This window comes from Bifidobacterium sp. N4G05 (assembly GCF_002742445.1).
Taxonomy (GTDB): Bacteria; Actinomycetota; Actinomycetes; order Actinomycetales; family Bifidobacteriaceae; genus Bifidobacterium; species Bifidobacterium hominis.
On sequence record NZ_NJNQ01000003.1, the window covers coordinates 1 to 115343 of the forward strand.

At 55.2% G+C, this 115343-nt stretch carries 88 protein-coding genes, 2 pseudogenes and 3 riboswitches (1 of these 93 running past the window's edge); of the genes and pseudogenes, 29 read left to right on the forward strand and 61 right to left on the reverse strand.

Annotated features, from left to right (window positions below; translation table 11 throughout):
- From CE153_RS03240 to CE153_RS03260, 5 genes are all read right to left on the reverse strand, one after another.
- A partial coding sequence (locus CE153_RS03240) for an ATP-binding cassette domain-containing protein (protein ID WP_442861963.1) occupies positions 1-249 on the reverse strand: 249 nt, incomplete at its 3' end.
- 95 nt (positions 250-344) lie between these two features.
- A complete protein-coding gene (locus CE153_RS03245) occupies positions 345-956 on the reverse strand; it encodes an ECF transporter S component (RefSeq protein WP_099595108.1) in 612 nt (203 codons plus the stop codon).
- Between the two features lie 25 nt (positions 957-981).
- Positions 982-1084: riboswitch (TPP riboswitch) on the reverse strand.
- Positions 1085-1234: 150 nt separating this feature from the next.
- Positions 1235-2356, reverse strand: coding sequence for an Mrp/NBP35 family ATP-binding protein (locus tag CE153_RS03250; RefSeq protein WP_039198599.1), 1122 nt, complete (start codon positions 2354-2356; stop codon positions 1235-1237).
- Between the two features lie 93 nt (positions 2357-2449).
- Positions 2450-5125 carry an NAD-dependent DNA ligase LigA gene (gene ligA, locus CE153_RS03255; protein WP_099595109.1) on the reverse strand — a complete coding sequence of 892 codons (2676 nt, stop codon included), beginning with the start codon at positions 5123-5125 and terminating at the stop codon, positions 2450-2452.
- 129 nt (positions 5126-5254) lie between these two features.
- Entirely contained in the window at positions 5255-8560 is a 3306-nt protein-coding gene (locus tag CE153_RS03260; RefSeq protein WP_236824466.1) for a tetratricopeptide repeat protein, read from the reverse strand.
- A 93-nt stretch (positions 8561-8653) separates the two neighbouring features.
- Between CE153_RS03260 and CE153_RS03265 the strand changes: the two genes are divergently transcribed.
- The 3 genes and pseudogenes from CE153_RS03265 (at position 8654) to CE153_RS03275 (ending at position 12867) form a co-directional block, all read left to right on the forward strand.
- A complete protein-coding gene (locus tag CE153_RS03265) occupies positions 8654-10873 on the forward strand; it encodes a hypothetical protein (RefSeq protein ID WP_236824445.1) in 2220 nt (739 codons plus the stop codon).
- Positions 10874-11032: 159 nt separating this feature from the next.
- Positions 11033-11953 (forward strand): annotated as a pseudogene (locus tag CE153_RS03270) (aryl-sulfate sulfotransferase); the annotation flags it as partial.
- 113 nt (positions 11954-12066) lie between these two features.
- A complete protein-coding gene (locus tag CE153_RS03275; RefSeq protein WP_099595111.1) occupies positions 12067-12867 on the forward strand; it encodes an ATP-binding cassette domain-containing protein in 801 nt (266 codons plus the stop codon).
- 79 nt (positions 12868-12946) lie between these two features.
- Here CE153_RS03275 and CE153_RS03280 read toward each other — a convergent pair whose 3' ends face one another.
- The 3 genes from CE153_RS03280 to CE153_RS03290 all read right to left on the reverse strand — a co-directional run bounded on the left by CE153_RS03280 (position 12947) and on the right by CE153_RS03290 (position 16293).
- The gene (locus CE153_RS03280) at positions 12947-14110 is read right to left on the reverse strand and encodes a pyridoxal phosphate-dependent aminotransferase (RefSeq protein ID WP_099595304.1); all 1164 of its coding nucleotides are present in this window, start codon (positions 14108-14110) and stop codon (positions 12947-12949) included.
- Positions 14111-14268: 158 nt separating this feature from the next.
- Positions 14269-15036, reverse strand: coding sequence for a polyphosphate--glucose phosphotransferase (gene ppgK, locus CE153_RS03285; RefSeq protein WP_003834570.1), 768 nt, complete (start codon positions 15034-15036; stop codon positions 14269-14271).
- A 243-nt stretch (positions 15037-15279) separates the two neighbouring features.
- Positions 15280-16293 carry a glycosyltransferase family 2 protein gene (locus CE153_RS03290; RefSeq protein ID WP_099595112.1) on the reverse strand — a complete coding sequence of 338 codons (1014 nt, stop codon included), beginning with the start codon at positions 16291-16293 and terminating at the stop codon, positions 15280-15282.
- A gap of 116 nt (positions 16294-16409) precedes the next feature.
- Positions 16410-16520, forward strand: a riboswitch (TPP riboswitch).
- Positions 16521-16605: 85 nt separating this feature from the next.
- Between CE153_RS03290 and tenA the strand changes: the two genes are divergently transcribed.
- On the forward strand, positions 16606-17280 hold the full coding sequence (gene tenA, locus CE153_RS03295; RefSeq protein ID WP_236824467.1) for a thiaminase II: 675 nt from the start codon (positions 16606-16608) through the stop codon (positions 17278-17280).
- A gap of 125 nt (positions 17281-17405) precedes the next feature.
- Here tenA and CE153_RS03300 read toward each other — a convergent pair whose 3' ends face one another.
- The 5 genes and pseudogenes from CE153_RS03300 to CE153_RS09085 all read right to left on the reverse strand — a co-directional run.
- Positions 17406-17711, reverse strand: a complete 306-nt coding sequence (locus tag CE153_RS03300) for a YhbY family RNA-binding protein (protein ID WP_022245108.1) — start codon at positions 17709-17711, stop codon at positions 17406-17408.
- A gap of 71 nt (positions 17712-17782) precedes the next feature.
- Positions 17783-20167, reverse strand: a complete 2385-nt coding sequence (locus CE153_RS03305) for an energy-coupling factor transporter ATPase (protein ID WP_099595113.1) — start codon at positions 20165-20167, stop codon at positions 17783-17785.
- Positions 20168-20244: 77 nt separating this feature from the next.
- Positions 20245-20889, reverse strand: coding sequence for an ECF transporter S component (locus CE153_RS03310; RefSeq protein ID WP_154035195.1), 645 nt, complete (start codon positions 20887-20889; stop codon positions 20245-20247).
- A riboswitch (FMN riboswitch) is annotated at positions 20874-21026 on the reverse strand. It overlaps the preceding gene by 16 nt.
- Positions 21027-21116: 90 nt before the next feature.
- Entirely contained in the window at positions 21117-24836 is a 3720-nt protein-coding gene (locus CE153_RS03315) for a DEAD/DEAH box helicase (RefSeq protein ID WP_236824468.1), read from the reverse strand.
- A gap of 252 nt (positions 24837-25088) precedes the next feature.
- Positions 25089-25202, reverse strand: a pseudogene (locus tag CE153_RS09085) (C1 family peptidase); the annotation flags it as partial.
- Between the two features lie 465 nt (positions 25203-25667).
- Here CE153_RS09085 and CE153_RS03325 point away from each other — a divergent pair.
- Complete coding sequence (locus tag CE153_RS03325) at positions 25668-26675, forward strand: GmrSD restriction endonuclease domain-containing protein (RefSeq protein WP_180753404.1); 1008 nt, start codon at positions 25668-25670, stop codon at positions 26673-26675.
- 136 nt (positions 26676-26811) lie between these two features.
- Here CE153_RS03325 and CE153_RS03330 read toward each other — a convergent pair whose 3' ends face one another.
- The 8 genes from CE153_RS03330 to CE153_RS03360 all read right to left on the reverse strand — a co-directional run bounded on the left by CE153_RS03330 (position 26812) and on the right by CE153_RS03360 (position 34095).
- On the reverse strand, positions 26812-27537 hold the full coding sequence (locus CE153_RS03330; RefSeq protein ID WP_099595117.1) for a potassium channel family protein: 726 nt from the start codon (positions 27535-27537) through the stop codon (positions 26812-26814).
- Positions 27538-27592: 55 nt separating this feature from the next.
- Positions 27593-28585, reverse strand: coding sequence for a D-2-hydroxyacid dehydrogenase (locus CE153_RS03335; protein WP_099595118.1), 993 nt, complete (start codon positions 28583-28585; stop codon positions 27593-27595).
- A 53-nt stretch (positions 28586-28638) separates the two neighbouring features.
- Complete coding sequence (dtd, locus tag CE153_RS03340) at positions 28639-29118, reverse strand: D-aminoacyl-tRNA deacylase (RefSeq protein WP_099595119.1); 480 nt, start codon at positions 29116-29118, stop codon at positions 28639-28641.
- Positions 29119-29134: 16 nt separating this feature from the next.
- The gene (locus tag CE153_RS03345) at positions 29135-29794 is read right to left on the reverse strand and encodes a hypothetical protein (RefSeq protein ID WP_180753385.1); all 660 of its coding nucleotides are present in this window, start codon (positions 29792-29794) and stop codon (positions 29135-29137) included.
- A 109-nt stretch (positions 29795-29903) separates the two neighbouring features.
- Positions 29904-30032, reverse strand: a complete 129-nt coding sequence (locus tag CE153_RS09090) for a hypothetical protein (RefSeq protein ID WP_272896705.1) — start codon at positions 30030-30032, stop codon at positions 29904-29906.
- 116 nt (positions 30033-30148) lie between these two features.
- Positions 30149-30376 carry a hypothetical protein gene (locus CE153_RS08975; RefSeq protein WP_236824446.1) on the reverse strand — a complete coding sequence of 76 codons (228 nt, stop codon included), beginning with the start codon at positions 30374-30376 and terminating at the stop codon, positions 30149-30151.
- 102 nt (positions 30377-30478) lie between these two features.
- Positions 30479-32542, reverse strand: coding sequence for a GmrSD restriction endonuclease domain-containing protein (locus CE153_RS03355; protein ID WP_236824447.1), 2064 nt, complete (start codon positions 32540-32542; stop codon positions 30479-30481).
- Positions 32543-32748: 206 nt separating this feature from the next.
- Positions 32749-34095, reverse strand: coding sequence for a hypothetical protein (locus tag CE153_RS03360; protein ID WP_099595121.1), 1347 nt, complete (start codon positions 34093-34095; stop codon positions 32749-32751).
- A 128-nt stretch (positions 34096-34223) separates the two neighbouring features.
- Here CE153_RS03360 and CE153_RS03365 point away from each other — a divergent pair, with 128 nt between their 5' ends.
- From CE153_RS03365 to CE153_RS03385, 5 genes are all read left to right on the forward strand, one after another.
- Positions 34224-37511: a helicase-related protein gene (locus tag CE153_RS03365; RefSeq protein WP_099595122.1), complete on the forward strand. Its 3288-nt coding sequence runs from the start codon at positions 34224-34226 to the stop codon at positions 37509-37511.
- The gene (locus tag CE153_RS03370) at positions 37508-38224 is read left to right on the forward strand and encodes a DUF4391 domain-containing protein (protein ID WP_099595123.1); all 717 of its coding nucleotides are present in this window, start codon (positions 37508-37510) and stop codon (positions 38222-38224) included. The genes CE153_RS03365 and CE153_RS03370 overlap by 4 nt, the downstream gene beginning before the upstream one ends.
- A complete protein-coding gene (locus CE153_RS03375) occupies positions 38221-40302 on the forward strand; it encodes a site-specific DNA-methyltransferase (protein ID WP_201797250.1) in 2082 nt (693 codons plus the stop codon). The genes CE153_RS03370 and CE153_RS03375 overlap by 4 nt, the downstream gene beginning before the upstream one ends.
- A 10-nt stretch (positions 40303-40312) precedes the next feature.
- Positions 40313-43537 (forward strand): restriction endonuclease, encoded by a 3225-nt coding sequence (locus tag CE153_RS03380; protein ID WP_033501005.1) that lies wholly within the window; start codon positions 40313-40315, stop codon positions 43535-43537.
- 167 nt (positions 43538-43704) lie between these two features.
- Positions 43705-44136, forward strand: coding sequence for a hypothetical protein (locus CE153_RS03385; RefSeq protein WP_143247764.1), 432 nt, complete (start codon positions 43705-43707; stop codon positions 44134-44136).
- Between the two features lie 203 nt (positions 44137-44339).
- Here the strand turns inward: CE153_RS03385 and CE153_RS03390 are convergent, their stop codons facing one another.
- The 4 genes from CE153_RS03390 to CE153_RS03410 all read right to left on the reverse strand — a co-directional run bounded on the left by CE153_RS03390 (position 44340) and on the right by CE153_RS03410 (position 47270).
- Positions 44340-45203 carry a hypothetical protein gene (locus CE153_RS03390; protein ID WP_236824448.1) on the reverse strand — a complete coding sequence of 288 codons (864 nt, stop codon included), beginning with the start codon at positions 45201-45203 and terminating at the stop codon, positions 44340-44342.
- 956 nt (positions 45204-46159) lie between these two features.
- Complete coding sequence (locus CE153_RS03400) at positions 46160-46387, reverse strand: hypothetical protein (protein WP_052118770.1); 228 nt, start codon at positions 46385-46387, stop codon at positions 46160-46162.
- Positions 46371-46763, reverse strand: coding sequence for a HepT-like ribonuclease domain-containing protein (locus CE153_RS03405; RefSeq protein WP_081291829.1), 393 nt, complete (start codon positions 46761-46763; stop codon positions 46371-46373). Before CE153_RS03405 ends, CE153_RS03400 begins: the two co-directional genes overlap by 17 nt.
- Positions 46764-46772: 9 nt before the next feature.
- Positions 46773-47270: a nucleotidyltransferase domain-containing protein gene (locus CE153_RS03410; protein WP_099595124.1), complete on the reverse strand. Its 498-nt coding sequence runs from the start codon at positions 47268-47270 to the stop codon at positions 46773-46775.
- Between the two features lie 465 nt (positions 47271-47735).
- Between CE153_RS03410 and CE153_RS03420 the strand changes: the two genes are divergently transcribed.
- Together CE153_RS03420 and CE153_RS03425 are read left to right on the forward strand one after the other, a co-directional pair.
- Positions 47736-48488, forward strand: a complete 753-nt coding sequence (locus CE153_RS03420) for a hypothetical protein (protein WP_143433078.1) — start codon at positions 47736-47738, stop codon at positions 48486-48488.
- Between the two features lie 325 nt (positions 48489-48813).
- Positions 48814-49569: a metallophosphoesterase gene (locus CE153_RS03425; RefSeq protein ID WP_236824449.1), complete on the forward strand. Its 756-nt coding sequence runs from the start codon at positions 48814-48816 to the stop codon at positions 49567-49569.
- Between the two features lie 426 nt (positions 49570-49995).
- On the opposite strand, the gene CE153_RS08980 is transcribed toward CE153_RS03425, so the two are convergent.
- Positions 49996-50244 carry a hypothetical protein gene (locus CE153_RS08980; protein WP_236824469.1) on the reverse strand — a complete coding sequence of 83 codons (249 nt, stop codon included), beginning with the start codon at positions 50242-50244 and terminating at the stop codon, positions 49996-49998.
- Here CE153_RS08980 and CE153_RS08985 point away from each other — a divergent pair.
- Positions 50185-50322: a hypothetical protein gene (locus CE153_RS08985; RefSeq protein WP_231858533.1), complete on the forward strand. Its 138-nt coding sequence runs from the start codon at positions 50185-50187 to the stop codon at positions 50320-50322. The two genes, CE153_RS08980 and CE153_RS08985, sit on opposite strands and share 60 nt — an antisense overlap.
- 643 nt (positions 50323-50965) lie before the next feature.
- Here CE153_RS08985 and CE153_RS03445 read toward each other — a convergent pair.
- Complete coding sequence (locus CE153_RS03445) at positions 50966-51679, reverse strand: GNAT family N-acetyltransferase (protein WP_099595127.1); 714 nt, start codon at positions 51677-51679, stop codon at positions 50966-50968.
- 183 nt (positions 51680-51862) lie between these two features.
- Here CE153_RS03445 and CE153_RS03450 point away from each other — a divergent pair, with 183 nt between their 5' ends.
- Positions 51863-52612 carry an ElyC/SanA/YdcF family protein gene (locus CE153_RS03450; protein WP_099595128.1) on the forward strand — a complete coding sequence of 250 codons (750 nt, stop codon included), beginning with the start codon at positions 51863-51865 and terminating at the stop codon, positions 52610-52612.
- Positions 52613-52754: 142 nt separating this feature from the next.
- Here the strand turns inward: CE153_RS03450 and tig are convergent, their stop codons facing one another.
- The 11 genes from tig to CE153_RS03510 all read right to left on the reverse strand — a co-directional run bounded on the left by tig (position 52755) and on the right by CE153_RS03510 (position 66070).
- On the reverse strand, positions 52755-54116 hold the full coding sequence (tig, locus tag CE153_RS03455) for a trigger factor (protein ID WP_099595129.1): 1362 nt from the start codon (positions 54114-54116) through the stop codon (positions 52755-52757).
- A 52-nt stretch (positions 54117-54168) separates the two neighbouring features.
- Complete coding sequence (locus tag CE153_RS03460; protein ID WP_180753386.1) at positions 54169-55464, reverse strand: HRDC domain-containing protein; 1296 nt, start codon at positions 55462-55464, stop codon at positions 54169-54171.
- Complete coding sequence (locus CE153_RS03465) at positions 55457-56089, reverse strand: DUF3000 family protein (protein ID WP_180753387.1); 633 nt, start codon at positions 56087-56089, stop codon at positions 55457-55459. Before CE153_RS03465 ends, CE153_RS03460 begins: the two co-directional genes overlap by 8 nt.
- Positions 56090-56283: 194 nt before the next feature.
- The gene (gene pflA / locus CE153_RS03475; protein ID WP_099595133.1) at positions 56284-57165 is read right to left on the reverse strand and encodes a pyruvate formate-lyase-activating protein; all 882 of its coding nucleotides are present in this window, start codon (positions 57163-57165) and stop codon (positions 56284-56286) included.
- Positions 57166-57285: 120 nt separating this feature from the next.
- Entirely contained in the window at positions 57286-59661 is a 2376-nt protein-coding gene (gene pflB / locus CE153_RS03480) for a formate C-acetyltransferase (RefSeq protein ID WP_039198654.1), read from the reverse strand.
- Between the two features lie 187 nt (positions 59662-59848).
- Complete coding sequence (locus CE153_RS03485; RefSeq protein ID WP_003834504.1) at positions 59849-60043, reverse strand: hypothetical protein; 195 nt, start codon at positions 60041-60043, stop codon at positions 59849-59851.
- Between the two features lie 46 nt (positions 60044-60089).
- Positions 60090-61787: an NAD+ synthase gene (locus CE153_RS03490; RefSeq protein WP_065439833.1), complete on the reverse strand. Its 1698-nt coding sequence runs from the start codon at positions 61785-61787 to the stop codon at positions 60090-60092.
- A 153-nt stretch (positions 61788-61940) separates the two neighbouring features.
- Positions 61941-63089 (reverse strand): M20 metallopeptidase family protein, encoded by a 1149-nt coding sequence (locus CE153_RS03495; RefSeq protein ID WP_099595134.1) that lies wholly within the window; start codon positions 63087-63089, stop codon positions 61941-61943.
- Positions 63090-63151: 62 nt separating this feature from the next.
- Positions 63152-63844: a methionine ABC transporter permease gene (locus CE153_RS03500; RefSeq protein WP_099595135.1), complete on the reverse strand. Its 693-nt coding sequence runs from the start codon at positions 63842-63844 to the stop codon at positions 63152-63154.
- The gene (locus CE153_RS03505; protein ID WP_055063479.1) at positions 63841-64989 is read right to left on the reverse strand and encodes a methionine ABC transporter ATP-binding protein; all 1149 of its coding nucleotides are present in this window, start codon (positions 64987-64989) and stop codon (positions 63841-63843) included. Before CE153_RS03505 ends, CE153_RS03500 begins: the two co-directional genes overlap by 4 nt.
- 109 nt (positions 64990-65098) lie before the next feature.
- Positions 65099-66070, reverse strand: a complete 972-nt coding sequence (locus tag CE153_RS03510; protein WP_099595312.1) for a MetQ/NlpA family ABC transporter substrate-binding protein — start codon at positions 66068-66070, stop codon at positions 65099-65101.
- Between the two features lie 319 nt (positions 66071-66389).
- On the opposite strand from CE153_RS03510, the gene CE153_RS03515 reads away from it, so the two are divergent.
- Both CE153_RS03515 and CE153_RS03520 read left to right on the forward strand, forming a co-directional pair.
- Entirely contained in the window at positions 66390-67193 is an 804-nt protein-coding gene (locus tag CE153_RS03515) for a Cof-type HAD-IIB family hydrolase (RefSeq protein ID WP_099595136.1), read from the forward strand.
- Positions 67194-67506: 313 nt separating this feature from the next.
- A complete protein-coding gene (locus CE153_RS03520) occupies positions 67507-70185 on the forward strand; it encodes a X2-like carbohydrate binding domain-containing protein (RefSeq protein WP_180753388.1) in 2679 nt (892 codons plus the stop codon).
- Between the two features lie 147 nt (positions 70186-70332).
- On the opposite strand, the gene CE153_RS03525 is transcribed toward CE153_RS03520, so the two are convergent.
- The 3 genes from CE153_RS03525 to CE153_RS03540 form a co-directional block, all read right to left on the reverse strand.
- Positions 70333-71712, reverse strand: coding sequence for an MATE family efflux transporter (locus tag CE153_RS03525; RefSeq protein ID WP_099595314.1), 1380 nt, complete (start codon positions 71710-71712; stop codon positions 70333-70335).
- Positions 71713-72225: 513 nt separating this feature from the next.
- On the reverse strand, positions 72226-72885 hold the full coding sequence (locus CE153_RS03535; protein ID WP_099595138.1) for a response regulator transcription factor: 660 nt from the start codon (positions 72883-72885) through the stop codon (positions 72226-72228).
- Positions 72878-73942 carry a sensor histidine kinase gene (locus tag CE153_RS03540; protein WP_099595139.1) on the reverse strand — a complete coding sequence of 355 codons (1065 nt, stop codon included), beginning with the start codon at positions 73940-73942 and terminating at the stop codon, positions 72878-72880. Before CE153_RS03540 ends, CE153_RS03535 begins: the two co-directional genes overlap by 8 nt.
- Before the next feature lie 459 nt (positions 73943-74401).
- On the opposite strand from CE153_RS03540, the gene CE153_RS03550 reads away from it, so the two are divergent.
- The 4 genes from CE153_RS03550 (at position 74402) to CE153_RS03560 (ending at position 76353) form a co-directional block, all read left to right on the forward strand.
- Complete coding sequence (locus CE153_RS03550; protein WP_099595140.1) at positions 74402-75127, forward strand: DUF2599 domain-containing protein; 726 nt, start codon at positions 74402-74404, stop codon at positions 75125-75127.
- 15 nt (positions 75128-75142) lie between these two features.
- Positions 75143-75496: a hypothetical protein gene (locus CE153_RS03555; protein ID WP_065447231.1), complete on the forward strand. Its 354-nt coding sequence runs from the start codon at positions 75143-75145 to the stop codon at positions 75494-75496.
- A gap of 25 nt (positions 75497-75521) precedes the next feature.
- Positions 75522-75698 carry a hypothetical protein gene (locus CE153_RS08820; protein ID WP_171842430.1) on the forward strand — a complete coding sequence of 59 codons (177 nt, stop codon included), beginning with the start codon at positions 75522-75524 and terminating at the stop codon, positions 75696-75698.
- A gap of 115 nt (positions 75699-75813) precedes the next feature.
- On the forward strand, positions 75814-76353 hold the full coding sequence (locus tag CE153_RS03560; protein ID WP_099571252.1) for a peptidylprolyl isomerase: 540 nt from the start codon (positions 75814-75816) through the stop codon (positions 76351-76353).
- A gap of 119 nt (positions 76354-76472) precedes the next feature.
- On the opposite strand, the gene CE153_RS03565 is transcribed toward CE153_RS03560, so the two are convergent.
- The 3 genes from CE153_RS03565 to CE153_RS03575 form a co-directional block, all read right to left on the reverse strand.
- Positions 76473-78794 (reverse strand): RelA/SpoT family protein, encoded by a 2322-nt coding sequence (locus CE153_RS03565; protein WP_099595141.1) that lies wholly within the window; start codon positions 78792-78794, stop codon positions 76473-76475.
- A 155-nt stretch (positions 78795-78949) separates the two neighbouring features.
- Positions 78950-79426, reverse strand: coding sequence for a dUTP diphosphatase (dut, locus tag CE153_RS03570; RefSeq protein ID WP_065447216.1), 477 nt, complete (start codon positions 79424-79426; stop codon positions 78950-78952).
- Entirely contained in the window at positions 79426-79719 is a 294-nt protein-coding gene (locus tag CE153_RS03575; protein WP_022245122.1) for a DUF4193 domain-containing protein, read from the reverse strand. Before CE153_RS03575 ends, dut begins: the two co-directional genes overlap by 1 nt.
- Positions 79720-79868: 149 nt before the next feature.
- On the opposite strand from CE153_RS03575, the gene sepH reads away from it, so the two are divergent.
- The gene (sepH, locus tag CE153_RS03580) at positions 79869-80906 is read left to right on the forward strand and encodes a septation protein SepH (protein ID WP_099595142.1); all 1038 of its coding nucleotides are present in this window, start codon (positions 79869-79871) and stop codon (positions 80904-80906) included.
- A 15-nt stretch (positions 80907-80921) separates the two neighbouring features.
- Here sepH and CE153_RS03585 read toward each other — a convergent pair whose 3' ends face one another.
- Positions 80922-82148: an alkaline phosphatase family protein gene (locus tag CE153_RS03585; protein WP_180753389.1), complete on the reverse strand. Its 1227-nt coding sequence runs from the start codon at positions 82146-82148 to the stop codon at positions 80922-80924.
- An 85-nt stretch (positions 82149-82233) separates the two neighbouring features.
- Here CE153_RS03585 and CE153_RS03590 point away from each other — a divergent pair, with 85 nt between their 5' ends.
- On the forward strand, positions 82234-84921 hold the full coding sequence (locus tag CE153_RS03590; protein WP_099595144.1) for a DNA gyrase/topoisomerase IV subunit A: 2688 nt from the start codon (positions 82234-82236) through the stop codon (positions 84919-84921).
- Between the two features lie 151 nt (positions 84922-85072).
- Here the strand turns inward: CE153_RS03590 and CE153_RS03595 are convergent, their stop codons facing one another.
- From CE153_RS03595 to CE153_RS03605, 3 genes are read right to left on the reverse strand one after another with little or no spacing between them, the layout of a single operon-like run.
- Positions 85073-89689: a DEAD/DEAH box helicase gene (locus CE153_RS03595; RefSeq protein ID WP_180753390.1), complete on the reverse strand. Its 4617-nt coding sequence runs from the start codon at positions 89687-89689 to the stop codon at positions 85073-85075.
- A gap of 29 nt (positions 89690-89718) precedes the next feature.
- Positions 89719-89934, reverse strand: coding sequence for a helix-turn-helix domain-containing protein (locus tag CE153_RS03600; RefSeq protein WP_099595146.1), 216 nt, complete (start codon positions 89932-89934; stop codon positions 89719-89721).
- 1 nt (position 89935) lies between these two features.
- Positions 89936-90469 (reverse strand): DUF2975 domain-containing protein, encoded by a 534-nt coding sequence (locus tag CE153_RS03605; protein ID WP_099595147.1) that lies wholly within the window; start codon positions 90467-90469, stop codon positions 89936-89938.
- A 154-nt stretch (positions 90470-90623) separates the two neighbouring features.
- Between CE153_RS03605 and CE153_RS03610 the strand changes: the two genes are divergently transcribed.
- Positions 90624-92111: a DUF4153 domain-containing protein gene (locus CE153_RS03610; RefSeq protein ID WP_236824450.1), complete on the forward strand. Its 1488-nt coding sequence runs from the start codon at positions 90624-90626 to the stop codon at positions 92109-92111.
- Here the strand turns inward: CE153_RS03610 and CE153_RS03615 are convergent.
- The 4 genes from CE153_RS03615 to CE153_RS03630 all read right to left on the reverse strand — a co-directional run bounded on the left by CE153_RS03615 (position 92093) and on the right by CE153_RS03630 (position 98176).
- Positions 92093-93301 carry an MFS transporter gene (locus CE153_RS03615; protein ID WP_099595149.1) on the reverse strand — a complete coding sequence of 403 codons (1209 nt, stop codon included), beginning with the start codon at positions 93299-93301 and terminating at the stop codon, positions 92093-92095. The two genes, CE153_RS03610 and CE153_RS03615, sit on opposite strands and share 19 nt — an antisense overlap.
- A 208-nt stretch (positions 93302-93509) precedes the next feature.
- Positions 93510-95861 (reverse strand): DNA gyrase/topoisomerase IV subunit B, encoded by a 2352-nt coding sequence (locus CE153_RS03620; protein ID WP_099595150.1) that lies wholly within the window; start codon positions 95859-95861, stop codon positions 93510-93512.
- A 121-nt stretch (positions 95862-95982) separates the two neighbouring features.
- The gene (locus CE153_RS03625) at positions 95983-97356 is read right to left on the reverse strand and encodes an RNA polymerase sigma factor (protein WP_034248547.1); all 1374 of its coding nucleotides are present in this window, start codon (positions 97354-97356) and stop codon (positions 95983-95985) included.
- Positions 97357-97516: 160 nt separating this feature from the next.
- On the reverse strand, positions 97517-98176 hold the full coding sequence (locus CE153_RS03630) for a DUF4192 domain-containing protein (protein WP_236824451.1): 660 nt from the start codon (positions 98174-98176) through the stop codon (positions 97517-97519).
- Positions 98177-98382: 206 nt separating this feature from the next.
- Between CE153_RS03630 and CE153_RS03635 the strand changes: the two genes are divergently transcribed.
- Together CE153_RS03635 and CE153_RS03640 are read left to right on the forward strand one after the other, a co-directional pair.
- Entirely contained in the window at positions 98383-99471 is a 1089-nt protein-coding gene (locus CE153_RS03635) for a polyprenyl synthetase family protein (protein ID WP_099595151.1), read from the forward strand.
- A gap of 136 nt (positions 99472-99607) precedes the next feature.
- A complete protein-coding gene (locus CE153_RS03640) occupies positions 99608-101812 on the forward strand; it encodes a Stk1 family PASTA domain-containing Ser/Thr kinase (RefSeq protein ID WP_099595152.1) in 2205 nt (734 codons plus the stop codon).
- Between the two features lie 138 nt (positions 101813-101950).
- Here the strand turns inward: CE153_RS03640 and CE153_RS03645 are convergent, their stop codons facing one another.
- Positions 101951-102661, reverse strand: a complete 711-nt coding sequence (locus CE153_RS03645) for a lysophospholipid acyltransferase family protein (protein WP_099595153.1) — start codon at positions 102659-102661, stop codon at positions 101951-101953.
- A gap of 51 nt (positions 102662-102712) precedes the next feature.
- On the opposite strand from CE153_RS03645, the gene CE153_RS03650 reads away from it, so the two are divergent.
- The gene (locus CE153_RS03650) at positions 102713-103288 is read left to right on the forward strand and encodes a hypothetical protein (RefSeq protein WP_099595154.1); all 576 of its coding nucleotides are present in this window, start codon (positions 102713-102715) and stop codon (positions 103286-103288) included.
- A 172-nt stretch (positions 103289-103460) separates the two neighbouring features.
- On the opposite strand, the gene trpD is transcribed toward CE153_RS03650, so the two are convergent.
- Together trpD and CE153_RS03660 are read right to left on the reverse strand one after the other, a co-directional pair.
- Positions 103461-104516: an anthranilate phosphoribosyltransferase gene (gene trpD / locus CE153_RS03655; protein ID WP_099595155.1), complete on the reverse strand. Its 1056-nt coding sequence runs from the start codon at positions 104514-104516 to the stop codon at positions 103461-103463.
- Positions 104517-104667: 151 nt separating this feature from the next.
- Positions 104668-104889, reverse strand: a complete 222-nt coding sequence (locus tag CE153_RS03660; protein WP_080788659.1) for a hypothetical protein — start codon at positions 104887-104889, stop codon at positions 104668-104670.
- A gap of 125 nt (positions 104890-105014) precedes the next feature.
- Between CE153_RS03660 and CE153_RS03665 the strand changes: the two genes are divergently transcribed.
- Together CE153_RS03665 and CE153_RS03670 are read left to right on the forward strand one after the other, a co-directional pair.
- Positions 105015-105377 (forward strand): hypothetical protein, encoded by a 363-nt coding sequence (locus CE153_RS03665; protein WP_099595156.1) that lies wholly within the window; start codon positions 105015-105017, stop codon positions 105375-105377.
- Between the two features lie 112 nt (positions 105378-105489).
- Positions 105490-107973 (forward strand): glycoside hydrolase domain-containing protein, encoded by a 2484-nt coding sequence (locus CE153_RS03670; protein WP_099595157.1) that lies wholly within the window; start codon positions 105490-105492, stop codon positions 107971-107973.
- Between the two features lie 72 nt (positions 107974-108045).
- Here the strand turns inward: CE153_RS03670 and CE153_RS03675 are convergent, their stop codons facing one another.
- The 5 genes from CE153_RS03675 to CE153_RS03695 form a co-directional block, all read right to left on the reverse strand.
- Positions 108046-108597, reverse strand: coding sequence for a hypothetical protein (locus tag CE153_RS03675; RefSeq protein ID WP_080788820.1), 552 nt, complete (start codon positions 108595-108597; stop codon positions 108046-108048).
- Positions 108598-108686: 89 nt separating this feature from the next.
- Positions 108687-109175 (reverse strand): hypothetical protein, encoded by a 489-nt coding sequence (locus tag CE153_RS03680; protein ID WP_236824452.1) that lies wholly within the window; start codon positions 109173-109175, stop codon positions 108687-108689.
- 61 nt (positions 109176-109236) lie between these two features.
- Positions 109237-111075: an AAA family ATPase gene (locus tag CE153_RS03685; RefSeq protein WP_099595158.1), complete on the reverse strand. Its 1839-nt coding sequence runs from the start codon at positions 111073-111075 to the stop codon at positions 109237-109239.
- A gap of 14 nt (positions 111076-111089) precedes the next feature.
- On the reverse strand, positions 111090-111500 hold the full coding sequence (locus CE153_RS03690) for an ABC-three component system middle component 2 (RefSeq protein ID WP_099595159.1): 411 nt from the start codon (positions 111498-111500) through the stop codon (positions 111090-111092).
- Positions 111493-112539: an ABC-three component system protein gene (locus CE153_RS03695; protein WP_085346507.1), complete on the reverse strand. Its 1047-nt coding sequence runs from the start codon at positions 112537-112539 to the stop codon at positions 111493-111495. Before CE153_RS03695 ends, CE153_RS03690 begins: the two co-directional genes overlap by 8 nt.
- A gap of 467 nt (positions 112540-113006) precedes the next feature.
- On the opposite strand from CE153_RS03695, the gene CE153_RS03700 reads away from it, so the two are divergent.
- Complete coding sequence (locus CE153_RS03700) at positions 113007-113597, forward strand: sigma-70 family RNA polymerase sigma factor (RefSeq protein WP_099595160.1); 591 nt, start codon at positions 113007-113009, stop codon at positions 113595-113597.
- 353 nt (positions 113598-113950) lie between these two features.
- Here CE153_RS03700 and secA read toward each other — a convergent pair whose 3' ends face one another.
- Positions 113951-115343, reverse strand: the final stretch of a protein-coding gene (gene secA, locus CE153_RS03705; protein WP_033513099.1) for a preprotein translocase subunit SecA. The gene runs 1484 nt beyond the window's last position; 1393 of the gene's 2877 nt are visible here — the last part of the coding sequence; the start codon falls outside the window, past its right edge; its stop codon occupies positions 113951-113953.

Here is a 115343-nt window from a genome sequence, read left to right on the forward strand (position 1 = left end):
CAGCAGCTCACCCTCGAGTTCACCTTCATCATCACCGCCGAGCACGCCGGCAAGACCGGCCATCAACGTCGATTTTCCGGCACCGGAAGCACCCAACAGCAACACACGCTCCCCCGGCTGTATGGTGAAGTCCACATGCCTTAACGCAAAATCCTTACGTGAGGCATGTCGCCATCCCCAATCGCGTGCGACCACCCCGGCTGCGGAAAACGATTTTTCTGCATCAGTACCCATGAATCGTTCTTTCATTCCTTTTGCATTTGGCGTTCGTAAGGCGAACACGCATCAAAGAAGTCCCGTATCCACCCACCGTGAATGCGATACGGGACTTCACAAACGAATCGTCAGACCAGAGTCTGCGCACGACCGGATTCGAAACGGTCAAGCACGCCTGTTTTGGCGATAGCCTGCTGCAGCAGATACATCAGGACTCCAGCCACCAAAGCGCCGGAAATAACGGAAGTGACGCAGTTGACGGCAATACGCAAGCCTGCCCAGGCGGGGTTTACGGTCCAGTTGTAGAGGAAGCATCCCAAACCGGCGAGGGTGCCGGAAATGGTGGCCGACAGCAAATCCCAACGCTTGTACGCGAAAATCGCAAAGCCGATTTCGGCAGTAAGACCTTGGCAGATGCCAATGATCAGGGAACCGCCGATGCCCCAGGGATTGCCCATGGCGAGTTCTATAGCGGCAGCAAGGGTTTCGGCGAACAGCGCAGCACCAGGCTTTCGCACAATAAGGGCGGCCAGAGGTCCTGCAAATAGCCAGATGCCGTTCAGTAGGCCTTCGAAGCCAGGCGTCACCGCTTCGAACAGCGTGATCGGAGCCGCGCAGATAACATCCCAGCCCCAGAAAATCACACCAGCTGCAACCGCGACGATGGCGGCCACAACGATATCAACGACTCGCCATTTGTTGTTGTGCTTCTTCACCGCGGAAGATTCATTTACGGTCATGAATGTGCCTTTCTTTATGTCAAGGCACGGGAAAAGAGAGACGTCCGTGCGCCGGCATTACCCGGTATACGTTCATACGGTCGAAGCGTTTGCTTCCTCTCAGCCATACGGCCCCCGTGTCTGCGCTTGATACTACACAAGGCACAAGATTTTCACAAGGGCTGTTTCATTTTCGCTTCGTTTCCGGCATAGAGCACGCTCGGATTTTTGCAATGGCCTGTCTTCACGGGTTTCCCTCCCGTACTGAATGCAGCACGGAAACACGGTTCCATAGAGTTTTACAGAGGTCTGCACATCAATGATTCAGCTAGGTTCCTGAATGTCTCGCCAATACCGTCGGCACGTAACGAGCCATCCTCATTCAGCACGGCCGGACGTCCGTCCTCACCAGTCTCCCGCAATTCCGGTTCCAGTGGAAGCTGAGCGAGCAAAGGAACGTCATAGCCGAGGCTTTCGGTCAGCTGTTCCGATACGCGCGTACCACCGCCTTCGCCGAAAATCCGCAGACGTTCACCCTTATGCTCGTAATAGCTCATGTTCTCTACGACGCCGCGCACTTTCATCGGCACCTGCAGCGCCACCAAGCCGGAGCGTACTGCGATGTCGGATGCGGACGGCTGCGGCGTGGTGATCACCACCAGTTCCGCATTTGGCAGGGCCTGGGCCACGGAAATCGCCATATCGCCGGTGCCCGGAGCCAAGTCAAGCAGAAGCACGTCGGGCTCGCCCCACCACACATCCGAAAGGAATTGTTCGAGCGAACGCTGCAGTCTCGGCCCTCTCCAAAGGATCGCACGATCGGCGCCCGCGAACATGCCGATGGAAATCAGTTTCACCCCCCAAGCGGTGACGGGCATGAGCATACCATTCAGATTGGTGGGTTGCGCATGCACGCCGAACAGTCGCGGCAGCGAGAACCCGTAGATGTCGGCGTCAATGGCGGCCGTATCATAACCGAGCGCCGCGAAAGTGGCGGCAAGATTCGCGGTGACGGACGATTTGCCGACACCGCCTTTGCCGGATGCTATGGCGAAAATACGGGTTTTGATGCCCGGCTTATTAAAGGGGTTCTGCTTGCGATCGGCTTTGAGACCTGCAACGAGTTGGGTGAGCTTGTCTTGGCTCATGGATCCGACTTCGATACGCGGCAGCAGCGTCGCATCCGGGTAGGATGCCACCGCTCCGTTGATTTGGTTGGTGATGGTCTGCGATAATGGGCAGCCTTCCACCGTCAGCTCGACTTCCACACGGACTTCGTAAGTGTTCGTTTTGCCTTCCACCGGTATCGCATCGATGGCTGCGATCATGCCCAGATCGGTCACGGACCGCCCCAGCTCGGGATCGATCACTTTGCTGAGTCGCTCATAGATGCGTGCTTCAATGGTACGCTCGTCGGTCATGGTTCCTCCTTTAACCGCGTACCAGACTAGCGTCTTGAGGCGCGGCATGCCAGAGCCTTCTTGCGATTATGTTGCCAGCTTGACGTTCCGACGTCACACCGTTCCGTTTTCCAGCAGTATTTTGAACTGGTCCTCGTTTAACATGGGAACGCCTAATTCCTCTGCCTTGGCGGCCTTGGCGCCGGCGTTTTCGCCAACGACCACCCAATCGGTTTTCTTGCTGACGGATCCTGAGGCTCTTCCACCGCGGGAGATAATCGCTTCTTTGGCGGAGTCACGCGAAAAATCAATCAACGAACCGGTGACGACCACTGTCTTGCCTTCAAGCGTCTGCGGTAGTGTACTGATTTCAGCCTGCTCCACGCCGACTCCAGCAGCCTTCCATGCTTCCAACACCGTGCCACGCCAATCGCCTGGTTCCTTGGCCGATGCGAACCACGTGACCACCGATTCCGCAATCTCCGGACCGATGCCGTCTATCTGAGACAGTTCGTCCACACTGGCGCGTTCGATGGCGTCAAGCGATCCGAACGCATTGGCGATAACACGTGCCGTGGGCGGGCCGAGGCGCCGGATCGACAGGGCTACAAGCACACGCCATAAGTCGGCGTGGCGTGCCTTGTCCATTTCGTCAAGCATTTTCCTTGTGTTTTCCGCAGGACGTATATATACCGGCTGCACGCTGGATGCTCCGGAACGAGATACCTTGGTTTCCTCTCGGACCACCATGGCATCCTCAGGCACGTCATATCCGGGATATTCCGCGGATTCATCGACTTCGTCCTTACGTTTTCTCGCCGATGTCGGAGTTGTCCAAAACGCCGGGACCTGATGCCATAGGCCTGATCCGCCGATACGTTTGCGCATTTTTTTCGGCTTACCGTTCTTGCCGACGGTTTCGTGGATTTCGATGATTGGCGCTTCTCGCCATACGCGAACATCCTGCAGGTCGGAGGCTGTCAGCGAGAACAGGCCGGCCTCACTGGACAACACCGGCGTTTGCCGGGCCGGCAGTTCCAGCCCTTCCACCGGCTCGTACGGTTCGGGCTCCTGCCCCGGTGCCACCACGATTTCGGTGATGTTCGGCGCGTAGGTCGCCACCGAATCGGGGCGATCCTCTTCCGGATTCGTCAACGCGATGGCCGATTGGTCACCCAGATGTTCGATATCGAACGCCTTTCTGGATGCCAGGTTGATGATGCGTTCGGTTAACTGTGCCGGGCAGGATTCCACGTTCGGACAGCGGATATCCTTGTCCCCCTCTTTGGCCGGAGCGAGTTGTGCCCCACAGCTCGGGCAATGCGAAGGCATCACGAAACGGCGCAGCTGGTCTTCGCACCCTTCCCTACGCTCCAACACTGGACCTACAAGTTCGGGAATCACATCGCCTGCCTTGCGCACCACAACGGTGTCGCCGATAAGCACGCCTTTACGTTCCACCTCGAACGGATTATGCAAAGTGGTTCTCGACACCGTTGAACCCGCAACATATACGGGCTTCAGAATGGCCACCGGCGTCACGCGGCCGGTACGCCCCACTTGCACGGTGATGTCGAGCAACTCCGTGTTGACTTCCTCCGGCGGATACTTGTAGGCGATGGCCCAACGTGGCGCACGCGAGGTCGCACCCAGCGACCGCTGCAACCCCAGATCGTCCACTTTCACGACGATGCCGTCGAGCGCATGCTCGATGTCACCGCGATGCTCACCGTAATAGTCGATCATGTCGAGGATTTGGCTGAATGTGGTGACTTCACGATTGTGCGGAGAGACCGGTATACCCCACTTCTTGTATAGCTCGTACGCCTCGGATTGGTTGTTGACGATATCGTGGCCGTCGCCTCGTTTGGCGCCCCATTGGAGCGTGCCGATACCATGCGCGTAGAAACTAAGCCTTCTGGTGGAGGTGATGCGCGGGTCCTTCTGACGCAGGCTTCCTGCGGCCGCGTTGCGCGGATTGGCGAAAGGCGCGCGTCCCGCATCCTCGCTTTCCCTGTTGAGCGTGTTGAAATCATCCCATCGCATGAAAACCTCGCCGCGAATCTCCACGAATTCAGGAATATCCTCCTCTGGCCCGGCAAGATTCTGTGGAATGGTGGAGATGGTGCGCACATTGAGTGTGATATCTTCGCCAGTCACACCGTCGCCTCTGGTCAGGCCCTGTTCAAGCACGCCATTATGGTAGATGAGATTGAGCGCAAGCCCGTCAATCTTCACTTCGCAGGTCATTGGCAGGGGCTTCGTGTCCGGCCAATCAAGACCTCGGATGACACTGTCATACCATTCGCGTAATTCCTCAAGCGAAAAGACATCGTCAAGACTCATCATGCGTGACGGGTGACGCACTGATGCGAAATCGTTGGAGAAGGTGCCCCCAACACGATGCGTCGGCGATTGCGTGGAGTCGAGGGATGGAAACTGCGCTTCCAAAGCCTGTAGGCAGCGCATTCTCGCATCGTAGGCCGCATCAGATGAGACCGGCGCATCATCGATATAGTATGCGATCTGATCGGATTCCACCCATGCTGCCACTCGCGCCCACAATCGTGCCGCGGCCTCGGCGCTCATCGATGAAACGTCGATCCTGTCCAGTCGCATGGCGTCCGCATCTGTCGGCTGCAATGCGGCGATCCACTGTTCGCTTCCCGGCGCATATGAGGCGGCTCCCTCGTCTGCCGACACGGGCGTCGACGTGCCCATGGCGCCGCCATCCGTTTCGGGAGCGTCAAAATCCCATGCGAGCTGTTCGGAATCGTCATGCCTTGTCATTGTCACTACCTTGTCAACATTGTTCGATGTGCTTTCAGTGCTGTCGGTCGGCGACGCTTCGAACAGTATCGCACAAATGTTCGACTAACGTGCCGTCGACGCTGAATTGTTCGCCCCGGATGGTGCCGGTCAGTTGTTCAACGACCTCAGGAACTGCATCTGCACCACATCGGCACCGTCGCGCTCCTCATCATCCATCCTTGAAGCGGCAACCGAAAGCGTACGTGCCGGCACGAACATGCCCTCGTCCACGCAGACTCGCGCGGCCTTGCGTACCAAGGATGCAACCTGTGTGTTGGGCCATACCGGCAGTCCAGCCTGCGTAAGCACATGCATGGCTTCCGACACATTGGTAGGCACCGGAATGCACTGCGACTGCGCACGTCCGATCAATTCCTGAAGCTCACCCTCCAACATGGCGATACGCGCCGGTGCGATCTCCTCGCTCATGATATATGCGGCGGCCGCGATGTCGAAGTGATCGCACATCCATTCCGCGTAGGCAAGCCTATAGTAGGCGAACGATGCGTCCTCACGGTCAAGTGCGACATGCAACGCGTTGAGGCAAGCCGCTCTGGCTGGATCCCAATCCTCGGAGCGTGCCAACTGCACCGCCAGTTTGAGGTGCGAGAGCGGATAGGCCGGCGCGTATCGCACCATCGCGTTGAGATGCGGCAGCGCGGCCTTGACGCCTTTGACCTGTGCGAGCACGTCGGCTAGTTCCATATGCGCATAGAACAGGTTGTCAGGGATAAGCACGGTACGTTCGCCTTCCGTGGCAAACATACGGTTATAGATGACACGTTCCGCATACGAGTTGAAATACCGTGGCACGCCCGGATTCGAAGCGAACAGCTGATCCATTCGTTCCAGCGCTGCTTCGACCAATTCCACGCTCTGATCGACCTGCCCGGAAAACAGCAGGTCCCTCGCCTTGATGCGTTCCGCATCGAGCTCGTCGGCCACGCGGAACGAGAAATCCGGCGTGTCCTTGCCATCAATAAGAGCGCTTGTCACTTGCGGAGCCAAGGCCGTTAACTCAGGGTCGGCGATGGCGTTGATGATGTCCATGGCCTGCTTCGCTTTGGCTACCGACTCCAGAAGGGGATCCTGCGCGATCCTATGGAATTCACCAACCGCGCGCTGCAGCAGGTCCACACGCTGGATGGACAGCCCCGACATGTCGCGGCAGCCGAACAGTTGCGCCGTATCATGGTCGAATGTGACATCGGAAAGCTCGGGCTCCTCTTGGCTTCCCGCCGGAGAGAAACGGCTGTCACGCAGGTTGAGCGCGGCATCCACTGGTTTCAATGCGCCAAGACCATCCACATCCATTTCCGCGTCGAACATGCGGTACGTACCTGTCGGGTCAGACAGTCCGCACTCACCTAACCGTTCCATGAACTCGCCTCTGGTAAAGGTGACCGTCACCAGATTGCGCACGGTCGGATTCTTGCGAAGCTGGCTCAACGGATCGTCGCCATCCCCGTCGAAATCGTTATAGCCAATCAAACCAGCATCAAGACCGTCATGCGTGAAATGCTCGGAATCGCCCTCCTCTCCGGTGGACTCGTTTGCAGCTTCGTCAGGAACCGCAAACGTCATCTCGTCGAAGTCGATATCCTTTATCAAATCCTCGAACTGTCTGTTCAGCGAATCGTCCGCATCATCACCGTCACCGCCATCGACACCCAAGTCAGCGGTTTTCGGCGTCACCGGCCGAGACGGATCCCCATGGAAATCGCCGTCTTTCGGATCGGCTTTGGATCCGGAAACGCCCATATCTCCGGTACGGATTCGTTCGAACGCGGCCAATGCCTCGCTCATCAGCTCGCTGATGGCGGAATCCTGCTCGACCACGGCCTCTTCCAAACCAATCGAATCGATATGCATCGATACGCGCTGGATGCCTGGATCGGCACCGAAACTCAACGCAGCCATCATCAGTCCGACACGCAGATTGTAGTCCGCGCTCATGCGAGCGCGTTCGGCGTCCGTCATATCCACCCATGCATGGCGTGCCGCATCGTATCTGGTGGACGGCATCATGGAAACGCCTGCGGAAGTGAAGCCGATCGCCATATTGCCGTCCTTGAGGCTGCATCGGAAATCCACGTCGAAACGGTACGGAAGGCGCATGCTGCGTAGCAGCCGAGACATTGTCTGGCGGTACACCCATTCCGAACCGCCTTCGCTGCCGAAGGCGACGCTGTCCGTGCCGACCGTCGTGTTTTCGGCAATGGAACGCCTGGTTTCCGAGGCAATGTCCACCAAACGCATGACGGCCTGCACGCCATCATCCTGTTGGGAGTCGAGGATTGCGCCGAATTCGTCATCCGGTTTCAATGCGATCAACGCCGGATTTTCCAGCAGCGCCATGTCGATCTGCGCCGCTTCGGCCCGTGTCACGGTGTCTTCCGTGGGGAGCTTGCCGATACGGGCGTTGCGTTCCAACCATGAGCTGACTGCGGCGAAACGGTTGAGATTGCCTTCGATGTTCAACGCACGCAACGATGCTGAGAACGGCAACGTGGAATCCCATGCGAAGAAGTAGCAGCCGGAATAGCTGGACGTGTACAGGTGCAGCGGTTCCGCGCCATGCACGGCCTCAAGGCCTTGGTCTTTGTCGAGCGCCCCGGCCTCGCGCATGAGGTCGGCGAAATAATCCTCGAGTCCGGAGGCGCGCATGCCGTGCGAGCGGGCACTCATCGTATCTCTGATGGATCGGCGGATCGCGCCCATAGGCGCTTCTCTGTTGAGTCTGCGGAAGATGTTGCCAGTGCCGAATCCTACGAGTAGTCCGTTCATTTGCGGCAGCATGTAGGCCGCGAAGAACGCGATGGTGATGGCGTCACGGTATTCCAGGTCGAATCGCATGGCTTCCGGCAGGTTGGCGCGCATCTGTTCGAGCGTGTAGCGGTTGCCGACTTTGAGCCAGGATGCGAGCCACATCATGCGTCCTCCGGGCATGCGCCCTACGACACCGCCTTGTGATGCGCGTACCATTTTTGGCGTGCCGTTCGCAGCATGCCCGAATCGTGGGCCGTCCGGCAGAGTGAGGGTCTCCTCTTTGACGAAGATGAAGCGTGGATCCAGTTCCTGCACGTCCATTTCGGGATCGGTGCCTGCGAAGACGCGCGCTTTGCTGTCGGCGAGCGCGATTTGTGCGAAGTGGTTGGTGTCGGTGAATAGGCCGATGGAGAAGGCTTTGCCTTGGGTTTGCGGTAGTTGTGCCCAGCCGAGTTGGAGTGTGTTTGGTACGCCTTCGAAGCCTTTGATGATGTGCCGTTTGATGAGTGGGTTGAGTTTGATGGCGTTGCGGGTGAGTTCGGCGACGATGTCGTCTGGCGTGTTGAGGGCTTTGCCGAAGGGGTTGGTGTCGGTGGTGTTGTGGGGGTGTTTGTTGTGGTTGATGAGTTGTCGTACCCCTTGCATGGCGTGGTTGAGCATGGTCCGTCCTTGGTGTGGATGGTGTGCTGATGGCGATGCTGGTGTGAGGTGTGACATGTGGGCTATTCTTTCAATTCAATGCGACATGCAGCCTTTAGAATAATATTTGTGGTTTTTTCGAAACAGCGTTTTCAGGCGCGTCATCGTGTGCGCGCAGCTATTGTAGTCGCTTTTGTTGTGGTGGCGTTGGTTGAGTGCGTGTTGTGTAATGTGCCTTTTTTCCAGTCGTTGGCGGCGTCGGGTGATTCGGCGGCTGCGTATAACACGTTGGGGCCGGGGCTTGAGCGTCGTGATGATGGGTTGTTGGAGGTTACTGATCCGACGCAGGCGTATTTGCAGGTGGCGGCGGATGGTTCGTCGGATTATGTGCGTGTTGTTCCTGTTTCTGATGAGGTGTTGCAGGGGGCTGAGCGGCAGGGTGAGCGCGTGTTGCGTACGGTGCGTGTGCGTCCTGATGCTGATCGTAGGGCGTGTGAGCTTACTTCGGTGTCGTTGGATTCGTCTCGTTCATTGTATGTGAGGGCTGCGGCTGGTCGTACGGTGCGTGTGCAGGTGGTGGAGCCGAAGGGGTCTTTGATTCCGTTTGAGGCGGTGCGTGCGAATGTGCGTGTGCCTTTTTCGGTGAGTCCGCTGCGTGTGGCGTTGTTGGTGTTGGTGATGGTGTTGGTGGCGTTGTGGCGTCCGGGTTCGCGCTTGTGGAAGGTGCCGTTGGATACGTCGAGTGTGCGTCAGCGGGTGGCGTTGGGCGTGTTGCTGACGGTTCCTGGGTTGGTGACTGCTGCGGTGGTGGTGTGGCAGTTGGTGTATGCCGTGCCGTTGAGCTTTCATACGGATGGCATGTATACGTATGATTACGATCAGTATGATCATGTGGCTCGGGCGTTGCTTGATGGTCATGCGTGGCTTGATTTGGATGTGCCCCAGGGGTTGCGTGATGCGGATGATCCGTATGATGTGGCGACCCGGCAGCAGTTGCTTGCCGATGGCGTGAGTCCTGTGTATTGGGATTATGCGTTTTTCAATGGACGTTGGTATTCGTATTTTGGTGTGGTGCCGGCGTTGCTGTTGTTTGTGCCGTATCGTGCAATAACGTCGTTGTGGGTTGATGGTGGTCTGATGATGCCGTCGGGCGCTGCGGTGCCGTTGCTGATGTTTGGTTTTTTGGTGTTCGCGTGCCTGTTGACGATTCGTGTGATCAAGCGTGTGCGTCCGCATGTTTCGGTGGCTGCGGTCAGCATGTTGTGCGTGTTTGTGTTGTTGGCGTCGAATGCTCCGTATTTGTGGTATCGGACGAATTTCTATTCGGTGCCGATCGCGGCGTCTTTGTTGTTGAGCACGTTGGGCTTGTGGCTATGGTTGGGAGCCGAACGTCCATCCACGGCCTACGCTGGCGAGGACGGCGAGGGGAATGCGGTCGGATTGTTATCGCTGCCTCGTTTGGCTGCCGGTTCGGTGTGCATTGCCGCAAATGTGGGTTGTCGTCCGTCGTTTGTGGTGGTGGCGTTCGCCGCGTTTCCTTTGTTCTGGCCGCAGATTCGTGCGATTGCCAAACAGTTGCGTGATGGCGTGTTCGCTTCCGGTAAGCATGGGCGTGCCTGCGCCATGTTGCATGCGTTGCGTGCGCCTTTGGCCGTGCTGGTATCCGCATTGGTTGTGGTGGTGCCGTTGTTCGCCTATAACATGGTGCGTTTCTCCTCGCCATTCGATTTCGGTTCGTCGTATCAGCTGACGGTCACGGATATGACGAGTTACCATCAATCGTGGTCGAATTTCATTTGGACGGTCGCATACTATCTGTTTTTGCCGTTGCGTTGGACGAATATGTTCCCGTTCCTTGCCGTCGAACCCGCCCCGTTGAAGGATTGGGGGTTCACGGAGGCGATGCCTGGAGGCTTGTTCGTCATGGCACCTCTCGCATTGGCTTCGCTGGCATGCCCATTCCTGCGCCGGCATATGCACGCTCGTGACCATGCCGTCATGTGGCGCACGCTGACGACATTCCTGCTGTTGGGTTTGCTGATTGTGGCGCTTGACGCGCGGCTGGGTGGTCTTGGATGGCGTTACATCGCCGATTTCGGTTGGCTGTTCGCCTTGGCTTCGTTGCCTCTGCTGCTCATTGCGCTGGATTGCGATCGTCCGCGGCTGCGCTGGCTGTTGCGCGTACTGGTGCTGGCGCTGCTGCTGTTCATGTTGGCGGTGACAGTGTTGTCGTTGTTCCTATATGGTCGCGACGACGAAATGATACGCAATGATCCCGGTTTGTTCCACGACGTGCAGTCGTGGTTCACCCTGATATGAGGCACGGCGTTTTCAGGGTTATTTCAGGGTTTTGTTACGATCCGTCCAATAAAATCGCCGGTTTGTTCCGAGTTTTGCGGATAACAGTGGTGTCGTAACTGTTCGCTATGAGATGAACCCTTGTTAGAGACATCAGTTATGCAATCGCTTCCACTTCTGTCGAACCATATGGTGGCGATGAACCGTCTCGGCAAGTTGGAGAAGATCTATGATCTTGGATCCGACTATATTCTGCACCACGATTACGCGATGGATTCCAATGGAGACATCGTGCTGTTGGCCACCGAGATAGGCCGCGATGACAATGCCGTGCAAGATCAGGTCATCAAGCTCAGCACCTCCACCGGCAGTGTGACGAGCTTGGTGGATTTCGGTGAACTGTTCGCCGACTATAAGGGCTCCACCACGCATGCGGGAACCGACGAGTCGGATTCGAGCGCCAAGAATCGTTGGGATTGGCTGCATTGCAACACCATCCAACTGTTGGATGATGGTTCCGCGTTGTTCTCCGCACGCGAAACGTCCACCATCATCAAGGTGGATGATATGGAATCGGATCCGACGCTCGACTATATGATCGGCGAGCCGTCCGTGTGGGCAGGCACCGATGAGGTCAGCAGCTTCCTGACGAAAAACGGAGATTTTTCCGATACCGGCGGACAGCATTCCATCACATACGTCGCCGATGATTCGCTGCCTGACGGCCAATATTACCTGTACATGTTCGACAATAATTTCGGCACTTCACTGACGCGTCCTGATTTTGACTGGACGGTGATTGACGGCATCTCGACCGAACTGTCTTCCGACACGGCGGAGTCGCAGTATCGCAAGTATCTGGTCGACGAGAATGCAGACACGTATACGGAAGTGTCATCGTTCGACGTGCCGTATTCACCGTATGTCAGTTCCGCACAGGAATTGGACAACGGCCAGATTCTCATCGATTCGGGCATGAAGGGCCTGTTCGGCCAGTACGACGAGGATGGCGATCTGTTGGCGCAGTTCCATATGACGTTGAACAGCGCATACATCTATCGCGTGTACAAGTACGATTTCTCGGGATTCTATTTCGCCTGACGCGTAGGCATTCGCGAATCTTGACGGGACTGGAATCTGAACTCCTTGTAGGGGTTTGGGTTTCTGTCCCCGTTTCGTATGTGGCGGGTTCGGCACGCCCGTAGAATGGGAGCATGGGTTTTTTCGATTCGTTGTTCTCATCCAAGCGTCCCGAAGTGGCGCATAATGTCACGTTCACGCTCGACCAGGCTGGCCACACGTATGAGGATGGCAATATCGGTTTGAAGCCGACGTCGTTGACGATCACTCCGGAAAGCAAGCGTGTGGCCGTGATTGGGTTGAATGGTTCTGGTAAGACCACGCTATTGCAGTTGTTGGATGGCACGTTGACAGCGACTTCCGGTTCGGTACGCATCGGTGCGAATGGCGTTGTATGCGATCCGTCGGTGAAGCGTGATCTGAAACGTATCGAGTCGATGATCGGTCGTGTTCGCCGCGAGGAGATTCCGAACAGTTATTACAAGGCGGATTCCATTCGTGATGCGATTGATGAGCCGTTGAAGAAGCATAAGGTGCCGGAAAGCGAACGTCAGGCGATTATCGGCAATCTGTTCGCGCATTTTGATTTGGCTGCGGTCGCGCGCGACCCTGCTTCCGCGTTGGATAGCGAGAAGCGCCATCTGCTGGCGATTGCTTCCGCATTGAGCTTCTCTCCCGCGGTGATTGTTGCCGACGAGCCGACTAAGGGTTTGGATGAGGTGGCGTCCGCGCATGTGGCGAAGGCCTTGTTCAGTTACGACAAGCAAGTGGTGTTCGCCACGCATGACACGGAACTGATCACACGTGCGGAATATGCGATCGACCGCACACTGGTGGTCGACGACCATCAGGTGGTGTTCGACGGTGATCCACATGAGGCTGTCGCCTTTTACACAGATCTCATCCGAGCCAAATACGAGGCTTCCAAAGCCTGATTCATATTCCGATCGATCGTATTGTCCGAATGGCGTCGTTGTGCCGCCTTTGGCGTTAATTGCGGAACAGCGGCACGGTTCAAGCGATCATTGTGTTGACGGTGTCAAGCACCACTTGCACATTATGTCGGAATTCGTTGGATTCCGGCAGTAGCGAAATCGCAAGATAGCCGTTCGACGTCATATCGAAGAAGTAGCCGGGTTGGCCTGAAATTCCATGGCGTTCGATCATGGCCAATACCAGCTCGTTCTCGTCAAGTACGCTCGGCACGCGCAACAGCACGTTCCATCCGCCCTCGGCACGCAATACACTGACCATGCCGTTTTCGTCGGCGTCCAGCATGGCATGCAATGCGGTGAGATTGGCTTGCACGCGGTTTTTTATGCGCGTAGTCTGTGCTGGAGCCGCCTGCAGCATGAGGGGAATCTGTTTGGCGATGATTTCGCTCATCGGCAGATAGTCGTCGGCGATCACGTCGAGCCGGCGCTTGGCTTCTTCCACCTCTCCTGCCGGGCCGGACACTTGGATCCAACCGACTTTGGCGTGCGGCGCGGCCAACGTTTTCGAAAACCCGTCCAATGCGAAAGTCAACGCACCCTTCTCTCCCGCAAGACGCGCGTTGCCGTCGAACGGTTCCAGATCGTAATCGTAGAACACTTCGTCGGCGATGATGGCTACCTCATGGTCGTGGCAAAGCCGCACGATGGCTTCACGTTCCGATGGTTTGACATATGAGCCAGTCGGATTATTGGGGTTAATGAGCACCAGTGCGCGGATACGTTCGCCTTCTTCACTTTCGAGTGCTTCGCGAAGCTCGGCCACGTCGATATACCAGGATCCGTCGAATCGCTGCTGGTATTCGATCATGTCGATGCATTCGAGTCGTGCAATCGATTCGATGAGCGGATAGCCGGGTTTCGGCGCGAGCACGGCATCGCCGGCATCGCACAGGAGCTTGATCAGCCACGAGTACGCTTCGGACGTTGAGCTCAGTATGTACAGGTCTTCGACGGCAACATCATTGCCTTGCCCTTGAAGGAATGCGGCCAGCGCTTCGCGCGCATACTGTTGGCCGCGTGGCTCGGCGCCGTATATGTCTGGCAGAAATTCCGGCGCGAGCGCATGCTTGGTTGGATTGGAGTCGTTGAGTTTGCCGAGCGTGATGCCGTTTGTTTTGGCTTCCGCTTCCGCTTTGGCGATGAAATTGGGCTCGCTGATATCGACTCTGGAGGAAAAACGCATGGTCTCCACCATACTCCTTGGGTTGCGCAAGTCGTTGCGTCAAGCAAGATGGTATGCTTTCGCCTCACAATCATTAATGAAATGGCGAGAGCCGCCCGACGATGAAATCGGACGGCTCTCGCTTATATGAAGGTTGGGAACCTTAATGGTTCACGGAATCACTTCTGCTTGGTGCTTGCGTAGTACGCGGCACCGATGATGCCAGCCTCATTGTGCAACTTGGCTGCAACGATCGGGGTCTTGATGTCGATGTACGGCAAGAACTTCTCGGACACGCGGGACACGCCGCCGCCGACGACGAACAGCTGCGGATCCAAGTAGAACTCCATCAGGGAATAGTACTTGGTCAGTCGCTTGGCCCACTTCTTGTAGCCCATATCAAGCTTTTCACGGATGGAGGATGCCGCATACTTTTCGGCGTCGCCCTTGCCCTTGAGCAGTTCCAGATGCCCAAGCTCGGTGTTCGGAATGAGTTCGCCGTTGAAGATCAGCGCAGTGCCGATACCGGTGCCCAGCGTGGTGGCGACAACCAGGCCGTCCTGGCCCTTGGCTGCGCCGAACTGCTGTTCGGCAAGGCCGGCTGCGTCAGCGTCGTTCACCACGGTGACCGGACGGCCGCAAGCTTCGGAGAACACTTCGGTGACATCCACGCCGACCCAGGACTGGTCCAGATTGGCCATGTAGCCGAGCTTCTCACCCACGTGGATCGGAGCCGGGAAGGCGATGCCAACCGGAGCGGATTCGGGAACCTCGAAATGCTCGAGCTGCTGGCGAACGATTTCACCAACGGCCTTCGGGGTGGAAACTTCCGGGGTAAGGATCTTCAGACGCGGTTCGGCAAACTCGCCCTTTTCGAGGTTAACCGGGGCTGCCTTAATGCCAGAGCCACCAATGTCAACGCCAAACGCCTGTGCAGTTTCAATCATCTTCGACCTCTCCTATCAAGGTACATAGTGGGTGTTATCGAACCGGTAAGCGCCATAGTAACTCGCCCCATGCCCCAAAACGCGCCGGAAAAGCACAAATGGTGAATACGATTGCATAATTTTTCGCAATGAAATGATTTATTCTGCAACTTTTTTTCTGCAAACGATTCGCCCCATGTCAATTCAACGCATCGACATGGGGCGAATAGTAAGAAAATGACCGTCTGAAAACGGTGCGACCCATCACTTGAGCGGCGGCATCGGCTTCCAATCCGGATCATGCAGCAGCTTGCGAGAATCCCACCAACCCTTGGCGATCTGCACCAAGCCGGTCTTCACATGCTCTCGGTCCACCATCACCAGACGGATGACTTCCTTGGCGGCGGTCAGCAGCGTACCCAGACCGAACATCAGCGGACGGTAATCGCCGAACGCCATGAAATAGCGCGCCATGTAGCCTCGGTTACGCATGATGTGGTAACGGTTCATGTCGGAGGTGGAGTTGAGCTGGCGTACGCCGGCGATATCCCAATTGCCGATTTCACGAGTGCGGCGCAGAATCACGTCGGGCACCACGATCGGGTTGGTGACTTTGCTGGCGCGATAGCCGTACATCGTGTCGTCCCAGTAGATGAAGAAACGCGGATCCGGCAAGCCGATCTGTTCGACGATGTTGCGGCGGAATAGCCCTCCTTCGAAACATAGGGTATCCATCACGCGGTAGCCGGGGCGTCCGAATGCGGCCGGAGCGATCGGATTGGGGATGCCGAGGGGAATGATGAAATCGTATTGCCAGTAGAACGGACCGCCATCATAGTCGTATCGACTGCCCTGGATCACATCATGACTGCCGGTCCACTTGGCGAGTCGTTCGATGGCTTCAGGCATCACGGCCACATCGTCGTCCATCACCCAGAACCATTCGGCTCCCAGCTCATATGCCTTCTTCACACCCGCGGAGAAGCCGCCTGCGCCGCCGAGGTTGTCGGATTGCGGCGCGTACACCACGCGACTTTCGTTGCCCGACTGGTCGGCGATGGTATTGCCCCACTGCGCGGTGACCGCTTCACGGAAATCGTCGACCATGCCTTGGGTCGTATCGCTGTGCTCGTTGTCCACGACGATGATGCGCCACGGCGCCACAGTGAGTTTTTCGATGGACTCGAACAGGGTGGCGAGCAGCTGCTGACGCTTGTACGTCACCACGACGATAGCCAGCTTTCCGATGGTGTTCTTCGCAACTTGCTTTTCAGTCATGCGTTCCATTCTTGCACTCGCCCTCAACCGAACATCGACGGCGTTCGCATCGTGCGGCACGATTCCATTCTGCGAACAGGTCCTTGCACATTTCGGGCGGCTTTGCCATAATGTACGGCGTAATGCAGGGGAACCCGTGTTTGTCGGGTTGAGATGGGCCAAGTGAGGTCTGAACCCTTTGAACCTGATGGCTAACACCAGCGTAGGGAGGCATGTCTAGTGACTGCTGTGACATCAAAAACCGATTTCGATTATGCGTTCGACGCCACCAAAGGCATCCAACGCAACAATCTTCCGCCGTTCGCGCAGCGCATGCGCAAGGCCGCTGACCTGGTTTGGGAGGAAGGCTACCAGCAGCCGTTCATCCGCGAGCTTGGCGAAGGTACACTGCAACGCGAACGTTTCGCCTTCTATCTGCTGCAGGATTTTCGTTATGTGAACGATTACGCCAGAGTGCACGCTCTGGGATTGGCTAAAACCACCGACCCTGAAATCATGGCGTTCATGCTCAAGGTGCAAAACGGCGCCCTGCAGGTGGAGACCGAAGTGCACCGTTCCTACTTGGCCAGCTATGGCATCACCGAAGAGCAGATGAACAATGTACGTCAGTCGGCCTTCGCGCGCGCCTACACGTCGAATATCCTTTCCATCGCCTACGGCAAGGACATTCTCGACATTCTTGTGGCCGTGCTGCCGTGCGCCTGGGTGTATGCGGATTATGGCTACCGTCTTGCCGCCGAGTTTGCCGACACGCTTGACGACAATCCGTACAAAAGCTGGGTCGACATGTATAAGACCGACGAATTCTGGCAGGATTCCGTATGGCTGCTCGATCATATCGAAAAGCTGGTAGCCGACGCGAGCGAGGAGCGCAAGCGCGAGCTGATTGACATTTTCGTGACCGGCGTGGAGAACGAGTACATGTTCTGGGCCAGCGCGTACGACATGCAGTACACGTGGAAGTCCGAATGGAATCAGGAGCGCTGACACCGCTCCATCGCATGTCTTCTTGACTTCCGATTGTTTATTTTCATTGCAATAGGGCGGATGCCTTCTGATTGGTTTTCAGAAAGCACCCGCCCTGTTATGTTTGGTCGCGTCAGTTTCCCGCTTTATTCGCGTACGAGACGAATATGCTCCACGTCATCGCGGTGGGAGCGGCGATAGAGCACGAAACGGTTGCCGATAACCTGCACGAGTTCCGCGTTCAGTTCTTCAGCCAATCCCTCGCCTGCTTCCTTAGCCGTCAGTCCGGATCCGTCGAGCACAGAGCATTTGATGAGCTCACGCTTTTCGATGGTCTCGTCCGCCTGCTTGATGGCGTTTTCGCTCAAATCGTTCTTGCCGACCTGGATGAGCGGATTGAGCTTGGTGGCCAGGCCGCGCAACTGCTTGACCTGCTTCTTGGTTAATGCCATAACTAATTCCATTCTTATCTGTGATGCTTGCTCAAGAGTAGCGTGAGGACGGTAAAATCCGCCGACTGCCTTCAGTTTAGTCCAGCGATCAGAGCCAACGCGGCAATGTATGACACACCCACACCGACTACGGCGATGTCACGTTTGGCGATCCGCATGATTCGCCAGTGCGTGCGCATGATGCCTTCCTCGTAACATCGTGCGTCGAGTGCAAGGCTGAGATTATCGGCATGGCGTATCGCTCCTGCGAATACCGGAATGATAATGGCGGTCATCGCTTTGATCCGCTGCACGAATGTTCCCGTTTCAATGCTGCCGCCTCGGACTGATTGCGCATCCACAATGGCTTTCGCTTCGCTTCCTAACGTGGGCAGGAACCGCAATGCGAGGCTCATCACCAACGCGATCTCCTGCGCATGCATGCCTAATTTTGCGAAAGGTTTGAGCAACGCTTCGAATGCGTCGGTGATGGCCGTGGGCGTGGTGGTGGCAAGGAATACCGCTCCGACGATAATGACCACGACGAATCTGCAGGCGTACAGTATGGCGATACGCACACCGTCGTCGGTGATTGGAATCGGCCCGATGTTCGTAAGAACGTTGCCGGATCGGACGAAGAATATATTGAGCAGTCCGCAGAACACGAACAATGCGAGGAACACGTGAACCGATTTGAACAGTTGTTTCACGCCGATGCCTGATATCGCAACGATCATGCCGGTCAGCAGTGCGGCCACAAGCAACTGCCAGAAGGATCTGATGGCGAACGCGGAGAACATGATCGCCAACGCACTCACCATCTTCACGCGCGGGTCAAGCCGTTCCATAAAACTGCGGTTTTCACGGACGTCTCCCTTTGCACGTCCGGAGTCAATCGCGTGCGGATTCTTCGAACCTGCCGTTTCGGAAGTGCCATTGGCTTCGATATTTCGAGTAGTGACATTACCGTTTTGTCTGCGATCAAGCGCAATCACTCGATCTGCGAGCACGTCGATTTCCGTTTGTGAATGGGAAATGATGAGTACGGTGACGCCTTGTGCGTGGAGGGTTTGGATGAGATCGTGCACGCGGGTTGTAGCCGCCTCGTCAAGTCCTGCGGTCGGCTCGTCCATAATAAGGATCTGCGGTTGGCATGCGATGACGCCCGCTATGGCGGCAAGTCGTTGTTGTCCGCCGGAAAGGTCGAATGGCGAACGATCGGCAAGATGCTCGATATGCAGCAGCGTCATGGCTTGATTGACGCGTTCGGATACCTGCGTTTCGTCAAGATGTTGGTTGCGTGGTCCGTAGGCGATATCCTCGGCTACGGTTTCGGCGAAAAGCTGACGTTCAGGATGTTGCATGACGTAGCCGATGGTGGCGTGCAGTTTCTCACGGTCCGCACGTTTGAGCGACTGCATATTGCCGTTGGTGCGTTGGCGTGCGACGGGAATGGTATTGATGGTGATGTTGCCGGATTGCGGCTGGTCAAGCGCGCAGAGAAGACGCGCGAGGGTGGTTTTGCCTGCACCGTTATGCCCTGTGATGGCCACGGTTTCGCCCGCATTGATGGTTATGGAAAGCTTATCGAGCACAGGCTTGTTACTGTTTGGATATTGGTATGTCAGATTACGGATTTCAATGATTGGTACAGCCGATGCTGGCTTTGATGCGCCATTTGCGATATTGGATTTGGCAATTGGGTTGTCTTCTTGCGCCGTGTCTGATTCGTCCATTTCCGGAATACTTGCAGTATCACCGTGAGCGCTTTGCACGATACGCCCATTATCCAGGTGAATGATGCGGTCGGCATTGACGAATTCGTCACGATGGTGGGTGACGAGAATGATGGTTGTGCCGTGCTGCTGCAATTCGTCAAGAATATGCATGATGTCGGCACGGCCTTGCGGATCGAGCATGGCGGTAGGCTCGTCGAGCACGAGGATTTCAGGATTCATGGCAAGCATGCCAGCGATGGCGACGCGCTGCTGTTGGCCTCCGCTCATTCGCGTGGGATCGTCTTCTCGTTGTCCGCTCATGTCGACTGCGTCAAGTGACATGGCGATGCGCATATCGATATCATCATGCGCAATGGCGAGGTTTTCCGGACCGAAGGCAACATCATCCTCGGTGATGGTGGTGACGATCTGATCTTCCGGATGTTGGAAAACCGCCCCGATACCATGCCGGGCGCTGCGGTAAGCATCAGCGTGCGCGCCGGCGTCATCGAATACGTTGTTTCCCAACAGCGTGGCATATCCGGCATCGGGTGCGGCAAGTCCTGCGATGATGCGTGAAAGTGTGGATTTTCCTGACCCGTTTGGGCCTGCCAAGCATACACGTTCTCCTTGGCGGATGGTCAGGTTCACACCGTCGAGCGCCCAGGTCGCGCCGGCGTCATACGTGAAACGAATATCACGCAATTCGACCGCAACGATGTTCGTGTCGCTATCAGGATTCATGGAATCGTCTTTCATAAACGGAAGGAACCTTCCATACGTCGAAAGGTTCCTTCCTATTCATCAATATGCGGAATCGATATGGTGAACGAGGCTCAGCGGTTCAACAGGTTGGAGATCGGCTTGTAGATCAGGAAGGTGATCACGCCATGGATGGTGAATTTCAACGCGTTGAACGGCAAAAGCGCCGGCACGATCAATGCCACGACCTGTGCGGTGGTCATGTGCGCGTAGAACGGCGTGACGATCAGGTTGCCCACAATCGCCACCACCAAAGCCACGATAGCACCGACGATGATGCCGATGACCGCGCCCTTGCGGGTCTTGTTCCTGCGGTAGATCAGTGCTGCCGGCACGGATAGCGCCAAAGCCACGAGTACGGCCATAAGCGTGCCCCATGGGTTGGTGAACAGGTGCGGCAGGAAACCGAGCACGCTGACGATTGCCGCCGCTGCTGGACCGTAGGCGAAACCTGCTACCAGGCTGACAATGCCGGACGGATCATATTTCAGCCATTCCACGCCTGGCATGATGGGAAAGTCCACGAAGCTGACGGCCATCGACAGCGCCACGAACAGCGCATACATGGCGATGCGTTTGGTGGACCAGCGTCCGGAATCGGCCACGCCTGTGGAATGCGCGTTGTCGGGACGCGTCATGCTTTCGCTGGCGATTTCGGCGGTGTTGTTTTGGGTATTATTTGGTGAGGATACACTCATGTTGAGCCCCGTTTCTTCCATCCGGACTTTAACCGTTGGCCCCGGATTCTCACCGGATCAGCCGCTTTCGCGGGTCGCGGGCTTCGGCATGGGACTGTTATGAACGTCAGTCGTACCGTTACCGCCAGTAAGGATTTTCACCTTCCCTGAAACTTGCACGACAATATATACGCCCACCATGCGATATTCGCAACCTATGTTCCGTTTTTATCTTGCGATTTGGAACGCAAGATTCCTCCGACCGCACGTCACGACAACAGGCCGAGCAAGTCGTCCTTGCTGAGTGTGCCGACGCCTCCGGATGCGGTGCCGTCGGTGAACTGCTGGGCGAGTTCGCTTTTCTTTTCCTGAAGTTTGAGGATGCGTTCCTCGATGGTGTCTTTGGCTACGATCTGGTACACGTTCACATCCTGCGTCTGGCCGATACGATGCGCACGATCGGTGGCCTGGTTCTGCGCGGCCGCGTTCCACCACGGGTCGGCGTGCACCACTACGGATGCGCCCACAAGGTTCAGCCCCGTATTGCCCGCTTTGAGCGAGATGAGGAACACGGGAACATCGTTGCCATTGAATTCGTCCACCAGTTCCACACGGCGTTTCTTCGGTGTCTCGCCGGTGATGGTGTAGAAATCCACGCCCTGTTCAGCCAAACGTGCACCAATCAGGTCAAGGAATGAAGTGAACTGCGAGAATACGAGAACCTTCCTGCCTTCGTCCATGCACGTGGATACGAGTTCGCAGATGGCGTCAAGTTTGGCGGAAGCGTTTTTCGCATCCGCATAGACGAGTCTCGGATCGCAACAGATTTCGCGCAACAGTGTGAATTCCGCAAGGATTCGAATCTTCTTCGTATTGAAGTCGGCGTCCTTGGTTTTGGTAAGGGTGGCGCGCAACCGTTGCTCATGTGCCGCATAGAGTTTGCGCTGTTCGCCTTCCAATTTGACGGTGAGCACGTTTTCGAACTTGTCAGGCAAATCGGTAAGCACGTCTTTTTTCAGACGTCGCTTAATGAACAGTCCGACCAAAGCCTGCAGTTTGTCGGCCATGACGGAATGTTCAGAACCGGGTGCCATGATCGGCTGTTCGTATTTTTCTCGGAACTTCGTGTAGGTTCCCAGCAATCCGGGCATGAGGAAGTCGAAGATGCTCCACAGTTCGCTCAACCGGTTTTCGATGGGGGTTCCCGTCAATGCGAACCGGTGTTCGGCGGTGATCTGTTTGACGGCTTTCGCCAACTTCGTGGCATGGTTTTTGATGTATTGCGCCTCGTCGAGCGCCATCAATGCGAATCGGCAGGCGGCGTAATCATCCACGTCGCGGCGCAATAAATCGTATGAGGTGATCACCACATCGGTACGCTGCATATCGTTGGATTCCGAGGGGTTCTTCCATTGCTGCGCCACGGTTGCGATGAGTTTGCGACGTTGTGCTTTCGTGCCTGCCACGACTTCGATGGTGAGATCCTGCGTGAACTTCTCGCATTCGGCGGCCCAGTTGTATACCAGGGATGCCGGGCAGACAATCAACGCTGGGCCGCTCCCCTTGCGAGCTTCCACCAGTGACAGCAATTGCACGGATTTACCCAAACCCATTTCGTCGGCGAGAATGCCACCGAAGCCTTTGTCCCACAAGGTGGAAAGCCATTGGAAGCCTTCCACCTGGTATGGGCGCAGTACGTTTTTGAGGTTGCTGGGCACTTCGTATCGTTTCGGGTCGATGATTTTCACATCGTTGACATAGTCGACGAATGATTCGCTTTTGCCGTCGTCATCAACTTGAGCGTCCAAGAGGAACGCCTGATATCCGGGAATGGTGATTCTTCCGGAATCAAGCTGTTTCTCATTAAGGTCAAAATCTGCGGCAATCTGGTCAAGTTCATGCAGATCGGCATTCTTCAGATCAACGAACGTACCATCCTTGAATCGATGATAGCGGCGGTTCCTACGGTAGGAATTCAGCAACGCACCGACCTCGTTCATCGGCACTTCGTTGGCTATCGGCGAGATCTCAACCAGATTCGAGTCAATGGACAGTCCAACCTTCACTGTAGGGCTGCTTGGCATCATCATGCCGTCGAACGCGGCCGTGGAGAACGCCTGCCCGACCGAGCGCAAGATATCCACGCCCTCGGTAAGCAAGAGCAGAATCGTCTGTTCATCTTCCTCGCGAATCCGCGCCATGTCGATGGAACTCCATGTCGGGAAAAGCTGGCGAACCACCTGCACCACGAATGATTCGCGAGCCGTATCTCGTTTGATGAGCGCCGCTTTCGACCGCGAATCCGGATTAATCACGCCTCGTAGTGCTTTAGCGGTCGGCACCAACTGGAACACGAAATCGCCGTATCGTGCCACAGCCTCACAGGTGATGCCCTGCAGATCACGGTCCAAGTAGAATTCGATCTGGCAGTCGACTCCCATCCGTTCAGCGACTTCCTGCGGAATATCGAAACCAATGCCCGCTTCGGTAAGTTTTGGCAGTATTGTTCGTGCGAACATGGGCCAGTCGTTTTCCGCGATGAACACACCATCGCTAACGTTCGACGCGCACAATGTCATCAACGCGTCCACTGCGGGAAGGATGCTGTCGGCGCAACGGAAGAGTCCGCTCACTGGCATCATATGGGAATCCGTCGGAGTGCCGTTATGTTCGGCACTCATGAGATATACACCCCGCTGCCCGACAATCCGATCCGTGATGGTACGGTTCGACGTGATACGCACGCCCGACGAAGCGCCTTCCTTCACATATTCGGCGATGAACCGAAATTGCGGATTGCCATCGAATATGGCGATAGCATGCGATTTGGGTTCCCCTGGCGTGGTCACTTCGACATAGTCCGGAGCGGTGTCATCTGTATGGGCGAAATCATCCGGAGTGAGCTGCCGCGCCCTCTCACGTTCCTCATGCTTGGGAGCTTCCACCGGCCCACGTGCTATCAGCACGTCTTCGATGTAGTCCTGTTGCGATTCCGCTCCGAACAGGTTCAGCAGATCGCACAATTCCCCATCGGTAAGCATGATTTCACGTTCGATACGCACGTCTGGCGCGTAATAGTAGTTGTTCTGCAGCTGTGCAGCGACACGTGATCCGACAACACCTTGCAGGAATCGGAACAGCTGCAGCGAGAACGGTTCGAGCATGTCCGGAGTGTGGGTGAACGAGAGTTTCTGCCCGTATGACACGTATGCCCCGTTGTGCATGTCGGCTACGAATTTGGAAATGCTTTTGATGATATAACTTGCGTCGCCGCAGCCGATTTTCAACGTCAGGCTCCACAGCTCACGGTTCATGATCAGCGTGGGCTTCAGACATACGCTTCCCGGTTTCACTATGATGGAACCGCTCTTGCGTTTTGTTTTCGTGGCCCCTTGCGTAATGGCGCCTCGTTGTTCGTCGGCGAGACGGCTTTTCGCGTCGACGATGCGCTTGAGCACGTCAAGCTGCGCGCTTTGACCGGTATTGTCATTCTTCGCATTCAGCGCACGCATGTAGTCGGAGAGGATAGGCGAAGTCACGCCACTTTGCTTGAATCCGCGGAACCGTTCGGGCTGGTCAAGAAACAGCAGCAGCATTGCGGCAACATGCTTGCACATGCCCGTATAGCGGCGCCTCCCAGCCGGCTCCGAATCGAACTCGTCATCGTCCTGCACATGACCGAACGTCGATCCTGACTCGAAATCATCATAATCGTCGACGTAATCGTATTCATCGTCATCATCGTCGAAACTGCGATAATTTGGATTGTTGCGGTAGCTGGGCGAATATGCCGACGAATACGTGCCATAACCGCGCTGCGAACCGTTGAACGCCGGGCACGAGCAATACCTGGCCAAGAAAAGCTCATCATGCAAATCGAGCGTGGCCTGCACTTCGTATCGGCTGGACGGTGAGGTGGTGCCCCGCATATTGGCATGCAGGGTGATGCGATCGGAATCGGAGTCGTTCAGGCAATGCAGATCCGACATTTTCGCACGCCACTGGTTGGCGATTCCACGGGCACGCTGCAATACAGGCTGACTGCATTCGCTGCGTAGTTCGTCGGAAAGCCATGACAAAGTATCCGCCAACTGAACCCCAATCGTTCGCACATTTGTTCTTATGAAAGAGTATCAGCACAGCGGAACAGGAAAGCTGTGGCTGCAATCCCAGCCACGGCTTCGCTCCATACAGGTTATATCAGCGGCAACGCTTGGTGAGCGGCTGCCATGGATCGAGTTCCACCGGTTCGGCTTGCCTTGTTCATCAAGGTTTACGCCGGTAATGGTCATGGCATGGTTGCTCGGGCTGTCGCCGTATTCGAGGCCGTGCGCCTTGTCGAAATCAAAATCAGTGGCAGCTTCTAGCACGCCCGCAGATACCGCCGCGTTGGCCGCCACGAGATTGGCGCGGTCTGCGTTGAAGTCCTTGGCGTATTGCATGAGACGTTCCGATTTGATTGCCTTGCTACTGTTTGTTATATCGCCGATATTCGCCGTATGCCTTGACAGAAAGGCACGTTTCAGCCCCCATTTCGTCCTGTCCCAATTCCATTTCGCTTATATGTGGCAGATTCAGCCACTTGCGAAAAACCATTTCGCTTATATGTGGCACTTTCTTCCACGCCAGCACCTCCATAACCTCGGGAAAATACCCCCTTGTACGGTTTTCCCCAAAAGCATCTGCCACATATAAGCGAAATGACATCAGGCGGAATGGGAAATCTGCCACATATAAGTGATTTGACTTCGATTTGCGGGTACGCTGATAGCGTGTGAGAGTTTGGAGATAAGGAGCATATCATGCGTCGTCACAATCCGATGATGTCCGTATTGTCCGGATTGCTGGCCGTGGGGTTGGTTGTCGGCTTATCGGCTGGATCCGCGTTGGCCGTGGAACCGACCGATAATACCGGTGCCGGCCAGAGCGCCACTCAAGCGCTGGATTCGTTGGAGGTCAAAGGCCGTGCCCCGAAGACGGGGTATAAGCGCACGCAATTCGGCAAGGCATGGGCCGATGTAGATCGCAACGGTTGCGATACGCGCAACGACATCCTCAACCGTGATCTGACTGACGTGAAGCATAAGGTGCGTACGCACGATTGCGTGGTGAAATCCGGCCAACTGCATGATCCGTATACCGGCAAGGACATCGCGTTCAAGAAGGGATGGAAGACCTCCACAGCGGTACAGATCGACCATGTGGTGGCGTTGAGCGACGCATGGCAGAAGGGCGCGCAGAAACTCAGCCAGACGAAGCGTACCGAACTGGCGAATGATCCGTATAATCTGCTGGCGGTACAGGGAAAGGCCAACCAGAAGAAGTCGGATGGCGATGCGGCCACGTGGTTGCCGTCCAACAAAAGTTTCCGTTGCGAATATGTGGCACGTCAGATTGGTGTGAAGCACAAATATTCGCTGTGGATCACACAGGCCGAGAAAGAGGCCATATCCAAGGTATTGTCCTCCTGCCCGACGCAGACCGTGCCCGATTACACGGGAGTCAAGGATTCCACCGCCGAGAAGACCACCGAATCCGAGCAGACAGAACAGACGCAGACCGAACAGCAGACCGAACAGCAGACCGAACAGCAGACCGAACAATCAGCTGAGCAGGCCCAGCAGAATCAGCAAACGACACAGGCACCTGTGCCCGAACCCGCTCCGGCTCCAGCTCCAGCTCCCGCGCCCCAGCCAGCGCCACAGCAGGATGTCTACTACCAGAACTGTACCGCGGCACGAGCCGCTGGCGCCGCGCCTATCTACCAGGGTCAGCCGGGCTACCGTTCACAACTGGACCGCGACCATGACGGAGTCGCCTGCGAATAAATCCAATACAGTGTCTCCGCCTTTCCGGTTGCGAGACGTATGGTGCTGAGGCATAGGAAAAGCGCCGGATTATCATCTGGCGCTTTTCCTATACCTCAGCATTTTCCGTATTTCCGCGGTGCAGGCATGAGAACCGCTATAACCTGCGCAGTTGCGCGATATCATCGCGCAACTGGTTGACGGTGTCCGTCAGTTCCCGCACATTGTGGCGCAACTGTTCCGTTTCCGATTCCGCCTCATCCGCGCGCTTGTCGGTCTCGTCACGAACACGGTCGACGATCCATGAAGCCAGCGTCGCGGTGACGATGCCAATCAGGGCAACGCCGGTTATCATCAGTCCGATGGCGATGCATCTTCCTTGCCATGTCACTGGGGACAAATCGCCATAACCGACTGTGGTGACGGTCACGAACGACCACCATATCGCTTCACCGAAATCGGTGATGGAAGCGCCTGGAACCCCACGTTCCACATCCAATTCGGCAAGGGCGCCGATATACATCAGTAGTGTCACGCTGCAGCATGTGTACAGTGTGATGCGCCCACGCACCGCCATGCCACCGGTACGATTGAGCACGTCGAGCACTGCCACCAGACGCAGCAGTCTCAACGGTCTGAAGACGGGCAATGCGATGGACACCAGCATCAGCAGATTGTCTTTGAACCAAGTTTTCTTATCTTCTGCCAGCAGGATCGAAACAACGCAGTCGGCGATGAACACCATCCAGATGATGTTGATCACCATTTCACACAACAGGATATGCGTCCTCGCCAGAACTTCCCACGAATACGCGAACAGGAACACCAACGCCAATGCCGTCATGAACCATTCCGTCGCACGACGCCATTTGTTCAATGTCATACCCTTTCCTTTCTTCCCGACTGCCATCATACGGGTCTCCCCGCACGCGCGACCGTCAGCTTTTGATGGGCATGCGATTGTCGAGCGACTGACCGTTGGCGTAGCAGCGGACGTTGCCTAATGCAATGGAGATGATACTGCGTTCGGTGATCTCAAGATGGTTGCCTCCCGCCACATGTGGGGTGATGAGGCATTTCGGCTCGCACCACAGCGGTGAGTCGGCCGGCAGCGGTTCCGGTTCGGTCACATCGAGCGCGGCGCCACGGATTCGTCCTTCCGCGAGCGCGTCGGCAAGCGCTTGGCTTTCAATGGCGTTGCCGCGGCCCGCGTTGATGATGATGGCGTCAGGTTTGAGAGATGCGATGCGTTCCGCACTGAGCAGATGGCGCGTTGCCGGGGTGGATGGTACGCACATGGCGATCACATCGGCGTATTGCAGGACGTCGTCGAGGGAATCGAAACCGACCATATAATCGATGCCCGGCGCTTCGACGGCGGGATTACGGCGAATGCCAATGGTTGTCATTCCGACGTTTTTGCAGAGTCGTGCGAAGTGTGATCCGATGTCGCCGGTTCCGATGACGAGCGCCGTTTTGCCGTCGGGGCTGATGGCGCGGCCCGCGTCCTGCCACATGGCGTTCGGGTTGCTTGCCGCGTAGATGTGCAGGTTCTTCATGATGGCCCACATCATGGCGAACATGTGTTCGGAGACGCTTTGTCCGTAGGCTCCGGTGGCATTGGTGAGCATGGATCCGGGCTGTAGGATGCCGGGTCGCTGGTATTTGTCGACGCCAGCGCTCCAAGTTTGAAGCCATTCGAGCTTGGGGCATTGCGCGCATTCCTCGGGCGCGATGTTGCCGATGACCGCGGTGGCTTTGGCTTTGAGTTCCTCCGGTACTGCGGCGGTCCAGCTCATGCTTCCCCGTTGGGTCGAATCGCCGACGAATTCCTGTGGTATGTCTTTCGCGGCACGTATGAATTGCGCACGTTCGGATTCGGTCAACGGCAGGCAGTTGACGATCAGTTTGCGGTCGTTCCATATTCCCATGCGTTTTACCCTATGGCAATCGTCGGATATAGGGTTTCACGTTGGGTTCTGGGTCAGACGCCGAGTTCGTCGGTGTCAAGGATGATGGTGACCGGACCGTCGTTGGCGAGCCGCACGCGCATGTGGGAGCCGAATCGTCCTTCTTTTACTTCGAGTCCTTGTGAGCGCAGGGCGTCGTTGAATCCGTGCCATGTCTGTTCGGCGTGCGCGGGCGCTCCGGCTTTCACGAAGCTTGGGCGGTTGCCTTTGCGCACGTCCGCGTATAGCGTGAATTGGGAGATGGACAGCACACTGCCGTTCACGTCGTGGATGGAACGGTTCATTTTGCCGTTCTCGTCTTCGAAGACGCGCAGGTTGGCGATTTTGCGGGCAAGCCAGTCGATTTGCTTCGCTCCGTCCGTGTCTTCCACTCCGACAAGCAGCACATAGCCGATGCCTATATGCTGTGGTTCGAATGTGGTGTCGACTTCTCCGCTTGTCTCGTCGACCACGTCGACGGTTCCTTCGCTGACTTTCTGCAATACGATGCGCATATTCCGTCCCGTTTTTTCAGCCGGCGTAGTCGACGATGGCCTGCGTGACCTGTTTCAGGTAGTCGAGCGACGTCTGCCAATCGTCCGGCACTTCGATGGAATGGTTGGCACCAGCGTACGTGCGCACATGGTCGGTGAGCAGATGCGCTTTGGCGTCATCGTAGTATGGGTCGGCGTCACCTGCGCAGATTAGCGGCATCGGGCTGCCGGCAGTTCCCGGCAGCGGCGCGGGAATGACCGACTTGTGCCTGTCGAATGGCGGCGGATTGAGTACCGGGGTGAGCAGCACCACGCGCAATCCTAGTTTTGCGGAATGCGGATATGAGAGTGTGGAGAGCGATTTGGTGACAACCAGCAAATGCGGCTCCTCACCCGATTCGGCAGCATGTTCGAGCGCCGCCTTGCGCCATTCGTCGACCACGCGTTCCATGCAGGCGATCATTTCCGGAAACTCGACACTTTCCGTCAGTTTCAGGTCGAGCCGGTCCACGAACCATCCGTTGGCCGCAAGCGCCTGCGCTGCCCAGTACAGCAGCGGTCGGTCTACGGTGTATCCAATGCCCGGCATGATGAGCACGTGCTTGCCGGTTTCGGTGTTCTTCACACGGTTCTTACCCCATGGTGTGACCGCCGGCGTCACGTTTTTCGTTGTTAGTTGCGTGCCGTTCTTGCCCATGCTGTGTTTGATTCGCCTTTTCGTGTGTTCCGTCCGTCTTGGCCGGTCGTTGTGGCCGGCGTCGTTTCCCGTATTGCATGCTAGGCGGCGCCGGCTACAATCGTTTCCGTCAGTTCACCATGCATTGGTTGTTGTAGATTTTCGTGGCCATGTCGTTCGTTTCGGCGTCGTAGATGTTCCAGCTAGGTTTTCTCATCCCATATTTCATGGCGGCCTCTTTTCGGATGACTACGTTCATTGTATGAAGCATTGAACGCACAGCAGTCGAAATGGCCAAAACATCAGCCGAGCAGCTCATACACATTGCGCATGGCGAGCAGCCCGTCCGTCATCCACCGGTAGGCTTCCGTCATGTCACCGGAGAAAATCCACATCACGACGCACCCAAAGATGCCAGTTTTTCTTGTCGGCATCCGGCTCGTCCCAACTCACCGCACCAAGATCAGACAGTATCCGTTCAATGGAATCCCTCATGGTGTAGAGCTTCGCGTACTGGAACGTGTCGGTGAAGTACAGGTCGACCGTAATATAGCCGCCACGGATATTCAGCGTCCCATCTGGGTGGCAGATTTCCGAACCCACGCCGAAACTTGTCCATGTGTCGCTGTTTGTTTTGCGGCCGGATGGATCGCCATACACGTCGACAAAATCAGCCCGTGTTGCGGCATATTCGTACAATCCATTTCAGAAACTACGCCGCAGCGAGATATTACCGCTGACTTGCCGCAGTTCGTCTAAGGTTCTGCCGTCCGCAACTTTCCATACTATCCAACCGTTGATCTGCTTATTCTCGCCGGTTTCGAGCATTCTGGCGCGGCGGAATGCGCCGGATGGGCTGTCGAATATCTCGCCATTGGACAGGCGGATGCGGTGGTCTTCGGTTACGGTTGCCGTGGCGGTTATGCCGGCATACCGGCTTTCCAGCACATCTCCGGCCGCGAGGACTCCGCGTTTGCACAAATCGGCGAAATCAACGGCATTCTGTTCACGTTCCCCTTGGCGCGCGTTCCGATTACGCAAAGTCCACATAACCTGTTCCCCTGCCGTGGGACGTACCCACACCTGCAGTGCGAGATCGGCAAGTCTGGCTCCGCGCTGCGCGATCTTCTGTTCATCCCATTGCGAAGCATCGTGCAGTTCCGCGGAAATGGATAGGTATTCGTTATCGTATCCGCCGACCGCACGGTTCTTCTTCTGTTCGAACGTTCCGTCGGAAAGCTCCGAATTGTATGCGGTCAGGGTCAGATTACCCAGACTGTTCGCCAATAGCGGGAATCGGTCGAGGTCTGCGAGCATATTGCGCCATTCGGCGTGCGCCATGGCGTTCTGCGGCATAATGTGTTCGATGGTGTATTCGCTGAAGGACCGCGGATCCTTGGGGTGGTTATAGTTCTCCATGCCGGCAAGCAGATACTTGCATCGCCAGGCCGGCCGGTACAGGTTCTCGCCGAGCAACGCCTGTCTGAATTCACTGTCCGTAGGCATGCGTGTGGCTTTGGCGGTTTCGGTGATGAGTAGTGCGGCGAAGGTTTCGGCCAAATCATCTTCAGCCGAATCAAGTCTGACGATCAGCGACGGAACGAGCTTGTTCAATCCGTTGCTGGATACCGAGCAGATCATTCTGCGGAACAGATACGATTCAAGATCCGCAAGCATGCGCAGCAGTCCATCACAACTTACGCGATCACGCTTCCATGCCGCGAACATGTACATAACCAACGGGTCCGTAACCTTGCTGCCCAGTTTTTGAATTGATTCGAGACGGCGGTCCACGTTCATATCGCAGCTGCCAGCGGCGGCAACGCCTTTGATAGCGGCATAGTATTTGGCGTATTCCAGCATGTTCGCCAGAAGATTACGCGTGCGTTCCATGCGCGGCAAGGAACTGTCGGCCGCGAAACGTTTGAATTCCGCGTACATGACGTGGCCTTTGAGCACGGGCTTTTTCAATGTAACGACCATCCAGTCGTGCAGGAACACATCGAATGAGAGGTTGCCGAGAACACGTTCCATAGGCAGCCAATAGTCTTCGTATAAGGTTTTCTGCTCGGCCATGGAGCAACCCATGAGCATGTAGTTGCGTACCAGGTCGGAAGTCTCCAGATCAAGCCCGGTGGAATTCATTGATTCGAATACCAGTTGCGGTTCGTCACGATCTTGGTCCAAGGTGACAGACACGACTTCGAGACGCTGCAGACCGTTCCATACCACGTTTGCATCATCGATTGCGGCGACCAGAGAACGGAACAAATCAAGATTTGCTTCCAGCCGGGAACCCGTATTGGCATGGTTCGGCCGATCAGGGGCGACCACATGGTCGCACATGCCGTGCAACACTTCCCTATCGTCGCCGGAAAGCGTCAGCTTGTAGCGGCCTTCGCCGGTTGCATACTTGTCGACAAGATAGCCACGGTCGATGAGCATGTCTGCGGAGAATCGCAGGTTTTCAGGGCGCTCTCGAGCATATTCGGCCAGTGCAATAAGCAGCAGGGTCACCGAGGTGAGACGCTGCTGGCCGTCAATAAGCTGGCATCGGCTGACGCCGTCCGGGCCGATGCCGCCTTCCTGCATCCATACGACCGACCCGGTGAAATGCGTTCTCTCAGGGTGCCTGCCAGCCGTTACAATGTCGGACCACAATTGCCGGCACTGCGCCTCGCCCCATGAGTATCTGCGCTGATACACCGGAACCACGAACCGAAGCGAACCGGTCAATAAGTCCAGCAGGATTTTCTTGCCAGCGTCCATGGTGCTTTCCCCTCTCTTAAATGATTACTTGCTCGAAAAGAGTTTTACTGGACTTTTTATTGGCCACAGTTGCCATCGTCACACTATAAAGCTTTGGATACTCCAATTAGTTGTATCTGTCCAATTAGATGCACTTCTCTCCAAAGCAAGAAGCCTGACTTGATGTCCGTAGAAGCATGCTACAAAGCAGCTTCCGACTCGGCGCACTACCATGCAATAAACCGACTAACCCTCTTACCAATTTCATCAGAAGAGACACGTTCCTTCAACGTATTCCCGTCAGCACCTAATTGCAGACCTACCCACATTCGCGCAATGACCAATGATTGCATTGTCACGTCATACATTGTTTGGAAATCTACGCCTTCCGCATCGCCATGCTTATTTCCGACGAATGCCTTTCTCATATTCCTTCTCCAATCTTCTGGATCAGTAAATGGAAAGACATCTCCTAATTCCTCTTGTACAGCCTCAAGCATTTGGTAAAAACCGGCAGATTGCATTTCACCGGTTTTGGAATTCCGTTTCATACGCTTTATCTGGTTCTTTGTCTTTACGACATACCATCCAATGCAGTCAAGCATGGTCCCCGTCAGCATATTCAACGTTTCAAGGGCAAGATGTTCCTGTTCCTTCGCCACGTAGGCAAGAAGAGTCATTCCTTGTTGACATCTATCTACTAGTTCAAGCCATTTCCGAATTCCTTCTTCACGGATGTCGGAAAAGCAAAAGAGATACTGAGACTCAGGATTCTCAAAATGGGAACGGTCGACTCGCGGCATATATGACAAAACAGGATGCCACATCTCTCTCTTTTCCCCATCTAATTCGTAGAAATCCTCGTCCCGAAGAACCTCCAAGTCAGCAAACGTTCTTGGAACCCAATCAGAAATAGTAAGCAGGTTCATCAACGAGCGATGATAAAACAAATGCCATGTCCAATCCCGCAATTCATCTGTCCTAGTTTCGATGAAGACCATTTGTCGAGCAGTAACCTCATCTCTCCTCAAAGAAGTCTTTACAGAGCAACCAGGCCGCAGCTTCAATCCCACTGACGCATCGACCACGATCTCATTGCGCGGTTCCGCAATCACTTCAGTTTTCTTTGAAGAACCGTCACCAAGAGAAAGCGAAAGTGAGGAAATTCCCGACCACGGTGACAAACCTGGAATGCCAGAACGCATCGCATGTATTTTTCCGAAATTCGTTTTACTATTCCCGAAAACTACGTATGTCGGAACGACAACTCCCGTCCCAGTTCCCGCAGATACAGAACCACTCACGCGACATCCCACAAGGGTATAAAACCTGCCATTCGATACTGTACGAATTATGTTCGGCAATTCCACTGGCTCAAGGGGCTTATCGTGGAGAACAACCATTCCACTCGATAAAAACCATTGCTGGTATTTGTCAAAATTGTCTCTGAATGGAACAGTGAGTTCGAAGCGTTTCCCTGTATCACGCAACATGGCTGCTACTTCTGCACAATTGCTATCAGGTTTTAATAGCCATGCAATAATCGGTTCCGTCAAATCTAATTTCTTGTCCATTTTGGTCTTCCTCTTCGCGCTGATTACTCACTCATGAACAATCGTATATACTCACACGATGCAATACCCTGACAAATGTTAAGGCGTCGCTACTGCCCCTTGGCCCCTCCTCCACTAGAATAGGCGCTGTGACTCAGGGCTTTATTGATAACAGGACCTCGCTGGTCAAGGATGACCTTGTCCGTACGATACGCGAAGGCGACAGGATATCCATCGCGGCGGCATCGTTCTCGATGTACGCGTATAGGGAGTTGCGCGAGCAATTGGAGAGCGCAGGCTCATTCCGTTTCATTTACACGTCGAAGACGTTCACCGAGGATGCCACCCCGAAGGAGCAACGCGAGTTCTACATCCCTCGCCTGGAACGCGAACAGAACCTGTACGGCACTCCGTTGGAAATTCGCCTACGCAACGAGCTCACGCAGAAGGCCATCGCCACGGAATGCGCCGATTGGATCCGCCGTAAGAAGGCACGGTTCATGTCGTTCGATGAGGGGTCGGACATCACTCCATCCCTCATCGTGGAACATGACGATGAGAAAACCGCGTACATGCCGTTCAACGAGTTCACGACTACACAGCTGGGCGTGAGCCGACACGCCGCCTCATACCAAGGCGTCGCCAAGATGGAAGACTTCATGGCGGAGGGATTTCTGGACAAAATCAATGAGGCATGGAACAGCGGAGACTTGCATGACGTGACCGACAAGGTCATCGACGGCATCGAGCGCATGTACCAAGAAAACCCGCCCGAACTCGTCTACTACATGGCCCTGTACCGTATCTTTAGCGAGTTCCTTGATGACATCTCCGAGGATGTGCTACCGAAGGAAGGCACCGGTTTCCATGAAAGCCTGATCTGGAACAAGCTGTACGACTTCCAGAAGGACGCGGCCCTCGCAATCATCAACAAGCTCGAAACATACAACGGCTGCATCTTGGCCGATTCGGTCGGTTTGGGCAAGACGTTCACCGCACTGGCCGTGGTCAAGTACTTCGAGGCCCGCAACCGCAACGTGCTTGTTCTGTGCCCGAAGAAGCTCAAGGACAACTGGGTCACGTACCGGTCAAACGCAACGAACAATCCAATCGCCGGCGACCATCTGCGTTACGATGTGCTGTTCCATACGGATCTGAGCCGCACGCGGGGCGATACGATTATGAACATCCCGATTGAACGGATCAACTGGGGCAACTATGATCTCGTCGTCATCGATGAGTCGCACAACTTCCGCAATGGCGCAGACAGCGCCGCCAAGGCCGACGACAAAGAAAACCGATACCAGAAGCTCCTCAACAAGGTCATCCATTCCGGCGTGCCTACAAAGGTGCTTATGCTCTCCGCCACCCCGGTGAACAATCGTTTCCGCGATCTGCAGAACCAGCTCGAACTGGCCTACGGCGACAAAGGCGATGAATGGTCCAGGAATCTCGGGCTTTCCACCAATATCGATATGGTGTTCCGTAACGCGCAGAAGGCTTACGGTGTCTGGTCGAAACTCGAACCGGAGGAACGCAACACCAAACGTCTGATGGACATGCTCGACTTCGATTTCTTCCGTATCCTCGATCAGGTCACCGTTGCGCGCAGCCGCCGCCACATCCGTAACCATTACGATATGGATGCGATCGGCGGCTTCCCTGAACGTCTCCGCCCGCAGACCATCCGCCCGGCGCTGTCCACGGAAAGCGACTGCGTGTCTTACGACGAGATCTATGACGAGTTGGAAAGGCTCACCCTCGCGTTGTACACCCCGTCCGAGTTCGTGCTCGAATCGCGCATGAGCAAGTACTTCGACGATGACAAAATCGAAGGCCTGACCATCCGGGGCCGGGAGACTGGTGTGCGTAAGCTCATGGCCACGAACCTGCTCAAACGTTTCGAGAGCAGCGTCCACTCGTTCCGCATGACGTTGGATCGTGTGCTCGGCTACATGTCGGATACGGTCGGCACGATCGACTCGTATGAGGAATACCGTGCCAAACATTACGACACCGGCGTGCTTGAGCAAATTGATATTGATCGTTTCGACGACGGATTCGACCTAGACCAGGATGATACGGAGAGTATGGATCCGGACGAGTTCGCTACCAAAGGCAAGACCAGATTCCTGCTGTCCGACATGGATTGGCGCACCTGGCGCGATTGCATTCTTCGCGACATGGATGTTATCCACCGCCTGCTGGACATGGTTGCCGGCATCGACGCAGCGCACGACGCGAAACTGCAGCGTCTGTACCGGACCATCAGCGACAAGCAGAACCAGCCCATCAACCCCGGCAATCGCAAGCTCCTCATCTTCACCGCGTTCGCCGACACCGCCGACTACCTGTACGAACACGTCAGCGAGTATGCCGGCATGCTGGGCCTGAACACCGCGGAGGTGACCGGCACGAATCCGGGACGCTGCACGGTCAGGAAGGTCGGCGGACACATGTCCGACATCCTTGCCTGCTTCTCTCCGGTCTCGAAGGAACGCAACCTGACCGCGCCCCGTCTGAAGGACACGGACATTGACATTCTGATCGCCACAGACTGTATCTCCGAAGGGCAGAATCTGCAGGACTGCGACATGATGGTCAACTACGACATTCATTGGAATCCTGTGCGTATCATCCAGCGTTTTGGCCGCATCGACCGTATCGGCTCGACGAACAAACGTATCCAACTGGTCAACTACTGGCCCGACGTGGATCTCGACAAGTACCTCAGGCTCAAGGACAGGGTCGAGGCACGCATGAAGGTCGCTGTGATGGCTTCCACCGGCGACGATGACTACATCAATCTCGACGAGAAGGGAGATTTGGAGTACAGGGAACGTCAGCTCAGGCAGATGCAGGACGAGACACTTGATCTTGAAGATGTGGACGGCGGCGTCAGCATCACTGATCTCGGTCTCAATGAGTTCCGCATGGATCTAGTCGGCTATCATCGCGACAACCCTGACATAGAACGCACACCTACGGGCATCAACGCTGTGGTCGAGGGCAACGAGCCTGTCATCCTGTTCGTGCTGCGCAACACGAACAAGGACGTGAAGGCCGTGGGCCGCAACCCGATCCACCCCTATTATCTCGTACATGTCGGCGACGACAGAAGGATCCTGCACGGGCATCCGAATGCCAAGGACTGTCTCGACGTGATGCGCAAGCTGTGCAAAGGCAAGGATACATATGATCCGCGCCTATGCCGCGCATACAATCGGTTCACCCATGACGGCAGAGACATGCGCCACGCCTCCGGCCTGCTGCGCGACGCGGTCGGAAGCATCATGGACCAGGACGACATGGATGCCGCGGACGGGTTCTTCACCGGATCCATGGGGAATTTCCTTGACGAGAATGTGAAGGGGCTCGACGATTTCGAACTAGTTTGTTTCCTCGTCATCCGTCCTGCAACGGAAGGTAAGTCATGAGCGGCATCGAATCATGCGGACCTGTGACCGCACTCACGTTGGGACTGCCCAGCACCACCGCGGTCATGCATCCGAGGGGACGGCTCGCCAAAGAACGCTTCTATACGAACACCAAAGTAGGCAAACGCTTACGGCAGCATTTCATCGAGGACATCGACTCAATCACCATGCTCGCCGTAATCCGCGAGCAGGAGACCGGCATACCGACAGGACCGTTCACCAACGAAATCAACGTGATTGGCCTAGAGCAATCCACAGAACATCCGCCGCTGGAGGTCATGGAGCACATCGCCCGCACCCGTGATGAACTGACCCATCACAGGTCGCGTATCCTGTTCGTCTGCGTGAATGGCGGCATGACAAGATTCGCGGTGTTTCGCAACGCGAACGTGGCCGAAGGGCTCATGGAGGGCTCGGTTCATATGGGAGAACCGGTGGAATGCGAATCCGCACTCATTCGTCTGAGTGGAACCAATCTGGACACTGTATGGGAGTCGTTGTGCGCGGAGACCATCCTCAGCGCGTCGGATCCGACGCGCGTCGACCGACGCATCGTGTCCCGCACGCGCATAATGAGACTTATCAAAGAAATAGACCAGCTGGAACGACGCCACGCCAGGACCGTCCAGATAGGCCAGCGGAACAGGCTATGGGACGATCTGCAGGCCAAGCGGCACGAGCTCGAACAGGAACAACAAGGAGAAACACTGTGAGTGACATCGAGAAGATCCACGGCATCACACCGGATTTGACCAGGGAGAACGTGGACAGACTGCTCGCCCTGTTTCCAGACGTGACCACCGAGATTACCGACCCGAAGACCGGCAGGACCGAACGCACGGTGGACTTCGACGCGCTGAAAGAGCGACTTGGTGATGTGGCGGAAGGCAACCGAGAACGCTACCAGTTCACTTGGCCCGGCAAACGCGAGGCGAAACGCCTCGCCCGCGAACCCATCGCCAAGACCCTGCGACCCGTCAAGGAACGCAGCAAGGACTGGGACACCACCAGGAACCTGTACATCGAGGGAGACAACCTCGACGCGTTGAAGCTCCTGCGCGAGAACTACGCCGGCAAAGTCAAGCTCATCTACATCGACCCGCCCTACAACACCGGCCACGATTTCGTCTACGACGACGACTTCTCCCAAACCCATGACGAATTCAATGCCGAAAGCGGAGAATACAACGAGGAAGGCGGCCGCCTGGTCGCCAATCCGGAAAGCAACGGGCGTTTCCATTCCGACTGGTGCTCGATGATCTACCCACGCCTCCTGCTTGCACGTGATCTGCTCACCCAGGATGGTGCCATTTTCATCAGCATCGACGACAACGAATCAAAGAATCTGCGTGCAATCTGCGATGAAATATTCGGCGAATCAAATTTCGTGGGTGACGTGATTTGGCAGAAAACATATTCGCCAAGAAACGATTCCAAAGGTATTCCAACTGAGACAGAACATATTTTAATTTATGCAAAGCAAGATGGCTGGACTCCAAAAAGATTAAAACGCACTACAGAAATGGACGATCGCTATGCAAGTTCTGATGGCGATCCAAGACCATGGTCTTCAGGAGATGCGGCAGCTCCTGGTGCCGCAACCCATCAGGGCATGGTCTATGCGATTCAGCATCCTATTACTGGAAGCATGCTTTACCCTCCGAACGGGCGGCACCGCCCGTTCGGAGGGCAAAGCATGCTGGAAATAATGAATGAATGGGCGGAATATGAGTTCCGTGATATTCATGATGAAGCAAGGCGTGCTGAAATCTGCGGAGTATCCCCTGAAGATGTGCGCAAAGGAGTTAAAGCACTCGTTCTTAAAAATCCATGCGAGGCTACTTTCAAGGCAGCACAGGAAAGATATGACAAAGGTCATTGGCCACGGCTGTACTTTACCAACAAAGGTAAAGGCGGAATGCGTCTTAAACGTTACCTTGATTCCATGGATGGGAAAATGCCAACCAATCTTTGGCCTTATTCTGAAGTGGGCCATACAGATGAGGCGAAAAAACAGCTTAAAACACTTTTTAACGATTCGGCACCTTTTGATACTCCCAAACCGACGCGTTTGATGAAACGCATGCTTGACATCGCCTCCGATAAGAACTCTCTTGTTCTGGATTTCTTTTCCGGCTCGGCGACCATGGGCGAAGCCGTCATCCAGAAAAATGCCGATGATGAGGGACAGCGTAAATTCATCCTTGTTCAGCTGCCTGAAGAGACAACAGGCCAATACTCGACCCTCACGGACATCGGCGAGGAACGCATCCGCCGTGCCGGCGAGAAAATCAAGTCCGAGATTGAAGCGGAGAATGCGCAACTGACACTCGACGGCACTCCCAAGAAGGTGCCGGACATCGGCTTCCGTGTGCTCCGCGTGGATGATTCGAATTACGAGGACAGGCGCAAGCTCGTCGACGAGTATTCCCAGAAGGACATCGACGACGACGTGGACATCACGAAAATGGACCGTTCCGATCTGGATCTGCTGTTCGAGGCGCTGCCGAAGTTCCAGTTGCCGTACGGCTCGAAGATCGACGTCCTGTCGGGAGGCGAGTTCGACGGCCACACCGTGTACAGCGTAAACGACGGCCAGCTGCTCGCATGCTTCGAGGACAGTATCCCCGAATCGCTGGTCCGCGCGATGGCGGCGTTCAGTCCGCGTCCGTCCTATGTGCTGGTCTCCGAGAACGGTTTTCTGAACAGTGCTGCGCGTACGAACTTCACCGAGATCTTCAAGCAGTCCGCCGACGAGAAGACCGGCGCCACGCAGATCCGCATCATCTGAGGTCACCGATATGCAATTCAAATTCTCGCAATACCAGTACCAGACCGATGCTGCGGACGCGGTATGCGACGTGTTCGACGGCCAGCCGCTGCAGGATGGCGTCTCCTATATCCGCGACACCGGTATCCGTAAGCCCGCATCCCAAGTGCTCAATCCCGCTCAGGACACTTTCGATATCCCCGAGTTGAGGCCGGCGCAGGAGATGCTCGGCCATTTCGACGCGGATGACGACACGGGCTACCGCAACGCGGACCTGCTGCTGGACGGCGAAAGGCTGCTCGCCAACATCAAAAACGTGCAATGCCGGCAGAACCTGACGGAATCCCCGAAGCTGTACACGGATCCGGCCGGTGCCGTCGAACTGGACGTGGAGATGGAAACCGGCACGGGCAAGACTTTCGTATACACGAAGACCATGTTCGAATTGAACCGCAGGTATGGCTGGTCGAAGTTCATCGTCGTGGTCCCGTCCATCGCCATCCGCGAGGGCGTCGCCAAATCGTTGGACATGACAGGCGACTATTTCTACACGTCCGGCCGCGACGGCAACGAGGGCTATGGGAAGAAACTGCACTCCTTCATCTACGACTCGTCGAATCTGAACCGGCTGGACGAATTCGCCCAGTCCTCGGACATCCAGGTGATGGTCATCAACATGCAGGCGTTCAACACGTCCATGAAGGAGAACGGGCGTAGCAGGGACGCGAGAATCATCTTCTCGGAACGTGACGATTTCGGCTCGCGCCGCCCGATCGACGTGATCAGTGCGAGCCATCCGATCATGATCCTGGACGAGCCGCAGAAGATGGGAGGCAAGGCCACGCAGGCGGGCATACGCCTGTTCAAACCATTGTTCACGCTGAACTATTCCGCCACGCACAAGATAAAGCACGACCTCGTGTATGCACTGGACGCGCTGGACGCGTACAACCAGCGTCTGGTCAAGCGCATCGAGGTCAAAGGCTTCGAGCTGAACAACATGCGCGGCACCGACGGCTACCTGTATCTGCAGGACGTCATCGTCAGCAAAAACAGGGCGCCGCAGGCCCGTATCGAATACAAGAAGCTGTCCTCGGCCGGTAAGGTCGTGACCACGTCCGGACTGTTCGACGAGGGCGACGATGTCTACACCGCGTCCGGCGGGCTAGAGGCGTACCGCGACGGCTGGCGCATCGCTCCGGACGGCATCGTGCCCGACGGCCTGGAGCCGGGCCGGACCGGCTACGTGCGGTTCATGAATGGCGAGACGCTCGGCAAGGGCCGTATCATGAACGACGGATCCGAGGCAGACATGCGCCGCGTGCAGATCCGCGAGACCATCCTCTCCCACCTGCACAAGGAGGAGCACCTGTGGGCGCGAGGCATCAAATGCCTGAGCCTGTTCTTCATCGACGAGGTCGCGAAATACCGACAGTACGACGATGACGGCGAGCCGTTGAACGGCGAGTACGCGAACATGTTCGAGCAGGAGTACGACCGTTGCGTGCATGATTTCGTCGAGAACCGTCTCGACGACGGGTCCAGCTATCTCGACTGGCTACGCACCACACACGGCCGTTACGTGCACAAGGGATATTTCAGCATCGACAAGCACGGTCATTCCATCGACTCGAAAGTCAAACGCGGGTCGGAAGACAGCGACGACATCAGCGCATACGACCTGATTCTGAAAAACAAGGAACGACTGTTGAGCTTCGACGAGCCCACGAGGTTCATCTTCAGCCATTCCGCACTGCGCGAGGGATGGGACAACCCGAACGTGTTCCAGATCTGCACGTTGAAGCATTCGGACAACGAGGTCGGCAAACGCCAGGAGGTCGGACGCGGCCTACGCCTGTGCGTGAACCGCGAGGGCGTGCGTCAGGATCGTAACCTGCTCAGCGACGCGGACTTCCTTGACGTGAACCTGTTGACCGTTATCGCGTCGGAAAGCTACGAAAGGTTCGCCGAAAGCCTGCAGAAGGACATCGAGACCGACCTGCGAGAGCGGCCAATCGTCATCAACGATGCGTTCTTCGCCAAGACATGCGTTCCGGCCGACAAGCTCGGTCCAGAGTATGCGGGCTTGGGAGACGTGTCGTTCAGCAAGGACGAGGCGCGTGACATCGTGTACGCGCTGACCGTGGACCGGCTCATCGACCGCGACGGCAAGCTGACCGGCAAGTACAAGGAAGAGCGTTTCGGCAAGGATACGGTGGAACTTCTGCCAGAACCCTTGCGAAAGAAGGTCCCGGCAATCCGTCTCGTGCTGGACAGCGTGGTGGAAGGCACCACCAAGGTGCTGATCGGCAACGCATTGAAGCGTAAGGTACATGGCAATCCGCTCAATGCCAACTGGCAGAAGAAGGAGTTCCAGGAGCTCTGGAGGCGCATCAACCACAAGTATGCGTATACCGTCAGCTTCGACGACGACGAACTCGTCAAAAACGCAGTCAAGGCAATTGACGAGCGTCTGGTCGTATCGAAACTGTCCTACACGGTCACGCGCGGCATCCAGAAGGAGAACGCTTCACGCAACGAGCTCGCGGACCGCACCCACTTCCACAGGAACGACTCCCATACCGACGACTTGGATGTCGACGCATCCAACGGCGTGAAATATGATCTGCTTGGCGAGATCGCGCAGGCTGCGACCATCACGCGTCGTTGTGCGGCACGCATCCTCAAGAGCATTCGGCCGGACCGGTTCCTCATGTTCAGAGACAATCCAGAGCAGTTCATCGCGAGGGTCGGCCGTCTGATTGTTCAGGAGAAGGCGAACATGGTCGTTGACCATATCTGCTACGACCGGATCGAAGGCGGATACGATTCGAGCATCTTCACCAAGGGCGGCAACAATCGTGATGAGGCCGAAGGCTATCAGGCGTCTAAGTGCGTGCAGGACTGGGTGTTCCCCGATGGCAGGATCGAAAGCGATTTCGCCAAGGACCTCGATAACGCGGCGGAAGTCGCGGTGTATGCGAAACTGCCGCGTGGATTCCAGATTCCGACCCCGGTCGGCAACTACGCCCCTGACTGGGCCGTGGCCTTCCGCGACGACAGCGGTCTCAAGCACCTGTTCTTCGTCGCCGAAACCAAGGGCAGCCTGGAATCATTCGACCTGCGTGGAATTGAGAACAGCAAGATAGCCTGCGCGAAACGACTGTTCAACCAACTCGATCTCGCAGATGGAACCCGTTACGAGCAGGCCACCACCTATCAGACCCTGCTTGACGAAGTGAAAGCATTGCAATAACGAGAAGAATTAGCTGGCAGACCTTCAATTATCAATGACTACCAATCAAGTGACGTTTAACGTAGCCAGACGCATCCCAAGGGAATAATGCAATGGACATATGGGGAATAGCGGTACCATCAGTAATCAGTGTTGTCAACATTTTCGTGACGATTCACGTTGCGCGCATGACAAAACAAACGCAAAAATTACTCTCTTCAAACGAGAAAGAAATCCAACAAATTGATTCGAACCTTGAGCATTTGCGAGAAGATCTCGTACGATTCTATTCTGCATTTAGCACCAGTCCTAAAGAAACCATGGCAGATGTTCTTGTCGCTTATGAGATTCTGATGGCGAATCCCCTAACCACTGATGAACTGAGAAAAGCCGCATATAAAGTACGAGAATTTACCACGGTAGAGGCTATGAGCATGTTCGGGATTCCCATCAAAAAAGATGCTGCAATTGAACCAGAAGATACCTATCAATCTTCGATAGATGAATTAGGCAAGGCTTACCGCCAAATAGTGGAAGAACAGAATCAGAAAAGGGCAAACTTGTTAAACGACAAGTCAAGGAGAAAATTATTCAGAAGGATAGCAGACTCTTCGAAATAATTTTTTATACTTATTTTGCCCCAGATGGATATATACACGAATTTCGCGATGGCCGACACCGCCCAGCTCGCAAAAGAAGGCAAACTCGCCGAATTCGTAGACAAGGCGTTCGAAGAATAGCGATCTCTTCAGCCAGCTACAACGATGATGGGACTGGGTTGCCGGCAGATTATTTATCCGTCAGCAACCCAGTCCCCCGCTTCTCAGTTGTCTATCTCAATCGCATGGATCGTGACTTCGCCATCTTCCGAAGGTTCGGCTTGTCTGAATTCCGGGCGGAGTTCCATGCCGGCCTGGTCGAACTCACCGTTCAAGTTGCGTACCAGCGTATCGGCCAATCGGCCACCCATGGGTTTGAACGTCGCATAGGTTATCACCCCGGAAATAGCACCGCCGACAATGGGCACAACCTTGGTAACGGCCTTCCCGACCGATTCCTTCACCACCTGTTTGCCGACCAGTGCACCGATTTTCTTGAGCAGTGGATACCAGGTCGTTTTCATCAGAGCCTGCTGAGCGACCTTCTTGCCCATATTCTTGCCGACTTCCCTGGCGACTTTTCCTATCAGCATCGCCGCACCCGACGCGCCGAACATTACGCCCAAATAGACGAGAATGCGCACTTTAGCATCTTCGCTCAGCTCCGACTCGTCGGACAACAGATCATCCTCACCAAAAAGATAGGCGATTTTCTGCGCCAGATTGATCGCGAAACCAAAGTATTGGGCCACATCGGCACTTCCAGCGGCAACGGCGGCAGGGCCACCGGGAATTCCTGCCACAAAGGCGGCGAGAGTGGTCTGATTCGTTGATTTCTTGATCACCCCATCCGCCTTTTTCCGCAACGACTCCACCGTATATACATGTTGCGGGCCATGCTCCAGAATCTCATCGAGATATTCCGAATCGGCGAAGTGCTGTCGCAGGAACGCTTCCCTATCAACTCTAATAACCGGAAGCTTCGCAACGCTTCCGATCATATTTATCGCCACATCGTAAAGCTCTTCGTCGGTTTTCTTAGCCATGTTCTCTCCACTCCGATAAGACGCATCGTGCTTAATGCCCATGGTATCTGCTCCTTTATTTGTTCGATGGATAACATGCGGGCGATCCCGCATTCACCATGGGCCATGTTTTCTCCGCGAGCGCGACGGGGCTCCGGAGATACTGCCTGCACTCAAGTCAGCAAATCAGTCAAGGCATGCTTGCGCATGTGCGCGCGCTCAGTATCTTGATTACTACTTCGTCATTCGTGTGGCATGTTCAATCGCCAAGGAAATCAACGATGCTCCTCCTAAAACTCTTTGTCAGTAAAACACACAACAAGGTATGGGATCAGGAAATAATCAAACTACAATCGCGTCATCAGAAACCGAATCCCGTCGCAATCCCATCATAAGCAGGTAATGTCCGAAAACCATAACCGTAATGAAAAAGATTCTTCCAACACCATGAGTCGACAGAATACAGAGCATCGCTTCTTCAACCGGTTTTCAGCAAGCTCGTAAGTTCGCAGGCTGTGAGGAAGATCCAGGAGACAAGGAAGTTTTCAAATGGAAACGATTGAAAAAACGTTCTATCGTCGTGTGACGTTGAGTTTCATGCTAAATTATTCAGTCAATTGCGATGGAAACCTTCGGGCGACACCTAGGAGGAGTCGATGCGTCGACTCCTCCTTTTTAATATCTTCCAGCCCATCGGTTTTCCAGTCGTCAATCTCAATCGCGTGAATTGTAACGACTCCGCCATCTTCCGAGGACTCGACTTTTCTGAATTCCGGGCGGAGCTCCATGTCGGTCTCGTCGAATTCACCGTTCAAATTACGTATCAGTGCTGGTGTATAGTCCTGTGTATCAGCGCCCACCCAAGGCTACGTTTACGTCCTGAAATGCGGTGGGCCTCTTTATCTATCTGCTACTACGAGCAGTAACAGCAGCCTCCAGGCCTCTTAACAATGCTCAATCCGGAGGCTCTTTTTGCTCATCAACCAGTATGCAACGAGGCATGCAGTCATCCCGCACAGCTACTGCCCCACCTCTTCAGCGATCAGCCCAAGTTCGCCAAGCATATCGTTGGGAATGATGCTCGCATCAACGGCATCATCTGGCAGTAACCCGTATTCCTGAGCCTCCGCACGAAGCAAATCACTACGAACGCCCTGAAACAACTTGTAGTCAGGCTCGTGTGAACACAACCCAGCAAAAACTGGAATGTCATATTCAGAGCCTTTCCCCTCAGATCCGCGGCACATCAAAAGGGTCCTTCCCCGTAAGCTGTACCTGTGCTTGTTGTTCCACATATGGTTGCAGAACCGCCAATACCTGCGGTATTTCATGAGTTACGGCATAATATAGGCGGTCAAAATCAAGCCCGTCATAATCATGGGCAATCCAATCGCGCATGCCGCTCACACCACGCCATGGAACACCGGACTCTGACTCGCGGAATTCTTTCGAAAGCTTCTTGACATGCTCCCCCGCTCTGGCAATCGCCATAGCCACGGCATTCTGCTTCTCATCATTCTCAGCGAATTCCTCAGAGCTCAGCTCTCCTAGGAATCGTTGCGCATCATGAAGCGCGCGAACTATCGCGACGATATGCAGGACGTCTTTTTCAGTCGTTTTCATAAGCACACCTCAGATAATGCGGAACATCGGTTTGGAGGTTATGGAATTGACGAATATCACCCGTTGCATCTCAGCAAGTCTATCTTGCAATTCAGTGGTGATGTATCGCTTTTTCACCAAGTCAATCTCCCGACCAAAAGTCGATGCGAGTTCATCGCGCAAAGCCCACTCATCAATCATTGGATTAGCCGTGTCATCAAACTGGTAGATGAAATCGATATCTGAATCCGCACGTCCCTCGCCGCGAGCCATGGAACCGAACAGGTACAATTCATTGACATGATGCCTCAGCGCGATAGGACGAGCAATGTCCGCTATCTGCTGCGGTGTAGTGGCCCGCGAAATCGCATCAAGCGCATTTTTATAACGCTGAATAAAAGCCTGCGTTGGATTTCCTCTCACCGCACGCGACAGAACAGGATCAGTCACGCCCATGGATTCAGCCACACTTTTCTGCGAGAAACCCAATCGCTTGCGTTTTTCATTAAGCTCGTGCATTACTTCCATACCAACATATTAGCTTACAAGCTAATTACAGCGCAAACCTTTTGAACGGAACGTCGAATGCCATATCTAAGAAATTAGTCCGCTCCTTCGCATATCTCCGCAAGCTTTCGGCTGAAGTCCAGTTTCCCTTGGCATGCGCAGTCTGCAGAATGCGTATGTGTTCTCGACGGGTGGCCTTATCCGTGATATTCAAATCCTCCAGTTTGCTCACCACGGTATTCATATCAAGTCCCATGCATAGCGGATGATCGAGAACCACGGATCTCAAATCGTCCGTATGCACCACGAATTCGCGGCCGGAATGCGTCTTCACCTTGAATTTGGTGCGGTTCGAAAAGCAGTCGATGGAAATGAAGGCCAATACTGCGAGACATCCTCGAACGGTATTTCGGGCTCGGCAACATCGACACCGCGCTGCAATACGAAATCGAACGCATGCACGACGGCCTACCGTGCAATCCCGGCTTGAGCACATACCAGTTCGACATCGACGACCAGGTCCGGCGCAAACGCGCCGGCAACGACTCGGAAAAGGGAAACGACGTCTTCGGAGACGACGAAAACCTCTCTTTCGGGGAGAGCCACCCTCCCCGCCGAGCGCAACTTCCCGCAGGATGGCTGAATATCCTGGAAGCCGCCTACGAGCATCAGGACGACACGCAGGCTCTGCTACGGCTCGCCATGTACGCGATCCTTTCGGACATCCCGCCCGCGGACCGGTACCTTCCCATGGCAAAGGCGCTTGCCGCCGACGACTGGCCGAATATCCTCACGCGTATCACAGAACTGTTCGGCCAATACGGCGACAGGCTGTTCTCGCTTGCGCGCAACCGCATGATGGAACGGCTGATCATCCAGGAACAGCTGAGCGAACAGGCATGGCAATACCTGCAGGCGCGTACGGACATCAACAATTCCGATGCGGTGTTCTTCGGCACACGGGAGCCGCAATGGCAATTCATGTTCGACGAATTGGCGCCGGTCGCCATGCGCACGCACGCGGCGGACATCAGAACTTGTGCGACCGCTGCAGGATGCGGATGCCGAACCATTGAAAACCGACACCGCCGAAAACCGCATCGTCATCGCGAGCATCATCAAACGCTGCATCGATTCCGGTGCGAAGGATCTGGCGGAACGGCAACGAGACAGGCTTCGTCTTATGTACCCGAAACGCCGCATGTTACAGCGGATGCTCGATGCGGTCATGGCCGGTGACTTCAACCAGTACGATCCGCAGTGGCAACACGAAGAGTGAATCCCGATGGGCCGTCCCAAACATCGACCGCCGACACGAATCCAAAGTGGGAATCCAAAGTGGTACTGGCCATTGCGGGATCTTGAAACGGCCGCTTCGCTTGCTTGAGGCATACGAACGCCGAAACACGAAGTATGAGCGTTGGAATTCCAACGCTCATACTCGCCATAATCGGCAAACGGTGCCACAAACAAGCCAACAAGCATTTTGGGGAGGGCTATTCGTGCGATGTTGCGCTCTATCATTGATAAAGGCATCCAGCAACCGCATATCGTAAGGAATCACATGCGTTATTTCACTTCGGACACGCACTTTGGCCACCCACTGGTCACCGCGCTTCGCGGGTTCCTGAACAATGGCAGGCTACGTGCTGAGTACCTCGACATCTGGCAGACGCAGGCCCGCACCGCCGCACACGCGTGGATCAAACAATATGTGCACGACAATCAGACATCGTTCAAAGCGATCTGCGACATCGCACGCCACGAGAACACCATCATCGACAATATCAACGAGATCGTCGGACACGACGACGAACTGTGGATTCTCGGCGACCTCTCCTACCGTTGCACCGTCGAGCACACGCTTGAATGTCTGCGCCGAATCAACTGCCAACATCTGCATCTGATCATCGGCAACCACGACCGCAACTTCCGTCTCCGCTCCAACGACGCGCTGTACGGGGACGTGTTCGAGACCATCGACGATTACCGCGAAATCGACATGGAACTTCCCGTTCTCGATGAATCCGGCAAAATAACGGTGGCGACCACGCAGCAAAGCATCGCCATGAGCCACTTCCCCAGACTCTCGGCATTGGCCGAAGAACACGGCGATTGGCCGAGCAACTGGAACGAGTTCGCCGATATGGCGCCTACCACCGAAGGCTGGCTACTCTACGGCCACACGCATCAGGACGTTCCCGACGGCACCGATCCGCGAAGTGTGAACGTGGGGCTCGACGCATGGGATTTCAAGCCCGTCAGCGAACAGCAAATCCTCGCCTGGCTTGCATCCCGGTGCGCCGACCAATCAAAGTGAATTCCACCCTGAGCATGGATCCGGGCTGTAGGATGCCGGGTCGCTGGTATTTGTCGACGCCGGCGCTCCAGGTTTGCAACCATTCGAGTTTGGGACACTGTCGGCATGTTCCCGGATCAACATTGCCGACGATGGCGGTGACTTGAGCTTTGAGCTCTTCGGGGATGATGGCCGTCCATGCCATGTTGCCACGCTGCGCCGGATCGCCTACGAATTCTTACGGCACGCTTTTGGCTGCACGCATGAACTGCGCTTGTTCGGATGATGTCAACGGCAGGCAATTGACAATAAGTTTGCGATTATTCTCGATTCCCACCCATCCCACCTTAGGACAGACATGAGATAAGCCTTTCGCATGTGAGTGGCGAATAGATTCAGCCGAGTCTGACTTGGCCCCGGCTGAATCACATGTATGCGCCCGTCTGTTCAGGCAAGGGACTCGTACGCTTGCGCATCGACCGGTTCAAGCCATTCGTTGCTCATCGCGCCAGGGTCTCCTGCCGGAACCATGAACGCACGGCATGAGATTCGAATTCCACCCGCAGCACCACTGACGGCATCATGCGCAACAAGTATGATCAGGCGCAAGACCAAGACATGCCCATCGTCGAACGTGTGCTTGAAGTAGCCGAACACCACGGAGTGCCCATGGCTCAGGTTGCGCTTGCATGGCACTGGGCCAAGGGCGTGACCGTACCTATCTCGTGGGCTGTTCGCAGCCAGAACGCGTGGATGATGCCATCGCCGCGCTAGGCGTGCAGCTTACGGAAGATGACATAGCCCACATCGAAGAGCCGTATACCGCGCAGAGCTAGTCGGTCCGCTTTCTCGCCCAGGAGAGAAGGCCTTGGCCGGCACTTTGGCTCCCACGCTCAAGGAAACCACTCGAAACTAGCTTCTCTTGACTCCGCGGGGTGGTATCCGCCCTTACGTATGGCAGATTTCACCCCGCGTCCCCATGCATCTCGCCTATATATGGCAGGTCTTATAGATAAAAAGAGGGTTAGAGGGTACGAAACATACCCTCTAACTCGCTTTTGCTCCTGTGTATAAGGCAGATAGCATCGGACAGCCTCGTGAATCTGCCCTATATACATATATAGCTGAGTTAGAGGTCGAGGCTCTCCACCCAAGAGGAGACTTCACCGGCCGAGGCGTTGGACGAGAGCCGTTGTCCTTCCTGCCAATCACCGGTGCCGACCATGGTCGGCAAGTCATCACCGCTGCTGCCCAGCGGTGATGACGAAGAAGCGGCGAATAGATGACTTTCTTGCTGATGAAGTCATGGTCGGTCACAAAGTGATTGGCCAGCCATGCGGCTCCGCCCCACCAAATCGGATAGCCGATGAACTCAGCGATTCAATCACTCGCCTTTCACAGTGATGGGCAGAAACGTTCAGCAGCGCCCCTCGTACAGGAAGAAGGAAAGCGAACCGTCTTCCAAACCACCTTGAGTAAAGGAATCCCTGCGTATGGTACGTTCCGCTTTACGCGTCAAACCACGGTAATCATAAAAACCGTAATCGCAGGTAGTGTCAGTGAAGAGGAAATACTCGTTCATTCCAGCATCACGAAACACGTCAAGCATGTGATTGAACAGCTTACGGCCGACACCCATGCCCCGCGCTTCCGGAGAAACCACGAACAGCGTTACCTCAGCCTGATAGCTTTTGCCAGCATCTCGCTTCAATACTTCATCGGCCTGCAAAATCGCAATCTGATCGGCAAGTCCTCGACGACCATCCTTGCTTGCCAACAAGGGCAACGCCAAGCAATTTCGCGCAATAGCATGACGTATCCTCTGCGCTGTGGTAACACGGGACCTCAACGATCCCAATACCACGCCAAGCACCCGACCATCATGTTCAGCGACCGTAGCCTCGGTGGTGCGAGAAAGAAAATCATGCATGTCGATTGCCGCAAGTCGGTGCATATTGCGCAGACGAATCGCCTTGCGCAGCTTATACTTACGCAACCCGCGCTCATCGTTCGGAACGTTCCCATTATCATCCGACTCATCATCCACATACCAAGCCTGATGGACAAGCTCTTCAAGCGCGGGAAAATCCGTGCGACGCATCGGTCGGAGCATAATCATTTCTGAAGTCATGCTCCCCCATCCTAGCCGCAGCCATACCAAAACTCCGCTCACGGATGACATAATGCGCATGGTATTGAAATAACAGGAATGCGTAGGATTTGTTGGCATTGGCATGTGAAGCTTGGGGGTCTGGGGGCACAAGTTTAGGATGAGACAGGATTGCGTGTGACGAGCAATGAATGAGAGGTTCATATGGCAACGTTGGTTAGACGAATTGCGGGCGCGCTATGCATAGTGCTCGCCGCGGTATGTGTTTGTTACGCTTTCGCAGTGCGTAACACGCATTCCGGCACAGTATTCTGGATTGTCTGGCTAGCATTCGCGGCGCTGTTCGCCGTGCTTGGATTCGGAGTGCTCTTCCAATGGTGGGCGATGCTGCCAAGACTAGTCAGAGGTGTGGCGATCGCAGTCGCATGCGTCGGTCTGGTCGCATTCGGCACGGTGGAAGGTTGCATTGTCAGCAAAATGCATGCGCAAGGTGAACCAAATCTCGATTATGTGGTGGTGCTTGGAGCTCAGGTGCGCAAGTCCGGGCCAAGCCTTGTGCTTCGTTACCGTCTTGACAAGGCTATTGAGTATTTGGACGCGAACCCGAATACCACATGCATAGTCTCCGGTGGAAAGGGACCGAACGAGCCGTTCCCCGAAGCCCAAGGCATGGCTGATTATCTTAAAGAACATGGCATTGACGAGCAGCGCATTCTTGAAGAGCCGGATTCGAAGACCACTGAGGAAAACATTGTCAACAGCAAGAAGCTGATCAGTGACGATAATGCTTCCGTAGGGGTAATCACCAATAATTTCCACATGTTCCGCGCGTTGCAGATTGCCGACAAATATGGTTTGGACAACGCCCAAGGCATTGCGGCTGGCTCTCCCCCGAACATGCTCGTCAACAATATGGTTCGCGAGTTTTTCGCCGAAATCAAATTCCTGCTGTAACTCATGTTTCGACAATCTCTGTCTTGCCCTGTTTAAGGATGCCGAAACCGAATACGAAATAAATTGAGGGGTGGAATCCCATATGGATTTCACCCCTCAACGCTTTAGAAAGGACTCTCGCGAGTCAGGCATTAAGCGAAGCTCACTCTTCGGAAGCAAGTTCGTCAGCCACAGCGGCGGCTGCGGAAGCAGCTTCAACGCTCTCGGCTTCTTCATCTTCAGCGGCTTCGCCAAGGAAGGCGCTCAGGTCCAGGGTTTCACCCTCGGACTTGAAGGTCACGGCACGCATGCCGGCGAGCAGGCCCTTGGAACGGCCGACTTCCTGCACTGCGGAGCCGAGCTGGCCGTTGCGCATGATGGCCTGGATGAAGGCGTTCGGATCCATGCCGTACTGCTGGGCGATGGAAGCGAGGAAGTTGAACACGTCGGCCTGGGAGACCTTGACATCCAGCTTCTCGGAGAGCACGTCGAGCACCATCTGGTCGCGCAGTTCCTTTTCGACGGTTTCTTCGGCTTCTGCCTTCTGCTCCTTGGTGGCGTTGGCCGGATCAGCGGTCACACCCTTGAGCTGCTGCTCAACCATTTCAGCCTTGACGCCCTTCGGCACCGGAATCTCCAGGCCTTCTTCGAGCTTGGCGATGAAAGCGTCGCGGGCTGCGGTGGCCTGACGGCCTTCGGCATCCTGGGAAGCGGCCTTCTTGAGGTCTTCCTTCAGCTCGTCGAGGGTGTCGAACTCGGAGGCTTCGGAAGCGAAGTCATCGTCGAGTTCCGGCAGCTCTTCAGCCTTGACGGAGTTGACCTTGACCTTGATCTGGGCCTTCTCGCCTTCGTGCTCGCCAGCTTCCAGCGTGCCTTCGAAGGTGGTCTCTTCGCCGGAGGACAGGCCTTCGAGGGCCTCATCCAGACCGTCGAGCATGGTTTCGGAGCCGAGCTCGTAGCTCACGCCTTCCTGGGAGTCGACCACTTCACCGTTGATTTCGGCGGTCAGGTCGATGTTGGCGTAGTCACCCTTGGCGGCCGGACGGTCCACACCCACGAGGGTGCCGAAACGCTGGCGCAGGGCTTCCAGACGGTTGTTGATGTCTTCGTCGGTAATTTCAGCCTTGGCGACCTCGATCTCCATGCCGTCGATTGCCGGCAGCTCGATGTCCGGGCGGCGCTCAACGGTGGCCACGAACTTCAGCTTGGTCTCGTCCTTAGCGGATTCCGGCACTTCCTGAACGTCGATTTCCGGCTGGGCCATCGGATGGATGCCCTTTTCTTCGAGAGCCTTGGAGTACAGCTCCGGCACACCGTTGTTCACGGCTTCGCCAGCAACGGCACCGAAACCGATGCGCTGGTCGATAATCTTGCCGGGCACGTGGCCCTTACGGAAGCCAGGCACGTTCACCTGCTTGGCGATTTCCTTGCGAGCATTGTCGAGATACGGGTTGAACTCTTCCGGATCAACGGTGATGGTGAGCTTCACCTTGGTCGGCTCAAGATTCCTGACGCTGATTTTCACGCTTGCGCTCCTGAAAAATACGGTTCTTCACATTTCTGCCGTTAGGCAACCTCTATATAATAGCGCGACTCACGGACTCTGCAACAAGCGCGACCTGCCACGCCCTAGCGCCCTGCTCAGTGAGGAATTGCGCGACATCACGTTCCTGTGGCTCATCCGTCCAGCAGAGGTTACGCAAATACTGCGGTTTGATGATGACTTCCGCGGGTGTACGCGTGTCTTCCGCTATCTGTGCCACCACCTTGCGTACCTTGTCAAGTGTGGCGAGACGTTCCGGATAGCGTTCCCTCCAGGCTCGTGTCGCACGTGGGGCAGATGTGGTTTGCGCCTCTTGGTTCTGAGGATTGTGGTTGTCTATGACCGGCCACTCGCTTTCTGGCAGATCAAGCGCCTGCTGGATTATTTTCTTCCACATGCTTGGCTTGATTTTGCGTTGTATGGGCGCGTAACGTTCGAACATTTTCTCCTGTTCGGCGTCGGCCTGGATGCGCACACGTTCGTTGATGGAACGCACCGCCCTGAATTGTGCGGCATTGTGCGGCTTGCGCTCCGCCACTTCGATGATGGTTCTGTCGGCAAGCAGCAACGTCGGTGAGATATCGTATTGGCGCGCCAGTTCGTCTCGCTTGGTCCATAGTGCTTTCGCCACAGCCAAGGCCTGACGATCCTTCATGATTTCGGTGATATGCGAGATGCGCAGCCATGGAACGGGATGCTCTTTGCGTGGCGCGGTTCCTTCGCGCAGCGCGTAATCGAATTCCTCCTCGGCCCATTCGATTTTGCCTTGACGGCGCAGTTCGGCGCGCATGATCGTTTCCAGCTCGATCAGCAATTCAACATCCAACGCCGCATAATTGCGCCAGTCACGCGGCAACGGACGGTATGACCAATCGGCTGCGGAATGCTCTTTGGCAAGTGTCAATCCCAAGTAATGCTCAGTGACGGCGGCCAAACCGAACCGTTTCATGCCGAGCAGTCTCGCGGCGATCTCGGTGTCGAACAACCGCTGCGGCTTCAATCCAAGGTCATTGAATCCTGGCAGATCCTGCAGAGAATCATGCAGAATCCATACCGCGTCGCCTACGGCAGCATTGAAATCGTTCCAATCAACACCTTCGGCAGTCAATGCCTGCGGGTCAAGCAATCCTATGCCGGCACCGTCCCTTTTGAACTGCACCAACCAATCGTCATGACCGTATCGGAAACCGGATGCTCGCTCCGCATCGGCAGCAAGAGACCCGTGTGAGGACGCCAGAGCGCTGCAGTACTCGCGAAATGCCGGTAGGGTGTCGATCACATCGGGCACGCCCTCACGCGGCTCGGCCTGCAACCTTGGCTCGTCAGTCAACGGAATAATCCTCCTCGGATTGCGTCATGGACTGGAGGAATTCCGCCCATGCACCTACCTGAGCGCCTGCGTCAAGACCTCCATCGGCATAGTCTAATGGCGTCCAAGACACACGAATCTCACATCCGGTTTCTGGAGCGTCGGATTGCCCGCCAAATACCGTGCTTCTTGTAACGGTGACGGTTCCTGAAACATGTTCGACACCGTATGCGCCGATCTGGTCCGCCATCGCATCCCAATACATGGATGGCGTCAGGCAATCCCTTTCGTTGCCAGGCAATGGCAGCGCGGCGAATGCGGCGCAACGCCAATGCGAATGCCAGTCGTTTCGGTATTTATGCGAATACAACACCATGATCCAACCGGTGGAACGCGTCTCATCGCAGTCCATTTCGACGCCGATGCCGAAACTCGCCATGGCGCATGGTACTGGAATCTCACGATATGACACACCTGATAATCGTGGCATGCGTTCCACGGAAAGTACGGCATCCCACACTTTGTCTGGCACACCGGAGGGTCGAGTCAACATTGATTCAGGAGGGGCTGCGCAGGCGCACGATCCCCTACCTGTGGTGCGCGCTTCGTTGGGTGCACCTTGAGGAAAAGCATAGATGTCCGCCATGATTCAAGACTACGGCAGCGACACCGTTTCCATGGTATTTCACAGCATTTCGCCACGCGTCAAATGTGAAGATTTTTCCGCGTGGCGAACGCCGGTTCAACAGTTGCGCGAATATTCCTTTTTTCGATCGCCGAGGCATTTTCAAACGATTGATCTGTCTGGGATCGTTGGCTGGAATATGCGAGTCCTCCCGTTTAGTAGACGGTGAAGCCGTGCGATTGGAATTGTTCCACTACACGCTGTTTCATTGCCGCGGACGGCCCTTTCTGATCTTCCAGCGGGTAGGGAATGTCGAGCATATGCCATTTTGGGCGGCCCAGCTGGTGGAATCCGAGCACGTCGATATGTTCCACGGCGTCGCCGAACGATTCGCAGATCTTCGCCACGTTCTCAACGTTTTCCTCGGACGAGGTGAGCCCTGGTACGAGTACGAAACGCACCCAGATCTTCTTGCCTGCTTTGGCTAGTCGTTGTCCGAAATCGATTGTCGGCTGCAAAATGCCTCCGGTAACCTTCTTGTAGGTTTCCTCGTCACCGGACTTGACATCAAGCAGACACAGGTCGATATCGTCCACCATGTCGTCGGTATAGCTTGCGCCAAGGAATCCGGAAGTGTCGAGGCATGTGTGCACGCCCATCTCCTTGGCCGCATGGAACACGCGGGAGACGAATGCTGGTTGCATCATGGATTCGCCGCCTGAGAAGGTGATGCCGCCATGCGTCGCCTTGAAAAGGTCAGCATAACGTTCGATCTTTTTGACCATGGCTTCGTAGTAGACGGGTTTGCCATCACGCATTTTCCACGTGTCTGGATTCTGGCAGTACTGGCAACGCAATGGGCAGCCGCTCATGAAAATGGTCATACGTGTTCCCGGACCGTCGACGGACGTGTTAATGTCCCAAGAATGCACGAAACCGATATCGCCGCTTTTCAGCGCGTTGATGCGATCACGACGGTCTAATCCGATCGGCGATTCAAAGCCTGACAATCCTCCCATAAGCGTCTGGTTGACGTAGCTTTGCGATTCTCTAAGCATGTGCCTGGTTGTGGAGCGAAAATGTACGTTCTCAGACATCCGTGTCCTTTCGTTGTATCTCTCCAATGGTTTTCCCATATTGCACGGGGAAAACAATGGGGCGGAGCTTTCACACTCCACCCCATTGTCGTCTACCGTTTCACGCGGTGCCGTTCAGTCTCAGTCGACGACGGCGCCCTGGTGGAACGTACGGGAAATCACGTCGAGCTGCTGTTCCTTGGTGAGCTTGACGAAGTTCACCGCATAGCCGGAGACACGCACGGTCAGGTGCGGGTACTTCTCCGGGTGATCGACGGCATCCTCGAGCTGTTCCTTGCGCAGCACGTTGATGTTGGCGTGGTACAGACCATGGCCATTGCCGGCATCCAGAATGCCCACAAGGTTGCCGATGCGCTCGTCCTCATCGCGACCCAGACCGTCAGGGGTGATGGTGTTGGTCAGCGAAATGCCGTCAAGAGCGTCGTTGTAGTCGATCTTGCCGACGGAGAACATGGACGGCAGCATACCGTGGGAGTCCATGCCGTTCTCCGGATTTGCGCCCGGAGCGTACGGGGTGCCCTTCTTGTGGCCGGACGGGAAGGCACCGGTGGCCTTGCCATATTCCACGTTGGAGGTGATGGTCAGGATGGACTGGGTCGGGACTGCTCCGCGGTACACCGGCAGGCGCTTGACCTGGCCCATAACGGTGGAGACGACCCACTTGGCGATCTCGTCGGCACGATCATCGTCGTTGCCGTACAGCGGGAACTCGCCTTCGGTGCGGTAGCCGACAATCAGATCGTCATCGGCACCTTCAACGTACTCCGCCTCGTGACCCGGGGTGGTCTTGGCGTCCTTGTTGTAAATCGGGTAGACCTTGGCGTACTTGCATGCGGACAGGGAGTCGGCTGCGATGGACAGACCGGACATACCGCAACCGAGGGTGCGGTACACTTCCTTGTCGTGCAGAGCCATCTCGATGGACTCATATGCATACTTATCGTGCATGTAGTGGATGATGTTCAGAGCCATGACGTAGGTCTCGGACAGCCATTCGAGAGCCTTCTCATAGTTGGCCTTGACCTTCTCGTAATCCAAGGAGCCGTCGGCTTCCGGCTGAACCGGCTCGATAACGCCCTTGTCGATGACCTGCATGCCCGTCATCTCGTCGCGGCCGCCGTTGATGGCGTACAGCAGGGCCTTGGCGGAGTTCACGCGGGCTGCAAAGAACTGCATCTGCTTGCCCACGCGCATCGGGGAGACACAGCATGCGATGGCGGCGTCATCGCCCCAGTGGGAGCGGATTTCCTTGTCGGACTCGTACTGGATTGCCGAGGTGTCGATGGAGATCTTGGCGCAGAAACGCTTGTAGGCTTCCGGCAGCTTCGGATCCCAGAAGATGGTGATGTTCGGCTCCGGGCCAGGTCCAAGGTGCTCGAGGGTCAGGGTGTCGAGCAGACGGAAGGAGGTCTTGGTGACCAGCGTACGGCCATCATCGCCGAAGCCTGCGTCGGACCAAGTCGCCCAGTACGGATCGCCGGAGAAGATCGCGTCGTAATCCTTGGTACGCAGGAAGCGCACGATACGCAACTTCATGACCAGATTGTCAATGATCTCCTGTGCGTCGGTCTCGGTGATCTTACCGGACTTCAGGTCACGCTCAAAGTACACGTCGAAGAAGGTAGAGACGCGGCCGAACGACATTGCGGCGCCATCCTGGCTCTTGACGGAAGCGAGGTAGCCCATGTAGGTCCACTGCACTGCTTCCTGAGCGGTCTGTGCCGGACGGGACAGGTCAAGACCATATTCGTTGCCGAGGTTGATCAGCTGCTTCAGGGCCTTGATCTGCTCGTCATGCTCCTCGCGGAAGCGAATCCAGTGCTCGATCTCCGGCTCGGTGAAGTCGTTGCGGTACGGCACGGAGTCCTTGTCACGCTGCTTGAACTTGATCAGGGTGTTCACACCATACAGTGCCACACGACGGTAATCGCCGATGATGCGGCCACGGCCGTAGGCATCCGGCAGGCCGGTGAGGATCTTGTTGTGGCGGGCAACCTTGATCTGCTTGGTATACACGCCGAAGACGCCGTCATTGTGGGTCTTGCGGTACTTGGTGAAAATCTTCTTGATTTCCGGATCCGGCTCCTTGCCGGCTTCCTTGATGGCCTGCTCGACCATACGCCAACCGCCATTCGGCATCATGGCGCGCTTGCAAGGAACGTCGGTCTGCAGGCCGACAACCACATTGTCAACTTCCGGAGAGTCGATGTAGCCGGCGCCGAATGCGTCGATGCCAGCAGGGGTGTGGGTGTCGACGTCGTAGACGCGCTGCTTGCGCTCTACTGCCAGATAGTTGTCATCGAGGTACTGCCACAGGTGCTTGGTCTTCTCGGTGGCGTCAGCCAGGAAAGACTCATCGCCCTCATAAGGCGTATAGTTCTTCTGAATAAAGTCACGGACATCAATGTCCTTCTGCCAGTTGCCCTCAGCGAAGCCTTCCCAAGCCTTAGCCTGAAGCTCTTCCGGGGAGACTGCCGTCGCATCAACTGCTGCCATTTCCACTCCTTCTGGGTGTTGGTTTGGCGACGCATCGTTACGTCGTCGCTAGTTATCGATTCTAGCTGCATAAACCTGTATAGAACCTGAGTTTACGAGGAAATAAAAGTGACATATGTCACAATTGCGAAGTATGAAAAATCGCGGTGCCGTAATCCGGACACCGCGATTTCATATATCGAATCAACTACTTTTCATCGGAAGACCAGCGTTTCCATTCACGATCCTGTTCTTCCCATTTGATGTTGCGTTCCTGCACGATCTTCCATGCATCGAGCGCGTCTTCCCTGGTTTTGTATGGTCCCATACGATGGCTCGCCGGTGAGATCATACCCAGTTCAGGCTGTTCGGTGACCGTATTGAAATACCATTGCTTTTCCATATCACTCCTTACGAAGCGTGTAACGAAACAATAGTTCGTCGCTGTTTTATTCGCGGAACGCGTTGGTGATCGGCAAGCGACGATCACGACCGAACGCCAATGCCGTCACTTTCGGACCAAGCGGGTACTGACGTCGCTTCCACTCGGCGCGATCCACCAATCGCATAACCGTGTCGACGGTGGTCTCATCGAAGCCGTCGGCCAGAAGATCCTCGCGACCATGCGCATGTTCAATGTACATTGCCAACACCTGATCGAGCAGCTCATATTCCGGCAGCGAATCGGAGTCTTTCTGCCCCGGGCGAAGTTCGGCGGATGGAGCCTTTTCAATCGAATTGACGGGAATCATCACGCCGTCCGGCAACGGCGTTCCCGCAGACCCCTGCTCGTTGCCCACGATATGCAGTCCGCCAATGCCCATGCCTTCGGCGGCAGCCTTGTTGCGCCAGCGGGAGATCTCCCACACACGGGTCTTGAGCAGATCCTTGATCGGAGCGTATCCGCCGACCGCATCGCCGTAAATCGTGGAATAACCGCAGGCAAGCTCCGACTTGTTGCCCGTGGCGACAGCCAGAAGCCCCTTGGAATTCGAATATGCCATGACAATCACACCGCGAATACGCGCCTGCAGGTTCTCAGCGGCCACACCTTCAAGATCGAGCTGCTTCTGGAAGGAGACGAACAGCGGTTCGATGGGCTGAATGTCGTAGTGCGCTCCAATATTCTTCGCCAGATCGGCGGCATCATCTTTCGAACCGTCAGACGAGTACATGCTCGGCATGGAAATGCCATACACGTTAGCTCCTCCCACGGCGTCCGCGGCCATGGCCGCCACCAATGCGGAGTCGATGCCGCCGGAAAGGCCAAGGCACACGCCCTTGAAATGGTTCTTGGCCATATAATCCTTCAAGCCAAGCACGCAGGCGGTGTACACCTCTTCGTCCGGATCGGGCTTAGCTGCGATAGATCCAGCTTTCTGGCGTTCGGCAGTGGTGTCGAGGTCGAAGAAGCTCAGATCCTCCATGAACATCGGCGAACGTTCCAGCAGCGTGCCATCGGCATCGACCACGAAGCTGCCACCGTCAAACACCAGATCGTCTTGGCCTCCCACCTGGTTGAGATAGATCATCGGCGCGTTCACTTCGGCCGCACGGCGTACTGCAAGGTCGATGCGGGTGTCGGTTTTGCCTTCCTCATATGGCGAACCGTTCATGGTGAGCAGCAGATCGATGTTCTGCTTGGCGAGCTCCGCCACGGGACCGCCATCCTGCCAGATGTCTTCGCAAATGGCCACGCCGATGCGTGCACCGTTCACGTCGAGTACCATGGATTTGTTGCCGGGGCTGAAAATGCGGAATTCGTCGAACACACCATAGTTGGGCAGAAAGTGCTTGTCGTAGCCGGCCCAAACCACGCCGTCATGCAATACGACGAGTCGGTTGCGTGGCTTGGATGTCTCGCGATCAGTGCCGACCGTGCCGACCACCACAAACAGGTCGCCAAGCCCATCGGCAGCCAGTTCGGCGGCAAGCCAGCTGGCTTTGTTCCACGCGGATTTACGGAAAGTGGCCCGCAATGCGAGGTCTTCAATCGGATATCCGGTAAGCGTCATTTCAGGAAAGACCACGACTTGTGCGCTGTTGCTGGAAGCGAGATGCGCATAGCGCATGACTTTGTCTGCGTTGGAGTCGAGGTCTCCCACGCAAGTGTCGATTTGGGCGAGGGCGAAACGAATGTCTGTCATAGTTGACTAGTGTATTGCGATTTGCGTATCAGATATGCAAACGGCACGCATATGGCGAGAAAAACCACATGCGTGCCGAATGATCATCGTGCATATCACATATATCTTCAGCTATCTTCGATCACAGGAGAATTGGGCCGAAGATCGACCAGCTTACGCAAGTTCGTTCAACACGGTAAACGCTGCGTTGGCATAGAATTCCACGCCCGCCTGTAAAGATTCGTCCAATCCCACGAAGTTCGGGCTGTGCCAGTCGGGGCATCCTTCCTCACCATTGGAGCCGATGAAGGCGAACACGGGCAACGCAACCTCGGTGTATTCGCAGAAGTCCTCCCCCGCCATCGACGGGTGGATCGGCTCAAGTTGCGCATATTCCCGCACATCATCGGCCACGATCTTCGACAGTCCCTCGTCGGAGACCAGCGGATCCTGGAAATCGTCCCAGTCGATGTCGGCGGTGATCCCGTAGCCAGCTGCGATGGCGTTGACCTGTTCCTTGAAGCGTTCACCGACCATGATGCCGTCTGACTTGTGGAAGTAACGCACGGTACCTTGGAAACTTGCCTTGGCCGGCACCACATTCCATACATGACCGCCATGCAGTTCGGTGATGGAAAGCACCAATGGATGGAATGGCGACACATTACGGCTCACGATGGTCTGCAACGCGAGAATCATCGTGGCGAGCGCTTCGATAGGGCCGGTGCCCTTGTGCGGGTAGCCGGCATGCGTGCCCGTAGCGTGGAGCGTGACATGGAATTTCACGCATCCGGCCATCATGGGGTCAGGGCCGATGGCAATCTGCCCAGGCGCATAGTTGGGGTTGTTGTGCGCGCCGATGATGGCGGAGACGTCGGCCAGCAGTCCCGCGTCGATCATGGCGCGTGCGCCGGTGCCTGTTTCTTCGGACGGCTGGAACAGCAGTTTGATGGATCCCTTGATTTGTTTGCGGTGTTTGGCAAGCCAGAATGCCGCTCCCAGCAGATATGACATGTGCAGGTCGTGGCCGCAGCCGTGCATGACTCCATCGTTGACCGAGGAGAATGGCAATCCCGTGTCTTCCTGAATGGGAAGACCGTCGATGTCGGCGCGCAATGCGATGCGCGGTCCGGGTTGTTCTCCACGGATCAGCCCGACCACACCCGATTCGAGCGGATTGTTCAGGATTTCGATGTCGTGCGCTCTGAGCAGTTGCTCAATGTAGGCGCTTGTTTTGAATTCCTTGAAGCTGCGCTCCGGATGGGCGTGCAGGTAATGGCGGATTTCGATGAGTTCCGGCGTGATTTCGACATGTTCAGTCATCTTGCGTGAATCCCCCTTGGTTGCTTCTCTCCATTAAGATTAAGCGGCTTTCATCGTTGCTGTCAGCGTTTCAGCAGGTGCTTCGCGATGGCATTGGCGACGCCCTGCACCACCTGAACAAGTACAATCATAATGATTACCGCCGTCCAAGTCACAGTCTGGTCGAATTTCTGGTATCCGTAGGCGATGGCGAAATTACCAAGACCGCCGCCGCCGATGTATCCGGCCATGGCCGACATGTCGAGCACGCCGATGAACAGGAACGCGTAGGCGAGAATCAGCGGCGCGAGCGCCTCCGGAATAAGCACGGTACGCACGATGGTGAATTTCGAGGCTCCCATGGCTCGTGCCGCTTCGATCACACCGGAGTCGACGGGAACCAGATTCTGTTCGACAAGCCTGGATGTGGCCATGGTGCACATGATGATCATCGGGAAGATCGCGGCGGCCGTACCGATGGAGGTGCCGATGACTTTGATGGTCAACGGTTGCATGGCTGCGAGGAAGATGATGAACGGTATCGGTCGGATGATGTTCACGATCACGTCGAGGATGCGGTAAACGACCGCGTTTTCGAATAGGTTGCCAGGACGCGTTCCGTAGAGTACCACGCCGAGGACCAGTCCGAGAATACCGCCCACGATCATGGTGACGAACACCATTTCCAAGGTTTGCCCGATGGATTCAAACAGGAGCGGTCGTAGTACCGTCCAGTCGCTACGGCTTGCGAGGGTTACGCCTTCAATCTGTGTCATGCCTGCTCCTGTCCGGCCTTGATAAGGGCCTGTTCATATGGTGTCGGCTGTGCCGCGGTACCGAAATCGACGATATCGCTGTTTTGCGCCAGTTCGTTCAGGAACGATTCGACATTGTCTCCGCCGAATTCGTAGGTGATCGCTCCGATGGCCACGCCGTTGACAGTGTCGATACCGCCGTACAGGAGGCTGCTTCGTACGCCGTGTTTGGCGATAAGTTGTGAGATGTTCTGCCCGGATGCCGCGATGACGGTACCGTCTTCACGCTCTTCGACATCATGCTGTCGAATAAGCACTGTGACGATGTGTCCGAGATTTTCCTCATGCATGGTGTTGATGCGCGACTCTTCAGGAATACCACTGATGGCGGTGGAGATGAATCGTTTGGTCACCGGCTGTCGCGGGGCCGCGAACACGTCGTAAACGCTGCCGGATTCCACTACTTTGCCGGAGCTTATGACCGCCACACGGTTGGCGATCTGCTGCACGACGTTCATCTGGTGGGTGATGAGCACGATGGTGATGCCCATTTCCTTATTGACTCGTTTAAGCAGCGACAATACTTCCGTAGTGGTTTCCGGATCCAGAGCGCTGGTCGCCTCGTCGGCAAGCAGGATCTTAGGATTCGTGGCCAATGCCCTGGCGATGCCGACGCGCTGCTTCTGGCCGCCGGAAAGCTGCGACGGATATTTGTTCGCATGGTCGCTTAAGCCTACGAAGTCAAGCAATTGCGCCACGCGCTTGTCCTGATAATCCTTGCGCCAATGGTCGAGCTGCAACGGATAGGCGATGTTCTGCGCCACTGTTTTGGTGGAGAATAGGTTGAACTGCTGGAAGATCATGCCGATTTTCTGTCGAATCGGACGAAGCTTGGATTCGCTGAGCGACGACACTTCGGTGCCAAGTACCGTGACCGTACCCGATGTCGGCTTCTCCAAAGCATTGATCAGGCGCACCAATGTGGATTTGCCGGCTCCGGAATAGCCGATGATGCCGAAAATGTCACCTTCATTGATGGTGAGGCTCACATCGTCGACGGCGCGAGCAACGGTCGTGCCGCGTTTGCCGCCGTCAGTGCCGCTGCCACGCTGCCGGAACTCCTTGACCACATGGTCGAATGTGATGATCGGTGTGTGTTCTGTCATACTGCCGCTTTCATTAATGGTTTTTCAACCCTTGACCATACAACCACGCCTGACGTTGGTCGCACATATAGGAAAGCCCCCTCCTTGGAGGGAGCTTTCCGAAAAGGACTTACTCGACGTCCTTGGCTTCCTGTTCGATCGTCTTCAGGTAATCCTGAAGTTCGGATGTGCTGAACTTGTCGGCCAGAACCGCAGTGCCGCCGGAATTCTCCTGCAGCTTGTCAAGCACGCTCGTGGTCTGGAAGATCTTAACGACCTTCTTGTAGACCTCGTTGTTCACGTCGGCCTTGCGAGTGGCAAAGATGTTGATGTACGGACGGGCTTCTTCGGATTCGGCGTCATCCTGGTAAATGGCGTCGGTGGCCTTCAAACCAGCGTCGGCGACATAATCATTGTTGATGACGCCTGCCGCGACCTGCGGGTCCTTCAGGGAGTTGGCGACCTGTTCGGCCTTCAGCGGGGTGACCTTGACCTTGGACTTGGATTCGTCGATGTCCTGCGGAGTGGAGAACGGCGTCCAATCGCCCTTCATCGTCACCAAGCCTGCAGCCTTGAGCACGCCGATGGCACGGGCCTGGTTGGTCTCGTCGTTCGGAATTGGGATGGTGCTGCCTTCAGGAATCTCGTCGACGCTCTTGTACTTGGTGGAATACACACCGAGCGGGTAGATTGCCACGCCGCCGATCGGCTGCAGATCCTTGTTGTTCTGCACATTGTAGTTGGCCAGATACAGTAGGTGCTGGAACTCGTTGAGGTCAAGCTCACCGGAGTCGACGGCCGGATTCTCGGAAGTGTAATCCTGGAAATCAACGATATCGACGTACAGGTTCTGCTTTTCGGCCTGCTTCTTGAATTCCACCCACTGCGGATCGGTGGCGCCCACCACACCGATCTTCACCGGGTTGGCCTCGGTTCCCTTTTCTGCGGTCTTGTCGGATCCGTTGAACGCACGAACTCCAAAGAACGCTCCGACCGCGACCAGTGCGACCACCACGACGGCGATGATGATGTTACGTACCGTGTGATTGACGCGGACCGGTTCTTCCGGCAATCCTGCCGGCTGCTGATTTGCTTCTGCCATGATGAATCCTCTCTTCTTCTTCTTCTTCCTCATTGCTTTGCATGGTTTCCAACGTGTCTGTGATGGACTGCATGCCATCGCGTCGTGTCCAACCATACGCGACGCTTCCGCTGCGAGACGCCGAAACCTAAAAATTGCCTTATCGGAGTTCGTTATAGCGGGCGTTCAATCGCAATGATTCCAGCATTTTCATCAATCCTCCGGAATGCATGGAATCATGCACAATAGTGGCATGCACAGGTGTGTCGGCAATCATGTCCGCTCCCTACACTGAAACAAGCGAGCAATTACGAAATTGCATATTCGGAAGGTGTTTTCCATGACCGCAATCGACATTAAAGCGGCGTTTTTCGATATCGACGGAACGTTGACGAGCTTCACCACGCACGTCGTACCGCAATCCACCATTGACGCATTGCACGGGCTGCAATCCAATGGCGTCAAGATTTTCATCTGCACCGGTCGCCCTCCTGCGCAGATGAATGTCGTGTTGGATACCATTCCCGTCGATTTCGATGGCATTGTCGGGTTCAATGGCCAATACTGCATTGACGACAGCGGATTTTTGGAAAAGCATACGCTTGACGCAACCGATGTGGCCACGATCGTGCATTGGCTGGATGAGCATGAAGACATCGTTGCCTGCATCGGCGAAGAGGATTACGTGTATTTCAACCACAGCAACGATCAGATGCGCCGCACGTGGGCAAGCCTGGGTAAGACCGCGCCGGACGTATTCTTTGACGATCCTCGAGTGCGCACGGCGAAACATGAGACGTTCCAGATGAGCCCATACATCAGTCGTGACCAGGAAGCCGAGCTGTTGTCGCTGCTGACGAACACGCGTGGCGTGCGATGGCATCCGGATTTCGTTGATCTGATTCCCGCTAACGGCGGCAAGGATCGTGGCATCCAACGTTTTCTCGACCATTATGGCTGGTCGAAGGAGCAGGCGATTTCGTTCGGCGATGGCGGCAATGACGTGGATATGCTGCGCTTTACCGGCATCGGCGTGGCGATGGGCAACGCCACCGAAGAGCCGAAGGCGGTGGCCGATTACATTACCGATGACGTTGATCATAATGGCATTTGGAATGCTCTCAAGCATTTCGACATCATCTGACGATCTACCGTTGACCGTATTTCATTTCACTGCAGCAAGTAGATGCATGCGGCATCACAAGTTTCCCATCGCTCTGTCTCTGCAATAAAGCAATCGACCAACACTTCCAGATCATCGGAAGACGGCATTTCGGGCTGCGCGCAATGCGCAAATCCTCAAAGTCATGCAAATACTAGTTAACGCAATACTATTTGGTGGATTTTGTTCCCGATGTTTTCGTATAGCACCCTAGGTCAACCCTTTTTGGTATTTTTTTCATTGGATATGCCATACGATGGGGTATCTTTTCGGAGAATATGAGATTAAGGAAAATATGGTCAACTACCATAAAGTGATTAATGCTGCAATCGCAACGCTTGCGACTTGCGCCATGTTGCTGCCGGTAGCGGGCAGCGCCAATGCTGATGAGCCCTCGAATACCGCCGCACTTGGTGCCGGCTATACCGCTACCAAGATTTCGCACCCCAATGCAGGTTTGGGTGAAAACGACGGCATCGTGAACGTCTTGAACGGTGAATCCACTGATGACCTCACGCAGGGTGAGGCTGAGCGCGGTCAGAACTATTCGTGGTCTTCGGTCGGTTATGGCGATTGGATGTACGTGGGCACCTGCTATTCCGCAATGGGTTCCACGCTGAAATACATGGCTAACACCATGGGCACCAAGTATGCCAGCATCAAGGCCGCTTTGGATGTTGCGTTTAACGGCGAGCTGTTCCTCGACAATGGCGAGAACCACAGCTTGCTGCTCAAGATCAACGTCAAGACCGGTGAAGTGAAGATCATCGTCAATGCGATTGGCGGAGAGCATGCGGTCAACGGCTATCGTGCAGCCGTTGAATTCCATGACAAGCTGTACTTTGCTGCCGCCGCAAAGGGTCAGCCGTACCTGCTGGAAGTTGATCCGAACAGTGGTGATGCCACTGAAATCGTGTATCGTTCCGCTGCCATGACCACTGGTCTGAAGAAGGGCTACACTGCTGGTATCCGTGGTTTGACCGTGGTCAACAATCAGCTTGTCGCCAGCATGATCACCGATAACGGTGCCACTATTGTGGCTTCTTCCAACCCGTCAGCAGGCCAGGATTCTTTCGCCACTATCGCTACCCAGACCGAGGGCCTGTACAACTATCCGGCATGCGCTGTAACTGATGGAGTGTTCGGTGGCTGCGTGTGGGATATGGTCGGCTTCAAGGGCAATCTCTATGTCACTATGGTGACTGGAACCGCGAAGAACAACAAGCAATCCTTCGCACTCGTGCGCGGCACGCAAGATAAGGAAACCGGCAAGTGGACCTTCAAGCCGCTGGTCGGCGATCCGGCAGACGGCGCCAAGTACGAGTGGGGCTTCGGAGCGAGTCGTTCCGGCGCAGCCAACATGGTGGTATACAAGGGCCACCTGTACATCGGCGGCTACAACGATCCGATGAACGCTTTGGAGAAGGCCATGCAAATGGATTTCTCCGACCTGTACAAGGATCTGGAGAGCCCGGTCAACCTGTGGCGTATGGACGTTGACGAAGACGGCAACGAAAACTTCGAAATGCTCGCCGGCGAAGCCAACAACAAGTACTTCGGCGATTCCAAAGGCACCATCGATGGCAATACCATGCTGTCCGGCTTGGGCGACAGCGACGAGCAGAGCCGTCACCTGAACCAGTATGTGTGGCGTATGCAGTCCTACAACGGCAAGCTGTACGTCGGCACCTTCGACATCAGTGATCTTGCATACCCGGCAACCCAGTTCGCTAACGGCGACATTCTGAAGCGAACTCCGGAAGAGTGGAAGAAGCAGATCGAATACATCAAGATCTTCTTCGACTCTCTGAAGAAAAATGATCAGAACGGCACTTCCAATACTACAGACACGGACTCTCAGGAAGCAACCAAGCCTTCCGAGTCCGAATCTCAGGAAACCACCAAGCCGAGCGATGATGACATCACGCCGTTGAACGAAGGCGAAGCATCTGAGAGCGATCAAGCTGCACAGGCAGTTGAAGAAGCCGGCAAGACCGACGAAGTGGCCGCTGACGTGGCTACCATGCAGCAGCTGCTGGAAGACATGGGCGCTGATCTCAACTCCAAGCAGACCGACGTGGTCTCCCCTGACGGTGTCGCTCCGCAGGCCGCTGAAACCTACACGCTCGACGATCGTTACCAGTTCCTCGCATCCCTGCAGCGGCTGCTCGACCTGTACAACAAGAACAAGCAGTATCTGCCGGAATTCATTACCAACGAGCTCGACAAGTGGCTTACCGAAGAGAATCTGGAGAACTTCACCGACTTCGTGGGTGTGCTCAGCTACCTGCATTACTCCAACGATGCGACCCGTGGCTTCGACCTGATCGTCTCCTCCGATGGTACGAACTTCCAGACCATCAGCCGTAACGGTTTCGGTGACAACAACAACCATGGCCTGCGCGTGTTTGCCGTCACCAACGCCGGTCTGGCAATCGGTACTGCAAACCCGTACCATGGCACCCAGGTTTGGCTGCTGAATGATGGCGAAATCAAGAATGCTGAGCTGACGAATGGCGACGCATTCGACTACGACAAGTATGACAGCGATAAAAAGACCGCCAATGCCAACGGTCTGACCGTTGCCATCAACCCCAATGGCAACACCGTGGAAGACGTGCAGTACGACTACCAGTCGCTGACCGCCGGCACGGATTACACCGTGGCCGATGACGGTTCCATCGTGTTGAGCAGCGCATTCCTCAATGGTCGAGAAACCGGCAGCACCGGTTCCGTGGTGGTGTTCTACAACCAAGGTGCACGCGTGCGCTTCACTGTGGCCATCAAGGACAGCACGCCGAACGCACCGAAGAAGGATGACAACAAGCAGAACACGAAGCCTGCCGCGCACAAGAAGGCAAACACTGCCGACGTTGCCAACACCGGTTCCAACGTGATCGGCGTTGTTGTGGTTGTCGCCGTTCTGGTTGTTGCAGCAGGAGCATTGTTCGTGTTTAAGCGCAAACGTTCCTGAATTGCCAGAACATGTTCTTAGGATTCATTCCTAAGTTCGTTCATAAATAAAATCCCGCATGATCCGGTCCGCCGGAACCATGCGGGATTTTTATTTTGCAGGAATCGCCCATCTCACGTCATGTCAAACTGCCATCACAAGCTGATTTCAATGTGCGATATGCAACCATGTGGAAGTTCCGATACGGGACCCATTGAAAATGGCACGCAATCCTACAAATAACAGATTCACCGCAAGCCACAGCAATGCCATACGCAGCGCGGAAGACGCCTGCATCGCATCGCATATCCAACCAATCGCAGCAAGACAGGGTACATATATTGCAGCTGTCGCCGTACACGTCAATGCAAGATAACGGTAATCCCCTGCCCCAATCAAAATGCCATCAACAGCCCACATCCAACCAGCCAACGGCAATGTCACGCCAACAACCATCATACCGATGGTGATCAGATGCTGAATCTCAGTAGACTGCGAAAACAGCGGGGACGCACACCATCCGGCAATCATCAAACCAATACCAATTACCGTTCCTCCGCATAATCCTGCCCTGCCAGCGATTCTCGTCAAACGCATGGCTTCATCCTCTTGACGGGCACCAATCTGCGCGGCGACCAAAGTCTGACCAGCGATGCCAATGGCATCAAGCATATTCAGCACGAAATTCCAGCTGGAATTCACCACCTGATATGCGGCCAACACCTGCACACCCATATGCGTGGCAAGCACCACATTCGCCACCAAACATGCACGCAACGCAAGCGTGCGCAAGAACAACACCGCACCATCGCCAGCACTGTTCAACACTCCTGACAAACGCGGCCGTAAACGGGCACCTTCCGCACGAGTCCACAACATCGCAGGAACAATAAGCAACACTGCCATGAACCATTGCGAAATCAGCGTGGCCACTCCAGACCCAAACACACCCCAACCGAATCCGAGAATAAACAGCAAATCCAGCAACGTATTGAGTATCGCACCCAGCGTAGCAGCTACCAACGTGATGCGAACCTTCTGCAGTCCGCGGAAAATACCGTTGGCCGCATACACCAGCAACATGCCGGGAATACCGAACACCACGGCACGCACGTAGTCAACCGCATTGTGCAAGACGCTCCCCTGCGCCCCCATGGCCATGCACAACGGGCGTGCAATAACGAACAGCATCACAGACACCACCACGCCAATGATTCCAGCCAACCACAGGCCATCAATGCCTGCTTCCAAGCCTTCTCTCCGCTTGCCGGCGCCCAAAAGACGTCCCACCTGCGATGTGGTGCTATATGCAAGGAACACGCATAGCCCCACAACAGTGAGCACGATGGTTGACCCGACCGACAGACCGGCGAGCGCTTGCCCGCCAATATGCCCGACGATGGCGGTATCGATGAGTACGAATGCTGGTTCGGCGATAAGTTGCCCGAATGTTGGTATGGCTAGTGTGAGAATGGTGCCGATAGTGGTGCATGATGCGTTGTTTGCGGTATCTGTTTCGTGAGTATTCTGCGAAGTTGATGTGATCATAATCGTAAGCGTCTGGCGTGTTAGGAACTGCATGTGCAGTGTAAGGTCACGTGTTTCATCATCGCCGTTGATTGCTCAGATTTTGGCTATGTCTGTTTTGCGCTGTTGAGAATGTCGTTGAAGGTTTTTCGCTTATTGTCTGCATGAAAACATAGTCGAATCCGCCTCTACGGAGATGATGGATTCGACTATGTTGAAGTACAGATTGATTTCACCGTCAAGACCTTTGCGGCCGCGGCTCTCTGTGCCGTTCCCGCAATTAGGAGTAGCTATGCGGAACAAGCGTTTTTCCTGGAAACGCGCCTTCGTCTCTCTCGCCATTTCGCTCGTCGTCTGTCTGCCCCATCATCGTTGTCATGGCAATCGTAACGAAACAGGAGCTTCCCGAATTGTTCCTGAGATATCTCCCCGCCGAGACATCCGTACTGATCGTCCTCGCAGCAGCCATAGGATTCACGAACATGCGGAATACCTAAGTTCATCCCGCACCGGAGACCAGGTCAGGAACAGAAGTCAGTATCCGGCCTTGATGGCTGTGATGGTGAGCTCGCCGCGGTTAGTGTATCCGAGTGTGGTGAAGATCTCGGATATGTAGGAGCGCACGGTGGCTTCGCTCAGACCGAGCCGTTTGGCGATGGTCTTGTTCGGCAGCGCCTGGATGAGCAGATCAAACGTGGTGCGCAGATAGCCCGGAAGGCGTTCCACCCTCTCGCGGAAGGCGTCATGTTTGGGATCGTTCTTCCCGGAGTTCAGATAGCTGTCGGCGAGGATACTGGTCGGGCGCGGTCCAAACACCGAGTATCCCGCGTGCGCTTGTCTAATCAGTTGGGCGAGTTGCGCGGAGGGGATGTCCTTGGTCAAGAACCCGCGCACGTTCAGAGCCAGCGACCTGGCGAGCGATTCCTCATGCTCGAACACGGTGAGCATCACCACCACGACCGACGGATACAGCCTCGCCATCTCCTTGGCAGCCGCCAGCCCGTCGAGGACGGGCATGTCCACGTCCAACAGGGCCACGTCCACGGCCCGTCTGGAAAGCTCGCGCAGAGCCATGCTGCCGTTCTCGGCGACGGCAACCACGTCGATGCCGTCTTGGCGGTCCAGCAGGCCTGCGAGCCCCTCACGGACGATCACGTCGTCGTCGGCAAGCAGGACGCGGATTGGTTCACTCATCAGCAGCCCCTTCCCCTTGGATTTTCGGATCCGGTATGGACGCGTTGACGATCCACCGTCCGGAACGCGAGACGAAGGACAACCGTCCTCCCTCGGACTCGATCCGCGACTTCAGGTTCGCAAGGCCGAAGCCTCCCGTTAGCGCGCAGTCCGAAGAGCTCCCGCTGATGTCGTTGGCCATCGTCAGCGACAGTCCCCCACCGTCGATCTCCGCGAACAGGTCTACCGTCGTCCCCCTCCGCGCGTATTTCAAAGCGTTCGCGGCGGTCTCGCTCACGAACAGTGATCCCGTGAGAATCGTCTGCCTCGAAATCTCGCCGTCGATGTCGCCCGGCATATGCGCATCCAACTCGAGTGCCCCTGATCGCAGCATCAGTCTGGATTCCTCCACGGCGGCCGCGAGACTCGGCGCTGCGGCGTCGAGGCTGAGTTCCGAGATCATAGGCCTGAGACGGCGTGAGGAATCGTGCGCGAGATCGACTATCGGAGCGATCTCGCCGGACAGGTCCGGGTGCGCGGCGGCGAGGCTCTCCAATGAGATGGAGATGCGGGCGAGGTCCCTGGCAATCGTGTCGTGCAATCCGGCGGCGAGCTTGGCCCGGACGGATTCCACGGCCCTGACCGTCCCCATCCGGGATTCCTCCAGCTCCCGCCGGGACAGTTCGGCCCCGTCCATGAACTTCCTGACCGCGAAGCCGACGACAACCGCGACGGAGGACAGCAAAACATCGCTGGCCATGCGGGCAAGCACGCTCCCGTTCTGCCAGAACATCAGCAGAACGTAGCCAGCGAGTAGCAGCGCAGCCTGAGCCGTGCGGTGACGGATGATCCACACAGCTGCAACCAGAAATACGCCAAGCACAGGAAATGCAAGCGAAGAGCTAAACGCCCCCATCGCGGCGAACACGGCTACATACAGCAAATCCCCTGTGATACCCAGCCAAGGTGCCACGGACAATAGGGCACACAGCGCGGCAAGTATCAGAATGTCGTGAGTTCCCAGCGGAGCTGAAATCGCATGGAAGACGACCTCCAGAACCACGATAGACACCGACATAAACAGATATGACAGCCTAAACCCACGCGGATACGGACGCACGGCGTCCAAAAAAAAACGACGATGGTGATCTCATCATTGCTTCCTGCAGATATCCAAACTCGGGAATAACTTGCACAGCAGATTGTCGTAACCGAGCACGGTCGCACGGGAAGACGAGTCCTGGTCCGGTTGGATAACGGAGGCATCGGCGGCGGGCGCTGCAGTCCCCCACCCCAGCGCGCATGCCGTAAGCAACACCGCAATCCGATAAGCCATGGTCCTTCTTCTTCGCATAACCGTCCTCCATTCCCCTCAATCATGAATAAATGCCTTATTTACCAGATGCTACACGGCGAAAACATATTCCGACACCGACGAACATCAGGGTCGAATCCCGTCACCAGTCAGTACCGAACTACCCATATTCCATGATTCACTAAAGATATCTCTGCATCACAGCGTTCGAGAGGAGATGCCATGGAAAAGGTACCACTCTTATTGGCTGCGGAACCACACCATGAGCAGCCGAAATCTCTTGATGCAAAACGATATCCCTCTACAAAATCAGTTCACTGTTTCGAATGGTATGCGATTTCCAAAACCGAAGTTGCAATCAGGGAAGGAATCATAATGGAAAAACAAGCATTGGCAACATTGGCGACGATCACAGCAATCAGCGTCGCAATCATCACCCCGACCTCCGCACTGGCAGACGGCATGAAATACAATCAGGCAGTATATGAGGAAATAGGGATGGATAGATCGGAAGTGATTGATTGGGTCCAGGATCCGAAGCGGAATGTATACGGGAAAACCGAGGATGAGACGATGCAATATCTCATTGCGTCGACAAAGGAAGAACAAACGTCCAACATCCGAATGGATACAACAGCCGCACGCGGTTCATGGTCCAATCAATGGTTTGCTAAGGGAGGCTGGATTGCACGTAATGGCATGTGGTCGTTATCCTTACAACCCACTTGGTGGGCAGCAACGGCTACACCGACAAGATACTATTACGCAGAATCAGCATGGACAACGGTCCCTCCCCAGTTTAGCTCGAGTCGTCATTGGACGGCCTATCCAACAGCTTCAAAAATGATGAAGGAACAATTCGACTGCCATGTCAGGTATGGCAATCTCAAAACACCGTATAACCTCGAACCATCCAGAACATCGATAAGCCAAATTACCTGCAACTGAAGTAAGGACGGAATCATGCGTAGCGAGTTCCCCGGTCTGTTGTATTGCACGGGTGCATTAATCGCAGTGGCCTCTTGGTCTCTTTTTATGTTCTCGAAAAAAGTTCATCGGGAAGGCCGAACGGTATCCATCCTGCGGCTGTCCGTCATTTGGATACCGTTCCTCGTGAGTTCGGCGCTGGCTCTCGCATCGTATCCGGTTTTTGAAATGTACTCAGGATCCATGGAGCCGGATGTTATCGATTTCTACAGTCAGCCGTTCATACGGCTACTGCCGGCAGCGACCTGCATAGTGAATCTGTGCGTATCGACATGCTGCTCCATGGCCCTTGTCAGCAAGCGCAGAAAAACCGAGCATCGAAACATCTGAATCACAGCGTTCGAGAGGAGATGCCATGGAAAAACCGCTGCTTCTGCTGGCCTTGGTGCCGCTGGCCGTCGGACTGGTCCTGATATCCGTCGCAATCGGATCCAAAAAACTGGGAAGACACGCAAAAGGACTCTTTTTGCGTGTTTTCTCGGCGCTCATGGTTATTGCCGGCGCGTTGATCATCGCGAGCCAACTCGCATGACATCTCACGTTGCGGCTCGGCTTCCCGGCTATCGGCCGCGGCCATTCCACGGCTCTCTGCGTCATTACCGCAATCGCACCATCGCCGGTCTCAAGCCCATGAGACACTTGGAGCCATGACTACAGTTATCATGCACACCACTGAAGGCGACATCAAGATCGACCTGTTCGACGACAAGACCCCGGAAACCGTGGCCAACTTCCTCGGCCTCGCCACCGGCGAAAAGGAATGGGCCGACCCATTCACCGGCCAGCCGAGCCACAAGCCGTTCTACGATGGTCTGACCTTCCACCGCATCATCAAGGATTTCATGATTCAGGGCGGCTGCCCGCTGGGCACCGGCACCGGCGGTCCAGGTTACAACTTCGATGATGAAATCGTTCCTGGTCTGACCTTCGATCGCCCGTACCTGCTGGCCATGGCGAATGCCGGCCTGCGCCGCGGCATGGACGGCAAGATCCACGGCACCAACGGCTCCCAGTTCTTCATCACCACCGTGCCGACCGAATGGCTCAACGGCCATCACACCATCTTCGGCGAAGTCGCGGATGACGAGTCCAAGGCCGTTGTCGACAAGCTCGATTCCGTGGCAACCGATCGTTCCGACGCTCCGCTCGAGCCGGTCGGCATCACTTCCATCGAAGTGTTGAAGTAAGTTTCGCATCAACAAGCTTCATAGCAAAATAATGAAAAGCCCCTCACTTGAGGGGCTTTTCATTATTTCCGAGAGGATCTGCAGCAGTTCAGATGAGTCTCACGACCGCACTGATTGTGTCAGATTTTACGCAAGCGTGGTTCGGCGGAATCCTTGGCACCGGTGATACGGTACACGTCGAACACGCCTTCGATCTTACGCACTGCGGCAAGCAAAGTGTTCAAATGCTGCGGATCAGCCATTTCAAAGCTGAACTGGCTGGTGGCCACACGATCGGTACCCGTGGAAATGGAGCCGGAAATAATGTTCACACCATGATCGGAAAGCACACGCGTCACATCACTCAGCAGATGCGGGCGATCAAGCGCCTCCACTTGAATCTTGACCATGAACACGCCCTTGGTGCTGGTCCACTGCACGTCGACCACGCGTTCTGGCTGACGCTTCTGCAAGTCCATCATGTTCTGGCAGTCCACACGATGCACGGATACGCCCTGATTGCGGGTGATGAAGCCAATAATCTGGTCTCCAGGCACCGGCATGCAGCATCGGGCAAGCTTGACCCAAATGTCTCCCACGCCTTTGACGGAAATGCCCAGCGAGCTGGTGGTCTTCTTGGTGCGTTCCACCTGCTTGAGCGGCAGCGCCTCCTGTTCCACTTCTTCGTTCACTTCGTCGCTGCCCGCATCGCGAACCAAGTGCGAAATGACGTTCTGTGTGGAGATCTGCCCTTCACCGATTGCCACGAACACAGCCTCAGCATTGGCGAGATTCAACTCGTCAGCAATACCGACCAACGCTTCGGGAGTCAACAATGTTGCGATCGGAAGGTTGCGCTTGCGCATGGCTCGCGTCAGTTCATCGCGACCTTCTTCAATAGCTTCGGTACGACGTTCCTTGCTGAACCATTGGCGAATCTTGTTACGGGCTTTCGGGCTCTTCGCGAAGCTCAGCCAGTCACGAGACGGACCAGCTGATTCGGACTTCGACGTGAGCACTTCAACGGTGTCTCCGTTTTCAAGCTTGGTGTCGAGCGGCACCAAACGGCCGTTCACACGAGCACCCATGGTACGGTGACCGACTTCGGTATGCACCGCATAGGCGAAATCAATCGGTGTCGCCTCGGCAGGCAACGATACGATCTTGCCTTTCGGTGTAAACACGTAAACTTCGGAAGCACCCAGATCTTCCTTCAGAGAGCCCAGAAACTCGTTGGAATCCGGAGTCTCACTCGTCCAGGCGGCAAGCTGCTGAATCCACTTGAGATTGTCGGCTTCGCTCAACTCCTGATTCTCGCCACGCTTGCGATCGGACTTATCAGGCGAGCTCAACGCGCGACCGGCCTGACCGTTCTCCTTGTACTTCCAATGCGCGGCGATACCGAATTCCGCACGACGATGCATATCCCACGTGCGAATCTGAATCTCGACAGGCTTGCCGCCAGGGCCAACCACCGTGGTGTGCAAGCTCTGATACATGTTGAGTTTCGGCATGGCGATGTAATCCTTGAAACGACCTGGAACAGGGTTCCAACGCGCATGCACCGCACCCAACGCAGCATAACAATCCTGGATCGTATCGACGATGATGCGCACACCCACCAAATCGTAGATATTCGCAAAATCATGTCCGCGTACGATCATTTTCTGATAAATCGAGAAATAATCCTTCGGACGTCCCGTCACATACGCCGAAATGTTCTGCTCGTCAAGATCTTCGTTAATCTCAGCAAGAATCTGCTTCAAATACACGTCTCGCTGGCCCGCACGACGTGCGACAAGCACCACGATTTCGTTATAGATTTTCGGATAGAGCACTTTGAAGCTGAGCTCTTCCAATTCGGTTTTGATGGCATTCATACCGAGACGATTGGCAAGTGGCGCATACACGTCGAGCGTTTCGTGCGCTTTCTTCTGTGCGCTCGGCGTTTTGACGTAACGCCACGTACGCGCGTTATGCACGCGATCGGCAAGTTTGACGACCAGCACACGCACATCCCGGCTCATCGCGACCACCATCTTGCGGATGGTTTCAGCCTGAGCGGAATCGCCGTATTCCATCTTGGAAAGCTTGGTGACGCCATCGACCAAACCTGTCACGGTATCGCCAAACTCGGCACGGCACTCGTCAAGCGTGTAGTCGGTGTCTTCGACCGTATCATGCAGTAGGCCCGCGGCCACAACCAGCGGCCCCATGCCAAGGTCCGCAAGAATCTGCGCCACAGCCAACGGATGGATGATGTACGGTTCGCCCGACTTGCGCCGTTGTGAAGAATGCTGCTTGACTGCACGCTCATAAGCACGTTCCAGAATGCTCATATCCTCATCGGGATGATGGTATTCGCACATCTTCAGAATCGGCTCAAGCGGATCAAGCGGATTCGTGCTGATCTCGCAGCCCAACATTCGGGCAGAACGAACCTCGTGTTCAATGTCTCCCATCGTCCACCTCCTCGCTCGCAATGCTCCCTATACTACCCGTGCATCACGGTATGTCCGAGGTATCCGACCGCGTGTTGCACGGCCAGATACCCCCGAAAACCATTGTGTCGCCAGCATTTGCGGATTTTTGGCACTTATGCCTCCGCATGCTCGGTTCAGGAAGCCACGCCGGTGGATCCGAAGCCACGCTCAGCACGGTCAGATCCGGGCAACGTCTCCGCTTCGATGAACCTAGCCTCAACATAACGCTGGATGACCAGCTGCGCGATGCGGTCCCCCGGGTGGAACGTCACGGTGTGTTCCGGATCAAGATTGATCAGAGGTACCTTGATTTCGCCACGGTAGCCCGCGTCAATGGTTCCAGGTGCGTTCAACACGGTAACGCCCTGTTTGACGGCAAGACCGGACCGTGGATGTACCAAGGCCACATAACCCGCTGGAAGCGCTATCGCCACTCCCGTAGGCACCAGCGCCCTCTGGAACGGCTTCAATGTGACTTCCTCGGTGGTACGCAAATCGGCGCCGGCATCCCCGGCATGGGCATAGTACAGTTCCGCCGGTTGGTCGGGATTCAGCGACTTTACTAGAACCTCGACGTTTTCCGGCTCGTTGTATGTTTCGTCGAACGCCATCAGGCAGCGCACTCCTGACACACCGGCTGGCCATCGTCAGTGGTGTATGCGAGCTGGCTGCGATGCTTCACCAGGAAGCATTCGGAACAGATGAACTCGTCCCCCTGCATAGGAATGACGGTCACCGAAGCGTCCTCATTGCTGAGGTCTGCGCCCGGCAGCTCGTAATCCTCGGCGATGGCATTCTCGTCATCGTCCATGTCGTTGGAAGTGTTCTGGGAGCTCTTGCCCAAAGCCTGGAGCGACTCCTCGTCCTCGTCCTTGTTGCGCGGGGAATCATAATCCTGTGCCATCGAGATTCCTTTCGTCATCTATGGTGCTTATGCGCCATAGGATACATGACTTTTACCCCGCATAGGATACACGATTCGAAATACTCGTAAAATCCGACACGTGGGGCACAATAGAATAAACAGTAATTCTTGAAGGAAAGTGGTGTGTTGTGCCTGAGAATTTACTCGAGGAAGCGCGGTTCGATCATGTTAATGATGCCGGTGAACTCGTCTTTGTTTCAGGTGCCGGAAAGTTCTCTGTAAAGGTCGATGAAGCGCTTGAAAGAGCCGTTTTGGAAGCCAAGCAGATTCGTTCCGAAGTGCAGGGGAAACAGCAGACGCACACTCCGATCACCCTGCCGATTTCACAGATTCAGTCGTTGATTCGTGCCGGCGCCGATCCCGCGCGTGTTGCGGAAAGATATTCGTTGAGCGAAGCGCTCGTTCGGCGTTTCTCAGCTTCGGTCGAAACGGAGAAACAATATGCGATTGAGCAGTTCCTCGCCGTTCCGGCACCGAAAGAAAGCCGTGTACGTACGCTTTCCGAACTGATTGAACGCACATTCGCGGCGGCGCGGGTGCGTTTGGAAGACGTGACTTGGAAGGCCACCAGACTTGGCTTGGAACCTTGGAAAATCAGCGCTCAGTTCGTTTCCTCCGGCCATACTATCTGCGCGGAATGGTCGTGGAACATGCATGACAACGCCGTAAGCTGTTTGAATTCCGCTGCACGCAAACTCATCGGGGAGCAAGACACACCGAAGGAAGGACACGCCGAGAAACACGCCGACGAGAATTTCCTCGCTTCGCTGAATCTTCCGGGAAATTCCGCCCGATCGGCGCGAATCGAACAGACCGTATCGGCATGGAACACGCCTGAACCGTCCATGCCGGTGGCGCGCCCTTCAGTGGCACCTTCCGTTCCAATCATGCCAATCGGCGCGCCTAACGAATTCGACACGCCGAACACATCGAGCATGACCGCCGACGTCCCGCCGTCAAGCCAACCGGAAAACACCATGACGACAGCCGACGCCAATGCAACAGGCAATGCTCAGAACACCGTCGCGCCCACATCGGATACCGCTTCGAACACCGCAAACACGAATCAAACACCTGATCCGCACAGCCAAAACACCACCAAATCGAAGCGGCGCGCCGGACGTTCCGCCGTGCCAAGTTGGGATGAGATTCTGTTCGGCGACTGAGCCAAACCCTGCATGTTAGGCCACGTCGATCAGACAGGGGATATCGGACTCGAGCATGGTGAGCGAGCCATGCACGCTCGGCAGATGCATCGCCTTTTCCGCCTGAGTGCGGGAATCCACGATGGTGACGGCCTTCGTGGCCGATACGATCACATCACCAATCATCGGTTCGACGTGCGAGACCACAGGTCCGTACACACCCTCCGCAATCGCCTGCGATCGCGTACGCACTTGTGCCCGGTCTTCCAACACGTCACGCCACCGTGTGGCGATGTCTTCCGGGGCCTCGCCCTGTTCCGCATAGAGCATGACGCAACGCGGTTCACCGCCGACATGGGCGACGCCCTGCATGAGCCGCTGATCCTGTGCAATGTCAATCACGGATTCGGGATCAGTGGTGATCATACCGTGGTCCGCCACAATCACAATCAATGTGCCTTTGGGCACGCTGCGGCGGAGAAGGCCGAGCTGAGCGTCAACACGCTCGTACGTGCCAATCCATTTGTCGGAATCCCAACCGTAATTATGCCCGACCTTATCGGTATCACGCAGATACAGGTACGTCAGTCCGGGATTTTTCGCCGCCTGAGCCGCGACTGCGACACGCTTGCGCGGATCATCGTTGGAAATGTAGTCACTGCCACGCAAGGCAGCCTGCGTCAACGCGGAAAACGCGAATTTCGGCAATCCAGAACTGGTCACACGAACACCTTGCGCGCTTAGCTGTTCAAACATGGTCGGCTGCTGCTGCAACTCAAGCGGAGGAACCGCATTTTTGAAGGAAATCAGCTGACATATTTCACCGGTTTTCGGATTGAGCTGCGTATAGCCGGTCATACCCGTCATACCGGGGCATGTTCCCGTACCGAATGTAGACATGGCCGCGACGGTAGTGCTCGGCATGCATGTGGCGATGGGACGTTGATTGGCGGACTCGTTCATGAGGGACCGCAAGTAGGGCGCATGTCCCAGTCTCATGTTGAGGTTCCAGTAGCCGAGACCATCCACGAGCACCACGACCGCGGACGCCGCGTCCGGCAGTCCAAGCGCTTCCTGCAGACCTTTCGGGTCAGAATGAATGTCCGTTGGCATGGGGCAGCCAATGGCGTTGGAAACCGCAGGAAGTACTGACGACAGGTGCAACGCTCCCCCACGGGCCCCTTCAGATGGCATGTCATCTCCGTAGCATGCCGGTTCGGTCATGGTAAGCAGCTCTTCGTCGCTTGGCACTTCAACACTCATGACTCCTATTCAAGCACCGCGGTGGTACCGGCTGGTAACATTGCTAGGTTGATTACCATTACTTTTCCGTGAGGAGATTCACCGCATGGTGTCGCACCGCAAACCGGCAAAACCAGCCTTTGACCCGCGTACGGTCAAAGAGAACATCGTCGAAACACCGTTGAACGAGGAGATGAGCAAGTCCTTCCTCGAATACGCGTATTCGGTGATCTATGCCCGCGCATTGCCCGACGCCAGAGACGGTCTGAAGCCGGTGCAGCGCCGCATCATCTACCAAATGGGTCAGATGAACCTCAATCCGGATCGTCCGTACATGAAGTCGGCCCGTGTGGTCGGCGAGGTGATGGGTAAGCTTCACCCGCATGGCGATTCCGCGATTTATGAGGCGATGGTTCGTCTTGCGCAACCGTTTGCCATGCGTCTGCCCCTGGTAGACGGCCACGGTAATTTCGGATCCCTTGATGACGGTCCGGCAGCATCGCGTTACACCGAGGCTCGTATGGCCCAGGCTGCGCTTGGCATGAACGCGAATATCGCCGAAGATACAGTGGATTTCACACCGAACTACGACAACAAGCTGCAGGAGCCAACTGTTTTGCCTGCCGCGATCCCGAATCTGCTCGTCAATGGCGGTTCCGGCATCGCCGTTGGCATGGCCACAAATATGGCGACACACAATCTGGGCGAAGTGGTTGCCGCAGCCAAACATTTGATGCATCATCCTGACGCCACGTTGGAAGAGCTTATGCGCTATGTTCCCGGCCCTGATTGGCCGAGCGGCGGCGTGATCGTGGGACGTAAGGGCATTCGCGAAGCCTACGAGACCGGTCGTGGCGCGTTGACCACGCGTTCGGTGACGCATATTGAAAACGTGACCGCTCGTAAGAAGGCAATTGTCGTAACGGAACTGCCGTTCATGGTCGGCCCGGAACGTGTGTTGGAACGTATTTCCGAGGGTGTAAAGAATCGCAAGCTGGAGGGTATTTCCGGCGCAATCGACCTGACGGACCGCCATAACGGCACTCGTCTTGTCATTGAAATCAAAACCGGCTTCGACCCGAACGCCGTACTGGCGCAACTGTTCAAGCACACGCCGCTGCAAGACAATTTCACCATCAATAACGTAGCATTGGTCAACGGTCGCCCACACACCATGGGCTTGAAGGAAATGCTTCAGGTGTGGGTGGACCATCGCCGTGTGGTGATTCGCCGTCGTAGCGAATTCCGCAAAAAGAAGGCGCTGGAACGTCTGCATTTAGTTGAAGGCCTTCTGCTTGCGATGGTCGACATCGACGAGGTGATTCAGGTGATTCGCTCGTCTGACGATGCCGAAGCAGCAAAGACGAAGCTCATCAAAGTGTTTGATCTGGATGAGATTCAGGCACAGTACATTCTCGATTTGCGCTTGCGTCGCCTGACGAAAATGAGCCGCATCGAGCTTGAAGCGGAACGCGACGATTTAAAGCAACGTATCGAGGAGTTGGATCGCATTCTCGCCTCCGCTGAAGCTCTTGACGGCGTGGTGATCGCCGAAATGGACGAAGCTGTTGCCACGTATGGCACGCCACGTCGCACTGTGCTGTTGGATGAAGACGCTGACGGCAGGCTTGTGCCTGTTGTGGCGCATGGCGATGATGGCGTATCCGCCTCCGCTGTGGCTGCGGCACGCGCCGCAGCCACAGTGTCGTCCGCCGCCGCCGATGTCGCCGCCGCTGCAAAGGCCGCGAAGAAAGCCGGCGAAGACAATGCCGAAGCCATGGCTTTGCAGATCGACGACGAACCGTGCGCTGTGATGTTGTCGGCCACTGGTCTGATCGCACGCGCCTCCGAAGACGCGTTGGAACGTTGGGAGAATCGTTCTTCTGCCGACCAGCGTGTAAAGGATGATCAGATTATTTCGATCTTCCGCACGACCACGCGTTCCTCATATGGTTTGATCACATCTGCCGGCCGTCTGATTGTGGCGCATGTCGTGGAATTGCCGGTTATGTCTGCGGATGGTCCGCTCCATGTGACTGGCGGCGTTCGCGCCGAAGAGTTGATCGGCATGACGGAAAACACCGATCCAATTCGTGGTGAACGTGTGATCGCTGCGATCGCCATGCCATCCGCCGACGATTCCGGTGATAATACCGTAGAGCCCACTCCTCTTGCATTGGGTACGCGCAATGGTGTAGTCAAGCGTTGGAATCGCGAATCGCCCACCACCATGGATTCATGGAGTGTCATCGATTTGAAGGATGATGATGAAGTTCTGGCTGCCGCTGAAGCGCGTGACGAGGATCGGCTGGTGTTTGTATCCACCGACTCCTCTCTGCTGACGTTCGAGGCGAAGAACGTACGCCCGCAGGGACGCACTGCCGGAGGCATGGCAGGCATTCGCCTGGCTGAAGGCTGCTCAGCGGCTGCGTTCGCGGTAGTTCCCGCCAGCAAGGTGGCGTGGAATTATGAAGAAGGCGAGAATGGCCTGTTCTCCGCGTCTGGAGCTGTGGTGTTGACGGTTGCGGGCGATTCCGAAGCGTTGCCGGGTACGGAGAATGGTTCTGCGAAGGTAACCCCGTTGGAAATGTATCCGACGAAGGGCCGCGGTACCGGTGGCGTTCGTTCGCAGCGCTTCCTCAAGGGACAGGATACGTTGGTTCTCGCATTTGTGGGCGCATACCCAGTACACGCCTCCACGCAGGGCGGTGCCGGCGTGGAATTGCCGAAGCCGGATATGCGTCGAGATGGTTCTGGCACGGAGCTTTCCGCACCAATCGCCATCATCGGCTAACTTGTTTTTCATTGACAATGCCCGTATCTTGCGATGGCTGGGATCGTTTTGGTTTCGCCTGTGCTTGCAAGATGCGGGCATTGTTGTTGTCGACACGGTTCTGCCAGTGCGTCCGTTTCGTTCGCTTTGGCTCAGGCAATGTAACACCAAGCTAGCAGTAGAGCTTCATGCCTTGCGGGCTGTCGACGAAACCGGCCGCATGAAGGATCTGCCGATTCGCATTCCGTTCCTTTAACGACATACCGTTCATTTCGCTGAAACTGATGCTGCCACTGGGCTGTCGTTGCAATGCGTAGGCAAATTCGGCGCAAGCTGGTTTCAATATTGTCTCGTCAGTTACGAAGCTGACGATTTTATGACTCTTTGGCACGGCAAACAACACGGGTTCGCCTTGTCTGAGTACGATGACGGAGCCAGATCTACGTGCCGGTTTGAGGTAATCCTGTTCTGGCCAGACGATTGCGGAGCCAATAAGATTGGCGGGATCAGTCACATCGAGCGCCGCGCAGGACTGACTATGCCATTGCGTATCGCTACGAAGCGCGTCGATGGTTTCTCGCTCCGCGAATTGTGCCGCGCCGAAACCTTTCACGAACATGCCTCGGACCAGTGTGCCATGTTCTTCCATTCGTTTGAGTACTGGATAGAGTGATGAAAATCCTCCGGCAATCCGTTCCTTATCAACCAAAGGAGCGGCAATCACCCCATATCGATCCAGCAGCGAGTCGATGAGCGCCAACTTACGCTCCTCCACACTTGCTGCATGCGCCGCATCATCAATGCCGGTATCTCTGTTTTTAGACATGGCAGGCTCGATGACACTGCCTAGCGTTTTATTTGATAGAACGGTTCGCCCATCACCACAAGCTACAGCGGACCATAATCCACTCAAGCTCAATGGTGTTGGAGGACGCATGGTGACGCGCCTACGTGCAACACGACGAGGTGTGCGAACAGTTTTGCCTCCGTGTAGGAGCGTTCGTACTGGCGTGAACGAGCCGTTCGTCACTTTTCCTTGCCATACCAGTGACCATAGGGCTTCCTCGAACTGTTGCTCACCCCATGCGGGGAATATGATTTCGCCTGTTTCAGGGTTCACCTGCACTTCGGCATGCTGCTGCCAGATGGCTTTGGCTGCGGCTGAAAGCTGTTGAATGGGGAACGCTCCGCCACCGCTCAATGCTGCTAGCACGGCTTCCGGCATAGTCAATGTTTCATTATTTTTCAGTTCTTCCAATGTCGGTTCATATGGGTTGAGCAGCAAAGAACCCGCTGGATAGAAGGCGATATCACCAGCTTCTTTGGCGTTGGATCCACTCGCTTTCGAGCCGACCCATACCACATCCGATGATGAAATGAGCTCGTCGAGCATGCTGGGCTGATACTCACGCACACGTGCCGGGAATACCGTGGATTCCCATACCGAAGCGTTCAGGAACACGCCTTCCAACTGTTCGATGACACGCATCAGACCATCGACGCCTTCGTAGCGTTCACCTCCAACAGGACCGACTCCTTGACGATCAAGCAGAAAAGCCTGATAGACGCTCGGATCGACCGGTTTGACGGCTTTTCGGGCCCTGACAAGAGACAACGATCGAATACGCCGGAAAACATCTTTGTGGAGCCATTGCTGAATAGCGCTCTTTTCGGAAGTCTCACCTAAATCAGTGAACCTTCCTTTGATGAGTTCACCTCGAGCATCCAGCTCATCAAGCGCATGCACCGCTTGATCCGCGTCAACATCAAGTTCGGCAATCATCTTGTCGGAGGTGAATGGGCCATGCGTCTTGGCGTATCTCGTTACGCGCCCGTTGATATCTTCTTCGGCGAGATCATTCCAGAATGTTCGTTTGGCAAGCTCGTCTTCCACCTGTGTAACGGCTTCGGCATCCAACAACGATGCCATGTCCGTACTCCCTAAGAGCCGTTCCAGCACTTCCGGATCCATGGACAGCAATTGTGTGCTTCGTTCGGCCTGCGGCACGTCATACTGGTACATCACCGAGCCAACGAAACCAAACAGCATATTCTCCGCGAACGGAGACGGCGTTTCGGTAACCACTTCCGACACCAGTATCGTCCCAGTATTCAACCCGTTCATAATCGTGTGCAATGCGGGAAGATCATACACATCCTGCAGGCATTCGCGCGCGGTTTCCAGCAGTAGGGGAAAATTCTTACGGGTACGGGCCGCATTCAATAGTTGTGCGGCCTTCAACCTCTGCTGCCATAGCGGCACACGCTTACCTGGACGAGTGCGCGGCAGAAAAAGTGATCTGGACGCGCATTCGCGGAATCGGGCCATGTAGAGCACGCTTTCGCCAACCTGTGTCTCAACGATACGTTGCAATTCGTCCGCGTCGAACAGCAGCAGCTCATGCATCGGCAAATCGCCATAACCGTCCGGCAATCGTAGAACAATGCCATCGTCGGCCGCATACACTTGACCATCGAAACCAAACCACTGTTTGATTCGAGTGGTAATAGCCAACGCCCAAGGCTCATGCACGCGCCTACCGTATGGCGAGTGGATGATAATGCGCCAATCCCCACCTTCATCCTGACAACGTTCCACCACGAAATCACGATCCGAAGGAATCACACCGGTCGCCTCACGTTGTTCGTCAAGCAGTTTGGCAAGATTGCTTATGGCATTGCGATCAAGACCATCCCGCTTCAAACGTTGTGTGGCCTCACGGTCGAATCGCACTTCCGATACAGTTTGAACCGTATTCTGATCACCATTCTTTGCTGGTTCATGTCTGTGCAATCTTTGGCTGAGTTCGCGTGTCAAACGTCCTTGTGCCAATCCGAAACCATAATCGCGCCCGTCCTGATCCCCATGCCAGAATGGCAGGCGTGCAGTACGGCCTGGTGCGGGAACCACCACTACCCTGTCCCGTGTGATCTCTTGGATCTGCCAAGTCGAAGTCCCCAAGGTGATGATGTCTCCCACACGGGATTCGTATACCATTTCCTCATCCAGCTCACCTACCCGCCGAGGGCCCGGACCGGAGCCTTCCTCCGGAAGCACCACCGTGTACATGCCACGGTCAGGTATGGTACCGCCGCTGGTCACTGCCAAACGTTGCGCTCCTGGACGTGCGGAAATCAGTCCCGCTTCTTCGTTATATTGCAGCGGCGGGCGGAATGCGGAAAAGTCCTCACTGTTGTATGCGCCTGTCATCATGCCGATAACCGCATCGAACATGGACCGATCGAGATCTCGGAAAGGCGCGGAACGACGCACGCGGTCGTACCAATCATTCGTAGAAAGATCTTCCATGGCCGCGGCCGCAACAGTCTGCTGTGCGAGCACATCCAGAGGATTGCGGGGCATTCGTAATGGTTCTATAGCCCCTTCCCGCATACATTCCATGCTGGCTGTTATGCCAATAATCTGCTGTCGGGTTATAGGGAAGAACAACGCATGAGAGACTCCCCCGACATTGTGGTCGGCACGGCCCACTCGCTGCAATCCCGATGCGATCGACAATGGGGCAGCCACCTGAATCACTAGATCCACAGAGCCCATATCGATGCCGAGTTCCAAGCTGGAGGTGGCCACCACACAACGCAACTGGCCGCGTTTCAACTGTTCTTCGATCCGTTTGCGCCGATCTTTTGACACGGACCCGTGATGTGCCATGGCAATCACATCAACATCGTCATGCGATTCAACCAACATGGTGGTGGACCCCACCACCGAATCGTAATGTCCGGCAAATTGCTCACGGCCTTCCGGTGAGCCCAAATCACGGTGCTCACTCAAATCGGGCGCCTCCGAGCCCTGTTTCGACTCCGCATACATGTCGTTGAGCCGTGCAGTAAGCTTCTCTGCCAATCCACGCGAGTTGACGAACACCAATGTGGTTCGGTGCCGCAACACCTCATCGAGAATGGACCGTTCAAGAGCCGGCCATACCGAACCACCTGTAGCGCTAGTGTCAAGCATATTGCGCAATGGTTCCACGGTTCTCAAGTCCATAGCCGGAACAGCGCCGGGGTTCACCACCGTTACCGGTTGCGAACCTCCAAGGAACCGCGCTACTTCCTCAACGGGATTAACGGTTGCCGATAACCCTATGCGCTGCACTGGATGTCCGATCATATCGTCAAGGCGTTCAAGACTTAATGCGAGATGCGCGCCTCGCTTCGAACCCGCGACCGCATGCACCTCATCGACGATCACCGTCTCCACATCCGCCAATATGCTGCGCGCCTTGGAAGTAAGCAGCAGGAATAATGATTCCGGCGTGGTGACGAGAATATCCGGAGGATGGCTGACGATTTTTCGACGTTGTTCAGGTGTGGAATCACCGCTGCGCATAGCCACTTCAACATCGGGGACGGGCAGTCCCATCGCCTCGCACTGTTGAGCAATTCCCCGCAATGGCAATTCAAGATTCTTCGTCACATCGACGCCAAGCGCCTTCAACGGCGAAATATACAGCACTCTGACGTTACGCTTCGTTTTCTTGTGGGAACCTTTCTTCACAGTTCTTCGTTCCGCATGGCTCTCGGTTGCTGCGGTTTCGCCCTGAACGTCCACTCCTGCGGAACGCGCTCCGCCCGCCATAAGCCGGTCAAGAGCCGAAAGGAACGCACAGAGGGTTTTACCCGACCCAGTGGGCGCCACAACGAGCACGTTCTCGCCGGAATGGATGGCCGGCCACGCCTGCTGCTGGGCTTCGGTGGGCCGGTTGAACGCATGTTTGAACCATGCTTTGGTCGGCTCCGAAAACAAGTTCAAACATTCGCACATACGTTCGATTATCGCATCACCGTAAGACGTCACTCATCTTCGCCGTCAACCCATTCGAGCACTTCTCCCGGTTGACAATGCAATGCCTCGCATATGGCATCAAGCGTGGAAAACCGTATCGCCTTGGCCCGTCCGTTCTTCAACACCGAAACATTGACCGGCGTTATGCCTATAGCCTCCGCCAATTCACTGACACTCATTTTTCTTTTGGCGAGCATCACGTCAAGATTCACACGAATGGCCATATCAAATCACCACCGCCAGTTCGTCACGCTGTTCGATAGCCTGCATCAACAGCGAGCGCATCACCACCATCAACAGTTCGAACGCCGCGATCAGCAGAAGCGTTGCCACACCAACCGCCAGCACGACGTATGGAAATATTTGCTCGTCGACCCCTATCGCGGCCATCAGAAAGCGCGAAGGTGACAACCAGATTTGGCCAATCATCACAGCGAGCACCAGTATGCCTTCAATCCCCGCATATACGAGAATGCGATTCACCCAACGCATGGCTTTGCCGGAAAAGACATCACGTTTTTCAACTAAGGTCAGCAATCTCCACAGCGGTATCAAAGCGAACTCGAAGCAGGAGACAATCAGCACTGCGGCAACCGCATACAGCCAATGCATCGAGTCAGCGCCGGCATACTTGGAAGCAACGGCAGCGGATGCCGCAATCGCACTGACCTGCAGTCCGAGGCAGCATATTGCAATTATCACAATCAGCACACGCAATACGTCAATCACCATGGAACGTTTCGCCACGGAATTCGACATGATATTCGTCTCCTTCAATCCAATAAACCTGAATATCGATAATATTCTATCGATATTCGATATGCAAATCTTGTGAAAGTATGTTAGTCGATATTTTTCTATCGTTTTTCGATATGTACGATGACATCCAACACACTCAAGGAAGGAATTTGTTATGCCGGAACCAGCCAGCACTTCCCCATCACAAGCTCAACAATCTCAACAATCATCGCCATTACGAGAAATGCGAGAGACCCAAGAAACACCAGGCGCACAAGAAAACCAACCAACACAAGAACCATCCGCGCATCAGGAGGAACAGCTTTTGGCAAAACCTAAAATCACGCGGGAAGAAATAGCGCAACATCCCCTCGGCAAACGCGCAGTCATCACCATTGGCGCTGCATTTCTCATCACTTTCGCATTCGACCGTCTGATCTGCAGCATGCCTCCGACATGGCTTATCGGATATGAGCTGCCGGTTTTCTGGATCATCTGTGCGCTTACCGTAACCGCGCTGCACTGGAAAACCGCACGAAAACAAGTTCTTGTTTGGCTTGTTTTGGGAAGCATCGTCGCCATTGGCGTGTGGAATATGCTCGCTCACTCGACCTTGTGCTATTCGAGAAACGACGAATACGCGCTCACCACGCAATTCGTTCAACCGACATTGCTTATGCTGCACTGTCAGCTGGTCAACGGGCGTTACGATGTTCGCCGTCCACTTCAAGTTGTCTGGAATTGGTTTACCGGCTGGTTGCAGCAGCCGTTTATTCACATTCGCGATTTTGCGGAACCGTTTTCCGTCATATTCGCAAGATTCGCAGTCGCGTCGAAACAACGTTCAAAAGTGCGCGAAATCGGCATCGCGCTGCTGATTTCCATTCCATTGCTTTTGACAATCATACCGTTGCTTGTTGGTGCCGATCAAATAGTCCAATATGAGGTGTTGAACGTTTTTCGTGATTTCAATCCGATGGCGATCACTCTTCACATCATGTTCATCGTATTGCCGTGGCCATTGCTGTTCTCTTTGCTTATCAGTCTCGACACCGAGCCCGCTTCCACACCACCGGAGCAACGCTTCTCCCTCAGTTCAGTAACAGCGTTCGTGGTACTGGCCGTGACCCTGATGGTGTACGCACTGTTCTGCACCGTGCAAGTCCGGTTCCTGTTCGCGGGATTGCTCACTGACGGTTCAATCGCACTGCCAGACGGATTGACCTACAGCGAATACGCACGCAGCGGATTCTTTCAACTGCTGGCAGTTACGGCCATTAATGTGACCCTGTTCGGCTTGGCGATCACCCTCGCGCCACGCACACGCACGATCAACATCACATTGGTCGCATTGCTGGCGTTAACCGCCGTTATTCTGGCTTCAGCGGCACTTCGACTGGGGCTGTACATCAACGCATACGGTTTGACTTGGCTACGCTACCTTTCGGCATCATTCATCGCCTTGCTTGCCACTGTGATTCTGCTATGTCTTATTCGTTTGAAAACACAACGACTGCCATTGGCCGTGGCCGTGGCCGTACTGCTTATCGTATGGTATGTTGCATTCGGTTTTAGTAACCCTAACCGTATATGCGAAATCTACAATGCTGCTCATGGCATCGCAGACGCAGTGGTGGCAACGCCCTACCAGCCGATGGTCTGACCACCGCACTTTTTACGCAGGCTCTCGTGCATGATCACCATAAGCACCAGAAAAACCAACATGTACAGAGGAAACCACAGCACACTGATATGCTGTGCGATCAAGCCAAATACCGGCGGCATGCACATCGAGCCGACGTATGCGCATGCCATCTGCATGCCGACGATCGCCTGCGATTTGTCTTCGCCGAAATATGCCGGCGTGGAATGAATGACGCACGGATAAATCGGAGCGCAGCCGAGACCGATGATCATCAGCCCCACAATAGTGCCGATATTGTACGGCAGCGGCAACAACATACTAACGATACCGGTCAGCACGAGCGCCTGGCCTAGGCGAATCATAGTCGGATCGTTGAACTTCATGGTCAAAAAGCCACTCGCCAAGCGGCCTACGGTGATGCCGATGCAGAACAGACTGGCCCACATGGCGGCTGTGGTCTTGTCAATACCTTTGCCGAGCACCATGTAGCTACTACCCCACAGCATGGCCGTGGATTCCAACGCACAGTAGCAGAAGAACATCACCAGGATTTCTTTGGCACCGCGAATGGCAAGCACGCCTCGTACACCAAGCGGTTTGCGAGTTTCATCATTGACCGTTCCGTCGGATTCGCCGGAAACTTCGCCCGTCTTTGCCTCGGAGCGCTTCTTCCACAGTGGCAGGCTGAAAATAAGAATGGCGGTGAGCGCAACCTGCAGTATGGAGATGTAACGGTAGCCCCACGGCCAGCCTTGACCCGCACCCAAGGCAAATCCCATGACGTATGGGCCAGTCAATGCGCCGATGCCCCACATGGCGTGCAGCCAGCTCATATGACGGCTCTCGTAGTGAATGGCCACATAATTGTTGAGGGCCGCGTCAACTCCGCCCGCTCCCAAACCGTACGGGATGGCAAGCAGAATCAGCACCCAATAGTTCGGAGCCACCGAAAAGCCAAACAACGCCAACGCCGTCAATGCCACGGAAACCGCGGTGACTTTGCCCGCTCCAAAATGCAAGGTCATACGGTCGGAAAGCAGCGCAGAGACAATGGTTCCAGCAGAAATCGTCATGGAAATGCCGCCAGCCCAAGAGATGGGTGCACCCAAATCGACACTCATCGTCGGCCATGCGGCACCCAACACAGCATCCGGCAAACCAAGACTGATGAACGCCACATAGATTACGGCAAGCAAAAGATTGACCACGCCCCACTCCCTCTTGACTGATAGCTGCAGAAGACAATATCAGTCGTCATTGTAAACATATCTATCTACCGATCGGTAACTGCTCAATTGCACTATTTACCGCAGAATCTTCAATCCCTATCTCGCGAAACCATATACCGTCTTCGCTAAGAAAACGCCCTCCGCAACGTCTTTGACGCAACGGAAGGCGAACCATCGAAAACACCGATCAGGTATCGATCTTGGAACGGTCGAAGTCATCGGCATTCTCAACAATGAATGCCTTTCGAGGAGGCACATCGTCACCCATCAGCAAGCTGAAGATCCGACTGGCCTGTTCGGCATCTTCCATACGAATACGGCGCAGCATGCGCGTACGTGGATCCATGGTGGTGTCAGCCAACTGATCGGCGTCCATCTCACCAAGACCCTTGTAACGCTGGATGTCTTCGTTATAGCCGATGCGCTTCTTGTCAAGCTCCGCCAATTTTCCAGCAAGCTCATCGTCGGAATACGTGTAGATGTACTCCCCCTTGCGAGCTCCGGTCAAGGCAATGCGGTGCAACGGAGGCACAGCCGCATACACATGGCCATGCTCGATGAGCGGCCGCATGTAACGGTAGAACAAGGTGAGCAGCAGAATGCGGATATGCGCACCGTCAACATCTGCATCGGTCATCATAATGACCTTGTTATATCTTGCCTGTTCAATGTCGAAGCTTGCACCGGAGCCAGCGCCGACCACCTGAATAATCGCCGCGCATTCCTTATTTGACAACATCTGCGACAGCGACGCCTTCTGCACGTTAAGGATTTTGCCGCGAATCGGCAACAACGCTTGGAAGCCGGAGTTACGTGCGGCCTTGGCAGTACCGAGTGCGGAATCACCCTCCACGATGAACAGTTCAGCTACATCGTCATTACCCGGCTGGCAGTCAGACAGCTTAGGAGGCATGGACGCCGATTCGAGCGCGTTCTTGCGACGGGTCACCTCTTTGGTCTTACGCGCCTGAATGCGGGCATGCATTTCGCCGACGATCTTCTCAAGCACGCGACCGGACTGTTCCTTATATCCGCGCTTGGATCCGGTGATCATCTCGCCGAACTGCTTGTCGGTCATTTTGCTGACGATCGGCTTGACCTGCGCGGTGCCAAGCACATCCTTGGTCTGGCCTTGGAACTGCGGTTCGGCGATACGCACGGTGATGACGGCCACAAGACCGGACAGAATATCATCACGTTCGACCTTCATGTTGGAATCTTTGAGATTCACCTTGAGCTTGCGCGCATTGTCTTCAATGGCCTTACGAATCTGCTTGGTCATTCCCAACAAGTAGCCGTCCACATGCGTGCCGCCGCCGGGGGTCTCCACCACATTGACGAAACTGCGCATGGTGGTGTCGTAACCGTTGGTCCACCGCATGGCGATGTCAACGGCGCACTTTCTTGTAACCTTCTGCGCATGCAACTCGCCGCCGTCGCCAACGGCCTGGGTTTCTTCAACGTACGTGCCTTCGCCAGTAACGCGCCAAATGTCGGAAACGGCTTCACCCTTGGACAGGTAGTCCACGAAATCCCTCACGCCACCGGTATGGCAGAATTCCTCGATACGGGCATGCGTGTATTTCGATTCCTGAGGTTGTGCCACGGCATCGGTTTCCACCGTCTGACCTGCGACGGCATTTTCAGCATCGCCGCTTTCGTCGCTTTTCTGCGTTTGCGCATCGTTATCCGCTACCGGTTCCTGAGATTGCGCAACTTCCTGCGTTCCTTCAGAATCCTGAGATTTGTCGTCCGCAGTATTCGTAATATCGTCGACTTCCAGCATTTCATCGATGGATTCATCGCCGGTTTCCGGAATATTCTCGTCGATGACGGTGATTTTCAATCCCGGCACCAGGAAACTGGTTTGCCTGACACGGTCGATCAGCTGCTCGTAGCTGAATTCTGCGGTATCGTTGAAAATCTCCGGATCAGCCCAGTAACGGATGCGGGTACCGGTGGTCTTCGGACTGACCTTGCCAATGATCTCGAGTTCGGTCGGACGGTTCTTGCGCGTGCGCTTGAACGGCGCGTCCGGCGACGGATGCTCCGGATCGACGTCGGTATATACACCCGGATGACCCTGATGGAATGACATGTGATGGGTTTTGCCATCACGATCCACTTCCACATCAAGCCTAGAGCTCAACGCGTTCACCACGGACGAGCCTACACCATGCAGGCCGCCAGAGGCGCCGTACGAAGAGTTGCCGAACTTCGCGCCGGCGTGCAGCTTGGTCAACACCACTTCCACGCCGGTAAGCTTGGTCTTCGGCTCAATGTCGACAGGAATACCTCGTCCGTTGTCGGCGACTTCCACGGAACCGTCAGAATGCAGCGTCACGATGATATGGTTGCAGACACCAGCAAGGGCCTCATCGACGGAATTATCGATGATCTCCCATAAACAGTGCATCAAACCTTGGCTATCGGTGGTACCGATATACATGCCTGGACGCTTGCGCACCGCGTCAAGACCTTCGAGCACAGTAAGACTGCCTGCGCCGTAGTTGTCCTTGTCCTTCGCCATTTCCCTCATTCCGACTTGCTTATTCGCTTCGGTTTTTCAAAAACATAAAAACGTCTTGTAGATGTAAGAAGTCGAGAAATTCGACATTCCCGCCGGATTTCTCGACTTCATTCACACACGTATCGTCTGATCACTGATCAAGGAAGTCACGCAACGTCTGCGAACGAGACGGGTGACGCAGCTTCGACATGGTCTTCGACTCAATCTGGCGAATACGTTCACGGGTTACGCCATACACGCGGCCAATGTCGTCGAGCGTTTTCGGCTGACCATCTTCCAAGCCATAGCGCATTTTGATCACACCGGCCTCGCGCGGAGACAGCGTCTCAAGCACCTGCCTGAACTGTTCCTGCAACAGCGAGAAAGCAACCGCATCGGACGGTGCGATGGCGTCGGTGTCTTCGATCAGATCACCGAACTCGGAATCGCCGTCCTCGCCCAGCGGGGTATGCAGGGAGATAGGTTCACGACCGTACTTCTGCACTTCCTGCACCTTCTCGACTGGCATGTCAAGCTCGCGCGCAAGCTCATCCGGCGTAGGTTCGCGGCCAAGATCCTGAAGCATCTGGCGCTGCACACGGGATAGCTTGTTGATCACTTCGACCATGTGCACAGGCACACGAATGGTACGCGCCTGATCGGCCATGGCTCGGGTAATGGCCTGGCGAATCCACCACGTGGCGTAGGTGGAGAACTTGAAGCCCTTCTTCCAATCGAACTTCTCAACAGCGCGAATCAAACCAAGGTTGCCTTCCTGAATCAAATCCAAGAACAGCATGCCTCGTCCGGTGTAACGCTTGGCCAGCGACACCACGAGTCGCAGGTTAGCCTCCAACAGGTGGTCCTTGGCACGCCTGCCATCGTTTGCGGCCCACTTAAGCTCGCGCTTGCGCTTGAAGTCCATCTGGTCGGATTCGGTGTCCAGCAGGTGCTGGGCATACAGACCAGCCTCAATACGCTCGGACAGGTCGACTTCCTGCTCCGCGTTCAGCAGGCTCACTCGACCAATCTGCTTCAGGTAATCCTTGACAGGATCGGCGGTCGCTCCTGCTGCGATCACACGACGCTTCGGGTTGCCGGACGGAGTCAGATTCTCATCATCGTCATCGTCTCGCACCACGAAAGCGCCCTTTTCCTTGGGCTCTTCCGGCTTCTTGCGTTCCTCCTCGTCGTCATCATCCTCCGGCTCGGATTCCTCGTCATCATCGAGATCGTCATCATCATCCGAATCGACGTCATCGAGATCGTCATCGAAATCATCGAGATCGGGGTCATCCACCTGAGCGTCCTCATCGTCAAGGACGTCATCCTCAATCTGCTCCTCTTCCTTCTTGGCGGGGGCGCTCTTCTTGGCGGTGGTCTTGCGAGGGGTCTTCGTGGCAGGGGTTTTCTTCGCTGCGCTTTTCTTGGTGGAGGCTTTACGCGTGGCGGCTTTCTTCGTGGAGGTGGTCTTTTCGGTCAGATCAGCCTGTTCCATGCTTGCCGTCGTTTCCTTGGTGGCCAAACTTATCCTCCTATTGATCCTGCCAGAAGCGTATACCACAAGGACCCACTTCTGGCAAGGGCAAATCGTCAACTATGTGAGTAAACCATCTTGCAAGGACGATTATTCCCGCATAATGAGGCCTTCACGCGCAAGTCACGCCACTTTACGGCGTGTTGTTTTAGGTTTCCGATGTCCAGGCAGGCCCGATATGCCGTTCGACCGCCGAACATACGATCGCCGCCAGCGAACACCGATCATCTATCGCGAGCGCGCTGATGGCTGCCGCTATGGCGCCTTCCTGACCCATCCACCACATGATGTAGCTGATTACGGCGAACGGCTGCGCCCGATATGGTTTGGGAATCATATCGATGATGTCAAACAGCATGTTGATCGCTTGGTCGCAACGTTTCATATCGGGTCTGGCTGATGGGTCGCGGAATGCATCGCTGAGCAGCTGTTCCAAACGTTGCGCATTGCTTGGCTGCTTGGGTCGTTCGGCGAAATCCATAAGGAACTCCCGACTGGCGCGTTGCTCATCGACTATGGCGGAGATGAGGAACGCATCGCGTATAGACAGCATTTCGCCCATGCCCACTGTAATTCGTATGACCGTGTCCCTATCGAGGCTGCATTCGGTACGTGTCACGCTTACTCGGCATGACTCGTCATTTTCCGCCGACGCCTGTTCGAGTACGTCCATCCATATGAGAAACGCCTCTGATATGAGGGAGCGCACCGCTTTGCGCGTGCCATTCGATCGGCGATCTTGTTCGAATTGGTTGATGGTTTCTTTCATTTCCGTTCCGGTGATGCGTACGGTCCTGTCGATTGTCATTGTTCTGTCCTCCTTGGCATGGTTGATCGGCTTCTCTGCGCGCCGCTTGTATGGCACTATGTCTGATGCGCTGAGGCGATGCACTGTTTTTCGGGGCTTGTGGTCGGAGGATGGGTCTTTCGGCGTTTCGCACAATGGTTTCGGTACCGCAACTATTGCAATCATTGAGCTTTGGTCTTGTCGAACGCCTGTGGATAACTGTTGGTATGACTAGCTCTTCCGATTTGGAACAGATTGAATCGCGCATTGTTTCGTTAGTGAAGGATTTTGCGTTCCTTCATGTGGACGATTCGGTTGCCTCTTCCTGCAAGCCCATCGCAGACATGGTCGCCATGCAAGCGGTCACTTCAAGTGAGGGCGGCAAGCGACTTCGCGCCTTGCTGACGTTGGATTCGTTCCGCGCGTTCGCTTCGGAGGATGTGCTGGAACGCGATTTCGATGCGCTACTTGATTTGGCGTGTGCCGTAGAGGTTTTTCAGACCGGCGCCCTGGTGCATGATGACATCATCGATGATTCCGATCTGCGTCGCGGCAAGCCATCCGCGCATCGTGCGTTTTCCACCAATACGCATAGCGAGACTATCGGCCATGGTTTGGGCATCATGCTTGGCGACATGTTGGCCACGGCGAGCGTGGATATCGCGGATAAGGCCGCATCCAAGCTTACTTATGGTTCCAATGTGGTTGCGGCGTTGCTTAATATGCATCGCGAGGTCGAGGTTGGCCAGGTACTTGATTTAGCGGTGGAGCTCAACCCGTTGAACGATCCGAACGAGCTGGTGGAGGCTTCGTTGAACGTATTCCGTTGGAAGACCGCCAGCTACACTACCATCGCCCCTCTGGAATTCGGCATGCTTGCCGCTGGTTTAAGCAAGGATGATGCTCGAAGGCAAGCATTGGCGGTCGGGTTGCCGCTCGGTTTGGCATTCCAGCTTGCGGATGACCTTTTGGACGTTGTCGGATCAAGCAGGAATACCGGAAAACCTGTTGGCGGAGATATTCGCGAAGGCAAGCGTACCGTGCTTCTCGCCGATGCCATCAACGCTGCGGATGATGGGCAGCGACGTGAGCTTATCGACATGTGGGAAGCCGATTCGCGTTCCGAGACTCAAGTGCAACGCGCCATTGAACTGTTCGGGCAGACGGGAGCCATCGCGCAATCCCGCAACAGAATCGCGGATCTGTGGCATGCGTCGAAATCGGCTATCAATGCGCTTGATCTTTCTGAGTATCGCAAATCGCCGCTCATCGAGGCTTGCGCACGTTTTGTACCTGACGTACGTGCAAATGCGTGACGAGATCCGCGTGTCTTCTGACTGGTATCCGGACAGGACGCGCGTTCGTTGCATAATCCGCAAACCTCTGCTTGTAGACTACAAATGAGAACATTCAGCGTGAAGCGTTTTGAAGAAGGAACCGCAGCAATTAACCATGAGTGAAGCTCCACATGCCCCCGAAGGTCAGGTCATCGAAGGCCGGTATCGGGTCGTCAGCAGAATCGCCGATGGTGGCATGGCCACGGTGTACCAGGCGGTAGACGAGCGCTTGGGGCGCACAGTCGCCATCAAAATCATGCATACGCAGCTGGCTCAGGGGCCGCACCGTGATCAATTCGTGGAGCGTTTCCACCGCGAGGCACGCTCCGCGGCCGCCATCGCCAACCCGCATATCGTGCAAGTGTATGATACCGGCGAATTCGACGGTCTTGACTACCTCGTCATGGAGTATGTTCACGGCGTAAATCTGCGCTACGAAATGAACCAGCAAGGCACGTTCAGCGTTCGTGAAACGTTACGCATCATCGGTGAAACGTTGGATGGCCTTGCTTCCGCACACCGTGCGGGCGTGGTGCATCGCGACATCAAGCCGGAGAACATTCTGCTCAACGACCGCGGCCATGTGCAGATCACCGATTTCGGTTTGGCCAAAACGGTTTCGCAGGCAACGCTTTCCTCCACTGGCATCCTGCTTGGAACGGCCGCATATCTGGCGCCGGAAATGATTGAGAGGAACCAGGCCACGCCTCAAGGCGACTTGTACTCCGTAGGCATCATGGCTTGGGAAATGCTCGCAGGCAAGGTGCCGTTCACTTCGAACAATCCGGTGACATTGGTATTTAAGCATGTTCACGAGGATGTGCCAAGCATCGTTACCGTCTGTGAGGGCATCAATGCCAATGTGGCTGCATTCATCGCTCACCTCACGGCGCGCGCGGTCGAAGCACGACCCGCAGACGCTTCCGCCGCACTGGCCGAGTTGCAGCGACTGCAATCTATACTCGCGGTCAGCGATTGGCAGTATAAGCTTCCCGCGGCAAACGTCAACATATCGCCCAATACCACACAAGCAGAAGATGCCGCTGCCCCGATGAATGAGGGTAATCCGGCTCCACCCACTCCCCCGGCCCCGCCAACGCAACAATTCGACGATCGTACACGCAAGCTGGACAGAGTCAAACCGAACATGACGACCGTCATGCCAGTGCAACAACAGAACGTTGACCCCGAGGCGACAACGCGCTTCTCGCTGCCGCTGGATGGAGACGTCAATACCGCAGACGGCAGTACGAGACCGCAATCCCCTGCCATGCAGAACGGCGATTACAGCAATGCGGGAAAGGACAAATCTTCGAAAAAGCATCGTACGCCGCTGATCGTCGCAGGTGTGGCTGCGCTTCTTCTGACGTGTGGCGCAGGCGGCTGGGCATGGTGGTGTTACCAGGGGCCTGGCAGTTATTGGACCATGCCTCAGCCGGATGGCATGTCGTGCAGCGATTCCGTAGCCTGCCCCATCACTGGTGTGAAATGGAGCGACTATGAGAGTCTGCTAAAGGTTTCTGATATCGAATATGAAGTGTCGGAAAAGTATAGCGATTCCATAACGGAAGGCGATATCATCTCTACCGATCCGGCGAATGTCGGCGATCGTGGCAGCAAGCGTCGCGGTCAGAAGGTCAAGGTCGTGGTTTCCAAGGGAGTCAGGCAGGCGACGGTTCCCGCCGACATTCTCGACGCGACCAGCGCATCCGGCAAGGATCCGATCAATGCGTTGAAGAAGGCCGGATTCGATAATGTCGAGCAGACCACTGCTTCCGATGACACGTATTCCATGGAGGTGCCGCAGGGGGCATTGCTGTCGTTAAGCGTGGATCCCGGTGCCACATTGCCGCATAATACGACGATCACCGTCACCGTGTCGCAGGGACCAAAGCCAGTAACCATGCCTAATATTGTCGGCAAGACGAAGGATGAGGCGCAGCAGACGATGGATGACCTCAAACTCACTGCCAATTGGACGGAATCCTTCGACGATAAGATTCCGCAAGGCCAGGTGATTTCCACTTCCGTCAGCAACGGCAATACGCTGCATTGGGGAGATAGCGTCGACGTAGTGGTCTCCAAAGGACCGGAAACCATAACCTTACCGAATTATGTGGGTCAGAAAGCCTCTGACGCCAAAGCTGCGTTGGAGAAGCTTGGATTCACGGTCAAAGTGAGTTCGAAGCTCACATTGGACGCCAGCCAAGATAAGAAGGTCGCTTCGCAGGATCCGGTAGGTGGCACCGAAGTACGTATCCGAGACGAAAATGGAACCCCGACCACCATCACATTGAAAATGTATTCCTCACTGTTCTAAAACGTGGGGGAATCGCCGGATCCGGCAACGTGTTTCCTCACAACAGAGTGAGCCCGTCCGATTTCCCGGATGGGCTCACTAATGGCGTTCCGTCTCCGCTTTCAAACCATCTTTGCGGCTGCGTGACAACGACGAAATTCAGTCCTGCTTCAACTGCTCTTCCGCTTCCTTGGCCGCCTTAAGCTGTTCCTTGACTTTTTGTGCGTATTCGTTCACATATTCCTGACCACTCATCTTCTGAATCTCCATGGTCACACGGTCGGTAAGCGAACGCAGGTCGTCATGCGTGATCTGGTCCAACGGTTTTTTTTCAACCTCGATCGGCTTGCCGTAAATCACCATGGTCTTGCCTTTGTTGGGAATGACCTGCCCTGGCTTCTGCAATTCTCGGGAGCCGATGATAGCGGCCGGAACAATCGGACATCCGGTTTCGAATGCCAGACGCGCCGCACCGGTGTGGCCTTTATAGAGACGCCCGTCAGGACTGCGGGTGCCTTCGATGTGGATGCCGAACAGGTGGCCGTCCTCAATGATTTCACGGGCATGGTTCAGCGCGCCCAACGACTTGGAACCACCGGAACGATCCACGGGGAACACGCCAACGGATGTGAACCACCATTTCTTGAACTTGCCTTTGATGCCTTTACCTTCGAAATATTCGGCTTTGCCCATGAAGTGAATCATGCGTGGGCTGGTCAGCGGCAACAGCGCGTCGTCGATGACGGCAAGATGGTTGGCCGCAATAATGGCACCGCCTTCGCGAGGAATGTTTTCAAGCCCTTTTGTGGTCGGTCCCAAACGGTGGATGGCGATCGGTCCTAGGCCTTTAACGAAAAACCAGTAGAGCATTCTTCACGGTCCTCCCAGCGGATGGGCATCCGCTTGATTAAAGTTATCAGTATGACTGACCTCAACAATAGCAATGCCGACGAAGAACACCCAAATGCCGAGTCGCATGGCGGAGGGAATGCTCCCTCCTCTGATGCGAACGATCTAGATGCCGCTTGGGCAGAGTTCGCCAGTTCCCATGCCGACGATTTGAAGGCCGTGGAACACTCACGGAATGCGAAGCGTTTCGAGAAGCATGCGCAGCGACGTGAAAAAGAGGCGCTGCTATCGATTCAGGATCTGGATCAGGGTACATTCACCGACGATATGCCGCAAGGTCGTGGACCACGCGATTTCACGGGTTCCAGCTGGCTGGACACCGATAGCGTGATGGACCGTTATGGAGATGATTTCGTGCCTCCGAGTCCCGAAATCGGACATGTCAAGCTTTCGAAACTCGTGTTCTGGGCGTTGCTGGTCGCCGGAGTCATCGGCATCATCGCTTCCGCATTCATGCCTGCGTTGGCGGCGATTCTGGGATCGATTTTCGGCTTGTGTGCATTGGTTGGCGCCGCAGGGCTTATTGTGCAGCACAAGGGACACTCGCAGACTCGCTTTGATGAGTTTGATGATGGCGCGAGGGTCTGATTTCGCTCTTTTCTTCATCGAGCATATTTTCAGAACATCATAAGAATCCTGGCAACGAGTTTTCCATATCGAAAGCCTCGCATCAAAAAATGCGTGTGCAGCACCGGATATTTCGATGCCGCACACGCATTATTATTCAGTTATTGGCAAATATCGATCAGAAAGTCTTGAATCAGGCATTTTTCTTCGACTGAGCGGTGGCAATCCACTGATCAAGCAACGCAGATGCCTTACCGGAGTCGACGGTCTCTTCGGCGATGGCGTAGGCCGCTTTGAAACGATCGGCGAGGCTGGCTTCCGTTGGCACCAAATGTCCATCGGCGACAATCGCGGATGCCGCATTGAGCAGAGCGGTGGTACGGAACGGTACGTCCTTGCCTGCGAGGAAGTCACGGAATAGTTGGGCATTAAGCTCCGGTTCACCACCCTTGAGGTCGGCGACGGTCACTTTGGAGAGACCGAGTTCAACGGTTGGATCAAATTCGTTTTCCGTGACCTTACCGTCCTTGAACTCCCAGATGGATACCGGGCCAGTCGGAGCCATCTCATCCAAGTCTTCGTTGGAGGTGTAGACCATACCGGTCTGACCGTTCGCCGCATATACTTCGGCCATAATCGGACTCATCTTGCGATTGGCGCAACCGACCGCCATATGCTTCGGAGCGGCAGGATTGGTCAGCGGGCCCAGCACGTTGAACACGCAGGGCACTCCCAGCGCGGCACGAATCGGACCAACGAAACGCATCGCCGGATGGAAGGTGCGTGCGAAAGCGAAAGCGATGCCGCACTCATTGCCGACTTGGGCAACCTGCTCCGGCTCCAGATCAAGAGGCAGTCCCAACGACTCGAAGCAATCGGCGGTGCCGCACTTGGAAGAAGCTGCGCGATTGCCATGCTTCACGACTTTCACTCCGGAGGCGGCAGCCACCACCGCACCCATAGAAGACAGGTTCACCGTCGCAGCGCCGTCACCGCCAGTGCCGACAATGTCAGTAGTTTCGCCGGAGACATTCAATGGGATGGCGTGCCCCACCATCGCCTTGGCCGCGCCGCGTACCTCATCGGCGGTCAGGCCGAGCTGCTGCTGCGTGGCGAGCACCGCGCCCACGGCGGCGGGATTGGCGTTACCCTGCATCAGATCATCGACGAACCATTCCGATTCCTCCGCGCTCAAATGGTCTCCCCCAACCAGTTTGGTGAGAATCGACTTCCATGTGATCTCGGCCATAGTATCCTCCCCTGGCTTCACGCCAAGCGCTTCGATTGTGTTTCCGCCGCATATTCTAACCGCCGGATATTGCGTAAACCGTTCCCGTCCGCATGACGGTATGATTCATAACTTCCGCCCACCATCCTGTGGTTGTCCAGAGCGCTTCCCATTAGTTATGCGAGGTAATTATCCAAGATAACCAATATCGAGGCATCATGAGCAAACCCGCGGAGCGCAACGTCCACAACGCCGACACACCGGACTTCAGCGTGCCGGACGACGGCCACGGCACACCGACCTCCAACACGATTGGCATTCTGCTCGACGCCTGCCAGACCGCCAAACGAATCACGGAAGCCTTGCTGCCGCGGTCGCCGGCACCAAGGACCAATGTCCTGGCGCGAGCACGGCGGGAAACCGTCCCATCTTTTAGACATGTCCCACCGCACGACTTTCCGCTCCGCCGAAACGCCGTGCCGGACGACCAGGATTCCATCGTCGCCCGTATCGGTGGCGATGGGGAGCATCACACGAGCAGGAAGAAAGGAACATCATGGCCGCATCATCCACCACATTCGAGCGCACGAACATGCGCCGCCGGAATTCGGCATCGACGCGGCGACCGTGCAGTGGCTCACCACCGGCTACATGCTGCTGTTGGTGGCGATCGGCCTGGCATCGCTCATCATGGCGGTGAGTTTCTTCTCCGAATGGAACGGCGACTGGCTCGTATGGGCCTTGCTGGTCGTCTGCGTGGCGGCGTTGGCCGTGTTCGCACGCATGCAGCTGAAGATCATCCATCCGTTAACCGGCATTTTCCGTCGTTTGCCGCCGTGGCCGATGCACTTATATCCAAGTAATGGCCTCCCTCCGTCATAAACCTCTGATATGGCGATGGGAAGTTAACATTCTGCGATGTCGCGGCAGTACCAGTGAAGGCGAGCAACCGCCCGCCCGAACAAAATCATCGTTTTCCTACAAGGAGAAAATTATGACGGACAAAATGGTACTGCGAACGCAGCAATGGCTGAATCAAACCTACGGTGGTGATTCGCGTTTCAACAAGGTCGCCGAGGATGGGCAGACCGGCTGGTCGACGATTTACGGGTTGACCCGTGCATTGCAGATCGAACTGGGTATCCAGAACACGGCGGATAATTTCGGCCCGTCCACGCAACGTCTGTTCGTCCAGCGGTATCCAAATGGTGTGCAGGAGCAGAAATCCGGCGATACCGCCACGTCCAACGTGTATTCCATCATCCAGGGAGCACTCTGGTGTAAGGGATACTCTGCCGGAAGTGACGAAATCACCCAGCATTTCTACGGCGGCACCGGCAAGGCAATCAAGAATCTCAAAACCGATATGGGCATTGGCGGCGATTCCAGCGTTGACGTGGGCATCATGGGTGCCCTGTTATCCATGAAACAGTTCGTGCTGCTCGAATCGTATGGCGGCCTCAACGCCATTCGGCAAGCGCAGCAGCAAATCAACAACAAGTACCGTGACTATACGGGCATCATTCCGACCGATGGCCTGTACGGGCGCGAAATGAACACGGCGCTCATCCAGGTGCTTCAGGCCATCGAAGGTTTTACGCCCAGCGAGGCCACCGGCAATTTTGGTAGTGGGACTAAGTCTCGTCTCAAAACCATCAGCGCCAGCAATGGTACCGGCGATAATCCGCAGTGGGTCTGGTTGGCGACTGTGGCTTTGGTGTGTAACCGCATCGCGGCGGTCATCAGAACCAGCTGGTACACTGGTCTGTCCGATCAGGTCACGGACTTTCAGCGGCAATATGGGTTGCCACAGAACGGTACCGTCGATCCGACCACGTGGATGAGCCTGCTTACCTCCAAGGGTGATCCGAACCGGCCTTGTGTGGCGTGCGATACCCGTTTTGAAATCACCGATGCGCGACTCGCAACGTTGAAGGCCAACGGATACCAGATCGTGGGACGGTATCTGACCGAGCCTGGGCAAAGCAGCTTGGCACCTGCCGATTATTTCAAGGCGATTCGTCCGGGCGAGCTGGAACGCATCACCAAGGGCGGCATGAAGTTCTTCCCGATCTTTCAGGAATACTCCACCAAGCTGGCACACTTTACGCCCGCGAACGGTGCTGCTCATGCCAAGTCGGCACGTGAAGCGGCGCAGCGGTTGGGCATCCCGCCGACGCATATCTATTTTGCCGTGGACTTCGACGCCACTGACGACCAAGTCACCAGTAACATCCTGCCGTATTTCAGGGCGGTTTTGGCTAATCTCGGAGGTGGATATAAGGTCGGTATTTACGCATCCCGTAACATCTGCACTCGCGTTATCGAGGCCGGTTATGCGGGTTATGCGTTCGTGTCCGACATGTCCACCGGGTTCTCCGGCAATCTGGGGTTCCCGATCCCAGATAATTGGGTATATGACCAGTTCACTGAAATCAGTGGTTATCAGGGACAAGGCTGGGATCTTGACCGCGTTGCCTATTCCGGCAAAATGCCTGCTGTATCCTATGTGAAGCAGACGTCGGCTGGTGGAACGACCATCGATCAGGGAACTAACTACGATCAGATGGGGCCGATTGACCTGATCTGGCATCTTGAGAAACGGTTCGATGAACTGCGCGCTCAAGGAAAGGTGGGGCAGGACTATGTGGCCAGTGGAACCACTGGAACTTGGGTGACGGTCCCGACATGGCGATGCATGCTGAACTACCTGTCCAAGGATTACCTGCGCGACGGAGGAAATGGTTCAACTATCGAATGGTCGGTATCAGCCGAAAGTTTCCGCAAGGCGGATGCCGCAATCCTCGAACAGGATGCTACGGCGTCTGCAATCATCAAGTCGTTGGATCGCTATATCGGTTCGTGGCGGCAGTCCATGATCGATGTCAATGGGGAAAGCGTGGATTTGTCGCATATGTGCGTCACGACGCTGGGATATCTCAATGGACTGGTCGTTCCGGATACGTGGACCGGCTGGGCGGGCGACTTGGGTTCGGCCATGAGTAACATTCAGAAAGCTAAGGATTGGAACCCGCAGGCCAGCATTGATGTCATCGCCGAAGCCTTGGTAGGTGCGGACGACAACTATCGGCAGCAGGGCGCTCTTCAGGGGCTTACGCTTGACAAACAGGTGGATGGAACATGGCAGACCGTCAGCAATACCTGCAATCGTGACGACCTGTGCTGTGATGGCGATGCCATTTACTTCGCCGACACGCTTAAGAACGGTAACGGCAGCGACTCTCACCTGTTGTCCCAGACCATGCGCAGCTACTATAACGCGCCGAACCAGTTGTCTGACCGTTTCAAGCGAATCGCATGGAGCATGGGTGCCAGTGATAAGGCGGCGGCAGTAAGTGCATTCCGCGGTGTCGATTGGCAGCAAATGTTTACATGTTGGCTCCTGACCCATTCATACGATACCCCTGATTCCGTGATTGATGCGGCATGTTCGGCATTGGCGGAGTTCATCTTCTAATCGATACGGTTCCGATGTGGGGCTGGTTTGCGACAATGTGTGCGATAAAGCCAGCCCCACGCCGGTCCTTTGTTACCGATTGTGTCTATTGTCGTATGCGCGGCAGATCAGGTATAAAATGTAGAAGATGGTCGGGATGCTGTATCCGCCCATGGAGACTATGAACAATATTCCATTCGTAAATGAGCCAGTCAGTAGCTCTATGATGGCGGTCCACAAGGTAAGCCTTGATGATATGAGCGTTATTGCCTCCGCTATGCTGACCAGTGTTGTTGCGTAGGTGAGTATAGCGGTGCCGGCGAGCCACAGAGGATTCCACAGAGTTCGGATTTTGCGCGTCAACAGCAGGGCCGCGAAGGGGATGAGTATGCAACCGGGGATGGCGAGTATCACATACGCAAAATAGGTAAATAAACCAATAGCGGTATACAGCACGCATATTGCAGCAAACACAATCGCGTATATCACGGCCGCTATCACTGGATTCCGCATGAGTGGGTTCTTCTGGTCCGGTGAGTTCTGCGCGAACGTCACCTGTACATCCGGGTCGTGCCCGGCCGAATCGTGTTTGCCTGTGGCCATGCAGCCGCTGTTTTTGCTGTCATTCCCGTCGTTCTCTGCCATGATGCCCCCCTTGTATGTTTTCAATGTATCTGTTCCGCAATGTCTGTGCATAATTTTCGCCTTTACCGTTGCCCAACGCCGGTTCTTTGTTACCGATTGCGGCTGTTGTGGTATGCGCGGCAGATCAAGCCAAGGATATAGAAGATGGTCGGAATTGTATACCCGCCCATGAAAAGCTGGAACGATAGTATGTCTGAAAATGAGTTGGTCAGTATTTTTACCATGCTAAACCATAGGGTGGCTTTGGGAGGTATGAGCATTAGCAAGGCTGCCATGCTTACTAGTGTCATCGCGTAGGTGAGCGCGGTGGTGCCGGCAAGCCACAAGAGATTCCATGAGGCGTTGATTTTTCGTGTCAGTAGCAGGGCTATGAAGGGAACGATTGCATAGCCGGGAAGTATTATCAGTAAAAATCCCCAACAGGCGGATAAGATGCTGCTATACAGTGCGCATGTCATGGTAAACACGCCTGCATATATAATGGCTGCCGACACCGGGTGTGGTGCATGTGCGTTGTCCTGTTTCGGTAGTTCGAGTCCGGCTATACACTCGCTGTCGCTCTTACTGGGTTCTGGCATGATGTTCTTCCCGTGTGAACAATCCGGCTGTTTTGTGATGTGTCTGTGCATGGCCTGATGTTTACCGTCGCCCAACGCCGGGCCTTTCCGCTACGTCGACCACGCCGTCCAGATATCCGTAACGCCCGTCAGTCTGGTCTTTGGTGAAGGTGATGACGTTGACGTTTCCGCTGAAATCCAGTTCGCCGATATGATCGGTGTTTTCCAATATGATGATCTGCTGGTTTGCCGCCTGCAGTTTAAGATGCTCGAACAGGCCGCTTCTTAGAGAACCGTTCGCTGTGTACGTGCCTTCGTCGAAGCCCAGCAACGGGGTATCGATGAGCAACCATCCTGGAGCATGAACCGAACGGCGGTTCAAGTAATCATGGAATGCCAGCATCATAACCGTATTGAAGAATGCACAATATCCTTTTCCCTGCTCTTCAGCCTTGCTGTATCCGCCGATTTCGATGTCGAATGTTTCCCGGCTGAAACCGACGTTATCGGTGCCGGAAAAGCCGGAATCCTTGAGGATTCCGCGTATGGTGGCACCCATCGAATAATAGAAATCCTCGTGGAACCATTCTCTTGGCCGATATTTCTTGTAATCGACCTTTTCCTCGTCGGCACCATCAAGAGTAGCTTGAAATCTTTTACGCAAAGCAGTCAGCTCGGCATATTCTGCACGAATTCTTTCTGACTGGGCAAGCCCATCAAGTCGTTGTCGTATTGTTCGGGCCTCCGGCTCAAGATTCCGGTGCAGCTGTTCCATATTGGACTGATGGGCGTTTTGCGCTTCGTCGATGCTCTGTGTCACTTGGATTCTTGCTTGGCGTAAGGATTCCTGATCCTTGGCCACACCATTACGAAGTTCGCGAATGCGGGACATTTCATTTTCCCGAGCACGAATGTCTTCTTCACTCGGTGGATCGATATGGACGGTGCTGTGGCAGAACTGACAAACATCGGGATAAGGTTGTTCCCGGTTATGGCGCATTGCCTGCAACTGCAGATCAAGGCGTGCCAAATCGGAATCGTATTGCCCTAGTAGGGTTTCACGCTGGGCGAGCAATACGTCCAGACGCTCGTTTTCCTGATGCAGTGCGCTGATGTGTTCAACGAGTTCCGCATCTTCATCAATGGTTTTTCGACGCTGTTGTTCCAATTGCTGTAACGTGTTGCGCAGTTTCTCAATATAACTATCGACGGTTTTGCCTTCGGTAGCCGCGTCCCGTTCAAGTTGCTCAAGCTGTTTGATGCGGGGCTCGATGATATCGAGTTGGCTGAAGATGAATCGTTCCACCGCTTGCCTGCGTGCATGGCGCTCGGCGGAACTTTCCTGTCTTGCCTCATCATTGAATGTTTCATCTTGAGCGAGGACCAGCAAAGCGGACAGGTTCTGCGTCATCGTTGTGTTGCGGGTGGTTTTGGGCAATAGAATCGATGGTTCGGAGCGAACGATCTGATCTTCGGGAACAAGCAGCAAATGTCGGATGGCATTCCAAGTAAAGGCCACGGTTCTGTAGGCCTCATTGACTGCGATTCTTCGTGCCTCATCAACGTCCAGCATTGTTAGCAGTACCGAGTTGATTGGTCGTTTGTTTTTGCCTCTGCGTGCGACCGTATAATCTCCCGGTTCCACATCTGAGTCAGTCGAAGAGACCTGAATCGTTTGCGAAGCCAACGAGCGTTGTAATGTCACTTCTCCGTGTTCGGTACTGAAGGTGACGGATGCTCCTGCATATCCGGTGACATCCGTGAATGGTATGGCGTTTCCGCCGCATACGAAGCTGATCGTTTTCGCAATCCCGGTTTTGCCGGTATTCGACGGGCCGATGATGCAATTCAATCCCTGCTGCAAATCAATGGTTGAGGCATTGCCATCGTTCCGAATCGCCTTGACTTGACGAATCCACATTTTCCCCATCTTGGTTACCGGCTTTCCAGTATTCGTTCTATTATCGAATAGTAATTCAGCGTCGCCAATGTTTCGATGGCATGACGATAAGCCATGACATATTCTCCATGTAATTCGTTGGCGAATTGCATGCACGTCGGGCTTGCGGAATAACTGGATCCGACATCTTCGGTGATGGCGAAACCTATGATTACCAGCCTGTTCAGCCCTCTTCGTACACGTTTGCGCCTGGCATCATACTCTGCTGTGGCATAAGGGTTGTCCCCGTGAAGGTTACTATTGCCAAAGCCCATGACCTTCATGTAAGTTGCGGCAAAATCCATGACCGTGATTTCATCCAATGTTGCAGGGTGTGGCAATAAGGACAGGCATAGCGTAAGACGGGTTGCGGTTTCGCTCGGGGTGTTGAACAGGGAATCACTCATCGGCGCTCACCCATTCCAGTCGAGTGTCATTGACCAGCATGTGGCATATGCCTTTCTTCTCCGCGGCTTTGACGATGGTTGGAAAACGGGTGATGACGGAACCGGAAAGGGGAAGAATCGCAGCTTGGTTCAAGGTTGCCAGCATTCTGGCCAGCCCATCGTCATATTCTTCGTTGCATACGTCGCAGACTCCATCGTAGAGGTCGTCTTTCATCGCATGGAACTCGGTTTCACCATCATCGATGACATCTCTCATGTTCCGCCGCAGTCCTTCTGCATTGTAAAAATACCCACGCTGCCGGTCATATTCCTTGCGCTGTCGGTCGGGCAAATCATCTCGGGACCGGATTTGCCTGTGCAAGTGTTCGGCGTAGGCCGATTCCATTTGTGCAAGATACGTTCTTTCCACATTGAAATCCGGTGATTCTGGTGGGGATGGAGATTTCCGCCATGCCACGGCTGAACGCCCAAGATGGAGCTTCCCTGATGAGATGTGTCCTTCGGCCAGCGGCAGATCATCCAGCAATTCAAATTCCGGCTGAAATGCGGTGCCGTCCACCAGAAGATCACGATTGTCGGCATTCGCTTCCAAAATCTCGAACAGCCAAGTGCTCACTGCGGATGGGAGTTTGTCAATTGACGGGGCTTTGATGTTCACCTGACCGAGACAACGCTGAAACTGCGATAGCGCGTCAATACCAATATCGTCAAACAGGCTTTCCACTCGGGCCTTATCCAGATGCTGAAAGAATTCAGAGGCCTTCCATTGCGGTAGTTTTCTGCATCCGTTGAAGAACTTCACCAAATCCGTTTGGTTGATACCCGCCCATACGCCTTCATTGATTGCCGTCTTCGCCTTTGAATAGTGCCTTTTGTTTACGTCTGATGTGTCTGTTGCGCTTGATTCAAGGATGACATCGAAGAAATCTTTCATGAACCCTTTTTTCTGTGTGCTGATTCCGCGGCTTTCCCCACTGACGTAGGGCCGAACGAATGTGCAGAACACTCCTAAAGCATATGTGCCGTTGGGCTTATCCATCGTTCGTCTCCTCCTCGCCTTACGTCGTCTTATTTCGTCTTCGGTTCTGATAGGTCAATTTCCTACGATGAAAACAGATGCGGATGAAGCCTTGTCATTACTGGAATTACGGCCAGTATACGACGAATCAGCCGCATTCGTTTCGGAACTCTGCCGAATGGCGAAAGGAGATGGACATGTAAATCAGTTACGACCGTGAATTCTTATTGCTAAGGCTCGTATTCGGAAACGGCCGTTCGAATATCAGTGACTTATGTATGGCGTAATCGCTGTCTGCATTTTTACTCCACGGCGAAGCTGGCTGTGGTTCACAATCCGTTTTGAGACCTGCTTATCGATATCGGGCGAGATGCCGTCTGTCAGTGTGCATATAACTGGCAGACACATCTCGCTTCATTGTTTTCAAGGCTGGTCTCATATTGCGTCAGCAGGTCTTGAGCAACTTTATATGAGCAAGGCCCAAGAACATGAAGCTTGTTTTTAAGCATGAGGCCCCTATTGCGGGCAATGCATCCGTTACTGAAACATATGAACTTACCCAGGAGGAACTGCTTCCGATGATTAGACGCGATCGTGCGCTGCGTGCTGCGGCTGAACACCGCGACGAAGAAGAGCTGGAATTCCGTGCGCCGCAATGCATTTTGCAGGAACTCTGGAATGCCGAAGAGCGTGTGGCGCACTCCTGGCACCGTTCCGATCGCGTTGGTGGAAGCGCATGGTCGTATGAGGAAATAGCCGGCATCAACCGTGAACCGCAAGAGCATTCGTTATCTCCGGAAGAGCTGCTCATCGAATACGAGACGGCACAAGAACGGGAGCAAGCCGTTCGTCGGGTTCTTGAAGCTTTGCGGACGCTTCCCGATGGACAGCGGAAAGCTGTGGAAAATGTGTACTTCCGCAACCTATCCCAATCCGATGTAGCTCGCAGTAGTGGGATTTCACGTGCAGCCGTTTCCAAACAAATCAATGCTGCTATCAAGAAACTGCGGCGAGTCTGCGACGTATCTGTGAAAGTACGATCGCTTCAAGGTGACTCTGACTTGACTGCATCGAAATAATCTGGAGGCAGGCAACGTGGTATTCGTTTCAGCATTCTCCATACTCGGGAAATCGTTTCGGCGGATGCCGAAGCGTTACCCGAAAAAACAGACGATATGACAGCAAATAAGACAGTGGGCAGTGGGTCCGTTGCCGTGGACGTATTGGCTATGGAGATGGAGACCTCGGTCCCTTTGTAAAAAGACCTGTTTTCAACTGGATTTGCGGACCGGAGGTGCGCATTCCAGACACAGAGGCCATGGGCGACATCGATTTCGGGGAATGACATCCGCTGTGTGAACCCCTGATATGGCGATGGCCCAGACAGTATGAAACACACCGACGGGGCCATCGCCTTGGCTTATGCGAAGCGTCATGCCTCGTTCTGTCCGTGGCACATCTTGTACTTGCGACCGGAACCACACGGGCACTGGGCGTTCTTGCCAGTTCCCGGGAAGGTACGGCCATCCGCCCATGGGGAGTGCAATTCCGCGCTCTTCGGACGCTTGTTGGCCGGAACTTTGCCTTCGGCGTGGCTGATCGGCTGCATGCCAACGATGCCAGGTTCGTTCTTCTGCTCGTCGGCCAGTTCGTCGATGACGGTCTTTTCGGACTCATCATCGGTTTCCGGCTCGGCAGGAGCAATTTCGCCGGTAGGTTCGGTCTCGCCTTCCAGTCCCATCACCGCTTCAGCCGCGTTCACGGCCTCATCCTCGTCAGATTCAGTGTCGGTGTCTTCGGTAGTGGCGACACGATCGATATCGACATGGAACAGCAACTGGATGGTCTCCTCCTTGATCGCTTCGATCATGGAGTTGTACATCTGATAGCCCTCGCGCTGGTATTCGACCAACGGATCGCGCTGACCCATGCCACGCAGCCCGATGCCATCCTTGAGATAGTCCATCTCATACAGGTGTTCGCGCCACTTGCGGTCAAGAACCGCGAGCACGACACGACGTTCCAGCTGACGCAGACCCTCTTCACCAAGCTTGCCTTCGAAGTCGGCATACTGGTCCTTGGCGTCGGAAACGATAAGCTCCTGCAGGGCCACGACGGCCTTGTCTCCCTTGAGCTTGGAGACAGCATCCTTGGCTGCTTCTGAATCAACGGCAATCGGGTACACGGCGTTCAGAGCCTTGAACAAGCCTTCCCAATCCCAATCCTTCGGCTTGTCAGAGCCCTTGTTGGCACCCTTGATGTAGCTCAATACCGTCTCGTCGATGAACTTGAGGATATCCTCGTGGATGTCCTCGCCCTTCAGTACGGCCTGGCGCTCGGCATAGATGACGGTACGCTGCTTGTTCATCACATCGTCGTACTTGAGCACGTTCTTACGGATTTCGAAGTTGCGTGACTCCACAGCCTTCTGTGCGGTGCGTACGCCCTTGGAAACGCTCTTCGCCTCGATCGGCTCGCCTTCCGGCATACCCTTGGCCATAACGCGGGCCACGAGCTGGGTGTTGAACAGACGCATCAGATCGTCTTCGAGCGACAGGTAGAAACGGGACTCGCCCGGATCGCCTTGACGTCCGGAACGTCCACGCAGCTGATTGTCGATACGGCGGGACTCGTGACGCTCGGTACCGAGCACGTACAGACCACCGAGCTCGACGACCTCTTCATGCTCGTCCTTGACCTGCTCCTTGATTTCGGCCAAGGTGCCCGGCCAACGCTTTTCGTACTCGTCCGGAGTGTCATCCGGAGAGTAGCCCTCGGACTTAAGCTTCGCATCGGCGAGGAATTCGACGTTGCCGCCGAGCATG

Bases quoted from the DNA above. Each gene is read 5' to 3' on its own strand.
- CE153_RS03300 (WP_022245108.1), bottom strand. From the start codon at position 17,711: ATGGCATTAACCAAGAAGCAGGTCAAGCAGTTGCGCGGCCTGGCCACC.
- CE153_RS03400 (WP_052118770.1), bottom strand. From the start codon at position 46,387: ATGTGCCGCGGATCTGAGGGGAAAGGCTCTGAATATGACATTCCAGTT.
- CE153_RS03635 (WP_099595151.1), top strand. From the start codon at position 98,383: ATGACTAGCTCTTCCGATTTGGAACAGATTGAATCGCGCATTGTTTCG.
- pflA (WP_099595133.1), bottom strand. From the start codon at position 57,165: ATGTCTGAGAACGTACATTTTCGCTCCACAACCAGGCACATGCTTAGA.
- CE153_RS03610 (WP_236824450.1), top strand. From the start codon at position 90,624: ATGCCGGAACCAGCCAGCACTTCCCCATCACAAGCTCAACAATCTCAA.
- CE153_RS03305 (WP_099595113.1), bottom strand. From the start codon at position 20,167: ATGAAAGACGATTCCATGAATCCTGATAGCGACACGAACATCGTTGCG.
- CE153_RS03405 (WP_081291829.1), bottom strand. From the start codon at position 46,763: ATGAAAACGACTGAAAAAGACGTCCTGCATATCGTCGCGATAGTTCGC.
- CE153_RS03675 (WP_080788820.1), bottom strand. From the start codon at position 108,597: ATGGCAGAGAACGACGGGAATGACAGCAAAAACAGCGGCTGCATGGCC.
- CE153_RS03335 (WP_099595118.1), bottom strand. From the start codon at position 28,585: ATGGGAATATGGAACGACCGCAAACTGATCGTCAACTGCCTGCCGTTG.
- CE153_RS03540 (WP_099595139.1), bottom strand. From the start codon at position 73,942: ATGTCGGTGTCTATCGTGGTTCTGGAGGTCGTCTTCCATGCGATTTCA.
- CE153_RS03685 (WP_099595158.1), bottom strand. From the start codon at position 111,075: ATGTGGATTCGTCAAGTCAAGGCGATTCGGAACGATGGCAATGCCTCA.
- CE153_RS03310 (WP_154035195.1), bottom strand. From the start codon at position 20,889: ATGGAAGAAACGGGGCTCAACATGAGTGTATCCTCACCAAATAATACC.
- dut (WP_065447216.1), bottom strand. From the start codon at position 79,426: ATGGCGTTCGACGAAACATACAACGAGCCGGAAAACGTCGAGGTTCTA.
- tenA (WP_236824467.1), top strand. From the start codon at position 16,606: ATGCGCAAGGCCGCTGACCTGGTTTGGGAGGAAGGCTACCAGCAGCCG.
- CE153_RS03565 (WP_099595141.1), bottom strand. From the start codon at position 78,794: ATGGGAGACATTGAACACGAGGTTCGTTCTGCCCGAATGTTGGGCTGC.
- CE153_RS03465 (WP_180753387.1), bottom strand. From the start codon at position 56,089: ATGGCGGACATCTATGCTTTTCCTCAAGGTGCACCCAACGAAGCGCGC.
- CE153_RS03670 (WP_099595157.1), top strand. From the start codon at position 105,490: ATGACGGACAAAATGGTACTGCGAACGCAGCAATGGCTGAATCAAACC.
- CE153_RS03520 (WP_180753388.1), top strand. From the start codon at position 67,507: ATGGTCAACTACCATAAAGTGATTAATGCTGCAATCGCAACGCTTGCG.
- CE153_RS03560 (WP_099571252.1), top strand. From the start codon at position 75,814: ATGACTACAGTTATCATGCACACCACTGAAGGCGACATCAAGATCGAC.
- CE153_RS03360 (WP_099595121.1), bottom strand. From the start codon at position 34,095: ATGGACAAGAAATTAGATTTGACGGAACCGATTATTGCATGGCTATTA.
- CE153_RS03495 (WP_099595134.1), bottom strand. From the start codon at position 63,089: ATGACTGAACATGTCGAAATCACGCCGGAACTCATCGAAATCCGCCAT.
- CE153_RS03555 (WP_065447231.1), top strand. From the start codon at position 75,143: ATGCGTAGCGAGTTCCCCGGTCTGTTGTATTGCACGGGTGCATTAATC.
- CE153_RS03680 (WP_236824452.1), bottom strand. From the start codon at position 109,175: ATGCCAGAACCCAGTAAGAGCGACAGCGAGTGTATAGCCGGACTCGAA.
- CE153_RS03630 (WP_236824451.1), bottom strand. From the start codon at position 98,176: ATGACAATCGACAGGACCGTACGCATCACCGGAACGGAAATGAAAGAA.
- CE153_RS03490 (WP_065439833.1), bottom strand. From the start codon at position 61,787: ATGACAGACATTCGTTTCGCCCTCGCCCAAATCGACACTTGCGTGGGA.
- CE153_RS08820 (WP_171842430.1), top strand. From the start codon at position 75,522: ATGGAAAAACCGCTGCTTCTGCTGGCCTTGGTGCCGCTGGCCGTCGGA.
- ppgK (WP_003834570.1), bottom strand. From the start codon at position 15,036: ATGATTGAAACTGCACAGGCGTTTGGCGTTGACATTGGTGGCTCTGGC.
- CE153_RS03590 (WP_099595144.1), top strand. From the start codon at position 82,234: ATGGTGTCGCACCGCAAACCGGCAAAACCAGCCTTTGACCCGCGTACG.
- CE153_RS03525 (WP_099595314.1), bottom strand. From the start codon at position 71,712: ATGATCACATCAACTTCGCAGAATACTCACGAAACAGATACCGCAAAC.
- CE153_RS03445 (WP_099595127.1), bottom strand. From the start codon at position 51,679: ATGACTTCAGAAATGATTATGCTCCGACCGATGCGTCGCACGGATTTT.
- CE153_RS03325 (WP_180753404.1), top strand. From the start codon at position 25,668: ATGATGTCCGTATTGTCCGGATTGCTGGCCGTGGGGTTGGTTGTCGGC.
- CE153_RS03535 (WP_099595138.1), bottom strand. From the start codon at position 72,885: ATGAGTGAACCAATCCGCGTCCTGCTTGCCGACGACGACGTGATCGTC.
- CE153_RS03515 (WP_099595136.1), top strand. From the start codon at position 66,390: ATGACCGCAATCGACATTAAAGCGGCGTTTTTCGATATCGACGGAACG.
- CE153_RS03485 (WP_003834504.1), bottom strand. From the start codon at position 60,043: ATGGAAAAGCAATGGTATTTCAATACGGTCACCGAACAGCCTGAACTG.
- CE153_RS03605 (WP_099595147.1), bottom strand. From the start codon at position 90,469: ATGTCGAATTCCGTGGCGAAACGTTCCATGGTGATTGACGTATTGCGT.
- CE153_RS03290 (WP_099595112.1), bottom strand. From the start codon at position 16,293: ATGACTGAAAAGCAAGTTGCGAAGAACACCATCGGAAAGCTGGCTATC.
- ligA (WP_099595109.1), bottom strand. From the start codon at position 5,125: ATGACAAGGCATGACGATTCCGAACAGCTCGCATGGGATTTTGACGCT.
- CE153_RS03370 (WP_099595123.1), top strand. From the start codon at position 37,508: ATGAGCGGCATCGAATCATGCGGACCTGTGACCGCACTCACGTTGGGA.
- CE153_RS03275 (WP_099595111.1), top strand. From the start codon at position 12,067: ATGGGTTTTTTCGATTCGTTGTTCTCATCCAAGCGTCCCGAAGTGGCG.
- CE153_RS03585 (WP_180753389.1), bottom strand. From the start codon at position 82,148: ATGAGTGTTGAAGTGCCAAGCGACGAAGAGCTGCTTACCATGACCGAA.
- CE153_RS03410 (WP_099595124.1), bottom strand. From the start codon at position 47,270: ATGGAAGTAATGCACGAGCTTAATGAAAAACGCAAGCGATTGGGTTTC.
- CE153_RS03600 (WP_099595146.1), bottom strand. From the start codon at position 89,934: ATGGCCATTCGTGTGAATCTTGACGTGATGCTCGCCAAAAGAAAAATG.
- CE153_RS03385 (WP_143247764.1), top strand. From the start codon at position 43,705: ATGACAAAACAAACGCAAAAATTACTCTCTTCAAACGAGAAAGAAATC.
- CE153_RS03345 (WP_180753385.1), bottom strand. From the start codon at position 29,794: ATGGGCAAGAACGGCACGCAACTAACAACGAAAAACGTGACGCCGGCG.
- CE153_RS03700 (WP_099595160.1), top strand. From the start codon at position 113,007: ATGAAGCTTGTTTTTAAGCATGAGGCCCCTATTGCGGGCAATGCATCC.
- CE153_RS03380 (WP_033501005.1), top strand. From the start codon at position 40,313: ATGCAATTCAAATTCTCGCAATACCAGTACCAGACCGATGCTGCGGAC.
- CE153_RS03550 (WP_099595140.1), top strand. From the start codon at position 74,402: ATGGAAAAGGTACCACTCTTATTGGCTGCGGAACCACACCATGAGCAG.
- CE153_RS03315 (WP_236824468.1), bottom strand. From the start codon at position 24,836: ATGTCGGATCTGCATTGCCTGAACGACTCCGATTCCGATCGCATCACC.
- CE153_RS03330 (WP_099595117.1), bottom strand. From the start codon at position 27,537: ATGACATTGAACAAATGGCGTCGTGCGACGGAATGGTTCATGACGGCA.
- CE153_RS03280 (WP_099595304.1), bottom strand. From the start codon at position 14,110: ATGCGTTTTTCCTCCAGAGTCGATATCAGCGAGCCCAATTTCATCGCC.
- CE153_RS03505 (WP_055063479.1), bottom strand. From the start codon at position 64,989: ATGACAGAACACACACCGATCATCACATTCGACCATGTGGTCAAGGAG.
- CE153_RS03500 (WP_099595135.1), bottom strand. From the start codon at position 63,844: ATGACACAGATTGAAGGCGTAACCCTCGCAAGCCGTAGCGACTGGACG.
- CE153_RS03650 (WP_099595154.1), top strand. From the start codon at position 102,713: ATGACTGACCTCAACAATAGCAATGCCGACGAAGAACACCCAAATGCC.
- pflB (WP_039198654.1), bottom strand. From the start codon at position 59,661: ATGGCAGCAGTTGATGCGACGGCAGTCTCCCCGGAAGAGCTTCAGGCT.
- CE153_RS03245 (WP_099595108.1), bottom strand. From the start codon at position 956: ATGACCGTAAATGAATCTTCCGCGGTGAAGAAGCACAACAACAAATGG.
- CE153_RS03250 (WP_039198599.1), bottom strand. From the start codon at position 2,356: ATGACCGACGAGCGTACCATTGAAGCACGCATCTATGAGCGACTCAGC.
- CE153_RS03510 (WP_099595312.1), bottom strand. From the start codon at position 66,070: ATGGCAGAAGCAAATCAGCAGCCGGCAGGATTGCCGGAAGAACCGGTC.
- dtd (WP_099595119.1), bottom strand. From the start codon at position 29,118: ATGCGCATCGTATTGCAGAAAGTCAGCGAAGGAACCGTCGACGTGGTC.
- CE153_RS03355 (WP_236824447.1), bottom strand. From the start codon at position 32,542: ATGGACGCTGGCAAGAAAATCCTGCTGGACTTATTGACCGGTTCGCTT.
- trpD (WP_099595155.1), bottom strand. From the start codon at position 104,516: ATGGCCGAGATCACATGGAAGTCGATTCTCACCAAACTGGTTGGGGGA.
- CE153_RS03665 (WP_099595156.1), top strand. From the start codon at position 105,015: ATGGGGAGCATCACACGAGCAGGAAGAAAGGAACATCATGGCCGCATC.
- CE153_RS03645 (WP_099595153.1), bottom strand. From the start codon at position 102,661: ATGCTCTACTGGTTTTTCGTTAAAGGCCTAGGACCGATCGCCATCCAC.
- CE153_RS03450 (WP_099595128.1), top strand. From the start codon at position 51,863: ATGGCAACGTTGGTTAGACGAATTGCGGGCGCGCTATGCATAGTGCTC.
- CE153_RS03620 (WP_099595150.1), bottom strand. From the start codon at position 95,861: ATGAGGGAAATGGCGAAGGACAAGGACAACTACGGCGCAGGCAGTCTT.
- CE153_RS03690 (WP_099595159.1), bottom strand. From the start codon at position 111,500: ATGAGTGATTCCCTGTTCAACACCCCGAGCGAAACCGCAACCCGTCTT.
- CE153_RS03695 (WP_085346507.1), bottom strand. From the start codon at position 112,539: ATGGATAAGCCCAACGGCACATATGCTTTAGGAGTGTTCTGCACATTC.
- CE153_RS03575 (WP_022245122.1), bottom strand. From the start codon at position 79,719: ATGGCACAGGATTATGATTCCCCGCGCAACAAGGACGAGGACGAGGAG.
- CE153_RS03265 (WP_236824445.1), top strand. From the start codon at position 8,654: ATGCGACATGCAGCCTTTAGAATAATATTTGTGGTTTTTTCGAAACAG.
- CE153_RS03640 (WP_099595152.1), top strand. From the start codon at position 99,608: ATGAGTGAAGCTCCACATGCCCCCGAAGGTCAGGTCATCGAAGGCCGG.
- CE153_RS03390 (WP_236824448.1), bottom strand. From the start codon at position 45,203: ATGGGCATTAAGCACGATGCGTCTTATCGGAGTGGAGAGAACATGGCT.
- CE153_RS03425 (WP_236824449.1), top strand. From the start codon at position 48,814: ATGCGTTATTTCACTTCGGACACGCACTTTGGCCACCCACTGGTCACC.
- CE153_RS03595 (WP_180753390.1), bottom strand. From the start codon at position 89,689: ATGTGCGAATGTTTGAACTTGTTTTCGGAGCCGACCAAAGCATGGTTC.
- CE153_RS09090 (WP_272896705.1), bottom strand. From the start codon at position 30,032: ATGAACGTAGTCATCCGAAAAGAGGCCGCCATGAAATATGGGATGAGA.
- CE153_RS03260 (WP_236824466.1), bottom strand. From the start codon at position 8,560: ATGCAAGGGGTACGACAACTCATCAACCACAACAAACACCCCCACAAC.